Annotated in this window: 81 protein-coding genes and 1 pseudogene; 37 read left to right on the top strand and 45 right to left on the bottom strand. The window is 47.0% G+C overall.

Annotated elements, in window-relative coordinates:
* Positions 1–346, top strand: a 346-nt coding sequence (locus ABD07_RS11765) for a tyrosine-type recombinase/integrase (RefSeq protein ID WP_420813529.1), incomplete at its 5' end; no start/stop codon positions are given.
* A 273-nt stretch (positions 347–619) separates the two neighbouring features.
* Here ABD07_RS11765 and ABD07_RS11760 read toward each other — a convergent pair.
* Positions 620–1,003, bottom strand: a complete 384-nt coding sequence (locus ABD07_RS11760; protein WP_160818426.1) for a hypothetical protein — start codon at positions 1,001–1,003, stop codon at positions 620–622.
* Between the two features lie 504 nt (positions 1,004–1,507).
* Here ABD07_RS11760 and ABD07_RS11755 point away from each other — a divergent pair.
* From ABD07_RS11755 to ABD07_RS11735, 5 genes are all read left to right on the top strand, one after another.
* Positions 1,508–1,840 carry a site-specific integrase gene (locus ABD07_RS11755; protein ID WP_160818425.1) on the top strand — a complete coding sequence of 111 codons (333 nt, stop codon included), beginning with the start codon at positions 1,508–1,510 and terminating at the stop codon, positions 1,838–1,840.
* A gap of 25 nt (positions 1,841–1,865) precedes the next feature.
* The gene (locus ABD07_RS11750; protein ID WP_160818424.1) at positions 1,866–2,111 is read left to right on the top strand and encodes a tyrosine-type recombinase/integrase; all 246 of its coding nucleotides are present in this window, start codon (positions 1,866–1,868) and stop codon (positions 2,109–2,111) included.
* 112 nt (positions 2,112–2,223) lie between these two features.
* Positions 2,224–2,640 carry a hypothetical protein gene (locus tag ABD07_RS11745; protein WP_160818423.1) on the top strand — a complete coding sequence of 139 codons (417 nt, stop codon included), beginning with the start codon at positions 2,224–2,226 and terminating at the stop codon, positions 2,638–2,640.
* 179 nt (positions 2,641–2,819) lie between these two features.
* Positions 2,820–3,818 carry an AAA family ATPase gene (locus tag ABD07_RS11740; RefSeq protein WP_160818422.1) on the top strand — a complete coding sequence of 333 codons (999 nt, stop codon included), beginning with the start codon at positions 2,820–2,822 and terminating at the stop codon, positions 3,816–3,818.
* A gap of 25 nt (positions 3,819–3,843) precedes the next feature.
* Positions 3,844–6,345: a S8 family peptidase gene (locus tag ABD07_RS11735; RefSeq protein ID WP_160818421.1), complete on the top strand. Its 2,502-nt coding sequence runs from the start codon at positions 3,844–3,846 to the stop codon at positions 6,343–6,345.
* A gap of 39 nt (positions 6,346–6,384) precedes the next feature.
* Here ABD07_RS11735 and ABD07_RS11730 read toward each other — a convergent pair whose 3' ends face one another.
* The 5 genes from ABD07_RS11730 to ABD07_RS11710 all read right to left on the bottom strand — a co-directional run bounded on the left by ABD07_RS11730 (position 6,385) and on the right by ABD07_RS11710 (position 11,152).
* Positions 6,385–7,026 (bottom strand): HNH endonuclease family protein, encoded by a 642-nt coding sequence (locus ABD07_RS11730; protein ID WP_240142536.1) that lies wholly within the window; start codon positions 7,024–7,026, stop codon positions 6,385–6,387.
* Entirely contained in the window at positions 7,011–7,670 is a 660-nt protein-coding gene (locus tag ABD07_RS11725; protein WP_160818420.1) for a hypothetical protein, read from the bottom strand. The genes ABD07_RS11730 and ABD07_RS11725 overlap by 16 nt, the downstream gene beginning before the upstream one ends.
* A 191-nt stretch (positions 7,671–7,861) precedes the next feature.
* On the bottom strand, positions 7,862–9,154 hold the full coding sequence (locus tag ABD07_RS11720) for a Y-family DNA polymerase (RefSeq protein WP_160818419.1): 1,293 nt from the start codon (positions 9,152–9,154) through the stop codon (positions 7,862–7,864).
* Positions 9,147–10,538, bottom strand: a complete 1,392-nt coding sequence (locus tag ABD07_RS11715) for an exonuclease domain-containing protein (RefSeq protein ID WP_160818418.1) — start codon at positions 10,536–10,538, stop codon at positions 9,147–9,149. The genes ABD07_RS11720 and ABD07_RS11715 overlap by 8 nt, the downstream gene beginning before the upstream one ends.
* Positions 10,535–11,152 (bottom strand): LexA family protein, encoded by a 618-nt coding sequence (locus tag ABD07_RS11710; RefSeq protein ID WP_160818417.1) that lies wholly within the window; start codon positions 11,150–11,152, stop codon positions 10,535–10,537. Before ABD07_RS11710 ends, ABD07_RS11715 begins: the two co-directional genes overlap by 4 nt.
* Before the next feature lie 312 nt (positions 11,153–11,464).
* Between ABD07_RS11710 and ABD07_RS11705 the strand changes: the two genes are divergently transcribed.
* The gene (locus ABD07_RS11705) at positions 11,465–14,008 is read left to right on the top strand and encodes a DNA phosphorothioation-associated putative methyltransferase (RefSeq protein ID WP_160818416.1); all 2,544 of its coding nucleotides are present in this window, start codon (positions 11,465–11,467) and stop codon (positions 14,006–14,008) included.
* Positions 14,009–14,038: 30 nt separating this feature from the next.
* On the opposite strand, the gene ABD07_RS11700 is transcribed toward ABD07_RS11705, so the two are convergent.
* The 8 genes from ABD07_RS11700 to ABD07_RS11660 form a co-directional block, all read right to left on the bottom strand.
* Positions 14,039–15,508: a restriction endonuclease gene (locus tag ABD07_RS11700; protein ID WP_160818415.1), complete on the bottom strand. Its 1,470-nt coding sequence runs from the start codon at positions 15,506–15,508 to the stop codon at positions 14,039–14,041.
* Positions 15,489–21,248, bottom strand: coding sequence for an FtsK/SpoIIIE domain-containing protein (locus tag ABD07_RS11690; protein ID WP_205010689.1), 5,760 nt, complete (start codon positions 21,246–21,248; stop codon positions 15,489–15,491). Before ABD07_RS11690 ends, ABD07_RS11700 begins: the two co-directional genes overlap by 20 nt.
* Positions 21,245–22,777: a hypothetical protein gene (locus ABD07_RS11685; RefSeq protein ID WP_160818414.1), complete on the bottom strand. Its 1,533-nt coding sequence runs from the start codon at positions 22,775–22,777 to the stop codon at positions 21,245–21,247. Before ABD07_RS11685 ends, ABD07_RS11690 begins: the two co-directional genes overlap by 4 nt.
* Positions 22,774–24,540 (bottom strand): hypothetical protein, encoded by a 1,767-nt coding sequence (locus ABD07_RS11680; protein WP_205010688.1) that lies wholly within the window; start codon positions 24,538–24,540, stop codon positions 22,774–22,776. The genes ABD07_RS11685 and ABD07_RS11680 overlap by 4 nt, the downstream gene beginning before the upstream one ends.
* Before the next feature lie 145 nt (positions 24,541–24,685).
* On the bottom strand, positions 24,686–25,477 hold the full coding sequence (locus ABD07_RS11675) for a phosphoadenosine phosphosulfate reductase family protein (protein WP_160818412.1): 792 nt from the start codon (positions 25,475–25,477) through the stop codon (positions 24,686–24,688).
* Positions 25,474–28,971: a site-specific recombinase gene (locus ABD07_RS11670; protein WP_160818411.1), complete on the bottom strand. Its 3,498-nt coding sequence runs from the start codon at positions 28,969–28,971 to the stop codon at positions 25,474–25,476. The genes ABD07_RS11675 and ABD07_RS11670 overlap by 4 nt, the downstream gene beginning before the upstream one ends.
* A complete protein-coding gene (locus ABD07_RS11665) occupies positions 28,968–29,909 on the bottom strand; it encodes a DUF4007 family protein (RefSeq protein WP_160818410.1) in 942 nt (313 codons plus the stop codon). Before ABD07_RS11665 ends, ABD07_RS11670 begins: the two co-directional genes overlap by 4 nt.
* On the bottom strand, positions 29,906–30,106 hold the full coding sequence (locus ABD07_RS11660; RefSeq protein ID WP_160818409.1) for a hypothetical protein: 201 nt from the start codon (positions 30,104–30,106) through the stop codon (positions 29,906–29,908). The genes ABD07_RS11665 and ABD07_RS11660 overlap by 4 nt, the downstream gene beginning before the upstream one ends.
* A gap of 539 nt (positions 30,107–30,645) precedes the next feature.
* Here ABD07_RS11660 and ABD07_RS11655 point away from each other — a divergent pair.
* The 6 genes from ABD07_RS11655 (at position 30,646) to ABD07_RS11630 (ending at position 36,993) form a co-directional block, all read left to right on the top strand.
* Positions 30,646–30,972, top strand: a complete 327-nt coding sequence (locus ABD07_RS11655) for a hypothetical protein (RefSeq protein ID WP_160818408.1) — start codon at positions 30,646–30,648, stop codon at positions 30,970–30,972.
* A gap of 168 nt (positions 30,973–31,140) precedes the next feature.
* Positions 31,141–32,109 carry a DUF932 domain-containing protein gene (locus ABD07_RS11650; protein WP_160818407.1) on the top strand — a complete coding sequence of 323 codons (969 nt, stop codon included), beginning with the start codon at positions 31,141–31,143 and terminating at the stop codon, positions 32,107–32,109.
* Between the two features lie 152 nt (positions 32,110–32,261).
* On the top strand, positions 32,262–33,269 hold the full coding sequence (locus ABD07_RS11645; RefSeq protein WP_160818406.1) for a YqaJ viral recombinase family nuclease: 1,008 nt from the start codon (positions 32,262–32,264) through the stop codon (positions 33,267–33,269).
* Between the two features lie 37 nt (positions 33,270–33,306).
* Positions 33,307–34,230 carry a recombination directionality factor gene (locus ABD07_RS11640; RefSeq protein ID WP_160818405.1) on the top strand — a complete coding sequence of 308 codons (924 nt, stop codon included), beginning with the start codon at positions 33,307–33,309 and terminating at the stop codon, positions 34,228–34,230.
* A 906-nt stretch (positions 34,231–35,136) separates the two neighbouring features.
* A complete protein-coding gene (locus tag ABD07_RS15355) occupies positions 35,137–35,379 on the top strand; it encodes a helix-turn-helix transcriptional regulator (RefSeq protein WP_160818404.1) in 243 nt (80 codons plus the stop codon).
* A gap of 441 nt (positions 35,380–35,820) precedes the next feature.
* Complete coding sequence (locus ABD07_RS11630) at positions 35,821–36,993, top strand: YagK/YfjJ domain-containing protein (protein WP_160818403.1); 1,173 nt, start codon at positions 35,821–35,823, stop codon at positions 36,991–36,993.
* Positions 36,994–37,422: 429 nt separating this feature from the next.
* Here the strand turns inward: ABD07_RS11630 and ABD07_RS11625 are convergent, their stop codons facing one another.
* Both ABD07_RS11625 and ABD07_RS11620 read right to left on the bottom strand, forming a co-directional pair.
* A complete protein-coding gene (locus tag ABD07_RS11625; RefSeq protein ID WP_160818402.1) occupies positions 37,423–37,680 on the bottom strand; it encodes a hypothetical protein in 258 nt (85 codons plus the stop codon).
* 689 nt (positions 37,681–38,369) lie between these two features.
* Positions 38,370–39,050, bottom strand: coding sequence for a DUF2971 domain-containing protein (locus tag ABD07_RS11620; RefSeq protein ID WP_160818401.1), 681 nt, complete (start codon positions 39,048–39,050; stop codon positions 38,370–38,372).
* Positions 39,051–39,109: 59 nt separating this feature from the next.
* Here ABD07_RS11620 and ABD07_RS11615 point away from each other — a divergent pair, with 59 nt between their 5' ends.
* Positions 39,110–39,937: a DUF6615 family protein gene (locus tag ABD07_RS11615; RefSeq protein WP_160818400.1), complete on the top strand. Its 828-nt coding sequence runs from the start codon at positions 39,110–39,112 to the stop codon at positions 39,935–39,937.
* Between the two features lie 180 nt (positions 39,938–40,117).
* Here ABD07_RS11615 and ABD07_RS11610 read toward each other — a convergent pair whose 3' ends face one another.
* The 9 genes from ABD07_RS11610 to ABD07_RS11570 all read right to left on the bottom strand — a co-directional run bounded on the left by ABD07_RS11610 (position 40,118) and on the right by ABD07_RS11570 (position 53,104).
* Positions 40,118–40,795: a class I SAM-dependent methyltransferase gene (locus ABD07_RS11610; protein ID WP_160818399.1), complete on the bottom strand. Its 678-nt coding sequence runs from the start codon at positions 40,793–40,795 to the stop codon at positions 40,118–40,120.
* Positions 40,796–40,804: 9 nt separating this feature from the next.
* Positions 40,805–41,683: an EamA family transporter gene (locus ABD07_RS11605; RefSeq protein WP_160818398.1), complete on the bottom strand. Its 879-nt coding sequence runs from the start codon at positions 41,681–41,683 to the stop codon at positions 40,805–40,807.
* Positions 41,684–41,955: 272 nt separating this feature from the next.
* Positions 41,956–42,951, bottom strand: a complete 996-nt coding sequence (locus ABD07_RS11600; RefSeq protein ID WP_160818397.1) for a hypothetical protein — start codon at positions 42,949–42,951, stop codon at positions 41,956–41,958.
* A gap of 373 nt (positions 42,952–43,324) precedes the next feature.
* Positions 43,325–44,500: a PEP-CTERM sorting domain-containing protein gene (locus ABD07_RS11595; protein ID WP_193566056.1), complete on the bottom strand. Its 1,176-nt coding sequence runs from the start codon at positions 44,498–44,500 to the stop codon at positions 43,325–43,327.
* Positions 44,501–44,758: 258 nt separating this feature from the next.
* Entirely contained in the window at positions 44,759–47,875 is a 3,117-nt protein-coding gene (locus ABD07_RS11590) for an efflux RND transporter permease subunit (RefSeq protein ID WP_160818430.1), read from the bottom strand.
* 12 nt (positions 47,876–47,887) lie between these two features.
* A complete protein-coding gene (locus tag ABD07_RS11585) occupies positions 47,888–49,465 on the bottom strand; it encodes an efflux RND transporter periplasmic adaptor subunit (RefSeq protein ID WP_160818396.1) in 1,578 nt (525 codons plus the stop codon).
* Positions 49,466–49,489: 24 nt separating this feature from the next.
* Positions 49,490–50,842 carry a TolC family protein gene (locus ABD07_RS11580; protein ID WP_160818395.1) on the bottom strand — a complete coding sequence of 451 codons (1,353 nt, stop codon included), beginning with the start codon at positions 50,840–50,842 and terminating at the stop codon, positions 49,490–49,492.
* A gap of 216 nt (positions 50,843–51,058) precedes the next feature.
* Positions 51,059–51,409: a hypothetical protein gene (locus tag ABD07_RS11575; protein WP_160818394.1), complete on the bottom strand. Its 351-nt coding sequence runs from the start codon at positions 51,407–51,409 to the stop codon at positions 51,059–51,061.
* Between the two features lie 123 nt (positions 51,410–51,532).
* Positions 51,533–53,104 carry a PgaA family protein gene (locus tag ABD07_RS11570; RefSeq protein WP_160818393.1) on the bottom strand — a complete coding sequence of 524 codons (1,572 nt, stop codon included), beginning with the start codon at positions 53,102–53,104 and terminating at the stop codon, positions 51,533–51,535.
* Positions 53,105–53,256: 152 nt separating this feature from the next.
* Here ABD07_RS11570 and ABD07_RS11565 point away from each other — a divergent pair, with 152 nt between their 5' ends.
* From ABD07_RS11565 to ABD07_RS11550, 4 genes are all read left to right on the top strand, one after another.
* Positions 53,257–53,679, top strand: a complete 423-nt coding sequence (locus ABD07_RS11565) for a Fur family transcriptional regulator (RefSeq protein WP_160818392.1) — start codon at positions 53,257–53,259, stop codon at positions 53,677–53,679.
* Complete coding sequence (locus tag ABD07_RS11560) at positions 53,661–54,005, top strand: hypothetical protein (protein WP_338040590.1); 345 nt, start codon at positions 53,661–53,663, stop codon at positions 54,003–54,005. The genes ABD07_RS11565 and ABD07_RS11560 overlap by 19 nt, the downstream gene beginning before the upstream one ends.
* Positions 54,006–54,148: 143 nt before the next feature.
* On the top strand, positions 54,149–56,212 hold the full coding sequence (locus ABD07_RS11555; RefSeq protein WP_160818391.1) for a TonB-dependent receptor: 2,064 nt from the start codon (positions 54,149–54,151) through the stop codon (positions 56,210–56,212).
* Positions 56,213–56,320: 108 nt separating this feature from the next.
* Positions 56,321–58,507, top strand: coding sequence for a CHASE2 domain-containing protein (locus ABD07_RS11550; protein WP_160818390.1), 2,187 nt, complete (start codon positions 56,321–56,323; stop codon positions 58,505–58,507).
* A gap of 101 nt (positions 58,508–58,608) precedes the next feature.
* Here the strand turns inward: ABD07_RS11550 and ABD07_RS11545 are convergent, their stop codons facing one another.
* Positions 58,609–59,379: a hypothetical protein gene (locus tag ABD07_RS11545; RefSeq protein WP_160818389.1), complete on the bottom strand. Its 771-nt coding sequence runs from the start codon at positions 59,377–59,379 to the stop codon at positions 58,609–58,611.
* 314 nt (positions 59,380–59,693) lie between these two features.
* Here ABD07_RS11545 and ABD07_RS11540 point away from each other — a divergent pair, with 314 nt between their 5' ends.
* From ABD07_RS11540 to ABD07_RS11530, 3 genes and pseudogenes are all read left to right on the top strand, one after another.
* A complete protein-coding gene (locus tag ABD07_RS11540) occupies positions 59,694–62,978 on the top strand; it encodes a tetratricopeptide repeat protein (protein WP_240142535.1) in 3,285 nt (1,094 codons plus the stop codon).
* 12 nt (positions 62,979–62,990) lie between these two features.
* A complete protein-coding gene (locus ABD07_RS11535) occupies positions 62,991–63,518 on the top strand; it encodes a hypothetical protein (protein ID WP_160818388.1) in 528 nt (175 codons plus the stop codon).
* A 316-nt stretch (positions 63,519–63,834) separates the two neighbouring features.
* Positions 63,835–64,945 (top strand): annotated as a pseudogene (locus tag ABD07_RS11530) (IS3 family transposase).
* Positions 64,946–65,167: 222 nt separating this feature from the next.
* On the opposite strand, the gene ABD07_RS11525 reads toward ABD07_RS11530, so the two are convergent.
* The 3 genes from ABD07_RS11525 to adk form a co-directional block, all read right to left on the bottom strand.
* Positions 65,168–67,225 carry a sodium-translocating pyrophosphatase gene (locus ABD07_RS11525; RefSeq protein WP_108698175.1) on the bottom strand — a complete coding sequence of 686 codons (2,058 nt, stop codon included), beginning with the start codon at positions 67,223–67,225 and terminating at the stop codon, positions 65,168–65,170.
* A gap of 224 nt (positions 67,226–67,449) precedes the next feature.
* Entirely contained in the window at positions 67,450–68,709 is a 1,260-nt protein-coding gene (locus ABD07_RS11520; protein WP_160818387.1) for a 6-phosphofructokinase, read from the bottom strand.
* A gap of 137 nt (positions 68,710–68,846) precedes the next feature.
* Positions 68,847–69,500, bottom strand: a complete 654-nt coding sequence (gene adk / locus ABD07_RS11515) for an adenylate kinase (protein WP_090320390.1) — start codon at positions 69,498–69,500, stop codon at positions 68,847–68,849.
* Between the two features lie 217 nt (positions 69,501–69,717).
* On the opposite strand from adk, the gene recA reads away from it, so the two are divergent.
* The 5 genes from recA to ABD07_RS11490 all read left to right on the top strand — a co-directional run bounded on the left by recA (position 69,718) and on the right by ABD07_RS11490 (position 74,716).
* A complete protein-coding gene (gene recA / locus ABD07_RS11510) occupies positions 69,718–70,767 on the top strand; it encodes a recombinase RecA (RefSeq protein WP_108698173.1) in 1,050 nt (349 codons plus the stop codon).
* Between the two features lie 5 nt (positions 70,768–70,772).
* The gene (recX, locus tag ABD07_RS11505; RefSeq protein ID WP_160818386.1) at positions 70,773–71,231 is read left to right on the top strand and encodes a recombination regulator RecX; all 459 of its coding nucleotides are present in this window, start codon (positions 70,773–70,775) and stop codon (positions 71,229–71,231) included.
* Entirely contained in the window at positions 71,228–71,593 is a 366-nt protein-coding gene (locus ABD07_RS11500; protein WP_160818385.1) for a hypothetical protein, read from the top strand. The genes recX and ABD07_RS11500 overlap by 4 nt, the downstream gene beginning before the upstream one ends.
* On the top strand, positions 71,590–74,187 hold the full coding sequence (alaS, locus tag ABD07_RS11495; protein ID WP_160818384.1) for an alanine--tRNA ligase: 2,598 nt from the start codon (positions 71,590–71,592) through the stop codon (positions 74,185–74,187). The genes ABD07_RS11500 and alaS overlap by 4 nt, the downstream gene beginning before the upstream one ends.
* A 319-nt stretch (positions 74,188–74,506) precedes the next feature.
* Positions 74,507–74,716 carry a type II toxin-antitoxin system HicB family antitoxin gene (locus ABD07_RS11490; protein ID WP_108698170.1) on the top strand — a complete coding sequence of 70 codons (210 nt, stop codon included), beginning with the start codon at positions 74,507–74,509 and terminating at the stop codon, positions 74,714–74,716.
* 191 nt (positions 74,717–74,907) lie between these two features.
* Here the strand turns inward: ABD07_RS11490 and ABD07_RS11485 are convergent, their stop codons facing one another.
* The gene (locus ABD07_RS11485; RefSeq protein ID WP_160818383.1) at positions 74,908–75,507 is read right to left on the bottom strand and encodes a histidine phosphatase family protein; all 600 of its coding nucleotides are present in this window, start codon (positions 75,505–75,507) and stop codon (positions 74,908–74,910) included.
* Between the two features lie 129 nt (positions 75,508–75,636).
* Positions 75,637–76,458, bottom strand: coding sequence for a TRAP transporter TatT component family protein (locus tag ABD07_RS11480; RefSeq protein WP_240142534.1), 822 nt, complete (start codon positions 76,456–76,458; stop codon positions 75,637–75,639).
* Positions 76,459–76,730: 272 nt separating this feature from the next.
* On the opposite strand from ABD07_RS11480, the gene mfd reads away from it, so the two are divergent.
* The 4 genes from mfd to ABD07_RS11460 all read left to right on the top strand — a co-directional run bounded on the left by mfd (position 76,731) and on the right by ABD07_RS11460 (position 82,143).
* Complete coding sequence (gene mfd / locus ABD07_RS11475) at positions 76,731–80,186, top strand: transcription-repair coupling factor (protein WP_160818381.1); 3,456 nt, start codon at positions 76,731–76,733, stop codon at positions 80,184–80,186.
* 121 nt (positions 80,187–80,307) lie between these two features.
* A complete protein-coding gene (locus ABD07_RS11470; protein WP_160818380.1) occupies positions 80,308–80,931 on the top strand; it encodes a hypothetical protein in 624 nt (207 codons plus the stop codon).
* Between the two features lie 57 nt (positions 80,932–80,988).
* Positions 80,989–81,522: an REP-associated tyrosine transposase gene (locus tag ABD07_RS11465; RefSeq protein ID WP_160818379.1), complete on the top strand. Its 534-nt coding sequence runs from the start codon at positions 80,989–80,991 to the stop codon at positions 81,520–81,522.
* Positions 81,523–81,750: 228 nt separating this feature from the next.
* The gene (locus ABD07_RS11460; protein ID WP_160818378.1) at positions 81,751–82,143 is read left to right on the top strand and encodes a cupin domain-containing protein; all 393 of its coding nucleotides are present in this window, start codon (positions 81,751–81,753) and stop codon (positions 82,141–82,143) included.
* A 192-nt stretch (positions 82,144–82,335) separates the two neighbouring features.
* On the opposite strand, the gene ABD07_RS11455 is transcribed toward ABD07_RS11460, so the two are convergent.
* The 3 genes from ABD07_RS11455 to ABD07_RS11445 all read right to left on the bottom strand — a co-directional run bounded on the left by ABD07_RS11455 (position 82,336) and on the right by ABD07_RS11445 (position 85,480).
* Positions 82,336–82,557, bottom strand: a complete 222-nt coding sequence (locus ABD07_RS11455; protein WP_160818377.1) for a hypothetical protein — start codon at positions 82,555–82,557, stop codon at positions 82,336–82,338.
* 106 nt (positions 82,558–82,663) lie between these two features.
* Positions 82,664–83,839 carry a M20 aminoacylase family protein gene (locus ABD07_RS11450; protein WP_160818376.1) on the bottom strand — a complete coding sequence of 392 codons (1,176 nt, stop codon included), beginning with the start codon at positions 83,837–83,839 and terminating at the stop codon, positions 82,664–82,666.
* A 150-nt stretch (positions 83,840–83,989) separates the two neighbouring features.
* Positions 83,990–85,480: a DegQ family serine endoprotease gene (locus ABD07_RS11445; protein WP_160818375.1), complete on the bottom strand. Its 1,491-nt coding sequence runs from the start codon at positions 85,478–85,480 to the stop codon at positions 83,990–83,992.
* Positions 85,481–85,616: 136 nt separating this feature from the next.
* Here ABD07_RS11445 and yaaA point away from each other — a divergent pair, with 136 nt between their 5' ends.
* The 4 genes from yaaA (at position 85,617) to phoU (ending at position 88,334) form a co-directional block, all read left to right on the top strand.
* Entirely contained in the window at positions 85,617–86,399 is a 783-nt protein-coding gene (gene yaaA, locus ABD07_RS11440) for a peroxide stress protein YaaA (protein ID WP_160818374.1), read from the top strand.
* 31 nt (positions 86,400–86,430) lie between these two features.
* The gene (locus ABD07_RS11435) at positions 86,431–86,811 is read left to right on the top strand and encodes a nuclear transport factor 2 family protein (protein ID WP_160818373.1); all 381 of its coding nucleotides are present in this window, start codon (positions 86,431–86,433) and stop codon (positions 86,809–86,811) included.
* An 88-nt stretch (positions 86,812–86,899) separates the two neighbouring features.
* Positions 86,900–87,559: a ribose-5-phosphate isomerase RpiA gene (rpiA, locus tag ABD07_RS11430; RefSeq protein WP_160818372.1), complete on the top strand. Its 660-nt coding sequence runs from the start codon at positions 86,900–86,902 to the stop codon at positions 87,557–87,559.
* A 67-nt stretch (positions 87,560–87,626) separates the two neighbouring features.
* Positions 87,627–88,334: a phosphate signaling complex protein PhoU gene (gene phoU / locus ABD07_RS11425; protein WP_108698158.1), complete on the top strand. Its 708-nt coding sequence runs from the start codon at positions 87,627–87,629 to the stop codon at positions 88,332–88,334.
* A 46-nt stretch (positions 88,335–88,380) separates the two neighbouring features.
* On the opposite strand, the gene ABD07_RS11420 is transcribed toward phoU, so the two are convergent.
* From ABD07_RS11420 to ABD07_RS11395, 6 genes are read right to left on the bottom strand one after another with little or no spacing between them, the layout of a single operon-like run.
* Positions 88,381–88,842: a type IV pilin protein gene (locus ABD07_RS11420; RefSeq protein WP_160818371.1), complete on the bottom strand. Its 462-nt coding sequence runs from the start codon at positions 88,840–88,842 to the stop codon at positions 88,381–88,383.
* A gap of 52 nt (positions 88,843–88,894) precedes the next feature.
* The gene (locus ABD07_RS11415; RefSeq protein WP_160818370.1) at positions 88,895–92,401 is read right to left on the bottom strand and encodes a pilus assembly protein; all 3,507 of its coding nucleotides are present in this window, start codon (positions 92,399–92,401) and stop codon (positions 88,895–88,897) included.
* 33 nt (positions 92,402–92,434) lie between these two features.
* Positions 92,435–93,007 carry a pilus assembly PilX family protein gene (locus tag ABD07_RS11410; RefSeq protein WP_160818369.1) on the bottom strand — a complete coding sequence of 191 codons (573 nt, stop codon included), beginning with the start codon at positions 93,005–93,007 and terminating at the stop codon, positions 92,435–92,437.
* Positions 93,004–93,804: a PilW family protein gene (locus ABD07_RS11405; protein WP_160818368.1), complete on the bottom strand. Its 801-nt coding sequence runs from the start codon at positions 93,802–93,804 to the stop codon at positions 93,004–93,006. Before ABD07_RS11405 ends, ABD07_RS11410 begins: the two co-directional genes overlap by 4 nt.
* Positions 93,801–94,310: a type IV pilus modification protein PilV gene (gene pilV, locus ABD07_RS11400; RefSeq protein ID WP_160818367.1), complete on the bottom strand. Its 510-nt coding sequence runs from the start codon at positions 94,308–94,310 to the stop codon at positions 93,801–93,803. The genes ABD07_RS11405 and pilV overlap by 4 nt, the downstream gene beginning before the upstream one ends.
* The gene (locus ABD07_RS11395) at positions 94,301–94,837 is read right to left on the bottom strand and encodes a GspH/FimT family pseudopilin (RefSeq protein WP_240142533.1); all 537 of its coding nucleotides are present in this window, start codon (positions 94,835–94,837) and stop codon (positions 94,301–94,303) included. The genes pilV and ABD07_RS11395 overlap by 10 nt, the downstream gene beginning before the upstream one ends.
* A gap of 228 nt (positions 94,838–95,065) precedes the next feature.
* Between ABD07_RS11395 and thiO the strand changes: the two genes are divergently transcribed.
* Entirely contained in the window at positions 95,066–96,172 is a 1,107-nt protein-coding gene (gene thiO / locus ABD07_RS11390; protein ID WP_160818427.1) for a glycine oxidase ThiO, read from the top strand.
* A 6-nt stretch (positions 96,173–96,178) separates the two neighbouring features.
* On the opposite strand, the gene ispH is transcribed toward thiO, so the two are convergent.
* Positions 96,179–97,123: a 4-hydroxy-3-methylbut-2-enyl diphosphate reductase gene (gene ispH, locus ABD07_RS11385; protein ID WP_108698152.1), complete on the bottom strand. Its 945-nt coding sequence runs from the start codon at positions 97,121–97,123 to the stop codon at positions 96,179–96,181.
* An 85-nt stretch (positions 97,124–97,208) separates the two neighbouring features.
* Positions 97,209–97,415, bottom strand: coding sequence for a hypothetical protein (locus ABD07_RS11380; protein WP_160818365.1), 207 nt, complete (start codon positions 97,413–97,415; stop codon positions 97,209–97,211).
* Positions 97,416–97,745: 330 nt separating this feature from the next.
* On the opposite strand from ABD07_RS11380, the gene ABD07_RS11375 reads away from it, so the two are divergent.
* Together ABD07_RS11375 and ABD07_RS11370 are read left to right on the top strand one after the other, a co-directional pair.
* Positions 97,746–99,008: an ATP-binding protein gene (locus tag ABD07_RS11375; protein ID WP_160818364.1), complete on the top strand. Its 1,263-nt coding sequence runs from the start codon at positions 97,746–97,748 to the stop codon at positions 99,006–99,008.
* Between the two features lie 5 nt (positions 99,009–99,013).
* Positions 99,014–99,574, top strand: a complete 561-nt coding sequence (locus ABD07_RS11370; protein WP_160818363.1) for a response regulator transcription factor — start codon at positions 99,014–99,016, stop codon at positions 99,572–99,574.
* Between the two features lie 6 nt (positions 99,575–99,580).
* On the opposite strand, the gene ribD is transcribed toward ABD07_RS11370, so the two are convergent.
* The 3 genes from ribD to glyA all read right to left on the bottom strand — a co-directional run bounded on the left by ribD (position 99,581) and on the right by glyA (position 102,537).
* The gene (gene ribD, locus ABD07_RS11365) at positions 99,581–100,672 is read right to left on the bottom strand and encodes a bifunctional diaminohydroxyphosphoribosylaminopyrimidine deaminase/5-amino-6-(5-phosphoribosylamino)uracil reductase RibD (protein ID WP_160818362.1); all 1,092 of its coding nucleotides are present in this window, start codon (positions 100,670–100,672) and stop codon (positions 99,581–99,583) included.
* Between the two features lie 68 nt (positions 100,673–100,740).
* Entirely contained in the window at positions 100,741–101,223 is a 483-nt protein-coding gene (nrdR, locus tag ABD07_RS11360) for a transcriptional regulator NrdR (RefSeq protein ID WP_160818361.1), read from the bottom strand.
* Positions 101,224–101,289: 66 nt separating this feature from the next.
* Positions 101,290–102,537, bottom strand: coding sequence for a serine hydroxymethyltransferase (glyA, locus tag ABD07_RS11355; protein ID WP_108698147.1), 1,248 nt, complete (start codon positions 102,535–102,537; stop codon positions 101,290–101,292).
* Positions 102,538–102,682 lie beyond the last annotated feature (145 nt).

Raw genomic sequence — 102,682 nt, 5'->3', positions numbered from 1 at the left:
CCGTGAGTGCTTGGAAATACTGGCTTTGTTAGAAAAATACAAATCAGGGAATGACGATCATGTGTTTGGTCGAAAACTCAGCGATGTAGCCGTTAGTAAAATGCTCAAAAGCGTTTCTTACCCTGAAGCTACTGTGCATGGACTTCGGAGCTCGTTCCGTGATTGGTGTGGCGACAAAACCAATTTTCCACGGGAAGTTTGCGAAGCAGCATTAGCTCATGTGATCGAAAATCAAACAGAGGCCGCTTACCGGAGAAGTGATTTATTTGAAAAACGACGTGAGTTAATGGTGAAATGGGGAGATTATTTAGATAAGGTAACGCCGAATTTTGATGTACTAGCTTAGTTCAGATCATATACAGCAACTGAATTGACCACTCAACGGCCAACTCAGACGATTAAACCCAGTAGCTGACAGATTCTGCTTATTGGGTCTAATATCATCTTGCGCTTTTGCAACACTCAATGGCTGAGCTATCTGGCCCAAAGATTGCATTCCACCATCAATTGCCCGATCACGCGATGCAAATTATCAATATATCAATACTGTCCTTAATGTCTTTAGACGCCGTCACTACGTACAAAATAACTTCGCAATCTGTTCGTTTAAATGACGCTTCTAACTAGGATCACCAATATCTAGCTTCTTGCCATCAACTTCAACGAAACCAACTAGTCGATTTGGATTAGGATGATCTGGATCATATTGAATTTCTGGATCTTCTCCTAGATATGCATTGAATCCTGCGTTATTTAACTCATTGATAGCGTTTCTATTGGGCTTATCTCCTTCACCATCGGGCAAAGGTTTACGCAAGTACTCTTTTGCAATCTCTTCAGCAAAATCAACGCGCTCTTGATCATCTGAGGTTAGAGTCTGGTAAACCTCAGGGGAATTTATCACATTATCTTCTCTATTTAATAAGTCTGGCTGTATTTTGATTTTTCTCAGCTCTTCAAGAGCTTCAATTACATCTTCCTTTGAGGGCGGCTCTAAATACATGTTGATTTCCCTGTTTACAATTGTTTGATGTGCGACTGAAGTAAATGACTATTTGTGTAGCTTACCTTACTTCCTCGTTCAAGTAACGGAGGGCTGTAAATACAGACCTTAGTAATCAGCTGTAGAATATAAAGGTTTTTTGCCTTTAAGACAATCAGCCTAATATTTTGAAAGTCGCCTGTGTGAGCTTCTCTGACGTGAGAGCGAGAGGGAGCGTAGATAAGGCGGTGATGCTGTAAGCTATGAGACTTGGCAAGCGCATAAATCAATAGAGGCGGGAGCAGCATCGGTACCACGTAAGTCAAGAATACCCATTTAGCCTATCGTAACGAAATAGCCCATTTCCAGAGAAGCGGCGGCAAGTTTCCGGTCACGGCGCGATATATCGCCTCATATCTAGCCGTTCATGCCAATACTCTGTCACTTGCGACTCTCAATCACTGGGTAGTTGCGATCAATCGTGCGCATATTGAACGAGGATTTGTCTCGCCCACGCAATCCGTATTGGTTGCCGATACCTTGCGGGGTATCCGCCGCATCAACGGCAGAAAACTGCGGCAGGTCATGCCATTGCTTAAATCTGATCTCGTAAAAATTACGAAAAACTTATCCGGGCTTATCGGACTAAGAGACAAAGCAATGCTGCCGATCGGCTTTTCCGGTGCATTCCGTCGATCTGAATTGGTGGCCTTGCAGGTGGAGGATGTACAGTTTAAGTCTGAAGGTGTACTGACTCAATTGCGTCGCAGTAAAACAGACCAGAATGGCATCGGCAGAAATGTCGCCATTCTCTATATCAAAAGCCGTCATCGGTACGAGCATAAAGATGTGTCTTGAAAAATCAACCATCTAAACCGGTGCATTGTTTCGCCGTAAGAACCGCTTCGATCAAGTAGCGGATTATGGGTTATGTGCGGCATCCGTTGCACTGATCATCAAGCAACGCGTGAAAAATGCGGGATTGAATCCCAAACAGTACTCCGGGCATAGATTACGGGCAGGCTTGGTTACAAGTGCCGCACAAGCCGGTGTCAGTTCATGGAAAATCCGTCAGCAAACTGCGCATAAGTCGGATGTCATGTTGCAACGCTATATCCGCGACGGTTAGTTGTTTCAAAACAATGCCGTCAGTCAAATCTGGTGAGCTGAATGTCCGATGAAGAATGTGTGATGCCCATCCGGCAAAGCAGCATAGATCACTTTGTAGTGTGTATTCCGTCATGAATGCAGCGGAAATCGTCATCGGTAAATTTCACTATGACCGCAAGTTAAAACATAAAGCCAGTAAGCGAAGAATTTTGTTTAAGAAATTGCTTGGATATTTGACGAAACATGACGTGCTCGAAGATACCTTGATTTGGGGATTTGATGATATTGATGCCAAGGGCGGCTTCATTGACATCGCCACTAAATCCGCCCAAAAGTACCAGAAGCGAAAACTACGCAAGCAAATCGCGTTTGATACCGATGATGTAACATTAGATGAATATTGGAAAAAGCTCACCGAGCACCTGAATCAACCGGATACCGCTGTCATTATCAGTATAAGCGGCCGCATTCAGCAATGCGACATGCGTTCGAAAGATAACATCCAGTGCCCTGATTCTGTCAGATTCTTTGGGAAGAAGGCGAATTGACAAGAGCCAATGCTCGATTGATGAGGGAAGTGGGGATAGGTATATTTTGTGGCCGACAATGACATATTTGTTGTCGATTACAAAATCTAGTACCAAAATCGAATCTTGAAACTATTTTGTCAATTTGGGCTATGTTAACTTTAACTATATGCTGCTATAGTCACTAAAAGGGATCGAAAATGGCCAGTGCAGAACAATTAAAAGCTTTATTAAAATCGCATATTGATGGTGATGAGGCTCATTTTTACTCTGTTGCTATGCAGGTTGCTGCACATGAAGCAAAAGTTGGTCACGGAAAACTAGCGGAAGAATTACGTGCCATGATTGACTTGGCTAAAAGAAATCGCGCTAAAGATATTGTTGTTCATAAACTTACGCCGATCAATCAGCCACGAGGCGAACTATCAAATTTACTTGAGGTATCTTACCCTCGAGCACGCCTATCGGACATGATTCTTGTTCAATCCATTGAGGACAGACTCAAACGGATAATTAAGGAACAGCGTCACATTGGCAAAATTCTCGATCATGGCCTGTGTCCTCGGCGGAAATTACTATTAGTCGGACCTCCAGGTACCGGAAAAACACTTACGGCTTCAGCTTTGGCGGGAGAACTTGGGATTCCGTTGTTCTTAGTTCGTTTAGATGCATTGATCACCAAATACATGGGAGAAACTGCGGCTAAGCTTCGTCAAGTATTCGACTCAGTGCGTGATGTGCGCGGTATCTATTTCTTTGATGAGTTCGATGCTATCGGTTCTCAGCGAGGGATAGCCAACGATGTTGGTGAAATTCGAAGGGTTCTTAATAGCTTCCTGCAAATGATTGAGCAGGACGAGTCAAATAGCATCATCATTGCCGCTACTAATCATCCGGAAATTCTTGACTATGCACTGTTTCGCCGCTTTGATGATGTCATTGAATATGGACTTCCGAGTCTCCCGCAAATCATTTCAGTATTAAAAAATAGACTGACCAATTTTTCTCACCAAATCAAAAATTGGGATGCTGTGGCCAGTAAAGGTGAAGGTCTTAGCTATGCAGAAATAACTCGTGCAGTAGATGATAGTATCAAAGATGCCATTATTCATGACCGCAATACTATTTCTGAGAAAGAAATATCTAGCAATATTGAGGAGCGTAAAGCTTTTCGCAGTCGTAATTTAATTTCTCGTTAAAAACTTCAAACCAGTAATCAGTGTCATGCCAGAACAGAAAAATGATCGGCGATTACACTTCATTTTAACCAGTACATCACATACTGAACAATTCGAGCATCCAACTTCAGGCTTCCGGAAGTTACAAACCCCTATGCCTGATCGCCAGGCGCATGGTCAAAGTTTACTTAATCAATTTAACAAACTAAAGTCTCAAACAACAGAAGCTACTCAGAAACAACGTGAAGCTGGATTAGATTCGGGATTCGGGGTACAAATTCAGTTCAAAAGTCAGCCAGATATTGAGTTGGCATTCGAGAGTCTATCCAATTTACGCGCAAAAATTGAATTACTGAATGTTCACCACAAAGACAATACCACTTTTGCCACCGTCTTTGTGCCAGAAGGAAAACTTGATATTTTTGAAAAAATCATTCAAGACTATCTTGTTGATAAACGTGGAAAAGATGGAAAGTCGCTTGATCATAAAGCCTTGGTAAATACGATTCGTGAAGTGCGGATCGCCACTTTCGAGGCACTCTACACCGATGATCTGGCTGTGCTGCCTACTGATGAAGAACAAGCTATCTGGTGGGAAATCTGGTTGCCTGTTAGAGACAACCGGAATGATACTCTAACCCGTTTCAGTACTGTAGCGACTGGTATCGGCTTTAAATTGTCCTCTAAAGTACTCAAGTTTCCCGAACGAACCGTATTACATATGCGAGGTTCGAAACGGCAGATAACCCAATCGATATTGTTACTCAATCATGTAGCAGAAATCCGTTGTGCAAAGGAAACTGCCGAGTTCTTTGATAGCATGATGCTGTTTGAGCAAAGCGAATGGGTTAACGATCTCTTGAAAAGAACGAGTTTTGCGACAAATAATGTTCCTCATGTTTGTATCCTCGATACAGGTGTGAATCGAGGGCATCCATTATTAGCACCCGCAATTGACACAAACGATCTTCATTCCATTAATGGCGCCTGGGGAACCCAGGATAACCACGGTCATGGCAGTCAAATGGCTGGATTGGCACTATATGGTGATCTGACTGAATTAATGGCATCTAATATGCCTTTGGTCGTTGGCCATAGACTGGAATCGGTAAAGTTGCTTCCACAAGATCATTCTAATCAAGGCGAACCTTATGGCGAGCTAACGATTGAAGCTGTAGCACGGCCAGAAGTTACGGAACCCAATCGTCAACGAGTTTTTAGCATGGCTGTCACAGCCAGTGATAATCGTGATCGTGGACGCCCTTCGGCATGGTCAGCTTCGTTGGATAGTTTGGCTTGTGATTATCTAGGGGAAGGATTAACTCCGCGCCTCATCGTGGTATCTGCTGGCAATGTTGATAGTAATGATTGGCGGAATTACCCAGACAGTAATATCACCGATAGTATTCATGATCCCGGACAATCTTGGAATGCTCTCACTGTAGGTGCATATACAGAAAAAATTAATATTACTGAACAGGATGCTCAGGAATATCAGCCAATCGCACCTGCTGGAGGACTGAGTCCTTTCAGTACAACATCGGTTACTTGGCTTAATACTCCGTGGCCTTATAAGCCAGATGTGGTATTTGAAGGGGGAAATGCTGCACTGGATGCAATTAGCTCCGTAGACATGCATAGTCTTAGCTTGCTGACTACTCACCATCAACCCACAGAGCGCTTGCTTACCACAGCGAATGCCACCAGTGCTGCATCGGCGCTTTGTGCACGCATGGCGGCGAAGATCATGGCTCAATATCCGCACTTATGGCCGGAAACCGTTCGTGCGCTTATTGTTCATTCAGCTGAATGGACGCAGCAGATGAGAAAAGACTTTTTATATCCAAAACTTCGAAAAGACGATTACGCCAGGATGATCCGATGTGTGGGCTATGGGATCCCTAATCTTGATACCGCACTTTGGAGTTTATCAAATTCACTTACATTAATTGTTCAAGATTCGCTCCAGCCATTTCAGAAAATTACAGATAAAAACCCTTCACCAAAAGATATGCATTTACACCGCTTGCCATGGCCACAGGAGGTTTTATCGGAAATGGGTGAAATGCAAATTGAGATGCGAGTTACACTCTCATACTTTATAGAACCCAATCCGGGTGTGGTCGAGCGAGGCATTAAGGGACGGTACCGCTATGAATCACACGGATTGCGATTTGAAGTCAAGCGACCGACAGAAGATGAAGCCAGTTTCCGGATGCGTGTGAATAAACGCGCCCGCGACGAAGAAGAGGGAAGCTATGATGGTCAAGGAGGTAGCGACCCAGCCTGGCGTTTAGGCACAAAACTTCGTCATCTCGGATCTATTCATTCCGACACATGGATTGGTACCGCTGCTGATCTTGCCGAGCGTGGCATTCTCGCCATTTATCCCACTCTAGGTTGGTGGAAAACTGCTGTGAAGTTGGAGCGGTACAACAACCAGGCGCGATATGCTTTAATGGTGTCTATCAAAGCCCCAGAAGCGACTACTGATCTTTACAATGAAATAGCTAATAAGATTAAAATACAAATTCCTATTGCGACTTGATAATCTGAATCTGCCAATGAATAATCTAGGAATTCAATATCACCGGCAAGTCTCAGCCAACATTCTCAACGTTTTTAGCTCCCGGCTGCTGAACCACAACCGATACTTTTCCTTGATGGATGTCCAGCGTCTACCGTACTCGCACCAGTAGTCTTTTCGTGGCGGCAACCACTCATGAGGAGCTTTATCGGATTTGGATTGATTCACCGAATCCGACACGACTATTAAATTCTCAGAATCATTTGCAAATTCCCGGCGTTGCTTCCTGCTCCACTTCCCAGCGCCATGCTGGTGAGCATGTGCGAGTGGCACAATATGATCAATGTCCACATCGGAAGCCTTGGTGAACACTTTACCGGTATATGCGCCTACCCATTCACCTTTCACAACAGTGCAATGCTTGGAGTTTTTAAATTGCACAGGCATCCTGCTGGCCGCAATTAGCATTTCTTGTCGTGTATTTTGACAATCACCATCGGCATCGATCCAGTGAGGCCAGTCTTTCCGGTTATACGGTTTCTGCGATGTCTGATAAGCGCTGACACCGGCATTTTGACTGAGATAGCTTTCCCCTTTATTAGCGGCGCAACCTGAGAATATTCCGAGAGTAGCGATCAACAGGAATGCCTGGCAAGCGATTCTCTTTGATATTATTGTTAATCTTTTCAACTGCATTTCCATAAAACAATACCGTCAATAATATCCGTTCCAGTTTCAGGCTTAGATGCATTGAGCAACGCAAACAGCTTGGTATTAAGTAATTTAGATGCATCCGGTTCATCTGAAGAAATTAATCGAGCCTTTAAATTACAGGCACGGTCTTGCCACACTTGCGGATAACTTTTGACATTGAAACCTCGTGCAACAAGAATCTCTGCAACATAAGGCTCCTTCTCGACTATAGCTGGATTCCAGTGGACTTTTTTCAGGGTGTGCAGGCTGCCCAATAATGCGAGTATCGGAGCTTGACCGATCTGCTCAGCCAATTTTATTGCCATCCATTCATCACGATTGGTCTTTAACTCTAATTCAGCATCAATAGCGATCAGCTTTAAACAATCGTTGTGTTTCCGTATTCCAGTTAATTTTTTTAACAAACCCCGAAAAGGCAGATGATCAATGGCTGGTGCGATCTTGATGTCAGTTGCCATTGCCTGGCCTTCTGTCATTCCATCAAGCAACGATTGCTGGCTGCTGGCAATCTCCAAGGCGATGGTTAAACATTTACTCTGTTGCAAGTAGCTGGTTATCAATGACTGGAAATACTCAATGGCTTCCGGTTTTTTATGGGTTTCGCCAATAATTGTAATGCTATTGGGCGTCATACCTGCAAGGATTCGGTTATACCCATTCTCTGCGTAAGCGGATGAGGAGAATAGCAGAGTAACAAAAATGAGGAATCGCACGATGTCTATAAACCTGAATCTGTTAGTTGGATATATGCAGAGCTATGTTTTATCGGATATATTCGGAATTTCTTTTAATACGAATAAACAAAAGATACTTTGTCTGCCAATCACTCGGTAACACAAATCAACTCATCCCAGTTCGTCGTATAGTTGGGGCTTTTGTTTCCCTGCTTCATTTTCCAAGGCTGCTTGAATCCCTCGGATGCGAGTTTAATCGTTCCCCTACCCATACGAACATTGATCTGATCCATGACACTCATCAATTTACTGGATTGAGTATCGGCTATTGATATTGAGCCAAAGAGATCCAGTTGCCGGTATTGTCGAGGTACCAGTTCAGATAGCATCACCCCCGCTTTTTGATATTTATAGCCGCGGCGGTAAATTCTGCGTAATCCCCAAAGTGCAACCTTGGTCAGCAATCTCGTATCGTCCGTTTGCCTTGGCAGCGCAATCGTCATACCGTTGGCATAATACGGTTCTTTTTCATTGAACGAGCTGGTGCGGATGCTGACGTGCACCGATCCGGCATAAGACTGTTGCCGTCTTAGCTTTTCTGCGGCGCGGCTGATATAGAGCGACACCGATTCTTCCAAACTGGCCAGATCGGATACCGGAATACCAAAGGATCGGGAACTGACGATCTGTTTTTTCGATGGATTGATTTCTTCCAGTTCGATACAGGCCGTGCCATTGATTTCCCGGATGATCTTTTCCATCACAACCGAGAAACGGGTACGCAGTTGCGATGGTGATGCTGTTTGGAGATCCCACACGGTTTTGATGCCGATTTCATGCAATTTAGGTGCAAGCCGCCTGCCGACACCCCAGATCTCCCCTACTTCTATTTTGCTAAACCAATCTTCTTGTTGCTGAGGCGATAAGCTATTGAGATCGCACACACCATTAAATTCAGGGTTCTTTTTAGCGATATGATTGGCCAATTTAGCCAGTGTCTTGGTCGACCCTATGCCAACACACACCGGCAATCCCGTCCATTTTTTGATGCGTTTTCGGATTTTCTGGCCATAACCGGTATAGCTGTGTCTTTTGAATCCGGTGAGATCGAGAAAGCATTCATCAATCGAGTAGATTTCCTGTTCGGGACTGAACATACCTAAAATGCTCATGACGCGGTTGCTCATGTCAGCATACAGCGCATAGTTGGATGAATAAGCGATGATGCCGTGCTTCCTGGCCAAATCTTTCAGCTGAAACCACGGTTGCCCCATTCTGACACCCAGCGCTTTCACTTCATTGCTTCTCGCAACTGCGCAGCCGTCATTATTGGATAATACGACAACCGGCCTGCCTTCTAGCTTGGGATTGAATACCCGTTCACAACTAACATAGAAGTTGTTCACGTCAATTAACGCGATGGAACGGTTATGCTTATCCATGCAATGCGATTACTTCGACATCTTTGCGGTTCAGGAATTTAAGCAGATAGCGATAGGTATCCCGGTCAAAACATGGGTTTGCCGATAATTCTTCTAATTCCTGATGATCCTTGACACTCCCCAGATGGCACCACTGATCAAAGACATGTATTTCTGTGATGTCATAGTCCGGGTTGTATTCCCGGATGCCAATGCGGCCAGCATACGGCCATGCCAATAGTTTGTAATGGCTCAAAGCCGCGAGCAGGCGCAGCCAGTGTGATTCGGCGGATTCTTTTCCAGCACACAATCCTTTGCAGTGTTTCAATTGATGTGCAAAACATACACCGGGGCCTTTTTCCAATCCCAATGCCTTATCACATAGTCCGTATTCGTCGGCCAGCTTGTTTAAAACCTCGACAGCCTGCCGCTTGGTTTTAAAAGTGCCATAAACATTTTCTGCGGCACGCCAGTCGATGTCGCTGTCATTGATCAAGGTCACCAGTGGTTTGGCATTAGGATCGCTCGATATTTGCCAGGCACAGAGTTGCCGCTCACGCCGGAGTTGCCGGTTATGGATGGGTTGGTTTTCCTTGATCAGGCGCGATTCCAGTAGCAGTGCGCCAAGTTCTCCACTGGTGATACGGTACTCGACGCGTTTGATTTCCTGGGCGATGCGCATTTCTTTGGCTGAGCTATGATCGCCCTGGAAGTGGTTGAATACGCGGGAGCGCAATGAAACGCTTTTGCCGACGTACAGCAATGCGCTATCGCCATGGAATAAATACACACCACAGGTTTCCGGGATGGTATGGATATCCAGATGATCGAGACCCGTTGGGGTCGCTTGCTGCTTCAGCAGTGTTTTGACGGTTTCCTGAACGGTTGATTCGCCGAATTCACGGATCGCGACCTCGATGAATGCCGCCATCATTTCGGTATCGCCCATGGCGCGGTGGCGTTGGGTACAAATCAGCTGAAACCTATCGATTATGGCGTTGAGGCTATGTGAATGATGCTGCGGATAGAGTTTCCGGGAGAGTTTGACCGTGCACAGCAGTTTCTTCTGGAAAGTAATGCCGGTGCGCTTGAATTCGTTTTTGAGAAAACCATAATCGAAACGTACATTGTGTGCGCACAACACCGCTTGATCGAGCCATTGCAGCAACGTTTCACATACTTGCGCGAAAGTAGGCGCATGGTCGACCATGTCCTGAGTGATTCCCGTCAATCGCTGAATGAAAGTTGAGATACTGACTTCCGGATTGATGAGCGTATTCCAGCGCCCTACTTCGATACCATTTTCATAGCGAATCAAGCCGATTTCAGTGATGCGATCCTGGGTTGGTGTGGCTCCTGTCGTTTCCAGATCCAGCAATACATAACACGGCAACAGTGTGCTCATTTAAAACGGCGGAACGATCCTATCACGACACCAAATATCTCAAACTGCGTATCCGGGCGGATGTAAATAGGTTTGTAAGCACCCGTTGAATTGGCTGGTAGCAGCCGTGGCGTCTTGTTTGCGCCGTGGTCCAGGATTTTGATGGTGAATTCACGATCCACTACGGCCAGCACAATATCGCCGATACCAGGTGTTTTGGAACGATCCACCACCACTTTATCATCCGGCAGCAAACCCACATCAATCATCGAATCTCCCTTGATTGTCACGAAGAACGTAGAGGCAGCGTGATCGATCATAAACTCACTGATGTCCAGCCGTTTCTCGACATGATCATCAGCTGGGCTGGGAAAGCCTGCCGCAACTTTGGTAGAGAACAATGGTAATAGCGTTGGCTGCTCACTGATTATGGGCGTGAAAAACTCTTCGACTTCGATTTCTGCGATGGCTTTTTCATCCGCAGCATTTGCTCTTTTGCATTGGAAGGCTTCCAGAAAGCTTTTGATCGTTGCCGTCTGGCTTTGCGGTATACGCATTGTCACTGTTGATTCGCCATACTTACCCTGACCAGCTGGCCTGCCTGCATTTTCTCTTTTTCCGCCTCGGTTGGACATGTTTGAATGTTCCTACAATTGATATATGTATCAGTATTCAAACACACCAGCTGTAGCTATGTCAAATCCACAAAAACAATGGAAGTGATATTACAGATAATAGAAAGGGAATTACTAAATTTGATTGGAAAGTGATGGTTTTTGAATTTGCTACTTTAATCAACTGACGGCAATCACACTTAATCAAAATCTATACTTTATAATGAGTAACATCGTATGCAAGATTACGAAAATCTAGACTAACTAGCATATTAGGTATAATTTAATCAAACTGGCATCTGAGAATTAAAGATTTTTGTTGCACACTGAATAATGGCAGAATCAAACAGTACTGGAAAATTTGTTCATTCATCTCGTTACCTGCATATAGAAGCATTCAATTCACTCAGTATAACGGATTTAGAGTTAATAGCCGAAGCAGAAAAACTTGCGCAAGTTACTAAAGGCGTTAATTACAATGTTGTTCGAATCTCTGAAAATAAAGAATCAATTTCCTTTCTCCATTATCCTGGTTTTTTTGATCGACCTTTTCCAAGACTAAACGCAAGTTGGCGTGTTGAACTCCATGGATCTGGACGAATCCATAATCGCTCCTACACTGATTCACTAAACCCACCTATCCTTCATCGTAAAGAACTCCTACTTCCGCCTGATCATAAAGAAATTTCAAAATTTCAAGCACTAACTAATATAGCTGAAACCTTAGGTCTCTTTGATGATCCTTCCAGGATTGGCTTTAAAAACCAATGGGAGAAATTGATTACTGAGAAAGGGTATCGGCTGTTTGATTATGAATTTGTTCCACTCGGTAATGACTTCTCAGAACTTGATAACGAAAGTAGCACTTCTACTTCTGATGAAGTGCAGCGGCATTTAACAGCTCTAGTACGGTATGGATTTTCTGCGCCTATTCAAATACTCGCAAGATTTAGTTTTCTTGATGGTTCGCGCAGTATTTTTGATTATGGTTGTGGTCGTGGCGATGATTTACGTGGTTTGCAAGAAAATGGTATTCAGGCATTAGGTTGGGATCCGCACTTTGCACCAGAAAAGCAAAAGACATTATCTAATATTGTTAACCTAGGTTTTGTCATTAACGTTATTGAAGATATCAATGAACGTATTGAAGCGCTTCAAGGAGCCTATTCTTTAGCACAAGAACTGCTTGTGGTATCGGTGATGTTAACAAACCAATATGCAGTTAAAGGTAAACCCCTTTATGATGGAATTTTGACAACTCGAGGTACTTTCCAAAAATTTTATACACCAAATGAACTAAAAATCTTTATCGAACAAAATTTGCATGAAGAATCAATTCCAGTAGCTCCGGGTATATTTTTTGTTTTTAAGGACAAAGATGCGGAACAACGTTTCTTGGTTGACAGAAGCCGTTCACGTTCGAATCTATTGCGCGCTGCTAGCCAGATACAACGTGCATCAAAACCAAGTAAGATCGAGAAAGATCTCGCACGCTATACCAAACATCAGGCTCTGCTCGATTCAATTTGGCTTCAATGGTTAGAAAATGGACGTGAACCGGATAAAAGTGAAGTCATAAATTTACCTCAAATACTCGAAGTTTTTGGTAGTTTGCCTAGAGCACTTCGTTTCTTGCGCAGTCAAAAAGATGATGTCATTCTGGAGGCTGCTCGCAAGATCCGGCAAGATGATTTATTAGTTTACTTTGCGCTTGGAATGTTTGATAAGCGTAAACCCTATCGTCATCTTGATCCTCAATTGCAACGCGACATTAAAGCCCACTTTGCTGATTATGGGACTGCCCAGCTAGAGGCAAGGGAACTACTATTTCAAATTTCGCAACCTGAGCACATCGATGCGGCCTGTCGTGATGCGGCATCAAAAGGACTTGGTTGGTATATCGAGGGCGAGTCATTACAACTTCATTCAAGCCTTGTTGAGCGACTTACCCCCATTCTTCGTATATATGTTGGTTGTGGTGCAGCGTTATACGGTGATATTACATCTGCTGATCTAGTCAAAATTCACATACGGTCAGGAAAGCTTACTCTCATGCGGTTTAATGATTTCTATGGCAAATCACTTCCTAAAATGATACATCGTGTAAAAATATTATTTTATAAACAAGAGTTTCATCTTTTTGAATATGTAGAAGAATTTGAACCTCCTTTCCTTTATCTGAAATCGCGATTTATGAATGAGGAAATGGATAGTTATGCAGAACAGGTTACATTTGACAATCAACTAGAAGCCTTGAATCTCATTGATCTATCAGGTTATGGGCCAAATCCAGCGGAATTCATTTACAACCTTAGTATTGCACGTTGGCAAATCGATGGAATGCGCTTAATTCGGAGTCAATCTATTCCCAATCTTGACACTCCATGTGGTAAGTATTTTACTTATCGCGACTTCATTGAATGTGGCGAAACGCAAGCTAGAATAGGCCTTTCTAATTTACCGAAAGAAGCAGATTCCTATACAGCCATATATGAACTTGCTACAAATATTCTTGATCCAGTTATAGATTATTTTGGAATGATTAAACTAACTTATGGTTTTTGCTCGGCAAAGCTTGCAAAAAAGATATCTGGAAGAATTTCGCCAAATCTAGATCAACATGCTGCTCATGAAAGAAAACGAAACGGTAAATTTATATGCGAACGATTAGGCGCCGCTTGTGATTTTATTATTGAAGACGAAGATATGGAAGAAGTTGCACAATGGGTTTTAGATAATACAACTTTTGACAGGATATACTTTTATGGAAAAGATCGTCCAATCCATGTGAGTTTCTCTAGCTCACCTTCTAGACAATATACAAAGATAAAATCATTAAGTAATGGCAGAATTATTCCTTGTACTTCAAAAAGATAGTAGAAATTACAACATAATGTATCACTTTTATCAAATTAAAATGGTTAAGATATCAGGATAGCATCTAGCGATATCTGGATGTTGCTTAAGTTTTCGCTCTAGGTCAGCGGAGTCCCACCAATCTGTTAATAGATTTGTACTATTTCTAAGTTTTTCTAAATGGTCAAGCAATGAAGAACTTATTCTTGGGTGAGCTATTAATAGAAAACCACCAGCTTCATAATGTTCCAATGTGTCCCGAATATCTTGGACATCACGCTTTCCAATAGTCTTAGATCTGTATTTTATTTGTGCAATTATGCGTATCGTCTTAACTCCTCCTGAAACAACGTCTTTTTGACTTGCATCTTCTACCCAACCTTTTGTATGTTGAGTAGGAATCCTCCAGTCTATAACAATATCCCTACCTCCATCTCTATCATTTGTGTCTCCTACAGGTTTTGCTCGAATAACACCTGGTTCACGCTGTATCAATTCTAAACAGAGACTTTCCATACTTCTTGCATTCAGCGGCGTGTTCCATGTTATCTTTGACTCGGCAAAAAATACGCGATTTTCTATTACTCTACGTTCAAAAAACAATTCCTGTTCTTTCTGAAATGTGTTATAGCCAAATTCACCTTCTACTGCGATTATTGTTCTTTCTCCTATAAAAAGGCAGTGACTATCAATTGGTAAAATCAGAATCTTCCTGTCTAGCTTGTTTTCTACAAGAGATAGAAGTTTTTGACCTTGTTTTATAGTTCTATATGGAATTGCATTTGGAATTCCATTTGCAAACAAAGCATAAGCTTCTTCTCCTCTTACCATGTCTGGTGAAAAAGGAGAAAGCACCCTCTTAAGCGCTGTAATGTTCGTTATGGGCATACGAATAATAGATATGCCTCTTTTTCTTGAAGCAAAATAGTGCCAATTTGGGTATCGTCTTTTGGATGTTATAACGTCATTTGGGTTTTTTAGATATCTGGTTATTAATGGAACCCATGGCGCTGACATTTCTTCCTGCGCAGCTCTATTTGATCGATGAAATGGAACTATTCGATACCATTTGAATACTTCATCTAAAAGATGAAATCCCAACGACGTCCAAGCAGTCATTGAGCGCTTGGCCTGCTGAAAATTGGTTTCGCTAATCCTCCAAGGGCATTGTGTAAATGCAACATGGCAAGCGCCTATTTCATTCGGAGCAATTATGTGCTCCTCATAACGCAGGATGGGAGACGCTAGTCCGAAAGCACGCATCACAGATGCCCATACTATTGCAAATATATCGTGCACATCCGTTCTGTCACCGTCAAATTGATCGCCTACTGTTCGTACGGTTCCCCAAAGAAGAAGTCTATTTTGAGAAGGAAAATTAATAGGGGTCTCTCTAACTAAGAACGGCTCATGCGGTTCCTCGGAACAAGGAAATATCGGTGGCTCTGTCAAAGTATCTTCACCATCCCTCTCGACGACCAAACTGTATAAATTAAATTCTTTACCCATTTGAGCATTCATAGGGAGATATCTGCGGATTTTGCCACGACCGTCTGATTATGCTCGCTAACTCCAAAATTTCATCCTCACTTGCAAAAGGAACCTGTACCAGCATGACTTTTCCTTCACCAGAAAGACGTGCAGCCAAATGTCCCTTTCCCAAAAGCCGTTCAGCACCCGGCTCGTCAAGAACAAGCATCGAGTTCCTCTTGTCTGCAACTTTTAAGACTAAGCGATTCGTCAAGTTTGCACGAAGTTGCATTGGTAGTGCATCTTTGTCAGGTCGTTGTGTAATCAATACTAGGTTAATTCCAGCTGCACGTGCTTTTACTCCCAAACGACTTACATTCAGATCAACGGCATCACGATATTCATTCATCATCATCCAATCCGCCAACTCATCATGAAACAGCCATATGCGCGGAAGCTGCTCGGAAGAAGAGACCTTGCAATTATAGTTATCGAGCTTAGTGACACCTGCCTCAGCCAGTAATCTGTTCCTTCTCTCCATTTCAGCAACTAATTCTTCCAAAGCATAAATAGCCTGACTCTGCTCAGTGATTAATTCACCATCAAGGTGCGGCATGGTGCGAAGCCACGGAAAATCAATCCCGGCCTTAGGATCAATCATACGAATGCGTGCTCTTTTGGGGGAGTTTGTTGCGCAAATATCTAGCAGGAGGGACTGTACCAAGACGCCTTTGCCGCTTCCTGTTTCACCAGCAATTAGTGTATGAGGTCCATGAGACTGATGCCCTCCAAACTCATTTCCTACATTCAGATATAGCAACTCACCATCCGATTCTTTTGCGCCAAGCAGTAGACTATTATTTGACTCAGGTGCGGTTGAAGGAAGCTCGCGTCGTCGCCAAAGGTCCCGCAAATGCAATATTGCCCGATGTGGTCGTTTTACCATGATGATAATTTCCATCGGGGCGGCCAAAATATTGATGACATCAACAGCATGGGACGTCAGCAACTCCTGTCGCTTCTTTTCGACCTTTGTTACAGTCAAATCGTCTGATCCCCGAAAACGCACGAGCGCCGCGTTGGGTGTTAATCGTGCTCCGATGAGTTCTGCCGTCATTTCATAACCGCGCAATGCTCTTTGCAATGATTTGACCGTTGTATCCAGCCAGGCTTTGGTATCTTCATCTTCTTCATCTGAGAAGGTACCTAAACTCACCCATTGAGCGAGTTCGCCAGATGGCCACATTTTTAGCAAATCATTTGGTATAGCATATTCTCTATCCCTCATCTCAGGTACTGGTTGAGATGAAACATTTCCATCTACTGGTGTTGGCGAATTAATATTTTTTGTTTCTTTGGGTGGCTCTGGGCTAACAACCTTGTTATTCAATAAAGATAATGAATCCATTGCTTGCAACATTTGGTTGCTCCTAGACTGAGCACTAGCTTGTTCGTTGTCAGATGCTGATTCCTTAGAAACCTGCGCGTCTTTCCACTCTTCGTCTTCAGACACTACCCGATTGGTTGAAGATGGTTTGTGCTTAGTAGTAGGGCGTGAAGGCTCTACAACATCAGATTTGTCAAAAACTTGTTTCAACCATTCCGCAAGTTGATTAGATAACCACATTTTTAACAATTTATTTGGAATAGCATCTTTAGTGTCTTCTACTACTGATTCCATTTGAAATTCTGTCTTTTCTAATGCTGTTACGAAATCGTTTTGTTTTGTTTCTTTTAGTAGTTCTGGTTCATCGAACTTGTTGTTTGATATGGGTACTGAATTCACTCCTTGCGACATATGGTTGCTACTAAGTTGGGTATCGGTTTGCAATTTTTCAAAGATTGTTTCCTTAGAAACAAGCGCGTCAGCCCACATTTCACCTTCAGATACTGTCTGCATAGCAGAAACCGAATTCTGCTGAGCGAAAGATCGAATTAATCCAGAAACTCTTGTTTTGTCGAAGACTTGCTGCGTACAATGAGGCATTCCTTTTAAAGGTATTACATCTCCCGCATCTACGCATTCCTCAGTGTCATGAATGAAGACATGTGAAAATCCTGCAAGTTGAATCGGAATTTTGTCTTGTCTGATTTCATCTGACCATTTGTGTAGATCCCAACAGTTCATTAAATTCGGATCAAACGGCTCCATGCCTTCTATCATGAAATCCCCTAATCGATGTAGCCAGATTTCACGGTCTATTCGGTTGTGTTTTGGATCAATCGCACGGCTAAGACGAGCAACAGTCTCTTCAAGTTGTTTTGCCGATTTCTTTGCCTGAGTTCTATAACCAAGCGAGCTGACAAATTTGGCTTCAGAAATTGCAATCTTTAGAACGGGCATACCATTCACAATACGAGGGGCAATCGCCATGATATCGGCAATCTGCTCTTCCCGCTGGCCGAACCAAGAGGCTAAATCATCCAGAAAAAACCAACCCATCGGTAAATCTGCACTTTCAAGTCCAGTTCGGATTTGCTCCATTGATAAGACAATACCAAGTAATTCATTCGCATAGTGGCCGTAACGTGCTGCGCGCATAACGACTTGACCGGATAGTGCATTGGCCTGTCCGATAAATCGGTCAATAACGGTTTCATTTTCGTCGATAATTGCTGGATCAAGTCGTTCCAGGCGCTCTTTCAGAAGTACACGAAGGAGTCTGGGTTTGGATGTTGTAGATACAACAATATTGCGATCTACATGCCGGTCATGAATATGACGGATGACATGTACTCCGTTGTTGCTCAAGAGACGACGGTCAACCAATTCATCGAAGTTAACAACCCATTCACCGATCTTGTGTGTCTGACGAAATACATCACCAATATCGCCATCGCGGAAATTGACTTCACGTGCAGGGATGACATTGATCGGCATAGCATTGCCACCTTCGAGGAAGCCCTGTACTAGGTTGAGGTAGCTTTGACCTACATGAGGCTGAACAGGACAAGCAAGATAAACTGCTGTTGCTGTATCAGCTAAACCTATGGGTCGCCGTCTAGACCAGCGCGCCGGAACATGATCAAGCAATTCAGAATGTCTTTCACCGGGTGCGCGTTTCCAGACCAACTTTGCATTGCGTGCAACTACATCCTGAAGCGCCACAAGGTCAGCAACCCGATCGGTACTATCATCAGGGATAATAGCGGCGTCGAGAAAGCCAACGCGCAGTCTAGAGAGGAAGTTCCTGGCGGCTTCGCTAGCCATGACCGACCCGGATTCTTCGTTAACGGTAACATTTTGTTGTTCATACATCCGCCTAATACGCTTGGGATCTGAATGTGTTAACAACAGATCGCATTGCAGGTCATTTTCTTGTTCGACTTTGCTAGATAGTTCGGAAGCTAGAGCACTCGGTAGAGCTTTAGACTCAGCGTTATAAAGCACTATGGAGAAATTACTGCGTTCATGAGGGAGAAGCTTAAGGTATTGTTCTCCGACATTTCCAAAAGCTTTGGCTGCTACACCGGGTTCAATGTCAAGTGCTTCATCTCCATTCGGGCGTGCCCGACGTAGCGGCGGCTCTGCTAGTGTGTAATCATATATTGTGTCAGCTGCTGCAAGGAGTATTGGTTGATCTTGATCAAAACCAATACAGACTTCTGGATAATAATTCGAAATGAGTTCAGTCTGTATCTGGCCAAACAGCAAGTCAGCACGAAAAATATCATCTTCTTTAGCATTTAGAACATTATTGATCAGCTTTGCAGATTGGCGTGCCTTAATACTTATTTCGGCAAGTCGCATCGGATGCCACGGTGTAACAATTGCAGCAGGAGTGCCAGCGCCGACATTTGCAATACCAACACGCAAAATTTCCTGCCAAAGCCTTTCTCGTGAGAGATCATTATTTGCATGTTCTAGAAGAGTATCAAGAAGCTCACCGTAGGCTATAGCCTGTTCTATAAGTGCATCTGATGCAATTCCGGAGCCTTCTTGTGTGACCCAATCTCGTATAGCCTTTGTGTATAAATTCATGAATCGCTCAAACGCTTCATGAATTTTTTTTGTACTGTGTGTTCCCAATATGCTTGACATCTCATTGAGTGCAGACAAAAACGGCGTACTTCTGTCCCCGCTATTTTTGTTAGGGGCAACCAGCCTTCCATCATTTGAGTTGGTTACGTCCCGGATAGTATTAACATCATTGAGCGCTATGCGCTGAATACTACCCTTGGCACTGACAAACTGTCTGGCGATATCTGCTGTCGGCAATAAGGCCCACTTTTCATCTTGGTTGGCGACATTCAACAAATCATCAGGCAAGGCTGTTGCAATAGCATCGATCGGCATTTCCCAGTGGAATATAAGCTTAGTCTTTGCACCTTCGGGATCGAGGATGGCCTCGAATTTGATAGACCGTGCTTCTTTCGAGCCAGAAGTAGTCTTAACAAGATCATCATCGACTTTTGGATAATAAAACTCCAACAACTTTCCAAAATCTAATTTGACATTTTCACCTAGAATTGTTTGAAGCCCTCGGTAACGAAAGGCGAGATATCGCGCAACTTTTGCGTTCTTTCCACGCCAGAAACTTTTCTCTCGGGCATTAGGAATGCGTATTGCCAGTTTGTTTTCTTTCAACTCCTCGTCACTTACACGACGGCGCAAGCTGTCCAGAGTTTCCAGCAATCCCACAAGGAAATCTTGATAAACTTGCGGGTTACGATAGATATAGCGCTCCCATTTTCCAGACAGCTTTTTGTCGCGTGCGAGATGTTCACGGTGGGTTTCAAAGAATTTCTGAAAATCGTCTGATGGCTCCTTGAGAAAATCTCTTGAAAGTAGCTCACGCTCTTCATCTTCAAGCAGATCATCAAATTCATCGTCAAAGAACTTGATTGTTTGTTCTCCCAAAGACAAGGAAACTGTTCTCATAATGCCTCCGAACAAGTCAGAGATTGACCTCCAATCCAGGTCTGCCAACCCTTTTTGGGCATCAGACCAATCATCAATACGCAAATCAGCATCAAGAAAGCTCTGTATAGCCGTTCGTTCTGAATCGGTCAACCGATCTGAGAGATCTTTGAAATTTGTCCGAAGTTGGTCGCGTGGAATAGGTTCCCCTCTCTCTGTTTCTCGAACAAGAAGTGGTCTAACTTTGCTATGGAGACTCTTGAATATCTTGCTCCACTCAGCTAGTGATCTACGTTTTTTCTCGGGTATGCGATCAAAATACCCTGCATAGCGAGGAAGCCTGAGGCTGGGAAGAGCATTGTCTATAGCCTTTTGTAAAGGAAGCCCTTTCAAGATAATTCCGTCCGAAATGGCTAGCACAAAATCTGCGAAGGTCTCGATCGTTCGTGCGGCATGGGAAAGATTCGCAGATTGAAGAGCTGTGAGTAGGTGATATCTTTTATGTCCATCAAGATAGTTAGATGTCAATCCAACTTTATCAATCCAAGCGTCATAGCTTGTTCTTAGAGTGTCAGTTTCGATCTTTGTGATTTTTTCAACGCTCTTGTCATTACGTTGTAGCTCTTCTTGCGATGCAGCAAAGAGTACCGCACGCGTGCCTTCTACCAAACGACAGTGACGCCAGTGTGTAATGGATTGGTCGCTTCTTGCATCCAAAGTCAGTTTGCTTTCTGGATCGAAGAAGGAGGAGATCTTGACTGAAACGATAGCACCCGCATCTGAATCCGCCAAGACTGCCTGCGCAATTGAGCGCACAAGCGATGCCTCTAATCCAAGCATACAAAAACGCAGAGAACCTTCGGGTTCCTGATTTAGATGTGTCTTTATAAAGTCGAGCGCCACTGACGCAATGAGCTCATTTCTTGTCATGCATTGCTCCTGAATGGATTTTCGACGTAAGCACAATCATCAGAAAGTCGGCGTAACAGCCCCAAAGTCCTTAAGCGCTGCTCTAAACGCTGTGTATTCAGCATAAAAGCGTTCTGATCGGTTGGAAGAACCCCAAACGCACGTTCTGCCTCACTGGCGCCAATAACCAGTCGAAAACGGTCATATAGCTTGGCAAGAAACCGATGGTACTCTTCGCGGCCTTCGTCAACAGTACAAATGACAAGCGCTTTGAGCAGCGAATCATCAGGCGAGTACCATGTACCCGCACCTCGGCGTGATACTGCCAACCCAATTTGCCTTGCCCATTCCATATGTACTTTCGCAACGTGTTGTTCGTGACGCTTCTCTGCGTAACCTCTAAGGGCTTCAAATATTGCCTCCGGATCGCCTGAAGGCGAGCCCTCATCGTGTTGCCATTCGTAGCGTTTTGTTAGATATTCTCTTACAGCTTCCGATGGTGCTCTTGCTTGCAACGCGGCATTCCACCGCTCGTCTTTTTTGGCAGATTCTATATACGCACGAACCGCACGCAATGATAGCATTCGATTTGCTCCGAAATTTTCCTTCGAAAGTTCAAACAACGTTGATCTTCGTGGTGAAGCTATCTCCAATACAAATTTGGGCTCGCTTGAATCACCAATCTCTTCATTGGCGCGTCGCAGCATATAAAGCAGCATGTGCAAAGCTGAAAGACGCATCAATGGATCGAACAGTACCTCCCCAGATAGGTCTAATTTGAGAAGCTGAGTCCATGTTTCCGCAAGCTCTTCATATTCAGGGCGCTTGGCAAAAGGAAGATAGCCAATTGTGCTTGAAACTGGATTTGAATCGATTCGGTAACCCTCCGGCAACAATGCACGAACCACACGATTCCATGTCTCGCCTGGCCGCAGTAACTTCTCTGAAATCATTTTCGCTATTTCTACACCCTTGCCACTGCGATTTAGCATCAGGTAAAGCAATTCACCGCTTCGTGCGAAGAAGCGTCGATCTGGGCTCCCTTTTACATTTGCGGGCAAATCTGCATAGAGACAATTTGGGCCGTATGGAAATAGAAAACGGGAACTCCATCGGCGTTGACGATGGGGCTCAATTGCTGTCGTCTGGAAGAACTCGACTACACGGGCAAGCCTTGTGAACGATCCAAAGCGCTCTTGCAGATATTCAAAGTTATCGTCTGTAGAAAATGTCTTTAACCAGGCACGCCACCGTTCCGGGTCAGATTGATAGTTATCCTCAATATAACGAATATGAGGATTATTAAAAACCAATTGCCGTATTGGAATTAGTCGTGGAATATAGTAGGTAAATGATTCATGTGTTCCGTCGCGTTCTCCCTCATGTAGCGCTTTGCCCTCGGCATGTCTTGACTGAAAGATTGCAAGGAACTCTAGAAATACAAGCCATGGGGTCTGGTCATTGTATAGGCGGTGTCCCCAAATAGCTTCATCAACCCAAACATTAACATCGTTTCTGTATTTTGTAGGAGCCTCGAGACGTTTATTCATGAGCCTAACCTGATACGAATGTTGTCGGCATGCACTCGCCCACGCTCATCAACTGTTAGCGCTTGTAAACTGATTTCATCACCTGAAGGTTTTTCACCGATCAGATCATCAAGCCTTTTAATGAGTCGCAATTTGAAATCGAGGAAATCCTCATTACACTGTCGCGAGAAGCTAGCTGGCAGGCTACCACTGGCCACGCGAACAAGATACTCAAAGTGAGTAAGTTGAAGAGTGAGACTATCAACGATGCCATCGCCTTTGGCCGCAGGATCAATAACTTGCAAGCATGGTGTCGCGCCATCCGCTCCTACTGCAAAGTTGAGATAGAGGTCTCTTCGATGTCTAGTTGTCGGCAGGCAATAATTGAGGAGAGACGCTATCCGACCCCGTCCGTCACCTCCAGAGGAGGCAAGATATAGTTCTGCACCATCATCAATCATCATGCCACAAAACGTTCTGTTGAGCCCCCGGACCAAAAGTTCGGTCACGCGTGAAACATCACTGCTATTTGCTAGCCCGTCCAAAAATGTTAAAAACCTGCCTGACGCTTGATAAATGGTTAATCGCCAGGGGTCCAATGCACTTTCCGTCGGCAAAGAAAAGAAAAGGCGCTGCCTTTGCCGGGACAGAGCGTTCATAAACTCCTCTATATTTTCCCGTTCCCCTTCAAGATAATCACGTAGATATACTTCATAGGCCGATGCTCCGTAATGAGTGTCCATCGACACTAATTCTTTGTAAAGTGCCGAATCATCGTATATCCCGTAAATAAGTAAATTATCAAATTTGTTATCTGTTTCGCGTCCGATGCCGAAAGCTTCAAGTGTATTGAAAACCTGGTACTGCTGCCGCTGACGTTCAGGCAGGTTTGTCCCGAACACATTTGCGTAGGGGTTCGTCAGTCGATAATCTTGTTTTTCTGCTCTATTCTTCGCCGTTCGACAATTCAACAAAATTTGCTGCCCTTGCCGGTCGCCCAAAAGAATGTTTACGCCCAGGAGAAGAAGGTCTCGGATAGGTATATGCATGCGGTTGGCGCGGGCAAGCTTCATCAACTCTCCCAGACGCTTTCGAAATACCGACCCGTTACTTCCATTGCGGAGTCGTTCCCGATTTATACGAATGGGGCAAGTCGTTGATCCATCCTTATTGAGTAAGTCACAGCCTTCGCATTGTGACCATTGAGGATGCGCGACAATCTGTTCGACGAGCTCCTGAAAATGCTCAGATGCATCAAGACGGCTAAGATTGAAAAGATCCAAATTAAGAGCGTCGTCACTTGTTCGCTCATCAACCAGCATATCCTCTACAGTTTTGAAAACCTTATGCGCTTCTTCTCCTTGGGAATCCGACCAATCACGCCAGCTGGCGAGAAGTTGACCGTCATTGGCTGCCACAAGATAAACATTGTTTGCGCTACCGCCTGTCACTGCAAGGGCCAGATTGGCGAGCACGTTGTTTTTTTCGCTTACTGTCAATTCGCTCAAATCTTTAATAATCGTAAGCGTTTTTCTGGAAGCAGGAAGTGAGAGTGAGACAATTTTCTCGCCTGCTTTCCATTGCTCAGGATCGCCGCCGAAATTCGTCCAGATTCGTCGGCAGTGGTATGTTTTGCCATCACCGGCTGTCCCCGTCAGTATCACATTGCGAGGCACCGATGACTCAAAGTTCTCCTGAACTTTCTGCAATCTGGCAGGAGTAATGTGAATTGCAGGATCAATCCCATGCCGTTCTATCTCGGATTGAATTAGTTCGTCGTACATGTTGTCCCCAGCAGGGATAGGCCCGTAATGCCGTAAGAAAGTAATCAAATTGTTAATATGAGTCATACTAGCGAATTATGTTGTAAGAATATTCTTTGATATCAAAATTAAATTCTGTTTGAAAAATCAAAATTTGTTTGTAAGATTACAAAGAACAAATCAAACAAGATTCATCGGTTTCTTCTTCAGCAATTGATGCGAGCGTGACTTGCCAACTTTTAACCGGGAGGGATTGTGATTTTTGATTTACGTTCCGCTTAATTTCTTCAGACCGGGCTTCAAGTTCGTCCAAACTTTCTCCTTGTGACCAGGTGTAACGGGTATCTGTTTCGGCATCAAATTTTTCATAGTGCTTTGCGGCTTCAAATAAATCCGGGTGACGTTCTTTGAGACCAACCCATTCAGATTTACGCTGAAAAAAACAGAAATAGCATCCTGACCTGCTACGCCATTCATAGTAAGCAGGAATGCCAAGACCAGAATCATTCAAAATGCGCATGATATCAGCATATACAAGACCTGCTTCTTTAAAAGGAAATACTGCTTTGATATTAGGTTTAGTACTTACGTATCCTTCTCGATCTTCATCAGCACGTATTCCTACGTAGCTAACGACGATATCATCACCCGCAAACTCCTCAAAGGGTTTTATCTTGAGTTCACGAGTACACCAGCGCGTATTAGGGGATGGAAGAAAATTGTTATATTGATTTTTAAGAAGGTGATCAAAAGTCCGTGTAGCATTGATACGAGTAATAGGCTTGCCAAGGTAAGCTTCTAATTTATCCAAGTATTCATAGGTCTCGGGTAGTTCAGCACCTGTATCAGTAAAAAAGTATTCCATCTGTGGCACTTTATCTCGCATAAAAATTGCAAGCGCAGAGCTATCTTTACCTCCAGAAAGACCAAGGACGTGACGTATTTTTTTATCGATCAATTACTTGCCTCCGTCTCTATTTTAGATAGTAAATTACTATCCCTATTCTTTTGATTCTCTATATGTTCTTCAAAAAGCTGTGCTAGAAGTGCTAAACGCAGATCTTCTGAAGGCAAATCACTTAACTCGCGTTGAATTGAAGCAAATTTCGTGCTGACTGCTTTTTTCTTTGATTCATCAAGTGAAACAATGGCATCATGATCATTTCCACCTTGGCGTACCGTTCGTAGCATCACCACCTCAATTTGAGTGTTATGAGAAGATATTGCACTGTCTTCATAGTGAATACGCAAGCGCTCCAGATCGCGCAAACGTTTTGAAAATTCAACAAGACGGTATTCCGCTATATTTATATCTTCGTCTAACCATTTTTCGGGAGGTTTGCGAGCAACAAAAGTTGCCAGGCTATTTAGCCAATGTACGTCATCACCATAGGGATCAGCCAAACGACCCAAAAATGCTTTTAATCCATGTGTATCAATTGTATATGTTTGAAGAGGGCCATAGCGTCCGCGCAAGCGTTCACGCAATTCTGAGAATGCAATTTTCTCATTCTCATTAAAGCTATTTTTAAGCATCAACCGAAACTCGCTTAGCAAGCTATGATAGGCAATTCTCAGTTCTGAGAATATTGACTTTAATTCTTTGGAAAAATCCTCAAGCACTTCAATTGTTGTTTCTGCGCCAATTGGTTTGAATCCGCAGGCAATCGGCAATTCTTTAAACAACAATTGTGCTGGGGATTTGGCTGCAAAGAAATGCTCACGTACTTTCTGTGCTTTCTCAGAAATACGTTTAGTTCGCTTTGTATAATCCGGCAAATTGACCATAAACCTGGATAGTGGTTTAAGTACTGCCATCATATTAACCTCAGCAGGGTCATCAAGTGTAATAGCTTGAGCATATTTCTTGAAAAGCTGGTCTCTAAGATGATCAATTCTGAGACGCTGAATTGAGAATATCTCAGGCGACTTCAAGATTTTTTCCAATAATTCCTGAGTTAGGAATGGTGAGTAATAACCATCTTCGTAGATAACAATTTCTTCCCTATAAACCAAATAAGCTGCAAGAAATAACACTGGTAAGAGGCCTGATTTAATACCATAGGGTGGATTTAGTAGCTCTTGGTACAGTTGAGAGATCGCTAGAGGACTTTGTTCGGTACGACTTAAGAAGTTATCGATTGCTTCCCAAAGAGATTGAATACCCCTATCTGATGCTAATGCAGATTCAGGTACTGTAAATTGCCACCCTTGATTCGTCTTTGTATGAAGGCCAGTAATACGAAGAATAGAACGATAAATCGCTTTCTCTGGTGGAAATTTCTCAATTCCAAGATCTTCAACAGATTCCATATCAATCATAGCAAGTAGTAATTTCTTACGGCCAGCTATTGCACTTGAGGAAGGCTTTTCTCGATTAATCAGTTCATTATGTAAATGTGGCGTTTTATTGTAATTACTTTTCAACACTAACGTTAATAGCTCTTGGAATGCACGCTTATTATTTACTTTGTAGTGTCGGACACCCCAATGCCAAGTCGATTTACTTGGTTCTTCAAGAATTCTTGAAATAACCTTTCTCTCATTCTTGATTGCAACAGTCAATCTATCTTTAAGTTCACGTTGAGCAATCGGATCAGATGCTAATTCAGGACTACCATGCTGAATCTTTTGCAAAGCAATAAGCTCAATCAAAGATTCCTTCACTGTGGCACTTGAACATATAATTGCACCGATTGCTAATGAGTACCCCAGTGTACTCAAGTAATTTTCAAAGAGAGCCTCATCTTCCCCCGATTCTGAAAGACATAAATATATTGTAGGTTCGGTTGTTAAAACGATTTTATTCGTATTAAATCTATCAATAAATACTGGCTTGAAATATCGTAGCGTGCCTATTTCAATCCCATAGCGTCGAGCGACGACAGGTTGCAAAGGTTTTTTCTCATTAAGTGTATCTGCAAGATGAAGATTGGTCATTTGCGCTTTTTGCTCTTGTACCGAAGCTTCTAAATCAAAATCACTGCCTTGCCATACACGATACTCAGCATTAAATTTACGGTAAGTGATAATTGACTTTTTTTGTAACAATTCCAGTGCGTGATTGATAATGTTTTCATTACTATCACCACAAAGGGCGATAATTTCTTTTGAGGCTTTTAAACCACCTTGAGCACCAATAATGTTAAGTAATCCAATAGTTTTGAGTATTTGGATTTCCTGTATGGATGCATCCCCTAAACGTTCCAATGCCATCACGACTTCTGCCCAGCGACGGTGAGTTGCATGATCTGTGGTTAGTCCTGGCTGATTCAAAATGAAATACTGATAAATTTCCCAAGGCATTATCCACGGCAATCTATCATCAGTGATCTCAAGATGAGCTAATGTATCAAGAAAACCATATGGTTCTTGACTTCCTAAATAAGTAAATAAAGTACGTTCATTTTGTGCTACTTTTTGACATAGCGTGGGTAATAATAATAAAGTTAAAGGATGTAAGGGATAGCAGTTCTCAAATAATTTTTGAGCTGTTGCAATACTCATTCCAGCAGGCAACGCATTGACCAAGAAGAGTGATTTCGCTATGTGTTCACATTGAGTAGATTTTCGTACAACAATATCGTTATCGAAATTGGGAATCAGCGATACCGAAAGAATTTGTAGAGTTTGTTCTACGGATTCAAGAAATGGTACATTTTCAAAACGACCTTGTACTTTCTTCCACTCATTCTTAAGCTTCTCTCCAAAGCCCTGAAAATATTGCTCCAAAGCTTGGTGTAATAAAACCACAAAATGCAATGGGATTAAATTGGGCTTAAAAGCAGATTCCGCAATTGCCTGTAATAAAAACACATCATTTGCATTGCGATTTCTCGCTTCGAATTCAAGAAATTTTCCTAACTCATCAATTATGATAAGAATGCCAACACCTTTCGCTCGATAAACGGCTTTCTGAAGCTCTAAAATTAGTTCAATAACTACTGAAGAGGTAACGAAATCAGACTTTGAAACAGCCTCAAGCTGCTTAAAAACTTCCGGTAAAGGCTCACGCTTTTTACCAAAAAAAACCTGGGCACTAGTAAGCATAGCTTTCGTGAGCCTTTTGCTAAGAGCTTCTGAACTACCAGTTAAATTGATGCAGCAATAACCATCAGTTCCGGTAAGTTTGTTTTTAATCTTGTTGGCTAGGCTCTCATCTGCACTCTTTAATACATTCATTGCATGTTGCCATGTTACAGATTCTGGGTTACCTAATAATTGGCTAAGAAATAAGCCAAATGCCGATTTCCCTGATCCATAAGGCCCTACTAATGCCCATGCACGGGGCGCTTCTTTAGTATTAATTGTGTCGACAACACGATTCAACGTTTGAATCGCACGATGCGTTGGGATATAAGCACATGCACTTGAATCTTCTTCAGAATCTCGTTCCAGATTGATCGATCTGGTGTAATGCGTGTTAACTCTCAAATGGTTTATCAGCCTCATGCTTTTATCTCCACCAATTGTGATTCGTTAGATTCTTCGTAATATTTATCTAAGACATCCAATGGTTCTATTTGCTTAAGCTTATATAATTGATGAATACCGGCAGTTTCTCGAATTTCAAACACACCTGGTAACCAAGCTATCATTTCTTCCAGCCTATCGAGCAATCCTTCTTCATTTAATCTATAGACGGCTCCTGGAGCTGCATAAAAACCATCACTATTCATCAACTGTTCGATAGGCAGGTTAGGTAGCTGAAAAAGTTTAAAAACTTCCAATATCGCATAACTGAATGATACAACAGGAATATTCCAGCGATTCTCACGTTTAGATTCATGATATTTTGAATTACCAATTTCATTAATCAATCCGAGAATAGCTAGCGGAGAGTCGAGTCCTTCTTCAATTGGTGTTTTCTTAAAATCTATTGTTGGTTCGAATGTTCGTAGCATTAATGTGATATCACTTTTCAAAGTATTACTAGCAACTCGGCTACTTATATTCTCATGTACAAATACTTGCAAAGCTTCAAATAATTCTTTTTGTGTAAACTCAGGTTTGTGGAATAAATTAAAAAACCAGAAGAATGATGTCGCGTTCTCGGCGTTTGATGCAATTAACCAATGAAGAAGCCAAATGGTCGCATCGTCTTCAAGGTAGGGATCATATCCATCTTCAATATCAAATAACCGTTTTCCAAGCTCAGTCGATATCAATGTATGCTTATTAGCTTTTAAAATTTGACATGCGATAAGCCAATAGCGGATTGCATGCACCATGTTTTTGCCAACACCGAGAACAACCGTTGCATCATCTTTTTCAAAGATTGAGGAATCTTCGCACCATGCTTTGAAGCCTTTTGTTAACCATCCAAAGCGAAGCGTGAAAGTCTCATGGCGACCAAAAGATACAGCAGAAGAACTATCAAAAGGTTTCATTTAAGAATTTCCTTCATTTGATGTTCATTTTCATCAAAAGGCAAAGATCCTTGTTTAGCATCAATCAAGTAATTTTCTGCTGCTAAAACGAACCACTCTTTAAGTGTAAGGCCATTCTTGATTAATACTGCATGTAGAGCCATTTTTAATTCAGGATCAATTTCTATCACAACCCGACCACTTTTTCCGATGCTCATCCTAGCCTCAAAGTAATGTAACTTATGTAACATTACAAATTGTGACCTAATTTTATAATTCAGTAAAGGTAAGGTAGAACAACAGAAAAGCAGATTACATTTAAGTTTAATCTCTGTGGGCTCAATACCCCACCTCTAGGGAGTGAAATCTTGTTGAAAACTAGCAGATCTAAGAGCGCAGTTATTCCCCCGCTGCCTGGGGCGGGGTGCTTTATTCGTTTTGCACTTGCGAATCCAGAATTAAAATAATGACTGCCTCACCAAAATGATCAAGCAAATTCCCCTCCTAAAACCTTTCAGTCACATATACTTTCTCTGAAGCCACGGCAAACACCCTTTAAAATGGTTTTGCCACAATCACCAGCTTCAATTCACCAAATTTCATTGATTCATCAGTTTCTTACCCGTGTTTTCTCCTGATTTTCCTGTTTCTCTTCCTGTTTCTCTTCCTGTTTCTCCCCAATAAAACCCTTTTTTATCATTTCTCATCCATCGAGCATTATCAATGCTCTCTTTCTTGATATTTTTAAGGAGTTTCTATGGCTATTCATTGCCCCAAATGCAGTTCAACCCTGATTACAGCCCGCAATATGGGCAAAAAAGTCTGTTGCGGCATCGGTATCGTCGCTGGCGGCGCTCAAGGTGTTTCGAATGCACTTAAAGGTGCAAAAATCGGCGGCGAAATCGGCGCTTTTTTCGGTCCATCCGGTACTCTCATGGGCCGGTTTGCCGGTGCGTTGGTCGGCGCCATGATCGGCGGTGTTTCCGGAGGTATGGCAGGTGCACAAGTCGGGGAAATAATTGACGAGCGCGTTCTCGATAACTACGAATGCCTGCAATGCGAGCATGTTTTCAGGATCGATTGAGTCGCATTCATCCGGCACACCCCGGTTTTAGTCACTTTTTTGCTTTTCCGCTTTTCTATTTTTCTCTTTTACTCCCTTTTCATCCACGCAGGTACCGGTCTATCGTTTTTTAGTAGCGATAGCCTCGTTACGTGCATTTTTATACTTACCCATAAGGAAAAACACACGATGTCACATCTCGTTCAAAATATGGCTTATTCCGGTGAAACACCCTGGCACCAATTGGGCAATCATTTACCTGCCAAACAACCGATTGAAGTCTGGGCAGAGAAAGCCGGGATGGATTGGAGTATTTGCGAAGCGCCAGTGCGTTATTTGACCGAACAAATCGGATCATTGGGTTCATTGCGGTCGTTTGACGAACAAAAGGTGCTGTACCGCAGCGACACCAAAGCACCATTATCGGTAGTCAGCGAACGCTATCAAGTCGTCCAGCCCAGGGCAATCCTGGAGTTTTATCGCGATCTCACCGAAGTATCCGGCTTTGAGCTCGAAACTGCCGGGGTTCTCAAGGAAGGTAAGAAATTTTGGGCTTTGGCTAGAACTGGCAAGGAAACCAAACTCAAAGGTGACGATGCCGTTAATGGTTACATTCTGCTGGCCACCTCCTGCGACGGCACATTGGCGACCACCGCAACGCCGACCACCATTCGCGTAGTGTGCAACAACACACTATCCATTGCGCTCAATGGCGCCAGCAGCGCCATCAAAGTGCCGCACAGCACCAGCTTCGATGCGCAAGCCGTCAAAAAGCAACTCGGTATCGCCGTGTCGCAGTGGGACAGCTTCATGTATCGCATGAAAACCCTATCGGAGCGCAAAGTCAAAAGCCACGAGTCGCTGAATTACTTCCTCAAAGTCCTATGCCAAACCGATGATCACGACAATCAACCCTCCGGCCTCAAGAATGAACGGGCGTTGAAAACCGTGCAATCGCTGTATGACGGTCACGGCAGAGGCGCGCAACTGGCATCCGCTAACGGAACTGCTTGGGGGTTGCTCTGCGCAGTCACCGAGTTTGTCGATCACGAAAAAAGAGCCAGAAGTCAGGGACACAGACTCGATAGCGCATGGTTCGGCCAAGGTGCCAATCTCAAACAACGCGCTCTCGATTACGCGCTGCAACTGGTGGAGTAAACCGCTATCGGTTCATTTATCCCGTAATACGAACCCTATAGAATTCATTCATCCCACCAAATCTTCAACTCATCCACCCCAGTCAATAGTGCATTGGCTGGGGTTTTTTCATTTTTGAAGCAAGAACATTAACACGCCAATCAGGAAAAACCATGAGCAACTCTGTCAAACCCGAAAGAAAGATAAAAATCCAACCGGCATTGAAACTCATCAAAACCCGCGATCTCAACCGGGATCAGTGGTTAAACGTGCGCAAGAACGGTATCGGCAGTTCCGATGCGGCTGCGGCTGTCGGTCTCAATCCTTACAAATCGCAATTGGAATTGTGGCTGGAAAAGACCGGTCGCGATGGCAATTTGCCAAAAACCGACCCCAACGACGAATCCAGTCCGATGTACTGGGGGATTTTATTGGAACCCTTCGTTGCAGCCCATTACACCAAGCGTACCGGCAACAAGGTCAGGCGCATCAATGCAGTATTGCAACACCCCATTGAGCCTTGGATGCTGGCCAATATAGACCGGGAGGTGACCGGTGCGCCGGATGTGCAAATACTGGAATGCAAAACCACCGGCATCAACGGCGTAAAACTATGGAAAGAAGGCGTGCCGGAATATGTCCAACTCCAGGTCATGCACCAACTGGCAGTTACCGGTAAACAGGCGGCGGATGTGGCCGTGCTGATTTGCGGCCAGGAACTGCAAGTACACCATATTGACCGGGACGAGACGATGATCGAGCAATTGATCGAGTTGGAGCGGCAATTCTGGCGTTTCGTGGAACTGGATCAAGCACCATCTGCCGATGGTTCGGAATCTGCGGAGTTGGCTTTGCGATGCCTGTATCCGCATGATAACGGCAAAACCCTCGATTTAAGCCGTGATCCGGAAATGTCACAAACATTCTCCGATTTACTGGCAGTCAGACAAGTATTAGCCAGCCAAAGCCAGTTCGAATCCCAATTGAAGCAAAAAATCCAGCAACGCTTGGGTGAATCAACAAAAGCGTTGTTTGAAACCGGCGAAGTCACCTGGAAACGCAGCAAAGACAAAACGGAACTGGATACTGACCGGTTGCTGAAAGATCGACCTGATTTGCTGCAACGCTATTGTCTTACCAAACCCGGTTCACGGCGTTTTCTGATTCATGAATCAACCTAAATTCCCCTAAACCTAATTGCTATCTAAAGGAACCATCATGCTCAAAGGACTTGCATTAACACCTCCGGTGATTGGCCGGATAACTATCGGTAAAGTCGTGGAGAAAAACGGTAAGCGATTGCCTGAGAAAGACGATGAATTCACGATTACCAGCCAAATACAAAACAAGGACGGCTGGATCAACCATCCTCTGAACGAAACTCTGCGTAAAGAACACGGCAGCAAATTGCGCAATATTCCGGTATGGCTGCTGTTTAACGATCCGGATCTCAATTTACGCGCCAATTACACGATGTTCGACCGGCAAACCGGCAGACCTGTCTGTGTTGGCAATGGTGAAACATGCCGACGGGCAACTAAAACCGGTATCCAATCATTTCCTTGTCCAGCGCCGGAATCGTGCGAGCTGGCTAAAGGCGGCAACTGCAAGCCCTATGGCCGGTTGAATGTTCGTATCGACGATGAGGATGAATTGGGCAGCTTTGTGTTTCGCACCACTGGATTTAACAGTATCCGCACGCTAACGACTAGATTGCGTTACTTTGCTGCGGCATCGGGAGAATTACTTTCGACATTGCCACTGGAACTTCGCCTGCGCGGCAAATCGACCACTCAATCGCATCGAGCACCGATTTATTACGTTGATCTGACGGTCAGGACAGGTATGACAATGACGGAATCCATCGCCAAGGCCAAAACACTTGCCGATGAACGGAAAGCAGCGGGATTTGATCAAGTTGCTTTGGATGAAGCGGCTAAATTGGGTTTTGAGAATGGAGCGTTCGAGGATTCTGAGGAAGAAGGCGTTGCTGTGGTTGAGGAGTTTTATCTTGACGATACTGGTGCTATACCACTTCGTAATCCAGACAATCAAGAAATGAAATCTGATTTAATGGCAAAATTGAATCAGAAAGCAAAACGTATTAATAATATTAAAAAATGCGAAGAACAAGAGATGTAACTCATCAAGCAATATCGTAATTAATTCTAGCCAATGATGGATTCATATCCAAAATTGGCTAGTGGCATAACAGCCATATACAGCGTTACTCATTTCTATCCTATCGGATATTCGTATGAACTAAATACTATTCCTTTATCTATTTTTTTGAGCTTAATTTTGTGTATCCAATTTATTACTACCCAATAGGAGTGCGTGATAATCGTTGTAAAAACTTAATTTGAAAACTGTACCAAGTTAATTCACTTGATGTACAGAATTGAACGATATTCAATACCAATCATATAATTAGAGTTTAATAATTTTAAACCCAAGAATAATACGGCGGGATAATAATAACTTTCTAAGACTGAAATCAATTGTGGTTTGTCTAGCTAATTTAGTGTCCAAATAACAGTTAAATTTTATTTTGGCATAGCAAAAGCTCAAATATTGAGATCAATCTTAGTGCTATATTTTGTTAATTTGCGGTTGAAAATTTTTAAAGATTTTGATATTGTATAAATAGGCAAGTAGGAGTCCTTTTCTCATTTGTTTATTCAATGAAATAAAGTTAATACCTTGTTGCTTGTGGCGAGACGCTTTTTTTAATCAACAGGAGACAGTATATCGAGAAACGTTTTTCTAAGAATTACCCCACCATTTTAGGCCGTAATTTTGGCCTATCTATATAAATGCTGCTGCATCGGTAAAGATGCATAAAAGCACGCATACATACAAGCTAGTGCACCGACAAGTCACTAAGCGATACATAGAAGCATCAAAGAAAATATATTTGATGCGGAGCGATTGAGATTCAGGTTCGCTCTTTTAGATAAAAGTGGAATTTCTCCACAAATAATTTTTAGATTTGTAGTTTGTTTTTTTAAAAAGAATTTATTTATTAATTTTAACTATTGGAGGATCATGATTCTCAACAGCGAAGATATTCAATATCCAGAAATAATTCTTATAAGAATCAAGACAGTAATATTAATGACGGGACTCTCTAGGAGCGCTATTTATTCACGATTGCAGCCTAGCTCTCCTTACTATGATCCTGATTTTCCTCGGCAGGTTAAACTCGCGAATGGGCGTAAAGGCGCATCGGCGTGGTCACTAAAGGAGATTGAGGACTGGATTCGCACTCGTCTAAATAATCGTAAATAATATTTTAAAGCCACCAGGATAAATTTCTGGTGGCGTAAATAAGTACATGAGCAACTTCTAAGATCAGCTTAAGAACTTAGACGTTAGATTTTACAATTACTGGTAAGCATGGGATTTTTAATGGGAGTCCTTTCAGGTTATTTATGTTATTAAATGTATTGAATATTATCTCATTTAATCAACTATATATTAATAGTGTTAATAAGTAATCTGATTTTTGGATATATGAGCTATCTCCATCATTAGATTTATACTTTTTTGATGTTAGCTTGAATGAAAGGAAAATGTGCAATGCGTATATCCCTCCTGTATTTCCACAGAAATCCCAAGTTTTATTTAAAACCTTAAAATTGAGAGGTAAATAAAATTATAAATAAGCAAAAGATTTTCAGAGAAGAAAGCACAGAAGAAAGAATATATCGAGAAGCTATCTACAATCTGGTGTCAGATCATAGTAATCCCGGGAAAACAAACCTACCGGATCATGAAAATATACCTGGCAACGCGATTGAGTATGCAATTTGTATAAAGGAATTGGATAAATTTTTAAAGCAATTTATAAAACACAATTATCGCGATATGGTCTTAAAACCCAGGTTTGATAAATATAAACGCATCATAAAATCTCAATATTCATGGCGCAGTTCTTATCTATCGAGTCTACCAAAATTTATTTTTTATGCTCGTAACCTTCCTGCTGAATGTATCTATAGTGAAAGGATCGAAACTTTTTTATCTGTTTGCGATGATTATTCATTCCCGGAATATGATCAGAATATAACTGAATTCTGTCACGATCCCGACAAATACTTTCTTTTTTCTAATTGTAAAATTTCCCATAATGAAATGAGGGTAATTATTAATGGGTTCTTCAGGGATTTATATGAAAAACTCCGCGATCCAAAAACAAAAAGAAAAATTCTTGATAGAGAAAGGGCTGTAGGGAAAAATTATAAGGAATGTGTCCGTCAAATCGATAAACTTTTCGCAAGATTTGCACGATTAGTGGTTTTGAGAATCGATTTCGGTTATCAAAAAGGTCAGAATGTAAATATCGAGGATCTTGCAAAAGACATCGACCATCTTCACAAGAACAAACGGCATAATAAACTGTTTGATCATCTGGTGGGCTACATTAATAAAATCGAATATGGACTAGAAAAAGGAATGCATGCGCATGCACTTCTATTTTATGATGGTTCGAAGCGAAGGCCTGGTAGCGATGTTTATTTTGCAAAAGAAATCGGTGAATATTGGGTAAATCAAATAACGAATGGTCGGGGTGTTTATTGGAACCGGAATGCAGAAAAAGCAAAATTCGAGAGGAATAATTGTTTGGGAATCGGTGATATTCATGTTTCAGATGATGTGAAAATTCAAAATTTGTACGGGATTGCAGAATATTTCTGCAAATCTGAACAATACCTTAAACCGAGAACTCGCACGAAGATGAAATTATTGCGTAAAAGTTTTTCGAAAGAAACCGGGAAAAAACGAGGAGCACCTAGAGCACCTGAACCACCTAGAACACCTGAACCACCTAGAACAACCCAGGACAGCACTACAGAAGAAGATAAGTTACTCATTTGTGCGAGTGATAAGAAAGCAGCATGAGATGACTTTACCTTACAATATGATTATTAAATAAAATCATTACATCGGGTAGGTATAAAACCTACCCGATTGTATTGGATTTTTTTAAAAATCAGTTTATGTAGTTGACTATAATACTTTGGAGTATTAGCTTAGACTCTAGCGAAGAGTAATCAGATCGATTGACTGTTTGAAATTGGGATTGAAATCACGCAAAATTTAAAAGTGAATCCAATCAATTATTGTAAATCCCAGCAACCCAATGCTAGTTTATAGCACTTTGTAGGGATCGGATTTCGGGACTAATTAACTGCCATATTTGGCACTTTATCAGCGACTCAATTAACAAGTTATTCAAGCCTAAATATTAGGTTGCTTAATTTTGCCGAATAATTTCATTGTTGTCAGCGAATATAAGAAGAATTGCTATTTGAAACAATGCGTTCTAGTCTATTTTTCGCTTAAATCTAAGAGATCTTCGTCGTCGTATTCAGTCTCACTGTCGCTACCGCAGGGACTGCAGGAAAGAAGAGGATCAATGCGTTCATCTTTAATAAGACCATAAATAACATCGTCATCTAGATCTTCAGCTTTCTCCACATTTTCTTCTTTTAACACTTTATCTGGAATATGGACTTCTACCAAGTTTTCATCTTTCTCACCATGACATTCCTGGCAAGGGATCCATATTGTGTTGCGATCTGACATTTAGCACCTCTTCTACTTAGAATAAATAGAGTTATTATGTAATAAAGTGTCTTACCGCAAGTAGTTCGGGTAATTTTGTATGGTAATTGTTAATGAACGGTGTAAGGAATACGCTGGATAGCGTGTAGAAGGTGTGCCAGTTAGGTTAATAATGAAGAGAAAACTGCTATGAATTTCACTTTTTCTCGTTTATTTTTTGATATCTGTATCTGGTAAGTCGCGATATACTCATTCAAACTTTTAAATTTATCTGATCTCTCCCTGTTATAGTCTGCTTACCGTATCTGACTTGTAGCTTTGTGAGGTAATTCTCCAATCCTTCTAGAATCTGGCAGGATGTGGGCGACCCTCCATTACAGTAGTTCGTCAATCACCGATTATTAGAAGTACGGGTTGATTTGATGGATTCGAATCCGTGTTTGGCATTTTTTCAGCACTTCCTATTTTTAGTTGAGTAATTTTACGGGAAAGACCAAAGGCAAGACATGATTTCTTCAAATATTAATTTATATTTATAAATCAAAACATTAATTACTTATATTGTCAGACATCCTCTCCGCCATTTATACTCCCAGCATTCCTCGCAACACCAAAAAACCTTTTATATAAAAAATCTTAGATAAGATAAGGGTATATTTTGAATATGCTGTCTACTCGCTTTGTCTCAGCTATCAATTTTTGTTAAACGTTTATTGATTTTCTCGATTTATTAAAACTGAATCTATCTCATAATGTATTTGTGATAGTTTGTTTTGAAAAACATCTGTATTAAGTCTATGCCTTCTTATTGCAGAAAATATATTCTGTTTCAAGGAGCTCTGCGCATTTGCACCTATGTATATACATTTTATTGATTCCCTTGGAACATTGAATAAGTAAATTGGATATTCTCGATTATCTTTTATTTCATCTGCGTATTCAAAATGTTTGAATATTCTGATTTCCTCTTCATATGCCCAATCTATAGATTTTTCCAGTAAAAATTTCTTTTGAATATCTTTCAGTTCCTGTTTCATGCCATTGCGCATTGAAGAATATGTAATTTTATTTGGGCTCATAATTTCATTTTCTTCATTTATCAACTGGAAAAAATCATGTGATTCATCAAAACCTAAAACATAACCTCTATGATTACTTGCATAATGTGACCACATAAGTAAATTCTTATAATTTCTGGATAGTGAGAGAACACCAACTTTCTGATTTACTTCAGCCATAAATTCTTCGGAAGTTTCTGAAATAGTAAGTTCATTCGTGTGAAAGACTGGATATGCTTCAAATGGATCATTAAGCACTGCTGGTTGAGAAAACCTGATCTTCAGATTTTCTAATACATCACATCTATCTTCGCTTAAGTATTTGTAAAGCATTAGTTATTATTGTAGAGAGTAGAACTAATTAATACTATCTCAATGATCCTGGATATTTTATGAAAAATTGCAATTTCTGCTCTGCTACCAAAGCTATTTCGTTAGATGTTAAAAACTTCATGGAAAACGTTCCTGATGTGAAGGAAGAATCTATCACCGATTACCTGGTTTGGAGATGGAGAGAGTTGGATAAGAGATTCAAGTATATCAATATCTCACTATTCACACGCCAACAGGAAGCGACTACCGGGGCAGATTTTGAACTTGAGCTTTGGCTTATCGAAGAAAATTTTCATCTTCCGTTGATCTTTCAAGCAAAGAAATTCATTAAGCAGCATGACTCTTACTTTGCTAAGCTGAATTATCCAGATAAAACGCAAAGGCAACTCGAGAAACTACTTAGCCATGCGCAGACTAATAGAAAAGTACCCTTCTACGTCTTTTACAGTATACCAGATACCGAAACTCGCAGAATAAGTTGCCGCAGCACCATATGCTGCGGCAACCTATCCAACACTGCAGTTTTCATAGCTAATGCTAATAAGGTAAAAGAGTTTGCTGATGGCAAATATGGGAAGCAAGTATCAAAGAACAAACTTCTCGAAATAAGCAAACCATTTCATTGCATGTTTTGCTGTTCACCGATTCAATCAATTACGAAATTTTCACATTATCTTCCTTTGCTATTCAGTGGAGTAAAACCACATAAAAACGAGCAGAAAGGGCAGCAGCAATTGCCTGAATACGTCAGAATGCTTCTTGATCACAATATATCCGAAATTAATAAGGAAGAAATATTGAATGTTATTGATCGAAACAAGCTACGCGTTTTTCGTGTTATTGGTGTCTATGACATGCGACCTGCATCGAAAATTGGCACAGCATGAATTCTGATATTCATATTCAATATCAGAAAAAAAAAGGGTATTTTTCAAAAAATGGGTAAATTTGCGGGTAAGATTCAAAACATCCTCTCCGCGATCCGATGGCTGGCATCACCTTTGAAATTAACCGTTCCAGGTCTCTCTCATCACATCCTATACAGCTTCCAAACCATTCAAATCGATTTACATATCTTTCTTACTAGCTGCATCGTTACTTGCGGGTTTTCTGGTGAAGTATAAAGAGATAGGGCCCGCCACGGTTCGATAGCACGCGGTTTCCTGTACTGTCTGGAATCCCGCATCCGCCATAAAAACCGGCAGCAGGCCAAGCATATGATCGTGAATTTCTTCAAACCAGCGCACGAACCAAGAGATCACCCACATGCCGGTATCATGCGGCGCGCCGAAATCCGCCACGTGCAGTTCGCCGCCGGGCTTGAGCACGCGAAACGCTTCCCGGAGCACTTGCTGCTTATCTTCTCTCGTCAGATGATGCAGCATTAAACTGGTGAATACACGATCAAAACTTTCATCCGGATAAGGCAGACAGGTTGCCGAACCTTGTTGCAGGGTGATGTTTTGCTCCGCTTTCTCAATCTTTTCGCGCGCGATGTTCAAAGCTTGTAAATCCCTATCCAAGCCATAAACTGTCGCACCTGGTTCGGTTTGTTTGATCAGCAACGTCAACGTTCCGGTACCGCACCCCATGTCCAAAACTATCTGCCCGGACTGCACTTTGGCTTGCGCAATCAATGCCGCTTTGATTCCCGATTCGGGAAACAGCCGTCGCATCATGGGATCGTAGTAGCGTGTCAGCCAGTGGAAATGAAACGCCGGGATAAAATCGGACCGTTTGTTCATGAAATCAGATTAACTCCGGTAATTGCGTGCAGCGATGCGGGTTGCCAGTAAATTTATACAAAGACCCGCAATAATTAAAGCGGCAGCGCTGATTTTCCACGGATGGATGGGTTCGTCCATCACCCATGCGGAACTGGCGAACCCAAATACCGGCACAAGCAGCGAAAATGGCGCCACTGTCGCCGCCGGATAATGACTCATTAACCAGTTCCACGCCGCAAAGCCCAGCAGGGTAACCGGGTAGGCATTGTAGCCAATGGCGGCGGCAGAGCGCCACGTGAGCCCGGATAAGCTTTCGAGATCCCAGAAGTTTTGTTCAACGATGAATGACACCAGCAAAAGCGGCGGCCATGCAACGAAACTTCCCCATACGACCAGCGCCAGCATATCGATCTTACCGAGCTGTTTGGAAATCAGATTGCCAGCACCCCACGAAGCCGCTGCTGCAATGATCAGCCCCATACCCAGCGCCGCAATGTCGCCGCCCAGATTGGCGGCGACCAGCCCGATACCGGAAAATGCAATAATCGCCCCGGCAATCTGCCAAGCAGATGGCTTTTCATGCAAAAACATGACCGCCAGCAAGATGGTGAAAAACACCTGAATTTGCAGCAACAACGAAGCGAGGCCCGCTGTTGCTCCCGCAGCCATGCCCAAAAATAGCAAAGTGAATTGCAATGCGAACATGACCAACCCGAAAGCCGCCACTTGCCGGAAAGCAATGTTAGGCCGCCGGATGAAAAAGACCGCCGGAAACGCCGCAAAAAAGAACCGCAACGCGCACAGCAGAATCGGCGGCAGCTCATCAAGCCCTGCCTTGATCATGACGAAATTGAACCCCCAAATCACCGCCACCGCGATAGCCAGTGCAATATGCTGCAGGTGCATTATTTTTTGTGCTTAGTGTAAGTTAAATTCCCGGAATCATAAGTCATCATGGTATCCGGTGTATCTGGAAAAGCACCTGAAATCTACAGTGCCAGGATTGTTGAGGCGCTGGGGTGCAAGTTGGTAGTGTCTTGAGGTTGCGGTTCGAGATTTTTTAGAAGCGTTAGGCCAATGGTAAGGTTTGATTCTCAAGACGTTGCGCATCGTCATTCCCGCGCAGTCAGGAGTCCAGGATTGCAAGCGGCATAACAGGAATGTCGGAGCTCCTTACGTCACTCCGACCGGGCGTACTTCGTAAACTTTTTATGTAAATATCGCTTTATTCTGGAAAATGGTGAAGCTGTTTTGACGGCCTTCTCATTTTTCCATTGCGTAATGGCTTTTTTGGCTCGCTCATCTGTGATACGAATCGGCCGGTTAACCAGAAAATGATCAACCTCAGCATCTTCAGGATAAATATTACCGATATAAGGATCATGTTGTGTAACGGCAATCGGTATACGGCTACCATCCTTAGTAGCACTGATTACGAAACTACCACCTTGCTGCGCCTGCAAAATGCCAAATTCCGGATAATCATCACTCCAAACTTTAATATTCTTGAAACCAGCATCTGCAATAATTTGCAATAAATCCGCCTCTGCATAGACTCGCATTTCAAGTGTTGAACCTTCTCCCCCGTGCCAGGTTAATCGGTCATACACCTCTATAGTCTGATCTTTGCGTTGATTAACCAACAGCATACCTTGCTGATCCCGGACAATTCCAAACTGATTCAACTGCGGGAAATGTTCAACCGTTTTTGGCAACATCGTATAAGGGACCGTCAACAACATCAGTCCGTCCGGTTTCAACAAATGCCAACTGTTAACAAACGCGACATGGCGTGGCGGCGAAACATGCTCATAAACATCAGAACTAATCAGTAAGTCGTAACTACCTACCGCCATATTTTCTATATTGCAAATGTCTAGGTATGGTTCTGTATGGTAAAAATAATTTGTGTAGTCAAATAGATTATTAAGCTTATCAGCATAATGAGGCGCATCACTCAACCCCAGCGCTTTTTGGTTCCGGTCAGGAGAAAAATTAGCAAGCGGAACTGGTTTGCCATAAAAATGCTGTGACAGTGCAAACATCAACGCACGAAAACGTACAATCGATCCACAATGCTGGCACGCCCCTCCCTCGCGGTGGAAATCCGGCACTACCACAGACTCTTTACCACAAAGATTGCAGGTGTATCGTTTGTAATCCGGTGCAGACATATTGAAGAACCAATGATGCTTAGTTTGGAAGAGAGGGCTGAGGAAAGATAAATCACCTATTCCATGGGCGTTGAATGTACTGAAAGCCGCCTAGGTTGTCAAACACTGAGATAATCGATCGAAAAACAACCGCAGGAATGAGACAAATCTTGGCATTGCAATCTGCCTTAAATAATCGCTGCGCGATTCACATCGTCATTCCCGCGCAAGCAGGAATCCAGGATTGCAGGCAGCATGACGGGAATGTTGTGGTCAGCGCACTACACAGAATGATGTAAATCGCACACCGAGCTGTCTTTCAGACAATTGCACAACGGAAAGCACTCAAAAAATGAGCGTCAATGTTCCCATTCCAGATTAAATTAAGCCTGAATTAAATGACCATTTCCTTTCTACGCCGCGCCAGATACCCAATTAAACCTAGCCCAGCCAACAACATCAGGTAAGTTTCTGGCTCCGGTACTGCGGTAGTAAACGACAGTAAAAATGCTTCATGATTACCATGGTGATGACCAAACCCGACGATCTGTCCGTTGTTGTTAATGCTCAAAGCAGAAATATCAGTCCACCCGGCTGCAACGACTGGAGCCAATGACGAAAGATCAGTCATTTCGCCGTGACTAAAGATAAAAGCATGATCTTCCCCAGCAGCAGTTGCAGCTGCTCCCACAACTTCTCCGGAATCGTTGATGCCAGAGGCATAACTATAGTCTCCGCCCAAGGTACCCAAGTCTGTCATACCTATTCCGTTAGGACCCGTGATAAATGCATCGAAATTCCCACTTGCAGTGAAAGCACCTCCGACTACTTGCCCGGAATCGTTGATGCCAGAAGCGGCACCGTCGATGACGCCCATACTGTTGTGTCCACCCAGGGTGCCCAAGTCAGTCATACCTATGCCATTAGGTCCCGTGATAAAAGCGTCCTGAGTGAAATTGCCAGCTAGGTAAGAACTTCCCACCACTTGTCCGGAATTGTTGATGCCCAAAGCCCAGCTACTGCCTCCACCCAAGGTGCCTAAGTCAGTCATTCCTAAACCATTAGGGCCCGTGATAAATGCATGGCTATTCCAACTTGCAGTGTAAGAACCTCCCACCACTTGCCCGGAATCATTGATGCCACTAGCCCCACTGGATATTCCACCCAACGTGCCCAAGTCAGTCATACCATTACCATTAGGCCCCGTGATAAAAGCGTGCTGATTGAAAATGTTGCCTAGGTAAGAACTTCCCACCACTTGTCCGGAATCGTTGATGCCGAAAGCCCAGCTACTGCTTCCACCCAAGGTGCCCAAATCAGTCATGCCTGCACCACTAGGGCCTGTAATAAATGCATGTCTGGAACCACTTGCAGTGTTAGCCCAGCCAACGACCTGCCCGGAATCGTTGATGCCAAAAGCTTCACTGTATGCTCCACCCAAGGTACCCAATCCTTTTATTGACCAATCAGCATGCACCATCGCAGAAATTGATGCAGTGAGAATTCCTGTGAGAAAGATCGCAACCCTTTTAAGTTTTGCGCGTTGAGCGTTCATGATTATCGTCCCCATGTGATTACTTCCGTGGTGTTAAGGTATTTCAGATTGCAGAAAATCAAGAAATCCAAGCAAAATTGGATTACGTTATCAACGTAGTCCGGTTTGATTACACAATCAATAAGCAAAACACGTATTTTTCCAATAAGAAATCATTTATTTGTGGATCGTGTTGCTATCGTCGTATACGCCAAGACACCATATACTGATGCAGATCAAACTTCCTCAAGCAAAAACCTTTAACTGGTTGCAAGCCTCATGCTTTTTCTCCTTTTATGCTCGTTGCAACGACATCCCCTTCACCACCGCATACACCGCCGGAAAAATAATCAGTGTCAGGATCGCCGCCGAAACCATGCCGCCGACCATCGGGGCGGCGATGCGGCGCATGACTTCGGAGCCGGTGCCGGTGCTGAGCATGACCGGCAGCAGGCCGACCACGCTGCCGGCGATGGTCATCATAACCGGGCGGATGCGGTACACCGCGCCTTGGATCACGGCGTCGTACAAATCCGTTAGCGCCACCTGCTCGGCCATCGCTTTGCGTTGCCGGGTGATCGTGGTCAGCGATTGGTCGATGAAGGCCAGCATCACCATGCCGGATTCGGCGGCGATGCCGATCAGGCCGATGAAACCGACCACGGCGGCTATGCTCAGGTTGTAGTCCAGCCAGTACATCAGCCAGATGCCGCCGACCAATGAAAACGGTATCGACAGCATGACGATCAGCGTTTCGGTCAGGCGGCCAAAATTCAAATACACCAGCAAGAACACCATCAAAATGGTCAGCGGGATGACAATTTTTAGTTTCTCGGTGGCGCGCTGCATGTATTCAAACTGACCGCTCCACGCCGCGTAGTAACCCGGCGGAAATTGCACTTGCTCGCGCACGGCTTGTTGCGCATCGGCAATATAGCCGCCGATATCGCGGTCGCGGATGTCGACGAAGATATAGGCGGACAGCAGCGCATTTTCGGTGCGGATGCTGGGCGGTCCTTGCACTAGCTTGACTTGCGCCAATTGCCCCAATGGAATCATCGTACCGCCCATGGCCGGTACCAGTACTTGCGTGGCGATGGCTTGCGGGTCGCTGCGCAGTTCGCGCGGATAGCGGATTGCGACATCGAAACGCTCGCGGCCTTCCACCGTGGTGGTAATGACTTCGCTGCCCATGGCGACGGAGACGACGTCGAGCAAGTCGCCGACCGTCAGGCCGTAACGCGCCAGCGCCATCCGGTCCGGTTCGATGTCCAGATAATAGCCGCCGGTAATCCGTTCCGCATAAGCGCTGGCGGTGCCGGGCACGGTTTTCACCACGGCTTCGATTTGCTTCGCAATAGCCTCGATTTCTTTCAGATTGTTGCCAAATACTTTAACGCCGACCGGGGTGCGGATGCCGGTGGCCAGCATGTCGATGCGATTCTTGATCGGCATGGTCCAGGCGTTCGCGACACCGGGAATTTGCAGCGCCTGATCCAGCTCGGCGATCAATTTGTCGATGGTCATGCCAGGCCGCCATGCGCTTTCCGGTTTCAGGTTAATGATGGTCTCGGTCATCTCCAGCGGCGCCGGGTCGGTGGCGGTATCGGCGCGCCCGGCTTTGCCGAACACCGAGGCGACTTCCGGAAAATTCATGATGATCTTGTTTTGTGTTTGCATCGTTTCCGCTGCTTTGGTCACGGAAATGCCCGGCAAGGTAACAGGCATGTACAGCAAAGTGCCTTCGTTCAACGTTGGCATGAATTCGGTGCCCAGCCGCATCGCCGGATACACCGTAGCAGCCAACACACCCAATGCGATCACCAGTATGGATTTTTTCCAGCGCATCACCCCGGCCACAACCGGCTGGTACCCGCGAATCATCCAGCGGCCGAGCGGATTATCTTCTTCGCGTGGAATCCGCCCGCGAATCAACAGCAGAATTAGCACAGGAACCAGGGTGATGGACAACATAGCCGCACCGGCCATGGCAAAGGTTTTGGTGTACGCGAGCGGCTGGAACATGCGGCCTTCCTGCGCTTCCAGTGCGAATACCGGCAGGAATGATACGGTAATGATCAACAAGCTGAAGAATAACGACGGGCCGACTTCCTGGCACGCGGTGATAACCGCTTGCGTGCGCGATTCGCCCGGCCCGGCGCGCGCCAAATGCTTATGCGCATTTTCCACCATGACGATAGCGGCATCGGTCATTTCCGCAATCGCCAGCGCAATCCCGGCCAGGCTCATGATATTGGAATTGATGCCCAGCTGCGCCATGGCAATAAACGCAATCAGCACGCCAACCGGCAGCATGATGATCGCCACCAGCGCGCTGCGCGCATGCATCAGAAATACCGCACAAACCAAGGCCACAATCGCAATCTGCTCGATAAACACTTCTCGCAGCGTCGCGATGGCACGGTGAATCAGTTCGGAACGGTTATACACCGATTCCACCGAAACACCCTGCGGCAGACCGGATTTGATCTGGTCGATTTTTGCTTCGAGATCGTGAATCACATCCAGCGCATTCTCGCCGTAACGCGCCACCGCAATGCCGGAAACCGCTTCACCTTCACCGTTCAGTTCGGTGATGCCGCGGCGCTCACCGGGAACCAGTTCCACCCTGGCGATATCGCGCAGCAGCACGGGCTTGCCGATATGCGCCCTGACCACCAGATTCTCCAGATCGCTGATGCTGTGCAGGTAGCCGCGGCCACGCACCATGTATTCGGTTTCCGCCAATTCGATGACTCGCCCGCCCACGTCGCGATTACTGGCGGCAATCACCTCGGTAATGCGTTTCAATGGAATGTCATACGCTTGCAGGCGGCGCGGGTCGACCGTGATTTGATAGGTTTTGACGAACCCGCCTACGCTGGCGACTTCGGAAACGCCGGACACGGTGGTTAATTGATAGCGCAGGAACCAGTCTTGAACAGCACGCAATTCATCCAGAGTGCGATCCTTGGCCGTCACAACATACTGATAAATCCAGCCGACGCCGGTGGCATCCGGACCAAGCGCAGGGCGTACATCCCGGGGTAACTGGTTGGCGGCGAAATTCAGATATTCCAGCACGCGCGATCGCGCCCAGTAAATATCAGTGCCGTCTTCAAAAATGACATAGATGAAAGAAACCCCGAATGCCGACAGGCCGCGCACCACTTTTGCGCGCGGCACGGCCAGCATTGCCGTGGTGAGCGGATAGGTAACCTGATCTTCGACGACCTGCGGCGCTTGGCCTGGATATTCCGTGTAGATGATGACCTGCACGTCGGACAGATCGGGAATCGCATCGACCGGCATTTTCCATAACGCGTAGAGTCCCCAGCCGGCGATAAACACGGTACTCAGCAACACCAGGAAAACATTGCGGATCGACCATTCAATGACTTTTTTTAGCATCATGGTGTTCCCTTAGTGATCGTGAAAGGTATCCGCAGGCTGGATACGTACAATGACAAACTCGCCGTCCGGTTCTTCGGCGATCTCAAAGATAACCTTCTGACCGGGCTTGAACGATTGCAGCAATACCGCTTCCCGGATGCGGAAATCCATCGTCATCGCAGGCCACTTCAGGCTTTCTATCGGGCCGTGCGCAAGTGTCATCGTCGCATGCGCGAAATCAATCGCATCGATGCGTCCTTCACCGCGGTATTGCACTTGAGAAGGTGACAGAACAGCCGAGCTCGATTCAACTTCCTGCTTGTCTACCGGATAATAGGTATTGTGGCCGAAACTATCGAGCGCGCTTTTGAAGTTGCTCTCCGCATCGATCAGGAAATTCGCCTTGACGACCACATTTTCACCGGCCCGAAGCCCGCCCAGCACCTCGGCATAACCATCGGCATGCATACCGAGCTTGACCGTGCGCGGCTCAAACCGGCCCGAACCCAAATCAACCAATACCATCCGCCGGGTGCCCGTATCCAGCACAGCGGAATCCGCTACGGTCAGCACTTTGTGCCTGCTGTGAAACGACGCGAACTCGACCCGCGCATACATGGCGGGTTTCAGTAAACGATCGGGATTCGGCAACACAATGCGCACACTCGCGGTGCGCGTTTCCGGTGTGACCGCCGGATAGATGAACGCCACTTCACCGTTGAAAATCTTGTCGGGATAAGCATCCACCCGGACCGTCACCCATTGGCCGGTATGAATCATGCCCAAGTCCTGTTCAAACACATCCGCCAATATCCACACGTTCGACAAATCGGCGAATTGGTACAGCACTTCTCCCGGCATAAAGCGTTGTCCCATGACCGCTTGCTTTTCCATCACCACGCCATCGGCTGGTGAACGCAGCGTCATGTACTGCTGCACTTCACCGGTTTGTTGCAGCCGCCGTAGCTCGGCTTCGGCAATATTCCAATTACGCAGCTTCTGCAATGCGCCATCGGCGAGCCGCTGCATCGCGGCACGCACGGCTGCATCGCCATTCTCGACGGACTGCAGCCCTCTGATCGCGATCAGATATTCCTGCTGCGCGGTAATCAGTTCAGGACTGTAGACATCCATCAAGGCCTCGCCTTTCTTGACCGCTTGCCCGGTGGTATTGACATACAGCCGGTGTATCCAGCCTTCGAATTTGGTCACGAAGGTGTATTGCTTGCGCTCATCGGTCTGGATCGTCGCAACCGCCCGCACGGTGCGGATCAGTTCGCGCATCTCTGCGGCTTCCGTACGCACACCCAGTTTCTGCACTTTTTCCGTACTGATGGTCACAACATTTTGTTGCGCGAGCGGTTCTTTGCCTTCATTTTCATAAACCGGCAAATAATCCATGCCCATCGGATCTTTCTTCGGCACCGGCGAAGTGTCTGGCAGCCCCATCGGGTTGCGGTAATAAAGCACCTTTCGTTCCCCATTCGCAGCTTGCGGTGCGGCAATTCCGGCGTCTGGTGATGATTGTGTTTTCCCCAACCAGTAACCTGCCGCCAATGTGGCGGTCAGCACAATTGCAGCGCTGATTTTCTGAGCAATAGATTGCATTGAAAGCTCCATTATCGGTATTCGTTAGTGTTGCTTCTTGCCAATCAGAAAATCGATTTCTGCCAGCGCTTTGTTGTAATTCGCGATCGCGGTAATGAGATTGGTTTCATAGTCGAATACCGTCATCTGGTTATCCAGCAAGGTCAGAAAATCAACCCGGTTTACTTGGTAGGCTGCCAGCGCGGATTCAACAGTTAGCTTTGCCTGCAGCAAAATCGCGGTCTGATAGAGTTTGGCCGATTTCAGGCTTTGTTCGGCCATGGCAATCTGCTGGCGCAGTTTTGCCGCAATGTCATTACGCTGCGCCTGATACAAACTGATTGCCTGGTCGCGCATGGCTTGCGATTCCATAATACGCGGCTCGATTTTGTTGCCACGCCATACCGGCAAGTTGACCGCCACGGTCATACTGACCATGTCGTCACGCCGCATACTGCCCAGCGTGTTATCGCGCTGACCGTACGATACGCGCACATCGAAATCCGGGTAGTACGCCTTGCGTGCCAGATCGGCGGATTTCTCATTGCGTGCAATCAGACTTTGCAGCGCCAGCAATTGCGGACGTTGCGTCCAAGCTTCTTGTTGCAGCGCTTCCAGCCGCAAAGGCGTTTCGTGAATTTGCAACAACACCGGTGCCGGAATCTCGCCGCGCGTGCTACGCCCCAGTGCACGGATAAGTTCGGCTTCGAATACCGGTTGTTCGCGCTCGAGTCCCAACAACCTGTCCAGCATTCTCGATACTTGCGTTTGCGCTTTCAGCACATCGGCCTGACTGCTTTCTCCCACTTGATAGCGCGCTTCGGCCATGCGCAGAAAGTGTTCCAGTGTTTGCTTGTTTTTCTCAACCAGCTTGATCATTTCCAGCGTAAGCCCAAGATCAAAGTAGGCGGTTTTCAGATCATGCACGACGCGGTTAACCGTTTCATGGTAGCCCTGCTCAATGGCTTCCGCGTCCTTGCTGGCGACTTCCTTGCGCAAACCGCGTTTACCGGGAAACGGCAAGCGCTGTGAAAGACCGATCATTTTCATCGTCATATCTTCGCGGTTAAACGGTGACGACGCCAAAGGCGCATTGATCACGCCCGCCTCGAGCATCGGATCGTCCAGCGCTTCCGCCGGTGCGATGCGTTGCCGGGCAGCTTCGCGCTCTTGATAGGCGGCCTGAATCTCGGGATTGTGCTCCAATGCTTCTGCAATCAAGCCGGGAAGCAACGCCGCATGGCGAGTATTGGCTGTTGTAAGCGCTTCTGCAGGAACAGCGCGGCTCAGCATGGTTGTTCCAGCTTTACCGGCTACCGGTTCCGATTCCTGCCCCTGCGTTGCGGTTGCAATGGTGGCAGCAAGCAGCGCCATCACGATCAAACCGGTGCGGTTCATCGCAGCCTCCTGAAGGTGTTTTGCTGTTGCTGACGAGTGTTAAGATTGAATAATACGAACATACTTGTCCTCCTGGCAGGTAATCTCACCGGTTCCGCCGGTGATGGGCAGACATTGATGATAATTAGCGATATCTCATGGCTTGCGCGGCATACGCGCAGGCACACAGCTCATGCAAGAAATTGCACTTTTTACCTGACACTCAGGCAAAAAGTGCTAAAGGGAGATAACTACCGGAGGGCGTTGCGGGTGTTCCGGTACAAATGAGACAAAACCGGAATCGAATGAAGCGATAGTAGAAGTATCGGTAATCGGTATGGATGCGACAGTACCCGGAAGCATCGGCGTATGACTATACGCATCGCAAGAAGTATCGTCGCACGGCAAGCTGGCTAATACATGCCCGGCATGCTCGCTGGTACTCTCTTCCGTCTGTTTGTGGCAGCCATCATGATGGTGATTGTCGATGGCGATCGCTGATTTGTCATGCGCAGCGGTGAAGCTTTTTTCCTGCGCACAGACTGACAAAATAGCCGCTGCGGCGCCTTGCAGCGGGAGCCACAGCATAAAAAAAACCAGCAGCCATTTGCAGTGATGTGCTTTCATGTCTTTTATTATAAACAATTTTCAGGTTTTACCCATCAATTCCCAAAAAATTACTTATCTATTTGTGCGGCTGGTTGGATACGGTCAAGGCTGATACTGTTGTTCGTAACGATCTGCCTTGGATTGATCGCCGGCCAGTCTGGCCGCCTGTGCCGCGCGGTAAAGTCCATTGCGCCGGTTAGGCGTGCGTTGTAAGGACGCTTCCAATTCCTTCAGGGCATCGCCGGGTTGCTTCAATTCCAGCAGTAATTCACCGAGCAACTCTCTAGCGGGAATGATTGCGCCGGGCGTGACATTGTCTTTCTCGGTCGAATCTTCCAAGTCTGCCGACGCACGCATGAGTTTCACCGCTTCTTCCGCATCACCTTCCGCATACGCAATCCAGGCTGCTACCGCCAAGCGTTGGATGTCGATTTGACCGGAGGTGTAGTCTTTATTGTCCGCCTGCTCGGCATTGCGCAAAACCTTCAGCTGCCGCAAGCTGTGATGGGCAATGTCCATTTTCCCGCTGCGCGCGGCACCCAGACCGCGAGCAAAGTGCGTGATGGCTTCGCACCAGGCGAATTGCCGCCACGGGAAATCCGCTGGCAGTACCTCGAGTTTTGCTGCTTCATTCCACTCGCCGCGTTCAACCGCATAGCGTGCCGGGATGGCGGCGTAGGCGTATGCCACGGTGGTATTTTCCGGCTGCGCTTTGTTAATGCCTTGAAGCTCGCGCAGAATCTCCCTGGCTTTCTCCGTCTCACCGCTTTGCAGATAAGCGTACATCATATAATCCATGAAGTGGAACTGCTGATCCCAAGTGCCGGGCAATGCATTTTTCCGCGCGTGGTCTTTTGCCGCATGATAGGCGGCCAGATTCGATTCCGCCGCGTCATGCCATAGCCCGAGCCGGATAAAAATATGCGAAGGCATATGCAACGCGTGCGGAACTGCCGGTGCAATATGCGTATAAGCGCGCGCTGCGCTCAATCCAAGTCCGGCCAACTCGGGGTAATCGCTGCTATGAATGATGTAATGCGCCACGCCGGGGTGTTCCGGCTCATGTTCCAGCACTTGCTGCAATAGATGTAATGCTTTCTTCTGATTGGCGAAAGTCTTGTCCTTGGGCGATGCCGTGGAAATCAGCGCCAAAGCATAAAACACTGCGGCTTCCCGGTCGTCAAGATTGTGTTTCAGGACTTGCTCCATCGCTTTCTGGTACATCAGCTTTCTGGCAGCAAGATCCACTTTCTCATCTTCGGGATACAAGAAACTCACAGCCTCAAGGTAGGCTTTCTCACGCTCTGTTTTGATTGCCAGCTTTTTTGCCTGCCGCAACGCTTCGCGTCCCGTTTGCAGTTCTACCGCGGTCGGCGATGTCGCCCATAACTGATAATAAAGACTCATCGCTACGCCCCAATACCCCATTGTGCAAGCCGGATCGGTAACGGTCACTTGGCGGAATGTCTTTCCGGCCTCGTCGTACCAGAAGGAATGCAACATCGCGACGGCTTGATTGAATTGTATTTGCGCGGCAGGCGTGCAGGAAACCGGGAAGGTCACTTTCCCCAGATTTTTCTCATCGAATGCACCGGCATGATGATCTCCATCCGCCCGCAACATACCGGCGGACATCATGGCAACAATCAGAAGCATCCATCCCCATTTTTTCATATCAACTCTCCAACATTGGTAAGACATCACCGGAATGAACGATCGACATTCCTCCCAATAACGCCAAGTAATTCAGGATTAAAAATACAACGTGTTGTGCAATGAAAGTCATTTCGTTACAATAATCACAACATTGTTGCATTTATTTGAGTATGCTTAATCAGCTTCATCATACCGCAGAAGACATGATCCGGCACAACGGCGGACGGGCAACCGCGGGCAGAATTGGAATTCTGGCGATCTTACTGGCCGAACAGCAGGCCATCACGCACCGGGAAATCGAACAACGCCTGCCGCAAGAACAGCAACTGGACCGGGTGACTTTATACCGTGCGCTGGAGTGGCTGGCCGAAAAAAATTTAATTCATAAAGTCACCAGCGACGACCGGGCCTGGCGCTATCACGCCAACCGTGACGTGCAATCGCATCAACATGCGCACTTCAAATGCACATGCTGCGCGCAAGTGATTTGCCTGGATAAATTGCCGGTAGAACGAAACTGGCCGCTACCGGCCGGTTACCGATTGCAGGAAATTGAATTGACAGTCAAAGGCCTGTGCGCCAACTGTTGCTGACCATGCTACGCAAAAGCTTATTTCTGTTTTTGACACTGGCTTTATTGGCTGTGCCGGTCTTCTTGCTGGCACATGCTTTCACGCATTATGCACAAACCGATGTGCTTGATGCCACCGGAGGCGAAGCTGATACCAGTGTTGATCTTGACGAAATCTGCTTCGATTGCGTCGCGCTCACTGCATTAAACTTCATTCTGATCGCTTCGGGTTTGCTTCTGCGCAACCCGTCAAATCACCGCCGGATGCCATTATGGGCCATGGGGCGTCATGCCAATCGCACCACATTTCCTTATTGCTCGCGCGCACCGCCCTTTCAGCTGCTCTGATTCTTGAGGTTGTAAATCCAGGTTTGACTTAATCATCAGCAATCGACCGGTTGCTTTGATGTGCATTGCTTGCCTGTGATTGATCAGTTCCATTGTTGCAACACAGTTGCACGACAAATGCCCGTCCGGGTTAGGAAAGCTGTATGGATTATTCTGATCATGAATCAAATAACGCTCGATGGTTGCGCAAAAGCTTGTCATTGAAACCGACAACCGTCGCGCTGTTTATATTTTTGCTGCACCCGCTGCATAGTTACGGGCAAAGCACCGGCAAAAACGTCGAGCTGCCCGGTGTGATGATTACTGCGCCTGTTTCAAGTTCGGCCGAATCGGCCGGATTCAAACCGGACACGGTTGTGTCAGGCGATCGTCTGCGCCGGAAAAGGGAAACCAATCTGGGCGATACGTTATCGCATGAACTGGGCGTCAGTTCCAGCAGTTTCGGTCCTGGCGCTGGCCGCCCGATTATTCGCGGTCAGGATGGGCCGCGGGTACAGGTACTGGAAAATGGTATCGGCACCGGCGATATTTCAACCATCAGCCCGGATCACGCCGTCGCGACCGAAACCTTAAATGCATCGCGCATCGAGATACTTCGCGGGCCATCGACATTGATGTATGGCAGCGGTATTTCCGGTGGTGTGGTGAACGTGATCAACGACCGCATACCCGACCGCTTATTCAAAACACCGCAAGCGAACTTTGAAGGACGCTTCAATTCCGCGCTGGAAGAACGCAATGGCGCTCTCATGGCGTCCGGCAGCTTGGGCAGGATGTCCTGGAATCTTGAAGGAGTGAAAAGAAAAACCAGCGATGTCCATATCCCCGGGCTGGCGAATCCCAATGATCCGGACAGCGGCACCGGCTTGATCAGAAACAGCGCGATCGATTCCAGCAATTTATCGGTAGGCAGCTCGTACGTCGGCGAACGTGGTTTTGTGGGGATGTCGGTCTCAAGATTGGAAAATTTTTACGGCATTCCCGGCCCGGAAGGCGCGAAAATCGATATGGGTCAGACCCGCTACGGTCTGGCGGGTGATCTGGATAATCCGCTGAAGGGATTCCGGCAACTGAAAATGCGCTTCAATTACAACGACTATCAGCACAAAGAGCTCGAACAAAGCGGCGCGGTTGGCAGCCGTTTCAGTAATAACGAACTGGAAGGACGCGCCGAATTAGCCCACAAGCCGATCGCCCAATGGCAGGGTGTCATGGGCATTCAATTACAAAACCGCAATTTTTCCGCAAAAGGCGAGGAAGCTTTCGTGCCATCCAGCCTGTCGCAATCGGCCAGCGCGTTTATGCTGGAAAAACGTAATTGGCAACGCTGGCAGTTTGAAGCCGGCGGACGCTTTGAACATACCATGCATAACCCGCAAGCAGCATCGCTGCAATCGCGCGACTTTAATTTGTACAGCATTTCCGCAGGAAGCGCTTGGCAATTCAGGGAGGGTTATCAACTCAATCTGACGGCCACGCGCGGGCAACGCGCACCGAATACCGTCGCGCTGTATGCCGACGGCATCCATGTGGCCACTAACACTTTTGAGCAAGGCGCGCAAAACCTGCGCAAAGAAACCTCCAATAATTTCGATATTGCGCTGCAAAAAACCAACGGCCTGATTACGGGCAAAGTGAATTTGTTCTATAACCATGTCAACGATTATATTTTTCAGCAAAGCCGTGACAGCAATGGCGATGGGCTAGCGGATAGAATCAACGATGAGGGCATGCTGGATAATCACGGCGCTTATCTGGTCCAGGATTACACTCAAACCCGGGCGAAATTCTATGGTCTGGAAGCGGAAGCCATCGTTGCAGTAATACCGGATACGTTGAATTTGCGGTTATTCACCGATATGGTTTATGGCAGATTAAAAAATAACGGTAACATTCCGCGCATAACACCGCAACGCTTCGGCTTTGATCTGGATTTCAAGAAAAATGCCTGGCAAGCCAACTTCAACCTCACCCGTGTCACTCAACAGGATCGCGTCGCCGTATTGGAAAGCGAAACTCCGGGTTATACCCTGATGAACGCCGAAATGGGATATCACATGAAGCTAACCAAGTCGGTCAACTATACGCTTTTTCTGCAAGGCCGGAATTTGCTCGATAGCGACATGCGCGTTCATACTTCCTTCTTGAAAGATGTCGCCCCGTTACCCGGGCGCGCCATCGTCGCGGGTATCAGAGGCGCTTTTTAAATGTCCGCCGTATGCTGATGTAACCCAGGGTGCTTGCAAAATAGCCGCTTAATGCTAATCTGCATTGGCAATTGTTCCTGATATCTTCTTCATCCAGTTAAAGCAACTATGGCCAGAGGGCTTAAATACTTTTTTTTGGGCATTTTTACCGGTTTGCTCGGTGTAACCATCTATTTATCACCGGCTGGCTTATGGTTGGAAGAACGGTTCGGCTTGAGCGCATTGTTTCAGTTACGCGGTGCAATCAAGGCGCCCGATGAGGTGGTCGTCGTTGCACTGGATCAGCAATCCGCCACGCAGCTCAAGCTGCATGTTAAGCCACGATTGTGGCCGCGCAATATACACGCGCGCTTAATTGATCAGCTTGCGGCAGCAGGCGCCAGCGCGATCATTTTCGATCTTATTTTTGATACACCCAGCGACATACCGGAACAGGATGAGGAACTGGCCAATGCCATTAAAAGAGCCGGTAATGTCCTGTTGGTGGAACGGCTGGATTATCAGGATTCGGGATCGCTGAATCAACTCGACGGCATTACTTATCAAGCATTTATTCAAGAAGGCGCTACTCAGCTCCTGCCAATCATCGGGGAGGCGGCAAAGGCACGGGCGCCTTTCACATTGCCGAAAGCGGAACGAGTGCATCACTACTGGACTTTCAAATCGTATGCCGGCGATATTGCCACGGTACCGGTTGTGGTGCTGCAAATTTATTCGGCCGGGTTATACGGCGACTTTGTCCGCCTGCTCAATTCGGCAGAGCCCGGGCTTTCCACGCAGTTGCCTGCTCGCATCGATGAAGCGGATATCGAAGATCTGATTCTGACACTGCGTAACCTTTATACCGGTAATCCGCGGCTAGCCTCCAAGATGAAAGAGGATTTGGATCGCGACCGTGGCTTAAAACCGGAAGAAAAAAAAATACTGAGGTCGCTGCTCGATCTATACGCCGGGGATCAAATCCGTTACTTGAATTTCTACGGCCCGCCCCGCAGCATAACAACCATACCTTATTATCAGGCGCTGCAAGCGGACAGGAAAAGTCTGGAAGGTAAAGTTGTATTCGTTGGATTCTCCGGAGCCACTCAATCCGAACAAGAAATTGTCCGGGACGATTATCCCACGGTATTTTCCAATCCGGATGGGCTTTATATCAGCGGCGTCGAGATTGCCGCCACGGCTTTCGCCAATTTACTGGAAAACAAGCCGGTCAGGTCTTTGTCATTGATCGGCAATTTAAGTATTTTATTTCTGCTGGGATTTGCCATCGGAATGGCAGTCCAAATCTTGTCGACGCGCCAAACCATCGTTCTCAGTCTTTCGGTCATCCTTGTCTATACTTTCATTGCATACTCTTTCTTTAAACATACCCTGATATGGCTCCCGGTCATCATTCCGGCCCTGCTAGTGTTAGTTGCGCTTATGCTGGCCTGGGTATTAAAAATTCTGAAGCTCGAGGGCTTTATTGGCAAATCCGGCCCAGCTCGAGAACTTGATGCAATTATCGATAAACATAAAGGTATGTTCTCGGGTGCATGCTTAACAACCGATATCGCAGGCTACACGACCCTGTCCGAAACAATGAATCCCTCTGATCTTGAGAAATTGATGACCAATTACCGGACTGTATTGAGAAATCCCATTGATCAGCATCATGGCAGAGTTATGGATACAACAGGAGATTCTTCACTCTCCATCTGGATTAAAAAACCAGATAATCCAAACGTGCCAAAGCTTTTTCAGCCGATCAAGAAAACACCTAATTCTGCTGAGAAGCTTCGTGCCTGCAAGGCAGCACTTGACCTCAATGCTGCCATTATGCGCTTTAACAAATTACACAACCCGCCGCTACCCACCCGGATCGGCTTGCATTTTGGTGATATGTCACTGAACAAAAGCGATGGAACTTACCGCGTCACTGGAGATGTCGTCAATACAGCAAACAGGATTCAAAGCGCTAATAAAATTTTTAAAACGAGAATTCTGCTATCGAGCGATGTAATCGAAGAATTGGACGATTTCCTTGTCCGCCCGCTGGGAAGCTTTCAGTTACCGGGGAGAACTAAACCCGTTGCGCTTTTTGAGCTGATTGCCTACCGGCAGTCCGCCAGCAGGCAACAGCTATGGTTATGCGAAATCTTTATCAAAGCATTAAATGCTTACCAACTGAAACAATGGACCGAAGCCAGTCAGTATTTTTACGATATTCTGAGAGAATTCCCTTCCGACGGTCCAACGCATCACTTTCTGTCGTTGTGTTTACAGCACGAAAACGATCTGCCATCAGGCTCCTGATCTAGCTCAGCTATTGATGACAAATCATTATTCTCCACGATACTTGCGATCTGAATCGATATAAAAAGCTACTGATGCAATAGCTCTCAGGAAGAATAAAATTAAGCGGCAGCTAATGCCACATAACTGAGATCCAGAATACCCGAGATATTAGGGTCATTCCAATAACCATCGATAATATCCTTTGCATAAACCGTCACATGATCTGACAGTTCTTTATCGGTCCAAGCACTGGATGTGGGAGAGCTGCTCAAAGCTTCAACGAGTAAGGCCTGGAATTCTGTATTGTTTGTATCGGTGTGTGAAAAATTCGTGATCTGATCCAACTCAGTTGGATCCAAGGCTCTGAATATATTCAATAGCGTGCCATAAAAAACAGACTCCAAACCTTCATTCTTTTCAAATATTTCCCCGGGATGGGGAATGCTACCCAGATGGGCAACGCCTAATTCGTCCGGGGTAAAAACATGATCAGCAACATGAGAAGACCACAGAGGCACAAAAAAATCATCGTAATCCGCAGGATCGTCAAATTTTGGTTTCACTATCGCTTGTAGTGCAGCAGTCGATAAGGCCCCGGGATTATTGTCGAAGTCCACAAAATGAGCCAACGATCCTAAATCGTAATTGATCAGCGAGCTTACCTTATCAAGTTCTTTTGCATCCAATGCCGCATTTGAAAAATATGCAATCACTTCATCTGTTGCGTGTCCTGAGATCTCTGCTAACATTGAAACCGTAACGCCATATTGGTGACTGATATCAAAAATAACTTGCGGCTGATCTAGATGAGAAAAAATAAAATCATTCGCCTCTTCAAACGTAACCCCGCTCGGTCCTATTGTTGGTAAGTGTTCCGCTGCAGTTGACATTGATTACCCCTTGATTTCTGAATTAAAAGATTCTTCAAACAACCCGCCAATTCCGGTGCCGCATTCTCAATAAATTTAGCTACAAATCAGAAACCTCACACTTCTTATGAGATTTTGGAATTGATTCAAACCAATTATAACCCGCGCACTTCAATCTATAATGTGCTAATTCTCACATACAAAAAGCCTGTAACCTGATTCAATCTCCATTAAATCTGCTATGCATCAGAATCGCAGCCCCCATAATTTCTGGCCACGGGTAACATTCTAATTTGTTAAGCATTTCATTGTGAAATACAAATAGAAAACCAATCATGGAAATACATCGAACATTGCCATCTTACCTAGGGTTTAAAAAGGTAACTGCAATAATGTTCATCATGCTTTCTGTGCTGATTATTTTTTTGGGGTCCGCAGGAGAAGCTCAATCAGCACCGGCGTGCAAATCGGAAGTAGCGCGAGTGGTATCGATGCAGGGCACAATCGAAATACGCCGGGCTCAAGAGAATATCTGGCAACAAGCGGGGATGGAAGTTGTTCTTTGTGCCGGTGATATGATCCGCGCCCGGTCGCACAGCCGCGCGGCGCTGCGTTTAAGCAATAACAGCATGCTGCGGCTTGATCAAAAAACCAGTATTACATTCCCAGTGGTTCAAGAAGAAAAAGGCGCCTCGCTGCTGGATCTATTCGAGGGTGCGATCCACATCATTACGCGTACACCCAAACCATTCAAGATCAGAACACCGTTTGTTAACGCCAGTGTCGAAGGGACAGAATTTCTTGTTGGTCTTAAGGAAGACAATGCGGAAGTTGTCGTGTATGAAGGCAAAGTATCGGTCAGCAATGAACTCGGAAGTTTGCTGCTTCACGATCATGAAGCAGCGATTACACACAAGGGACAAGCACCACGCAAAGAAATCATCATCCGCCCGGCCGATGCCGTGCAGTGGGCATTGTATTATCCCGTCATCCTGGATTATTGGCAGAGTGGTGATAAAGACAATGCCAATGCCAACGATTTAATCCGTCAGGCAGGTCAATTATTGACCGCCGGACAAGCTGACGAAGCCAAGGAAATCATCCAGCAAGTTCTGCAACTCGAACCGAACAATAGTCATGCACATGCGCTGCTTGCCATCATCGCCTTGGTTCAGAACGAAAAAGACCAGGCGCTTGAGCTCGCGAGTAAGGCTGTCGCGTTGGATCAACAATCCGCTGCCGGGTATTTAGCGCTTTCTTATACACAGCAAGCGCATTTTGAAATTGAAGTAGCACTGGAAAGTGTGCAAAAGGCGCTGGCATCCGATGCTCAGAACGCACTGATCTGGGCGCGATTAGCCGAATTGCAGATGTCCGTGGGTTATCTGGAACGCGCATTGGATGCCGCAAAACTTGCGGTCAGTTTAAATCCCGGTCTGGCAAAAACTCAAACGGTGCTTGGCTTTGCTCATCTACTGCAAATCGACACCCAAACGGCGAAAGATATTTTCCACCGCGCCATTGCATTGGATCAAGCCGACCCCATGCCGCGGCTTGGATTGGGGCTTGCTTTGATCCGTGAAGGAGAACTGGAAGCGGGCCGGATAGAACTGGAAATTGCCGCCAGTTTGGATCCGGCCAACTCGCTGATCCGCAGCTACCTGGGCAAAGCCTATTTTGAGGAAAAACGCTACCCGCTTGCCAGCACGCAATTCGATCTCGCCAAGGAACGCGACCCGAAAGATCCGACACCGTGGTTCTATGATGCGATTCAAAAACAAACGCAGAATCGCCCGGTGGAAGCATTACAAGACATCCAGAAATCGATTGAACTGAACAACAACCGCGCAGTATACCGTTCCCAATTTCTGCTGGATCGCGATGAAGCAGCGCGCGGTTCGAGCTTGGCGCGGATTTTTGAGAACCTGGGATTTGAACGGCGTGCCGTGATGGAAACGGCCAAATCATTGAGCTTCGATCCGGCTAATCACTCGGCGCACCGGTTCCTCTCGGATACTTATGCGAACACTCCCCGACATGAAATCGCACGGGTCAGTGAATTGCTTCAGGCGCAACTGCTTCAGCCCATTAACGTTAATCCGGTGCAACCGCATATGGCGGTAGCTGATCTCAATATCATTACCAGCACAGGTCCGTCCGCCGCAGGCTTTAATGAATTTGCACCTCTGATGGAACGAAATAAATCTCAGGTGGTGGCATCGGGAGTTGTCGGTAGTAATAGTACGATTGGAGATGAGGTAGTCGCCTCAGCACTGTATGACAGAGCCTCCATCAGCATGGGGCAGTTTCATTATGAGACCAATGGATTTCGCCCTAATAATGATCAGAAGCATAATGTTTACAATGCATTCATTCAATATGCAGTGACACCACGGCTTAACGTACAAGTAGAACTGCGCAAACGTGAATCAGAGCATGGTGATCTATTATTGGATTTTGACAAAAATAAGTTTGACAGAGAATTTCGTCGAAATGTTAATGAGGACATAGCACGGGCGGGTGCAAGGTATACAGTTTCTTCCAATCAAGATCTACTACTTAATACTAAGTTCATAAATCGCGAGGGACGCTCAAGTGACACAGAAGGCTATCAGGTTGAACTGCAGCATCTATTTCGGAAAAATTACTTCAATTCGACGATTGGAGGAGGTACTTACCGTTTTACTTTCCAAGAAACTAGTGCAAATACAAGGCTTAATAAAGATAATATTTACATTTATACGAACGCCAATTTTCTGAGAAATTTAAATGCAACCTTTGCCCTAAGCTATGATTCTCGCATTGGCGCCGATGATCAGAGTAAAGAAAACATAAATCCGAAGCTTGGTCTACAGTGGGATCTAAATAACAAATTTAGGTTTAGAGCTGCATGGATAAATACCACTAAATCTCCATTGGTTGCTCAGCAAACACTTGAACCCACACAAGTGGCAGGCTTTAATCAGTTCTTTGATGATACAAATGGAACGAGGGCACAACGTATCGGTGCAGCGCTGGATTATCGGATGTCCAACGATTTGTATAGCGGCATAGAAGCATCAGAACGTGAATTGAAAGTTCCTTATCGTTTTACCAATCTCGATTCCTCCGCAAGTGAAGCATCTGAAAAACAAAATGAACAATTGTACCGTGCATATTTGTATTGGATACCTCATACAAATTGGATAATTAGAAGTGAGCTTGAATATGAGCAATTTTCTAGAAATGCTGAAAACTCATCTATCTCAAGCCGGGATCCAGTGAGAATCCAAACATTTAGCACGCCATTTAATATCGAATACTTCAATCCTTTAGGAGTATTTTTTAGATTTACAACAACTTATGTAACTCAGGATTTAGTTAGAAAGGAGGTTATTAATGGAAATATAGTAACGGCTCATAAAAAAGAAGAAAATTCTGGTTTTGATTCTTTTAACTTAGTTGATACAAGCGTTGGATATAGATTGCCACGGAGAAAAGGGATAATTTCTTTAGAAGTAAAAAATTTATTTAATGAGAATTTCTTCTATAGAACTCAAAATTTTTTTACATCGGAGCCTATCAACCCACGTTATGTGCCAGGACGTACGATTTTTTTTAGATTAACGTTAAACTTTTGAGAGGAAGAAAATATGAATACCGTATTAGATGATAGCGAACCTTTGATAGTAAGCGAAGTAACTACAGAAGAATTAAATAATTTTATTAATCATTTATCAAATTCAGGAATCTCCGGCGACAGAATAAATCTAGAAAATTTAACTAATATAAGTTCAATCGCTCTAATAAATGATAACCAACAAGTGGTTGTTCTCAGAGCAACCGCACCAAAAAAACCTTTAGTACTTTTCCTTGCCGCGGAGTCAGTAGAGCAAACAGTTTGCTATACCACTTACGATGCATCGAGACGAAAGGGTAGGCGTAGCTGTGCTCATAGGGATACTACTAAGAATGGAACTACAACAAGTGTAAGCGTATGCCTTGAGAATAATGCTTTTTATGATGATCTAACTAAAGAAAATTATTATTTAGAATGTAATCCAGCCGAAAGTCATCCTAAGCGTGCCTTATTATACAAAGCAGAATTATATACTGATGATTCTGGAATGCGTAGATGGAGAAAAGTACCCAATAGCCCAGTAATATTGGATGAAAAATAAGATCGACTCACTTAAAGAATCCTCGAAAAAATCCCAAAGCTTGGGATAATAATGTGCTGTAGTCACGGAATCCTCCTTACACTGCAGCAAACGAAACGGCCACCATCATCCTGGCGGCCGTTTCGTTTTACTGAAAGCCTGCTAAAGAAAAATAACCCACAACAAATCTAATACCTTCCCGCCCACCATTCACATTTGGTGACAAACTGCGCAAGCATAAGGGGATACCGACATAACCGGTTTATATTCGTAAACTCCCCCTGTAAGTAGACAAATATCAGTAGAATTTTGGAACCTCCTGATAACGGAGATTTCCATGAAGAGAAGTAGATTTACTGAAAGTCAGATAGTTGCAGTACTGAAAGAAGGCGAGGCTGGTATGCCGGTGGCTGAGTTGTGTCGTAAGCACGGTGTTAGCAACGCCACGTACTACCAGTGGAAGAGCAAGTACTCAGGCGTGCAGGTGTCGGAGCTTACGCGATTACGCGAGCTAGAAGCTGAGAATGCCAAGCTCAAACGCATGTATGCTGATCTGGCGCTGGAGAATGCAGCGATCAAGGACGTTTTTTAAACCGAAAGTTCTGACGCTTTCAGCCAGGCGCGAGGTAATCGGGCAGTTGGTGCAAACCAGATTGTCGATTATGCGTGCTTGTCAGATTGTCGGCCTGTCGCGGGCGGCGTACTACAAAAGGCCAGTGCTGGCATCCGAACGGGATGCCGAAGTGATTGATGCGCTCACAATGCCATCGCGACCCTGCATGGGCGCTGGGGATTCTGGAAGTGCTTCGCCAGGCTACGATTGGACGGTAGCTGCTGGAACAAGAAACGTGTACATCGGGTGTATTGCGATATGGGTTTGAACATGCCTCGGCGATTGCCGGATCGACCTCGGCAACCGCTGGGTCTGGCCAACGCACCGAATTGCTGCTGGGCACTGGATTTCATGCATGACACCATGTACTGTGGCAGACGGTTCCGAGCATTGAATGTGATAGATGAAGCGAATCGAGAATTCCTGACCATCGAAATCGGCACATCGATCCCATCTGCGCGGTTGATCTGCGTGTTAAGCCGCCTGATCGACTGCTATGGCGCACCCAATGCCATACGGCTGGACAATGGGGTCGGAACTGGTCTCACAGATGTTCACCGAATGGGCAGCAGCCAGAAGTATCACTATCCAATACATCCAGCCAGGCAAACCAAACCAGAATGTCTTTATCGAGCGCTTTAATCGGACTTACCGCACTGAGGTACTTGATGCGTATCTTTTTACCAATCTTGAACAGGTTCAAACCATCACTGACCAATGGCTGATTGATTACAACGAATACCGACCGCATGAAGCGTTGGGTAACATCCCGCCGCTACAGTTCTTGCCTCGGCTAACCCGGGTTCCGAATCTCTATCGGATACTGTCTACTTGACGAGGGGGCTTACGGTGGTATGGATACATCGCAATTCAAGCAATTGAAAGAACTCCAAGCCTATAACGCCAGGCTCAAGAGGTGCGAAACTATGCCTTTTTACTGAGTGCTCAGGCTGCTATTTTCCAGCCGGAGTTTTCTTAACAGTCGGAGGAATTGAGTCATAAAAAAAGCACACCAGTTTACTGGTGTGCTTTTCAAGTTGTTACTTGATTACGGTTATTACAGCAGTGGAATTATCAGCAATGCCACAATGTTAATAATCTTAATCAATGGATTGATTGCAGGACCCGCGGTATCTTTGTAAGGATCGCCCACGGTATCGCCGGTCACGGATGCTTTATGAGCTTCGCTACCTTTGCCACCGAAATGACCATCTTCGATATATTTCTTAGCGTTATCCCAAGCACCGCCGCCGGTGGTCATGGAAATGGCCACGAATAAGCCGGTTACGATGGAGCCCATCAATACGCCACCCAGTGCTTGCGGTCCGAGAATCACACCGACTAACAGCGGAATCAGTACCGGTAACAGTGAAGGAATCATCATTTCCTTGATCGCGGCTTTGGTCAGCATATCCACTGCACGGGAGTAATCCGGTTTAGCGGTACCTTCCATGATGCCGGGGATTTCCTTGAACTGACGGCGCACTTCAATCACTACCGATCCGGCAGCACGTCCGACAGCTTCCATCGACATCGCACCGAATAAGTAAGGAATCATACCGCCGATAAACAGGCCAATAATCACCATGTGATTGGATAAGTCGAAGGTAATCGTGTGCCCGGCATGCTCCAATGCATGCGTATAATCGGCAAACAATACCAATGCGGCCAAGCCTGCTGAACCGATCGCATAACCTTTGGTCACTGCTTTGGTCGTGTTACCAACAGCGTCCAATGGATCAGTAATAGCACGGACTGAATCCGGCATTTCCGACATTTCCGCAATACCACCCGCGTTATCGGTAATCGGGCCGTATGCATCCAGTGCAACAATGATACCGGTCATCGATAACATCGAGGTTGCAGCGATCGCGATACCGTATAAGCCCGCCAATGCATAAGCCAGCAGAATACTGATACATACAGCAAGAACCGGTGCTGCGGTTGCGCGCATTGAAACACCCAAACCGGCAATGATGTTGGTTGCATGCCCCGTCGTTGATGCTTCGGCAACATGTTGAACCGGCTGAAAATCGGTCGATGTGTAGTATTCGGTGATGACAACCATCAGTCCTGTCAATACCAATCCAATCGCTGCCGCCAGGAATACTCGCATTACTAGCATGCCACCTGCTATTTCCGTACCGTCGACATCAAGTGTCATACCGCTCATGAACCAAACGGTAACAGGAAGATAAGCAAACAAAGCGATACCGCCAGCAACCGCCAATCCGCGGTAAAGCGCATTCATAATTTTACCGCCTTCACGCATCTTGACGTAGTAACAACCGATAATCGATGCAACGATAGAAACCGCGCCCAGCATCAGCGGATAAATTACCGCATCGAGCGCATTGGCTGTAAACAGCAGCGCGCCCAGTATCATTGTAGCGATGATCGTAACAGCATAGGTCTCGAACAGATCGGCAGCCATCCCGGCACAATCGCCCACGTTATCGCCCACATTGTCGGCAATAACGGCTGGATTGCGAGGATCATCTTCCGGAATACCGGCTTCGACTTTACCTACCAGATCCGCGCCAACGTCCGCGCCTTTGGTGAAAATACCGCCACCCAAACGTGCAAAAATAGAAATCAGCGATCCGCCGAATGCAAAGCCAACCAATGGTTTGATGACATCGCTGACGGCTTGATCGGGATTAGCGCCGTTAAACAACATCGCGCAGTATCCGGCCACACCCAGCAAGCCTAGACCAACAACCAGCATTCCAGTCACCGCACCGCCGCGGAAAGCAATCGCCAGCGCTTCGTTCAATCCAACGGTTGCAGCCTGAGCAGTACGGACATTCGATTGAACCGATACTGTCATTCCCAGGAAGCCCGCAGCACCCGAGAGAATAGCGCCTAAAGCGAAACCGATCGCCGTATCCCAGCCTAACGCTATCCAAAGCGCAAAAAACAAAACTGCGCCTACCATACCGATCGTCATATATTGACGTTTCAGATATGCAGAAGCGCCTTCCTGAATTGCTTTGGCAATTTCCTGCATCCGCTGGTTGCCTGTAGATTGATCAAAAATACCCTTAATCCATATACCACTGAATATCAGGGCTACAATCGCACTAAAAATTGCGATAACGAAACCACTAGCCATAGAGAACTCCAATTAAAGTCAGACCATAAAAATTGCATGCGAAATTCTGATCTAATTAATCCCGCACTCTTAACCACTTGTCTTGAATAAAAAATCAGGACGTATTTTATCTGTTCTTACTACTTGAATGCATCAAATTTTTTTGAATATACGATTACTTAACAACCAAATCAGTAGCGTATGACTTCATTACAACACTGATCGGATTGCTTGATACCCTAATATTATAATTTGAATTCACCCAATTTCTTAGCAACCGCAACATTCTTCAGTCGCACATAATCCGGCAGACCATTTTTGTACGGCGGATAATCTTCCCCTTCGATCAGCGGCGCCAAATATTCACGGCAGGCTGGGCTGATGCCGAAACCATCTTCACTGATAAAATCAGCCGGCATCATTTTTTCAACGTTGGCCACGCTGGAAAGCTGCGCCATGCCGACCGACCATTTATACGGTGAGCTGGATTCACGGACAATCGTCGGCATTACCGAGTTATGTCCGGCTATGGCGTATTCCACCGCAGCTTTACCCATTGCATAAGCTTGCTCCACATCGGTTTTGGAGGCAATATGCCGCGCTGCGCGTTGCAGATAATCGGCAACGCCCCAATGGTATTTCAGACCCAGACCGTCCTTGATGATATTCGCCACGACCGGAGCAACACCACCGAGTTGCGCATGACCAAACGCATCGCGCAGTCCCTGATCGGACAGGAAATTGCCGTCACTACCTTTGACACCTTCCGACACCACGACCGAACAGTAGCCATATTCCTTAACGTACCGGTCCACCTTGGCGAGAAACTTTTCTTTATCGAAAGCAACTTCTGGAAACAGAATGACAATGGGAATCTCGCAATCCGAGCTTGAAGCCAAACCGCCAGCCGCCGCAATCCAGCCTGCATGACGTCCCATTACTTCCAGCACAAAAACTTTGGTGGAAGTCTTAGCCATACTGGCTACGTCAAAACTGGCTTCACGGGTGGATACCGCAATATACTTAGCCACCGAACCAAAACCCGGGCAACAGTCCGTGATCGGCAGATCGTTATCAACGGTTTTAGGCACATGAATCGCCTGAATCGGATAACCCAGCGTGCCCGATAATTGTGAAACTTTAAGGCAGGTATCGGCAGAGTCGCCACCGCCGTTGTAAAAAAAGTAACCGATATTATGCGCCTTAAAAACCTCGATCAAGCGCTCATATTCGCGGCGGTTTTGTTCCAGGCTCTTTAATTTATAGCGGCAGGAACCAAAAGCACCCGATGGGGTGTAACGCAGTGCAGCAATTGCCGCTGCCGAATCGGCATTGGTATCGATCAAATCCTCGGTCAGCGCACCGATAATTCCATTGCGGCCTGCGTACACATTACCGATTTTATCGGTATGCTGCCGCGCCGTTTCCAGAACACCCGCGGCGGAAGCGTTAATGACTGCGGTAACGCCACCGGATTGGGCATAAAATGCATTTTTAATTGCCATATTTTTCTCCTGATTAATCAAATCGTAAGCAAGCTATTTCATTCTACTGAATCTATACGCACAAAAACTCAGGCGCGGCTTGCCGCGTCCCAAGTCTTGAATTCATTCCGTGAATCAAAAAAGAGGCTGGCTAAAACTTATTTCAATGCTGCGAAAATCAGATCACGTATCTCTTCTACCGTGCCTATGCCAGCTACTTTGATATAGCGGGGCGCATCTTTCCCGCCATGTGCCGACCATTTTGAATAATACTCAACCAATGGCTCAGTTTGCTCATGATAGACCTGCAAACGTTTCCGGACAGTTTCTTCCTTATCGTCATCGCGTTGTATCAACGGCTCGCCCGTCACATCATCCTGGTCATGCGTTTTGGGTGGATTGAAATCCACGTGATAAGTCCGTCCGGATGCGGGATGCACTCTGCGACCCGACATACGCTTAACAATTTCCGCATCGTCAACATCAATTTCAACGACGAAATCAATGGGCACACCGGCCGCTTTCATGGCGTCGGCTTGCGGAATCGTACGTGGAAAACCGTCAAACAGGAAACCGCTTGAACAGTCGGGTTGTGTGATACGTTCCTTGACCAGATTGATGATAATGTCGTCTGAAACCAATCCGCCGGCGTCCATTATTTTTTTCGCCATGACGCCCAATTCCGTTCCTGCTTTCACAGCGCTGCGCAACATATCGCCGGTAGAAATTTGCGGAACACCAAAATGTTCCTTAATATAATTGGCCTGAGTACCTTTTCCGGCACCAGGACCGCCTAATAAAATGACTCGGATAGCTATTCTCCCTCTGTTACCAATTAAAATTTACTGAAAGCGGTGACGTATTTATGTCTGCCACTTCAACGACATTATGCAATTATATCGCAGGCAAGCCGGATACTCGAGTTTTTTACTATGCTAATTTTTGACCCAGCCAAACAACTTCATCACAAGTTACGTCGGTGCAATACAGGTTATGCGATAATTTGATTGTCTTTTAACAGGAAAAATCATGGATGAAAACAGAAGTAAGGCGCTTGACGCCGCGCTAGCCCAGATCGAAAAACAATTTGGCAAAGGTTCCATCATGCGGCTGGGCGCCAACGATGTCGCCTATGACATACAAGTTGTCTCTACCGGCTCGTTAGGACTCGATATCGCACTGGGTGTCGGCGGACTGCCGCGTGGACGGATCATCGAGATTTACGGACCTGAATCATCCGGCAAAACCACGCTGACACTGCAAGTCATCGCCGAAATGCAAAAGCTGGGCGGAACCGCCGCCTTTATCGATGCGGAACATGCGCTCGATCCGCAATACGCGCAAAAAATCGGCGTCAACGTCAAGGAACTGTTGATATCGCAACCGGATAACGGCGAACAGGCTCTGGAAATCGCCGATATGCTGGTGCGTTCCGGCTCGGTCGATATCATCGTGGTGGACTCCGTGGCCGCGCTCACTCCGCGCGCGGAAATCGAAGGCGATATGGGCGATCCGCAAATGGGATTGCAGGCACGCCTGATGTCGCAAGCATTGCGCAAACTGACCGCGAACATCAAGCGCAGCAACACCATGGTCATTTTCATCAATCAGATCCGCATGAAAATCGGCGTCATGTTCGGCAACCCGGAAACGACAACCGGCGGAAATGCGCTGAAATTTTATGCCTCCGTGCGTCTGGATATCCGCCGCACCGGCTCGATCAAGAAAGGCGAGGAAACCATCGGTAATGAAACCCGCGTTAAAGTCGTCAAAAACAAAATAGCACCGCCGTTCAAACAAGCGGACTTCGATATTCTCTATGGCGAAGGCATTTCACGCGAAAGCGAAATCATCGAACTGGGCGTATTGCATAAGCTGGTCGATAAATCCGGCGCCTGGTATGCGTACAAAGGCGAGAAAATCGGCCAAGGCAAAGACAATGTGCGCGATTATCTGAAAGAACATAAAGATACAGCACAGGAAATCGAACAAAAAATCAGAGCCATCGTCGGCGTTCCGGATCATACAAAACCGATCAAGGAAAGCGCTGGTAAAGACAAAGCCGAGAAAGAAAAATAACCGGCATGAACACGCGCTCCCCCATCGAAATACGCGCACTGCGCTATCTGGCGCAGCGCGAATATTCACGCCGGGAATTGGAGCAGAAACTTTCCGCGCTGAGTGATTCCGGCGCAACGGAAAAGCTGGCGGAAGTATTGGATAAACTGGAACAGCAGGGTTTTCTTTCCGAACGGCGAATGGTCGAGCAAGTCGCACGCACCCGCCGTTCCCGTTTTGGCAGCCAGCGCATCGTTCATGAGCTGAAAACCAAGGGTGTCGACAGCTATTTGATTGACGGTATCCTGCCGTCGCTCAAGGAAACCGAGCTGGAAGCGGCGTTGAACATCTGGCGGAAGAAATACGATCATCCGCCCAAAACGCGGGAAGAGCGCGGCAAACAAATACGATTTATGATGAATAGAGGTTTTTCCATGGAAACAATACAGCAAGTCCTATCGCAAGCTGACGAGGAAAACATATGAAGAAATGGCTTCTGCCCACGATGTTATTGCTGGCAATCCTAACCATCAGCTATCCAGCGCGCGCCGATGAGATTACACCGATCCATGAAATCAACACGGCGCCGGTCAATTTTGATGGTAAGGAAGTCAAATTAAAAGGCATCCCGAAAAACCCCACGCGTTTGCCGCTGGTCAACCTGAAATCGTATGTGCTGGAAGATAGCAGCGGCGAAATCACGGTTCTGACCGAACTCGATCTTCCCAAAATGAACGAAGAAATCACCATCCGGGCTAAAGTTAAAAGTCTGGCCATCGTCAAAGGCGATGCGCTGGGTTTAACAGTGACTGAACTAGAACGATACGAGCAGCAACAAAAAATATGAAAAGCAGCGAAATACGACAAAAATTTCTCGAATTCTTTGAATCGCACGGCCACACCATCGTAGCATCCAGCCCGCTGGTGCCGGGCAATGACCCAACGTTATTGTTCACCAATGCAGGCATGGTGCAATTTAAGGATGTGTTCCTCGGTCAGGATAAGCGTCCTTACGTTCGCGCCGTCAGTTCGCAACGCTGTGTACGCGCGGGCGGCAAGCACAATGACCTGGAGAATGTCGGTTACACCGCACGGCATCATACCTTCTTTGAAATGCTCGGCAACTTCAGTTTCGGCGATTATTTCAAGCGCAACGCCATTTTGTTTGCCTGGGATTTTCTGACCGGCACGCTCAATATTCCGCGCGAAAAATTATGGGTGACGGTTTACGCGGAAGACGACGAAGCCGCCGATATCTGGCTCAATGAAGTCGGTGTCGAGCCATCCCGCGTGGTGCGGATTTCCACCATGGATAATTTCTGGCAAATGGGCGATACCGGACCTTGCGGCCCTTGTTCGGAAATATTCTACGACCACGGCCCGGATGTTGCAGGCGGTCCACCCGGCTCCGCCGATGCCGACGGCGACCGCTACATCGAAATCTGGAATCTGGTGTTCATGCAATACAACCGCGACAGCGCCGGTACGCTGCATCCGCTGCCGAAACCGTCGGTCGATACCGGCATGGGGTTGGAACGCATTTCCGCCGTGATGCAACACGTGCACAGCAACTACGATATCGACTTGTTTCAAAGCCTGATCAAAGCGGCTGCACGGGTGACTAACACCAAGAATCTTACCGACAACTCGCTCAAAGTCATCGCCGATCACATCCGCGCCTGTTCGTTCCTGATCACCGACGGCGTCATCCCCGGCAGCGAAGGGCGCGGTTACGTGCTACGCCGCATCATCCGCCGCGCGATCCGTCATGGTTACAAGCTGGGACAGAAACAACCTTTCTTTCATCAGCTGGTGGAAGATCTGAGTCAAGTGATGGGACAAGCGTATCCGGAACTGACCGCAGCCAAAACCCGCGTTGCGGCCGTGCTGCTGCAAGAAGAAGAACGCTTCGCCGAAACATTGGAAAACGGCATGCAAATTCTGGAAGCCGCGCTCAGCCAAAACAGCAAAACACTGGATGGCGAAACCGCGTTCCGCCTCTATGACACCTTCGGTTTCCCGATCGACTTAACCGCCGATATCGCCCGCGAACGCAATATCACCGTCGATCATGCCGGTTTTGAACAAGCCATGGCGCATCAGCGTGAACAGGCGCGCGCCGCGAACAAATTCGCGATGCAGGAAGGCCTCGACTACAAAGGCGGTCAAACCACGTTCTACGGTTACGACAGATTGCAGCACGAAGGTCAGGTATTGGCCATTTACAAGCAAGGCAGCGCGGTGGATTTTGTCGAAGCCGGTGACGAAGCCGTAGTGGTGCTCGATCAAACGCCATTCTACGCCGAATCCGGCGGTCAGGTTGGCGATTGCGGTGAATTGCTCGCCGCCAATGGCACCTTTGAAGTCACCGACACGCAAAAAATCCAAGCCGGGGTGTTCGGCCACAAAGGCCTGCTGCGCAGCGGCCGCTTGGTAGTCCGGGATACAGTGCAAGCCCGGGTCAATCCGCAAACCCGCATCAGCACCGCCAACAACCACTCCGCAACCCATCTGTTGCACGCCGCACTGCGCAAAGTGCTCGGCACGCATGTCACGCAGAAAGGTTCGCTGGTTGATCCCAACCGGCTGCGTTTCGACTTCTCGCACAACGTACCGATGAGCGCCGACGAAATCCGCGAAACCGAACGTCTGGTCAACGAGCAAATCCGCAATAACTGGGTGGTCGAAGCGGCTTCGATGAAATACGACGACGCGATCAAGCGCGGCGCGATGGCGTTGTTCGGCGAAAAATACACGGACGTGGTGCGCGTCATCGGCATGGGCGAATTCTCCACCGAATTATGCGGCGGTACGCACGTGCCGCAAGTCGGGCAAATCGGCTTGTTTAAAATCGTCGCCGAGTCCGGTGTTGCCGCCGGTATCCGCCGCGTCGAAGCGGTGACCGGAAAAGGTGCCATCGATTACGTGCAGCAACGCGAAGCACAGTTGCTGGAAATCGCTCACACGCTCAAAGCCAACCCGCAGGAAGTCACGCAAAAAATCGCCCAGATCATCGACAACGTGCGGCAAACCGAAAAAGAACTGGCACGCCTGAAAACTAAAATGGCCAGCTCGCAAGGCGCAGACCTGGCATCGCAAGCGCAAGACGTTAACGGTATCAAAGTTTTGGCCGCCAACCTGGAAAACGCCGACGCCAAAACGCTACGCGAAACGCTGGATCAACTCAAAGACACACTCAAATCCTGCGCGATTATACTCAGCACCGTGACCGACGGTAAAGTCACACTAATCGCCGGTGTCAGCGCCGACTTAACCAACAAAATCAAAGCCGGAGAACTGGTCAACTTCGTCGCGCAACAAGTCGGCGGCAAAGGCGGCGGACGGCCGGATATGGCGCAAGCAGGGGGTACGCAACCGGAGCAATTGCCTGCGGCGCTTCAAGGTGTGAAAGGGTGGGTTGAAACGAAAGTCGTGCAGTAATCCCGGTTTAAGACTTGGCTCCGCATCGCGATGCGTTGTGATAGTTAGCTGAATTTGGATAATTAAAATGGGAAAGTATTCAAAACTCAGAATGAAAATTCTGGCGGGTAGTGCTGACACCGACATCGCATTTCCCGAACTTTGTCAATTATTGATCCGATTAGGGCTCACTGAGCGAATAAAAGGAAGCCATCACTTTTTACTCGCCAAGATATTGAAGAAATTATTAATTTGCAACCGAGAAACAGTAAAACGAAGCCTTATCAAGTCAAACAGGTTAGAGTTTTATTGACGAAATATCGCATGGGAGAATACGACATTGATTAAATACGAATTAATCATTTACTGGAGCGAAGACGATCATGCTTTCATCGCCGAAGTTCCGGAACTACCCGGTTGCATGGCAGATGGGGAAACCTACGAGTTAGCTGTTGCCAATGTAAAAACCGTCATCGAACAGTGGATAGAAACCGCCCGCGAACTGGGCAGAGCGATCCCGGAAACTAAAGGCAGGTTAATGTTTGCGTGATGGAACTGTTAAAACGACAAAATCAAAGCCCGAGAACTGGTCAACTTCGTCGCGCAACAAGTCGACGGACGGCCGCCGGACACATACGCGGTAATCTCACCCTTTGGCAAGACCCTTCTGTCAGATCGAGTCTGAATTACTACATCTAATTGGAACTCACAAGTTACTAACGATTTGAATACTCTTCCTCGTCAATCCGACAACTTCCCATTCAGTAACTCCAGCACGCCGCCGGTTTCGGTCTGGCGAATGCGTGTGATGCCGCCGTTGCTGATTTTGATCCGATACAGTCCAGCCGGTGAGGCATGCACGGTTTTGGCAATGATCGCGCGCATCACACCGGCGTGCGCGACGATCAGAAAATGGCTGCTTTGGAATCGTTCAATCGCTTCTTCATAGGCGGAGCTGACGCGTTGGATAAAATCATCGAGCGGTTCGGCGCCGTGCGGGCGGCAGTTGACCGGGTCACGCAGGAAAGCCTGGTATTCAGTTACACGGCCAATCTTGATTTCATCGTGACTGAGTCCTTCCCATTCGCCGAATCCGACTTCCTTGAAGCGCGATTCGACCGTAACGTCGATGCCGTGACGTTCTCCGAGCGCAAATGCAAACGCCTGGCAGCGTTGCAGCGGAGAAGTGATGATGTGGTTCCAGTCATTATAGTTTCCGACGGCATGCCACATTTGCGACCAGCCTTTTTCGCTGAGCGGATCGTCCACACCGTGACCGCGATAACGGCGTCCGCCAGCAGGCTGGCCGTGGCGGATCAAATCGATCACTGTTTCTGTCATAAAACTTTGCCAGGATATTTGAAAGATGCGCTAGTGTAGCCGATTTGCTCAGTGGAGAAGCAAGTTAGATCAAAAAAGAAAACCGGATGCCACGCCGCAGTGCACCGGTAGCCCGTGTTCGGGCGGAAGTTAGTAATTACCGACTTTGAATTCAGAACCGCCAGTTTTCTTGATTACACCCAGCGCGATGTCGACATATTCGGAAAATTCCAGCGCATCTTCGTCGGCAATTGGCGTTGCCAGCACAAAATCCGCATGTTTGCGCGCTTCTTCCTTCCTGCCGACGTCGTACAGCAATTCGGCGTAAAAAGCGCGTGTGATGACATCGCGCGGAAACAGCTCATATGCCCGTTTCATGTGCATCAACGCCTTTTGGTTACTGCCGAAGCTGATGGGAAATCCCGGCAGTTTGTGATAGATACGGCCCAGCGCGCGGTGCGCTCCGGCGTTCTCGTATTTCTCGTCCAGCGCAACCACTTTCAACAGCATTTTTTCCATCGGTCCGATCATTCTCAGCGCATTCACAATGCCGCTATCCTCGGCCATTTTTCCCATTGCAGCAGCTTTCCAGAAAAGTCCGCGCACGTCATTCGCATTCAGTGCCAGTGACTGATCAGCAATCGCGATACAATTCTCAAACAATTGAATGCGGCGGTTTTTATCCAGCTCGAGCTGCGCGCGCATAAACTCCAGACGGGAAAGCTCGGCAATGGCAGTCGATTCGCGGGAATTGCGCGTCAGGTCGCGAAACCAGTCAATCGTATTCAACAATAATGGTGTATCGATGGCGTACTTCCATACGGCCAATTCAATTTTCTGTTGATTTTCGGTGGTTAATGCTGTGGCGGAAACATTTTGCGCAAAAGCCGGTGCCGTCAAACACACCACCGCAATGATCCTGTACGTAAACAGCATTATTTTTTGTTCCAATCGCCACATATTCAGTTTCATGAAAGCACTCATATTCTTTCCGTCAGCTAAACTATTTAATATTCTACGATAAATACCAGTCATTTATGACCGGCGTATTAAGAATAGCGCTATCCAAAGCAATTTCAAATGACAAATAACACAACAATTTGCACTTTTATATTCAATCTGCCACCGCAACTTGTTCCTAAAAGAAAGGCATCTTAAAACTGGCATATAATATGACGCTTTCGATTCCACGCCAGTTTCAGTGCGCGCTCCATTTTCCGGCACAGCATACTGGCACATTCACTATGCAACAAAAGCACACCCTACCCACACCCGGCACCGTTCTACGTTACGCTCATTCTGATGGCTCCAGCGATGCGCTGTTTCTGGCGCAACTGGCACAGCAAGCGAAACCGGTCACCATTATCACGGCAAACGCGCTGGATGCGCAGCGGCTGCTGGAGGAAATTCCCTATTTTGCGCCAGAACTGAAAACGCATTTGCTGCCGGACTGGGAAACGCTGCCATACGATACGTTCTCACCGCACCACGATCTGGTTTCGGAACGGTTGGCCACACTCTATCAGGTCATGAACGGCGCTTGCGATGTGCTGATTGCGCCATTGACGACAGCGCTTTACCGCATGCTGCCGCGCGAATACCTGGCTGCGCATACGTTCTTTCTCAAGCAGGGCGAAGCATTGGATGTTGCGGGATTGCGCAGCCAATTGACGCTGGCGGGCTACTCGCATGTCACGCAGGTTTTCTCGCCGGGCGAATACAGCGTGCGCGGCGGCTTGATCGATCTATTTCCGATGGGCAGCCCGCTGCCGTACCGCATCGATTTGCTGGACAACGACATCGACACCATTCGCACCTTCGATGTCGATACGCAACGCAGTATTTATCCGGTCAAGGAAATCCGGCTGTTACCCGCGCGCGAATTTCCGCTCGACGAAGCCGGGCGCACCTGCTTTCGCGGTAATTTCCGCGAGAAATTCGAAGGCGATCCGTCGAAAAAACAAATCTACAAGGACATCAGCAAAGGCCTGACGCCTGCGGGCATCGAATATTATTTGCCGCTGTTCTTTACGCAGACCGCCACGCTGTTTGATTACTTACCCGAAAACACCTTGCTCTGCCTGCACCAGGATGTGCGTCCGGTGATCGACGAATTCTGGCATGACACCCAATCGCGTTATCAATTGCTGCGCGGCGATAGCGACCGGCCATTGCTGCCCCCAGCTGAATTATTCCTGACCAGCAATAGTTTCTTTGGCCAGCTCAAACCGTATGGACGCATTGAGATTTTGTCCAACACGCAGGATGTCAAACTGGCCGCGCCCAAAAGCACCGCGCCGTTGCCGTCGGTGCAAGTCAACCGGCATGTGGAAAACCCGCTGGAAAAACTGGCGGTGTTCATCGCGCAATTCAAGATGACCGGCGGCCGGGTGCTGTTGCTGGCGGAAAGCATGGGACGGCGCGAATTGATTGCCGAGTATTTGCATCAATACGACTTGCATCCCGATCTTTGCCAGGATTACGCGCAGTTTCTGAATAGCGCGCAATCCTTCATGCTGAGTGTCGCGCCGCTGCATACCGGTTTCATCGATACGCCCGCAAAACTGGCTTTCATCACCGAAAGTGAGTTGTACGCCACGCACGTGCATGGACGGCGCGAGCGGGAATCGCGCAAGACCACATCGACCGACAATATCCTGCGCGATTTGTCGGAAATCAAACCGGGCGATCCGGTAGTGCATGAACAGCACGGTATCGGACGCTATCTCGGCTTGGTCAGCATGGATGTGGGCGAAGGTGAACCGGGCGAAATGAGCGAATTTCTGGCGCTGGAATACGAAGGCGGCGACAAATTGTACGTGCCGGTTTCGCAACTGTATCTGATCGGCCGCTACAGCGGCGCCGCACCGGAATCCGCACCGCTGCACAAGCTCGGCAGCAGCCAGTGGGACAAAGCCAAACGCAAAGCGATGCAGCAGGTGCGCGATACCGCGGCGGAATTGCTGAATCTGTACGCCCAGCGCGCCGCGCGCGAGGGCCACCAATTCACCCTGCGGCAACATGATTACGATGCCTTCGCCGAAGGCTTTGGCTTCGAGGAAACGGCCGATCAGGCGGCAGCCATCAATGCGGTGATCGGTGATTTAACTTCCGGCAAACCGATGGATCGCCTGATTTGCGGCGATGTCGGCTTCGGTAAAACCGAAGTGGCGTTGCGCGCCGCGTTTATCGCCGTAGCCGACGGCAAGCAAGTGGCGGTGCTGGTGCCGACCACGCTGCTCGCGGAACAGCACTTCCAGAATTTCTCCGACCGTTTCGGTCTGATCGCCGATCAATGGCCGGTCAGAATCGCCGAACTGTCGCGCTTCCGCTCCGCCAAGGAACAAACACAAGCGCTTGCCGGTCTGGCGAAGGGCGAAATCGACATCATCATCGGCACGCACAAACTGATTCAGAAAGACGTGCACTTCAAGAATCTGGGGCTGGTGATCATCGACGAAGAGCACCGTTTTGGCGTGCGGCAAAAAGAACAGCTTAAAAAACTGCGCGCCGAAGTCGACGTGCTGACGCTGACCGCCACGCCGATTCCGCGCACACTGGCGATGTCGCTGGAAGGGCTACGCGATTTCTCCATCATCGCCACCGCGCCACAGCGCCGCTTGGCCATCCGCACTTTTGTCAGCAGTTTCTCGATGGGCATCATCCGCGAAGCGTGCCTGCGCGAACTCAAACGCGGCGGGCAGATTTATTTCCTGCACAACGAAGTCAGCAGCATCCAATTGATGTACGAAAAACTGTCCGGTTTGCTGCCGGAGGCGCGCATCAACGTCGCCCACGGGCAAATGCCGGAACGCGAACTGGAGCATGTGATGCGCGACTTTTACCAACAGCGCTTCAACATTCTGCTCTGCACCACGATCATCGAAACCGGCATCGACATCCCCAGCGCCAACACCATCATCATCAACAACGCGCACAAATTCGGCCTGGCGCAACTGCACCAATTGCGCGGACGGGTCGGGCGCTCGCATCATCAGGCTTACGCGTATCTGCTAACACCACCGGAAGAAGCGCTCGGCGGACAAGCCAAGAAACGTTTGGAAGCGATCCAAGCGATGGAAGAACTCGGCTCCGGCTTTTATCTGGCGATGCACGATCTGGAAATCCGCGGCGCCGGCGCAGTACTCTCCGAATCGCAAAGTGGGGAAATGCAGGAAATCGGTTTCAGCCTGTACAGCTCGATGCTGGATACCGCGATCCAGTCGCTCAAGCAAGGCAAGGAACCCGATTTGCAGCACCCGCTCGGCGTCGCCACCGAAATCAACCTGCACGTGCCCGCGCTATTACCGGACGATTACTGCCACGACATCCACGAACGCCTGGTGCTGTACAAACGCATGGCCAACTGCACCGACAACGACCAGCTCGACGACATGCACCGCGAACTGATCGATCGCTTCGGCCTGCTGCCCAACCCGGCCCGCGCCCTGCTCGACTGCCACCGCCTGCGCATCATCGCCAAACCGCTCGGCATCACTCGCATCGACGCCAGCGCCGACAGCATCCAAGTGCAATTCATCCCCAACCCGCCGATCGACCCGCTCAAAATCATCCAACTGATTCAAAGCAGCCGCGAATACTCACTATCCGGCCAGGATCGATTGAAAATTCTGGTGAAGATTGAGGACGTGAATAAGCGGGTCATGCGGATTAAGGAGTTGATGCAGAAGTTGGGGTGATTAGTCGAAGATATTTTTCCGCGAGTTTATGAATTTAGAAATGTTTGTTATATTGAAATTTGAAATGACGTATTCTATTGCGTCATTCTGGACGTCTAATTCTAGTTAGGAATCTCATCACATGGATGACGAGTTCGATATCGCTCACGAAGAAATGTACGCTCGTCTTGCAGATGAACTGTATCCTGAGCACAAAGAACAAGCCGTTCAAGAATTTGCTGTTGATCGGCTCCGCTCCTACTATCTGGCAAATCCAAATGTAGCCAAACCAGCCGTGTTCATGCTCCGCAATGCGGAGCAGCTTTTCCAGCTTCAGCAACACGAAGCAGCGCTTGTGTTTGCTGTTTCGTCAATTGAGCTTTTTCTAAAAGCTACACTACTGAAACCCGTTATTTACGGGCTAATTCATAGCGAAGCTGTTGCCGAAGTCATTGTCAATGAAACGCTCAGTCAATCAGGCCTTAAGCGCTATCACAAACTGCTCGGGAAACTTTTTAACCACCTTACCGAGTCGAAACTTGAGGAAATAAAACGAGAGGGCGAATCAAGCACTCTACTAAAAGAAATTGAGGCACTGCAAGAGAAAAGAAACAAGGTTGTCCATCAAGGCTTTCATGCCGATCGCACCGAGGCAAATCAAGCACTGAATGTCGCGCATGCGGTTGTCTCAAGTGTGCTCAGCGAGGTCTTGTGGTCTCTTGGTCTTGAGGCGAGAAAAGGAGAAGGCATATGTGTAGCCCGGTAGGTTGGAGTGAGCCTGCGAACCCCAACATCGAATATTGGCATAAGGAAATGATCAATCATGCGATACCGGCGCGCCGATGTAAAAGGCGGAACCTATTTCTTCACGGTCAATCTTGCGCAACGTCACCTGCGCTTGTTATTGGATCATGTGGAAATTTTGCGCGAAGCTGTCAAAACGGTTAAGCAGCGGCATCCCTTTCACATCGATGCGTTCGTCGTGTTGCCGGATCATTTGCATGCGATATGGACTTTACCGCCTGACGATGCGGATTTTGCTACTCGATGGATGCTGATCAAATCCGGTTTCTCGCGTCATATCGCCATAAACGAACGCCGTAATGCCAGCCGGATTTCCAAAGGCGAACGTGGAATTTGGCAACGCCGGTATTGGGAGCATCTGATTCGTGACGAAAATGATTTTGAGCGGCATGTCGATTACATTCATTACAATCCGGTAAAACATGGATACGTCCACCGGGCAAGCGAATGGCCTTATTCAAGCATTCACCGGTATATTAAAGCTGGGATCATTTCTGATGATTGGGGCGGTGACGTTGCTAGCAACGATAAAGGTGGTTATGGCGAGCGGTGAAAAGTTGGAGTTCGCAAGCTCACTCCAACCTACGCGTTAACAAGCCCGGTGGGGTGTCGATCGCAAAAAGGCGCACAATCTATCTGCTCAGTGAAAAACTTCCGGCATTAAATTTCATATCAACTTATCTACTCACGATGAACACAAAAATTCATTCAATTACCGCGCTTGACGCCGCGCCACGCGCCACGAGCCACGCCCTCGTCCTATCCCGAGCCGTTCCGTTCGATGATGAACGGGCGTGTGAAACGGTCATTGGGCGATTTGTTCGGTCTCACCAACTTTGGCGTGAATATTACCGTGCTTGCGCCGGGAGCGGTGTCGGCACTGCGGCATGCGCACAGCAAACAAGACGAGTTCGTCTACGTCGTGTCCGGCACGCTGGCACTTTATTCCGACGCTGGCCGCACGGAACTGCATGCGGGCATGTGCGCCGGATTCAAGGCAGGCACTGGCGATGCGCACCATCTTGTCAACGAAACTCCGGTAGATGCGGTGTATTTGGAAGCCGGTGATCGAACGCCCGGCGATGAAGTAACCTACCCGGATGACGATCTTGTTGCCCGCTTTGCCGATGGTTCATGGCGCCTCTTTCACAAGGACGGAAGGCCGTACCCATAGTGCGTAGGATGTGCCGACTGCGAGAAGGCGCACAATCAATCACGATGATAATTACAGCACGACCCGGTAGATATGCTCTCTTTCGTACATGATTTTTGAGAAATGCGCGAGACCCCGTTGATAAAACGCCGAGCTAGGCATGACCTGCGACAACGGAACCAGAATCTGTTCCAATTGGTATCGACAAACTCACTACTCATTCATTTCATCCCGCACGAATTTCCGGCCGCCGGTTGACACTTGCCTGCGCAGTTCTTCGATCAATGCCATCGCGGATTCGCTTTTTTGTTCCTGCTGGACATAATCGGCCAGCCAGCAGCGGAATTGTTCGTTGAGTGTGGTCTGCTCGGCACGGGCGCGTGCTCGAGCGGCTTCGATCAATTTATCGTCGGCGCTTAGAGTAATCTTTTTCATCCGTGATGTCCTTCCCATTATTGGATGCACGATTTCAGTGCACACTACTTCTACTGCACGAGTCCGCAACTTAGTATTTGAATCCCACAATACGGATCAACAGAAATTAAACAGACAACTCATTCTCCACCAACTTAACCCAATACGCCGCACCCAGCGGCAAAATCTCGTCGTTAAAATCGTAGTGGGGATTATGCAGTAAGCACCCGCCTTCCGAGCTGCCGTTGCCGATCCAGATGTAGCAGCCCGGTTTCTGTTGCAGCATGAAAGCGAAGTCTTCCGCACCCATGCTGGGGGTGGGCGCGGTGTCGACGCATTGTTCACCGGCAACGGCGGTGGCGGCGCGGATCGCATTGGCGGTTTCATCCGGGCTGTTAACGGTGACCGGGTAGCCGGGGTTTTCGGGGTTGAAGCGGATATCGGCTTGCAGCTGGAAGCCTTGTGCGACGCTTTCGGCCAGATGGCGAATGCCTTGTTCCAGCTGCTCTCGCACGGAATTCTTGAAGCTGCGGAAAGTGCCGCGAATGACGGCGGAATCCGGCAGCGCATTCCAGGTGTTGCCGCCGTGAATTTGCGTGACACTGACCACCGCAGCATCGGCGGGATCGATCCGGCGGCTGACGATGGTTTGCAATTGCGTGATCAAATGCGCGGCAGCAACCAACACATCGTTACCGAGATGCGGCATCGCGGCGTGCGTGGCTTGCCCTTTCAAGATAATCTCGAAACAATCGAACGACGCCATCATCGGACCGGCTTTAACGGCAAAATGACCGGCGGGCACATCCGGGAAATTATGCATGCCGAACACCCGTTGCGCCGGGAATTGCTCGAACAAGCCTTCGCTGATCATTTGATGCGCTCCGGCACGGCATTCTTCCGCCGGTTGGAAAATGAAATACACCGTGCCGTCGAAACGGCCGTGCTCGGCCAGATAGCTCGCCGCACCGAGCAGCATGGCGCAGTGCCCGTCGTGACCGCAAGCGTGCATTTTGCCGCTGTTACAGGAAGCATGCGCGAAGCGGTTTTGTTCCTGGATGAATAGCGCATCCATATCGGCACGCAGTGCAATGCTGTGAGTGCCGTTACCACGGCGCAGAACACCGACGATCCCAGTTTTCGCCACCCCCTGATGCACCTCGATACCGGCTTGTTGCAGTTGCGCGGCGATCAGTTGCGCGGTGGCGGTTTCTTCAAAAGCGGTTTCAGGGTGCTGGTGGATTTGCCTGCGCCAGCGGAGCATGTCGGCATGGAGGGCTTGAATTTCCAGAGCGATGTTCATGACTAATCAACGAATGAATGATATCGGGCCATCCTATCACGGGATCACATTCATCATAAACCACCCGCAGGCTCAAACATCACCGCAACCACATGCGCTGTGTGAAGCGGGTAAACCATTTCCCGCTTCACACAGCGCTGACTCACTTCATCAACGCCAGCTCAACACCACATAGCGCGATACATCATCATCCCGCACCAGTAACAGCACTTTATTATTGGTACTGTTTTTTACTGCCTGATTGAACTCGGCGGGGGTGTTAACCGCTTTGCGATTGACTTCCAGAATCACACTGCCAGGGCTGATACCCGCCATGGTTGCCACCGATCCCGGGGCCACTTCGGTCACGACGACACCTTGCCCGGCTTTTATTCCCAGTTGCCGCGCTACATCGGCGGTAACGGTCTGCACCGTCAAGCCCAGCTTATCGCTCGCATGCGACGAAGATTCTTGCGCCGCGAGTTTGTTATCGCTGAGTTTGTCGATTTTCACGGTGATGCTGCGCTGCTTACCGTCGCGGACGATATCGAATTCCACTTTGCTACCCGGTTGCGCCAATGCGACCTGGTTGCGGAAATCGCCGGTATCGCTCACCGGCCGCCCCTGATAGTTCACGATCACATCACCGGCTTTGAGACCGGCTTTTTCAGCAGGCGAGTTTTTTGTCACTTGCGCGATCAAAATGCCTTTGTCATTTTTCAAATCGAAGGACTTGACCAAATCGGCGGTCAGCGGCTGAATCATGATGCCCAAGTAACCCCGCACTACTTCGCCCTTGTCGATCAATTGATTGGCGATACGCTCGGCCAGATTGATCGGAATGGCGAAGCCGATGCCCATGTAACCGCCGCTGCGGCTGAAAATCGCGGTATTCATACCGATCACCTCGCCGTCCAGATTGACCAGCGGCCCGCCGGAATTGCCGGGATTGATCGCGGCGTCGGTTTGAATGAAGTCTTCGTAATCGCTAATACCGAGCGAAGTTCTGCCTTTCGCGCTGACCACACCGACCGTCAAGGTATGACTCAACCCAAACGGATTTCCGATCGCCACCACCCATTCGCCCACTTCCAATTGGGCATAATCGCCGATTTGCACTGCGGGCAGATCGCTGGCTTCGATTTCGATCACGGCGATATCCGATTTGGGGTCGGTGCCTTTAATTTTTGCTTCAAACTCACGGCCATCGAGAAACTTGACACTGATTTTGTCGTTCCCTTCGATCACATGATTATTCGTCAGGATATAGGTTTTTTTATTGTTGGCCGCAAAAACAAAACCGGAACCTTGTCCGACAACCGAGCGTTGCTTGCCTTGCTGTGGTTTCTTTCCCGGTGCATTAAAGCGGGGAGAATCGGGCAGGCGATCGCCAAAGAAGCGCCGGAAAAATTCATCGCCGAATGGAAAGTTATCGCCGCCCCCATTGCCAAACGGGAAACCGAACGGCGACATCTGCGCCGCTTCGGTTTCCCGTTCAACTTGAATCAGTACCACCGACGGTGAAACTTTACGCGCCACTGCGGCAAACGCCTTGCCGGTTTGACGCAAACTTTCCACGCCATTGCCCTGCTGCGCCCATAGATCAACCGGCATCAGCAGCGCCAGCGTCAACAGCACAATTAAATTACGATATCCAAGCATGATTCGCTCCTCCGATCGACAAAAAAATGTTTGATAAATTAGGCCAGCAATAGTTTGGGGCTGCTGACGCAAATTACAAGTAACCTTTACTCAGTGAGCGAATCTGATAGTATTTTTTATTTCAGGATAAAAACGCATGATTATTGTCATTTCACCGGCAAAAACACTGGACTTTGAAACACCCCCATTGACGCAGGTGCACACACAACCGGATTTTCTCGACGATTCGGCGATGCTGATCGATGAACTCAGAAAACTGGAGCCCAGCCAAATCGGTGCGATGATGTCGATCAGCTCTAAATTGGCCACGCTCAACTCAAACCGCTACTTCGCCTGGAATCGCCCGTTTACGCTGAGAAATGCCAAGCAAGCGATTCTCGCGTTCAAAGGCGATGTCTATACCGGCTTGGATGCCGAAACGATGACCGGAAACGAACTGGCGTTCGCGCAAGATCATTTGCGCATTTTGTCGGGACTGTATGGCGTGTTGCGCCCGCTGGATCTGATGCAGCCTTACCGGCTGGAAATGGGTACTCAGTTCAAAAATCCGCGCGGCAATAATTTGTACGAATTCTGGAACGATAAAATCACCCAAGCGCTCAACCGGGATTTGGCGCAACAAAAAGACGGCGTCCTGATCAACCTCGCTTCCCATGAATATTTCCAGTCCGTCCAACCCGGCAAACTCAATGCACGGATCATCACTCCGGTTTTCAAGGATCAGAAAAACGGTGTTTACAAAATTATCAGCTTCTTCGCCAAGAAAGCCCGCGGCATGATGAGCCGCTACATTATCCAGAACAAACTCACAAGACCCGAAGCCATTAAAAACTTCGATGTGGCGGACTACCGCTTCAGCCAGGAAGATAGCGGCAAGGATGAATGGATCTTCACCCGCGCGGAATCGAAATCCGCATGACCCTTAGTAAGCATTTATGTGTGCAGAATCAATGAACATCGGGCAACCCATCGAACTGGCAAGAAACTACGTCACTTTATCGAATAATCACGACCTGGTGCAGATCGAGCGTCTGTTTGCGGCCGATGCCACTTATTATTCCGCTTACTTCGGTGAATACAAAGGCAGTTCGGCCATCCATGCCATGATGGTCAGCTTCTTTGGCCGCTTTCCCGATGCCCATTGGGAAGTTACCGAATATCGCAGTATTGAAAATAATGGCGTGGAATTCGCGTTTACAATGAGCGGTATCGATGCTTCTTCCAGAGAGCAGGTAAAACGGCAAGGATTGGAACGCATATACTTCACACCGGAAGGATTGATCAGGCACATTGCCGTCTGCAAACCCGGTGATTTTCCCAAGCTTGATTGACAACGCGGATCGCTAGAAGCATTGTCTAAATTCGCAGATAACGCTATCCTGACAGGCTATATCAATTTTTGTCTGGATAGGGCCATAAATGACACAAGACGAACAAAAACGAGCAGTTGCAGCAGCTGCAATTCAGCATATTCCGGTGGGTTGTATTGTTGGGGTAGGCACAGGCTCCACTGCTAATTACTTTATCGATGAATTAGCCAAAATTAAAAATAAAATCGAAGGCGCGGTTGCCAGTTCAGATATAACGGCGCAACGTCTGAAAGGTCATGGTATTGAAGTACTGGATCTGAATAATGTCATCGATCTTCCCGTGTATGTCGATGGCGCGGATGAGATCACCGAACACTTGCATATGATCAAAGGTGGCGGCGGTGCGTTGACACGAGAGAAAATTGTCGCGGCGGTTGCCCGGAAATTTATCTGCATTACCGATCAAAGCAAATTAGTCAATATTCTTGGCAACTTCCCGCTGCCCGTTGAAGTCATACCGATGGCGCGCAGCTATGTAGCGCGCGAGATTGTGCACTTGGGTGGACATCCGGCCTTGCGTCAGGGTTTCGTCACGGATAACGGTAACGTCATCCTGGATGTGCATGGTTTACAGATTATGAATCCGGTTGAATTGGAAGCAACGCTCAATCAGATTACCGGTGTTGTAACCAACGGCCTTTTTGCCCGGCGTCCGGCGGATACGTTATTATTGGGAACAAACAACGGTGTACGCACCATTACTGTGTGATTAGTATTAAGCATGGATAATTAAGACCGTAAAGCATTACATACTTTGAATCCTCAAAAGGCAGACCATGGCAACTAAAGAACATATTTCCAAGCAGTTCGACGCTGACCTTGAAGAAGTGCGCACGCGCGTTTTGCAAATGGGGGGCTTTGTTGAAGAACAAATCGAGAATGCGATCGATGCTTTAACGAGTGGCAATGAAGAGCTGATTGATCTGGTAATTACCCGTGATCACCGTGTCAACGCGATGGAAGTTTCGATTGATGAGATCTGCAATCAGATTATTGCGCGCAGACAACCGACGGCAAGCGATTTGCGCATGATTATGATGGTGATCAAGACAATTACCGATTTGGAGCGCATCGGCGACGAAGCTGCAAAAATCGCCCGCATGGCAAAACTGATTTATTCAACGGATCGTATGCACATTCCGCGTTTTAATGAAGTTAAGCATGTCGCCAGTATCGCCATGGATATGCTGCACAAGGCGCTCGATTCCTTCGCCCGCTTGGATTTGAATGCCGCTGCGCAAATTGTGCGGCAGGATGAATTCGTCGATGAAGAATTCCGCTCTATCTTGCGTCAACTGATTACTTTTATGATGGAAGATCCCAGGAAAATTTCAACTTGCCTGGAAATCGTATTTATCGCCAAGGCCATCGAGCGCATTGGCGATCATGCGAAAAACATGTCTGAATACGTTGTTTATATGGTCAAAGGTAAAGATGTCCGTCACGTGACAGCCGACCAGATTGAACAGGAAATCAGAGAATAAAGCCTATTCACAATGGTCTTCTAAAGATAAGTTAGCGGAATGACAATTATCGATTCCAACAGTCTGCAACAACCCCGCCTGCACCTTGCGCTCCAGTATTACTTAAAGTGAGTGTGCCGCATACGTCGCCTGCCATTGAACCTACCGGAACTGCTTGGAGTATGAAAGTATTGTTTGCCACGGCTTGAAGCGAAATATTATACTGCGCCGTACCACTTCTCGGCGATTGTGTGATGGGTAAAGTAACTGCCACATCGTCTCCGCCAGTGTTTGCTATACCATCCGCCCCTACTGTTGCATCATACTGATTATTCTGAGAATAGAATCGCTCCATGAATTGAGCATTTTCGTAAAGCAGTGACTTCGCAACAGCCCGGTTAGATTGCCTTACATAGTTCTGATAAGACGGCACAGCAATTGAAGCAAGAATACCTAGAATTGCCACTGTAATCATGAGTTCAATCAAAGTAAAACCCATCGCTCTAAATAAACGGGGTGTTGAATCCATAGTCTTTTTAATCTCCTAGAATCTAATTTTTATCATATGCATTGATTTTGTATCAATGCATCAGCTCTCGCCACGTCACCCGGCCACGTAATCCGGCAGCACCTTTCGCCGTTGTTGTCTGCTCTAGCGTACCATCAGCTTTTGAATACACCAGCCTATCATCTTCCGCATGACCTCTGATGCGTGTGACACCACCAACAGAAAAGCCAATTTCTACGCCTGCAGACAAACCATCGTCAAGCGCAAGAATTCTATTTCTATTGGTATCAAATGCGGGCGAAGAAAGCATCCCTCCAGTCAAGAAATCGATTGCATTCACGACCCCTCTACCGCCAAAGTCGCAAGGCGATGCGGACGGCACAATACTCGTGAATACAAAAATCCCATCTTCCAAACTAGGCACGCCTGTAAGTCTTTCACCACTAACGGGCAGATTTACATACCAGCCCTTAATTGTGGTTGAGTAGGACACCGCATTTTGGGTCGCGGTTCTAACCGTCCCATCTGTTAGCACTTGTTGAACAAGCGCACCCGCCGTTACCGTTGCTGCCGTGCTATTATCCCATACCCCATAGATAGTCTGCGCACTTGTAGATGTAGTATCAGCAGTTTCCAGGTATTTGCCCGTCCCAAACAAAACAAGCTGGCCACCCTTAGGATGGAAACTCACAGAAGGCGGAGCAATAATAGGTTTTGACGTACCGGATACAAACAAAGGTGTCCGGCTTATAGCCACATTCCAGCTTGAAGGAGTCGCAGAGCTTACATCGAATTTCCACAAATTTCCTTTGATATCACCCGCGTATATCACATCAGCCTTGCCATTGCCATTGGTATCAAATGGTGTCGGTGTCGAAAGGCCATTTCCCGTGCCTGCATCGGCGATCAACTTGATGTAATCCGTTCCAACTGTCCAGGTGCCATCTTCCCCCCCAGAAATAAATAGGATATAAAGAACCGCCTTGCCGCCCGTGCTGTTATAACCATTACCAACAATCACAGCCCATTGATTGTTCTCCATCTTGACGATCTGCGTTGCTTGACCGGTAAATGAGTTAACTTGCGGCAGATTGTGGCTATACCCCATATCGCTATCATCAGCATTGGTAAACTCCCACAACAGTAAATTTGCAGCATTCGCAGCAGTAAAAGTTGGCGCTGCTTTCGATGCATCCGCCGGATTAGTAATATCCAGAGCATAGTAGCCTTGACCGCCGCCATTCAGACCACCAACGAGTATACTTCTCCAGTTTGAAGTTGCACTCGAATAAACATCCCCCGTCATTGGAGATCCATCCACGAAATAGCGATGATTAGCAGTATAATCCTTGTCTGTCAGTCGGCTTAAATTGTCATAAACGGAGCTCGGAACATAAACTAACAGCTCTTTACCCGAATCGGCAGCCGCACATCCCGCCGTCACCCCAGCAATGCAAGCATTAAACCCGTGCAACATCCCGTCATTGGCGCCAACGTATATCATTGGAGTCCGATCCTTATAGCTATTTCTGAATGCAGCATAGCCGGGATGATCCACATTGGAATAACCCGCGATGGGTTTTCCCACATAGAGCGGACCGGAGTTGACAATATCACCCAGCTTACTGGTAGGGCGAACCCGAAAATTATTGACAGATGTGGAACTAGCGCATGTGAATGTTCCACTTGCGCTCTCACGTACCGAATCTCCTCGCAAAAATGACACTCTTTCGGGACCGCAATTATCGGTAGTACCGGAAGCATTTTTGTTGAGTGAAGCTTTTTGTGCAGTAGTTAGATTACTATATTCAAATGAAACTCCGTCACTACTGCCCTTTGTAATAATGACTCGAGAAGTCGGTGTAATCGTTCTTGATGCAAGCGATACATCTGCGGCATTCCATTCGGGGGTACCCATTACACCAGCGGAACTGATTGGAATTGACAACAATTGCCCACTCCAATCACCGCTATTGAACTTTGCTTGATAGACACGCCCATTTGTCGTCAATGAATTGGAATTGGCTGCCACTGCTGATGCTGAGCCGGTCCGTGCCACGATAGTTTTAAGTGCGCTGGTTAATGCATTGGTAAATGCCGTAGGATCAGCGGCACTAAAGAATTCTCCCCTTCCATTTACAGCCGCATGCCACAAATCATCTATTTTCACCGCATCACCCGTTGTCGGATCAGGCCAAGTTTGCGCTCCGGAAGGTAATGCGCTCAATGTACCAGTTACCCCCAAACCAACGGCAAAAGTGACCAAATGCTGCCAAAATGCCGGATCATGTGGATTGACAGGCACCTTATTAGATAAATCCGTACGCAAATCATTTTTCCAGTATTGCATCGCTGCATCAGCGAGTGTGTCGCTATAAGCATCCGAATAAGGAAGCGCCGGAGCATATGTATAAGTTGCTGGAGTTGCGGGTAAAGAGTTATTCGTGATGGCAGAACCAGATAAATTGTCGGAATTATCCAAACCCGATATAGAACCCTCAGTCCAGTAGCCATCCGTCATCAAAATATTATAATTCTGCCGGCATACATGCTGCGTACCTCCGGTCGAACCGGGTGTCTCACCCCACGGACCTTTATCGTCGGTTCTCTTGAAATATTCGCCCACAGCCAGCACAGCCTCTCGCAAAGGTGTGCCTGCTGCGGGAATATCATGATCATAAAGATTGGTAAAAAAGTTTGTTCTGTCAGTTCCAGTAAATTGCCTTACGCCACTTTTTACAACCGTTGTTGCCACACCATCAATGGTTGTAGAAGACTTATTGATCGCCGCAAATCCCACACGCATGGTATTTCCTTGCGCTGCGAATGCCCTGCCTACCCCCGCACGAGCCAATAAAATACGAGAACGATAGTATGTGTACCAATTAGCAAAGTTCTGAATTTCTTCAGCATACGTACAAGTAGGGGCGGCAACACAATCCGTGCGGTTTGGCCCGCCGGTATAAGTAGTGGTCGTCGAAATGATCTTTACTTCCGTGTAACTGCTTGCGGCATTGATGCTGCCTGAGTTGTATTTAAAATATACAGCAGGATAGAAAGATTTTGACGAACTGGACGATCTGATACCACTATCTTTCAGCCAATTTGCAGTCTGTGTATTGTTCACTGTAAGATTGCGGCAGCCTGCCGCGGTATTGAATGGATTATGGTAAGCGCAGGTAGCATCAGCATTACTCATCAGCGATCCATCGGCGTTACTCCAAGGCAAATATCTCACAGCCGGGTCATAATAAATTTTATTGACATAGCTGGATCTTAACGATGCAGCATATCGGTTTGCTGGATCAAAATCGACAACATAATTGTTGTAATCTGCTGAACCATAAACACCTGACGCACGAGGAAACATATAACGCACATCTTGTAGAATCAAGTCTTCCGGCATCACCTCAAAATGCATTGATCCCGAATCATCAAGTGTGAACATGACATTGGGAGAAATGTTGCCGCCTAGAAAAAGAGGGGTATTTGAAAGGGGAGGTAGCGCCAGGACATTACTCGCCAAGATAGCCAATAAGAAGCCAATCAGATGCTTCACTGTAACCAATATTTTCTTCATGATCTTTATATCCCTGACAGTTTTCTCGTAAACCTATGGCCTAAAAACTTCTTGTAACCACACTACAGTGCCTTGCTTGGCTCCTTGAGCTCGGACCGTGATGCGGTAGTAATATCTTAGAAAATTACCTGGTGGGGTTTTCTGAATTCCTTCAATCAAATAAGTCGGGGCTGGCACCCCAACAGGCAAATTAGGTGCTGTATATGCAACACCATCAACTCTAAAAATATTGCCCGTAACGTAGCTGATGGGGCAAGCAGGAGTGCAATACGTAGTCCATGACGACACAGCCGGAGCATCCACTCCAGAACCGTAATAACAAAATCCATCAGTGCAATTCGTGTCAAATTCACTCATCCCTTCAATCGATTTAGGTGAGTTCGTGGATGGATCATTATCACGAATGTGGTGTTCGGCATAACGCAGTGCCATTTCAGCCGCTTGCGTTGCGAGCATACGATCTCGTATATTGGCAGACATTCGTTCTTCTATCGTTGCCATCTTTGCAGCTGTTATTCCCAGAAGAGACAAAACCAGCAGAAAAATCAAACCTGTCACAAATACAGCCCCACTCTGCCGCTGATGAAGATATGAATTTATATTCATGGCGTACCATTAATACGATTACGTAAATTAAAGGTTGCTGTAAAAGCTCTTCTTAGCCGTCTGTCGGCTGGAATTGCGATTGATGTTCCGCTGCAATTCAGGTAATTTCCCGCAGACACCACGTTTGTCTTCTCAGAACGAACCAAAACACACGCGCGTACAGTAACCACTTGTTCCCAATCCAGAGGTGACTCCACATACCGGTCAACGGATTGATCACCATTGGTATCTACCCCATATAGAACTTGTAAATCTTCTACATCACTCAGCAGTACTTGACCCAACGGCGCCGCCCCTGGCACCGTTGGAGTATCGGAAATTTGACCATCACACTGTAATTCAGCATTGGCAGCATCAATATTAAAATGATTCTGAATAATCCTGCCCGCAACAGTAACGCCTGTTCCTTCACAATCACTATCTCCGGTTGTGCCTTCATATTGAACCGTCAGGGTATCGGCTACACCGGTACCGCCATTGGTACCGCTAATAGCAGTACCAGTGAATTCAACTTTGAATCCAGAAAATGGCATTTCCACATGCCCAGCTTGCTTGATACTGCGGCCAATAATCTCCAATGCAAAACGCCCGCTCTCTTGCACGCGGGCATTATCTTCCTGCTCACGGAATACTTGTCGGCTACTGACAAAAACACTGCCGATAACGAGTAGTAATACCAAGCCGATTGTCATTCCGATCATCAGCTCAACCAGAGTAAAGCCACGCTGAATATTCGGCGCTCTATTCCGTCGCTCAATTTTGAAATTATTCTGCTGGACTGTTGAAATAATTATCATGGAGCAAACCTCGTAACGAAACATCGGGTATTAACTACACCCCCGAGACAATTAGGATCTGCTTCGCCGTTCATTTCCTTCTCGGTCCACATCAAGATAACTGTATACCCTGTGGTTAAACTTCCATTCACAGTTCCAGCCCCGCCTGGCAATAACCTGGCATTTGCCGTATTCCATTGAGCGTGATCATAAGTTGCCATTTGTGTTGAACTACAGGTATTTGTGACGCAATCCAAACTACTTGGAATAGTTGCAGTAAGCGCATCATATGCACCTGCAGTTACACCGGCTATGTTGGCGCGCATGCGATCGGTGATATCCTCTGTTTGTTTACTGGCTATCGAACGGTAGTACGCGACATTGTTACCTCGCGCACCTGATACAACCAGTGCTGCCATACTCAATAAACCAAAAGACACAATCAAAATCGTAATGAGCACTTCTATCAAACTAAAACCGTTAGCCTGAACTTGTCGTCGCATTAAGGATTTTCTATTTATCCGCATGTTCCGGTGCCTGTCTCAGTACGAAAACGCCCCTGATTATTTAGGATAATAGCTTTGGAATATGCCGCCCCCCGGTTGTCGCACAATGTAAAAGTATCGTTGGATGCCATAGAGAAGCCATTGGCTGTGAAAGTGACTCGTGCTTTGGTTCCTGAAAAGGTATTTCCGCCCGAGAAAGCTGCCCCAACCTGCAAAATTTCATCGCCAGCTTCAACGACACCATTGCTATTGGTATCAGCAAAAACCAGCCAACCATTCGACCAGATTACCCCTCCAGTGCAGCTTGTACCGTTTGTGCTAGGGCAAACTGTGACAGGGCTACTGCGACGAATAGCTTCACTTTTCGCCAAAGCCAGCGTGGAATAAAAATTGTTGCTCTGTGTCGATTGTCTATTGTTTTGTACAAAGGTGCGATAGCTAGGTACAGCAACTGTTAACAGAATGCTGGCCACACTTAAGGTGACCAACAGTTCAGTCAAAGTGAAACCATGCTGATACAACCGGTTAACTAATTGCCTCTTTCCCATTTGCATATTTCAATACTCTTTTCTTTTATCTCTTTAGACTCAATTAGTGCTATCTATCGGCTAGATTTTAGCGGCCATAATTTAGACAAACTTTAGCTTTTCGAGCACAATCTAATATCCATCACAATCTATAAATTCAGTGCAAAGCATTTTCCAACTATCGGTAGGGAATAGAATTTGCCTTACCAAAATTTCTATCTGTCAGCAAAAACAAACTCTCAAGCCATTATGAAACAAGATGTCATCGTCATCGGCGCAGGAATCATAGGGCTTGCAACAGCAGAGCGCCTTTTAGTTCAGGGTGCCAAAGTTACGATTCTTGAGCGCAACAAAACCGGGCAAGAATCATCCTGGGCAGGCGGTGGTATTTTGTCGCCGCTTTTTCCTTGGCGCTATTCCGATGCGGTTACAAGTCTTACCAGCTATAGTGTGTTGCAATTTCCGGAATGGGTTTCTATATTGCGTGAAACTTCTGGCATTGACCCGGAGTACCAAATATCCGGCATGTTGATTTTGCCGCCTTATGATGAAGAAACTGCCCGACGGTGGTGTTCCATGCGAGGGATAAAGCTAGAGCAGCGTACGGCTTGTGATATTCATTCAATCTATGCCGTTATTGCCGATCAAATGAATAAAGCTCAGAATTGTGCTTTATTCCTGCCGGATGTTGCTCAAGTCCGTAACCCAAGACTTTTACGTGCGTTGCGCAGCCGAGTTGAACTATTGGGTGGGAAGATCATTGAAAACTGCGCAGTCAATCATCTAAAAATAACAGACCGGCACATACAATCCGTTGCTACATTGTGTGGAGAATTTCCGGCCGATAACTATATTGTGTGCGCAGGTGCTTGGAGTACAAAAATTTTGGGAATCCATGCACTCAAATTGGATATCAAACCGGTAAAAGGGCAAATGCTACTATTTAAATTTGATACGCCTCCTATACCAGCCATTATCGTGCAGAATGACTTGTATCTTATTCCACGCCGCGATGGTCATTTACTCATTGGCAGTACTTTGGAGGATGCAGGATTTAACAAGCAAACGACAATAGCCGCGCGCGATTCTCTGCTTGAGCGGGCTCAAATTATTCTGCCAGCACTTGAGAAAACGCCCATCAAGCAGCATTGGTCAGGATTACGTCCGGCTTCGTTAGAGAATATCCCCACCATTGGGCGGCATCCGGTCATTCGCAATCTTCTGATTAATAGCGGGCACTTCCGCTATGGCGTCACGATGGCCCCTGCCAGTGCGGAAATTCTGGTAAACGAAATGACTGGAGCAGCACAACCGTTTGATACCGCTCCTTACCAGGCGGGATGGGATACTAACTAAAAAACATCAAGCTTTGGGCAATGGAAACACCACCGATTCCACCACGCCACTCAATTCTTCTATCGTCACATCTTCACCGATTTGTTCGGCTCCGATTTGCTTAAGCCGGGAAATCACTTGTTGCACCAGAATTTCCGGCGCAGAAGCTCCGGCCGTAATACCGATAATTTTCTTCCCGACAAACCAGGCTTCTTGCAATTGCTCGGCACGATCCACCATATACGATTCTACATTGGCATTCCGTGCGACTTCACACAACCGGTTAGAATTTGAACTATTGGGAGAACCGACGACGATGACCAGATCGCATTGATTAACCATTTTCTTAACGGCATCCTGACGATTCTGCGTGGCATAGCAGATATCGTCTTTTTTAGGGCCGGTAATCATTGGAAATCGTTTCTTTAAGGCATCCACAATGCGCGCAGCATCGTCGACCGACAATGTCGTCTGCGTCACATACGCCAAATTTGTTTCGTCCTTAACTTTTAAGGTATCTACATCCGTTTCGGTTTCAACCAGATACATCCCTTTATCGACACCTTCAATTTGCCCCATCGTGCCTTCAACTTCCGGGTGCCCTTGGTGGCCGATCATGATAATTTCCTTGCCCTCTTTGCGCATTTTGGCTACTTCCACATGCACTTTGGTGACCAGCGGGCAAGTTGCGTCAAATACCTTCAGTTTCCGATCCGCCGCCTCGCGCCGTACCGCGTGCGATACACCGTGCGCACTGAAAATCAGAATGCTGTCTTGCGGCACTTCATCCAGATTTTCAACAAATACGGCGCCTTTCTTCTCCAGGTTCTCGACCACGAAACGGTTGTGAACGACTTCATGCCGCACATAAATCGGCGCTCCGTGCATCGTTAACGCACGCTCCACAATTTCTATCGCTCGGTCCACACCGGCACAAAAACCCCTCGGGTTTGAAAGTAGTACTTTGATCATCTATTTATCCTCCAACAATGGATAGCTTGCCTATACTCATTCTCTGATACAAACATCAGGCATTAAAATTTTGGCGCTATTATTTTTAGGCTGCTTGATAACATCCCACCAGTGCAGCACGATACTCCCCGGAAATCCTGACTACCCGGTCAACACAAGGAAGGCTGCTGACCTCCTCAACCGGTAACACTTTGGTATTACCAATCCGGTAGATTTCTATCAGCGTTTGTCCGGTACCCGCTTCAGTATGAATACATCTCGAAATTCCCGGTAAGTTGGCCAAGTACGCCATCAACTGCTAATATTCCGCGCTAACAGGCTGGATACTGGGAACAGGGATTAGAATCATAAAAAAATTCAATAAGATAACTCCAGCTCCCGGTCCACCACAAAACCGGCCCACGATTCTAACCGAAAAAACCGCCGCTTACCACGATTCCGGCAAATGTTCGTACCGTCATGTTTTTCACAATGCCATTTGCTGCGCAGCATGAATACATCCGCTGATTTTTCTATTCTAATCTTGCCGAATTATACCTGAGACAATTTGTCGCATAGCCATACAGAATAATTTAAGCTAATGTTACAGGTTTCCCAGGCAATTAAAGCTGCACCATCCTAAATGTTCAGTGATCTCAGTCAATCGCCCCTCAGTAAAAATTTGCAGCGCCTGTTTCTGCTACGAAACATCGCCATTGCCGCGCAGTGCCTGACCTTTGCTTTAGTGTATTGGACTATCGATATCGTCATTCCCTGGACGCAAATGATCACCGTGGTCACGTTGCTCGCTCTGTTAAATCTACTGACATGGATCCGCTTGCATCGCAATTGGCCGGTATCCCACCTGGAATTTTTCTTACAACTTCAGATCGATGTCCTGGCACTCAGCACATTGCTGTATTTCAGCGGTGGCTCTACGAATCCATTTATCTCATTATTTCTGCTACCGATGACGATAGCTGCGGCCACGCTGCCATGGCGTTACACCTGGACCATGGCGATCATTACAATCGCCTGCTACACCTTGTTGCTGTTCAATTACGTGCCGTTACCGCACGACCACAACAAGCATCTGACTGAATTTGCGTTGCATGTATCAGGGATGTGGCTGGCTTTTGTGTTAAGTACCGTCATCATTGCATGGTTCGTCGTGAGAATGAGTTCCTCCATCCGCGAACGGGATCAGGATCTCGCCAAGGCGCGAGAGCATGCATTGCGCAATGAGCAAATCATCGCATTGGGAACATTGGCCGCCGGCGCCGCGCATGAACTCGGCACACCCCTCTCGACCATGGCCGTCGTCGCGGGAGAATTACAGCAGGAATACACACAGGACACTGAATTCCAGAATAACATCCATATTCTTCGCGATCAGATCGCACACTGCAAGCAAACTTTAACGCAGCTATTGGCGAAAGCAGGTCAGGCCAGAGCCGAGCATGGTAGCGAATTACCCGTAGATGTCTTTCTTAATCAGATTCTCGACAAATGGAAGCTGATACGTCCCTCGGTTAAGTTCACTTATCAAAGCACAGGTGACCTGCCAGCCCCCAAAATTATGGACAATCAATTATTAAGCCAATCGCTGCTGAATCTGCTGAATAACGCAGCGGATGCATCGTCCGAATGCATTGAAATTAAAAGTCATTGGGACGGTAATCTGGAACTGAAACTGGAAATTAACGATGACGGCAAAGGTTTATCTGCGGAAGTAATGCAGCGCGCTGGCGAAGCCTTCTTTTCCACCAAGGCGCCGGGACAAGGCTTCGGCATCGGCTTGTTCCTCGCCAATGCCAATATTGAGCGCTTTGGCGGCAGTGTCCGCTTGTTTAATCTCGAAGGCGGCGGAGCCTGCACACAGGTTGTTTTACCGCTAATAGGATGAATAGCATGATTGAACCTTCATTAACGGATAATAGCGAATACCCGAGTTTACTGATTGTCGACGACGATGAAGTTTTTTGCGATGTATTGTCCAAAGCGCTCACAAAACGAGGCTTTAGCATCACCTGCGCGCACACTATCGATGATGCGCTGAGTCTGGCTGAAACATCCACACCGGAATATGCGATTGTCGATCTAAAATTATCCAGTGAATCGGGCTTGGTCCTAGTTGAGAGATTGAGAAACCTGGATCCGGGCACTCGAATTGTCATGTTGACGGGGTATGCCAGCATCGCCACTGCGGTAGAAGCGATCAAACTCGGCGCCACACATTATCTCGCCAAGCCAGTCGACGCGGATGAAATCATGGCGGCTTTTGAACGCACAGTTGGAGAAGCGAACATTCCGATCAGCGCGCATCCTTTATCCGTAGGCCGGTTGGAATGGGAATACATTCAACGAATCCTCACCGAGAACGACAACAATATCTCGGTCACTGCCAGAATATTAAACATGCATCGCCGCACATTGCAGCGTAAGCTCGCCAAGCGGCCGCTACGTGAATGACAAGTCTTATAAAAACCCCGCAATTATCCGGATATCCTGGCCGATCATGCGAATATCCTGAATCGTAAGCTTTTTCTTTTGTTCAAGATTGGTCAGTTCAGGTAATGCAATCATACCCTGCGCATCGTTGCCGATTAAATGCGGGGCAAAATAAATAATTAATTCATCCACTAATCCGGCTTCAACCAGAGCGCTATTGAGCCCGCTACCGGCTTCCACCAGCACTTCATTGATGCCGGATTCAGCCAGCACCGTCATCATTTGTTGCAGATCAACCGCGCCTTTGGCGTCCGGTAACGCAATAACCCGGGCATTCATCTGACTCAGCGCAGCTTTTTTTTCCGGATTCTCTGCATGGGCGGTGAAAATGAATGTTTCTTCCCGGCCTTGCAGCAAGCGAGCCTCCAAAGGTATCGCCAAATGGCTATCGACGATGACTTTCCTGGGTTGACGATCTGTGTCGATATGCCGGACGGACAACTGCGGATCATCGGACTTGACGGTGCCGATGCCCGTCATGATAGCGCATGAACGAGCCCGCCACCGGTGGCCATCGCGCCGCGCCGCTTCACCGGTAATCCACTGGCTGACACCATTATTCAGTGCAGTCTTACCATCCAGGCTGGCGGCTGTTTTTAAACGCACCCAAGGCTTCTGCCGCGCCATGCGGGAAACAAAACCGGCATTCAATGCATGCGCTTCGGCTTGCAGCAATCCCGTCTGCACGATAACCCCGGCCTGCTGCAATGCAGCCTGCCCACGCCCGGATACCAGCGGATTGGGGTCTTCCATCGCCATAACGACCCGCGCGATACCTGCGGCGATCAAAGCATCGGCGCAAGGCGGCGTCCGGCCGTGATGGCTGCAAGGCTCCAACGTCACATAAGCGGTCGCACCACGGGCTATAGTCCCCGCAGCAGCCAAAGCATTAATTTCCGCGTGCGGCTGCCCCGCTTTTTCATGCCAGCCGCTGCCCGCAATCCGCTCATCGCGCACAATCACACAACCGACGCGCGGATTGGGTGTCGTGCTATACAGTCCTCGCTCGGCTAAGCGCAAGGCATGCGACATGAAGGCATAATCTGCGGCAGAAAACATCGGTACTGTTATTGCGGTGGAGTAATGGGCTGTGCTGGCAATAGAACGTCCAGAGCCATTCTATTGATTCAGGATACTTTGTTGGTTGGCAACGGCTGATGCGGTTTTTGCACTTCCTTGATTGCATCGCGAAAGTCATCCACATCCTGGAAGCTTTTATAAACCGATGCGAAGCGGATATAGGCAACCTTATCGAGTTTATACAGCTCTTCCATCACGCTTTCACCGATACTGCGCGAGGAAACTTCGCGTTCCCCCATCGCTAAAAATTTCTGCACAATGCGATCAATCGCGGCATCGACATAACTGGTGGGAACCGGGCGTTTGTGCAGCGCCCGCTTAAAACCCGTCAGCAATTTGTTGCGGTCAAATTCCGTCCGGCTGCCATCGTGTTTGACCACCTGCGGCAAACGGAGCTCGACGGTCTCGTATGTGGTAAAACGCTTATCACAGGCAGGGCAGCGGCGGCGGCGGCGAATCTTGTGACCATCCTCGCTGACCCTCGAATCGATGACATTGGTGTCATCGGCATTACAAAAAGGACATTTCATACGCAATTAAACCCGCCATAACAACCTGAACGGACGATTATTCAATTCCGTCCAGGTTGATGAGGTTTATCCATAAACCGGAAATTTTGCGCACATTTTTTTTGCTTCAGTAGCCACGCGTGACAAAACCGCCGCATCTTCCGGCGCCGCCAGCACATCGGCGATCAGATTAGCCAATTGTTCCGCTTCCAGTTCTTTAAAACCTCTCGTGGTTATCGCCGGTGAACCGACACGAATACCGCTGGTCACGAAAGGTTTCTGCGGATCGTTAGGGATGGCGTTTTTATTCACCGTGATATGCGCATGCTCCAACGATGCTTCCGCCTGCTTTCCGGTCAGATTCATCGCCCGCAGATCAACCAAGAACATATGACAATCGGTCTGTCCGGATACGATGCGCAAACCGCGATTGGTGAGCACTTTCGCCATGACTCGCGCATTCTCGATCACCTGCTCTTGATAATCCTTGAATTCCTTGCTGGCTGCTTCCTTAAACGCCACCGCTTTGGCCGCAATCACGTGCATCAAAGGGCCGCCTTGAGTTTGCGGAAATATAGCGGAATTCAGTGCTTTCTCATGCTCCGGCTTGGCCATGATAATGCCGCCGCGTGGACCACGCAGGGTTTTATGCGTGGTGCTCGTCACGAAATCTGCGATGCCAACGGGATTGGGATAAAAACCGGCAGCAACCAGTCCGGCATAATGCGCCATATCGACGAACAAGTAGGCGCCGACGGCATCAGCAATTTTGCGAAAACGCCCCCAATCAATGACTCGCGCGTATGAAGAAGCGCCTGCAACGATCATTTTCGGTTTATGTTCATGAGCCAACCGTTCAACCTCGTCATAATCCAGTAGTTCAGTATCCGGACGCAAACCATACGAAATCGAATTAAAAATCTTCCCGCTCATGCTCACGCTGGAACCGTGCGTTAAATGTCCTCCGTGCGCGAGTGACATGCCCAGCAGGGTATCGCCAGGCTTGAGCACGGATAGATAAACCGCTGCATTGGCTTGAGATCCTGAGTGCGGTTGTACATTGACATATTCAGCGCCGAAAAGCGCTTTTAAGCGATCAATCGCTAACTGCTCCACCTGATCCGCATACATACAGCCGCCATAATAGCGTTTTGTGGGATAGCCTTCGGCGTATTTATTGGTTAAAACAGAGCCTTGGGCTTGCATGACTGCGGGGCTCGCATAATTTTCCGAAGCAATTAATTCGATATAGTCTTCTTGACGTTGCATCTCCCCTTTAATCGCCTGCCATAATTCCGGGTCGACATTTTCTATTGTGTGTTTCTGCGAAAACATGGTGATACCAATCCTTTGAAATTTTTTGGAACCGAGAAAATTTGTATATTACCACTACCTGTAGAAACGCTGATAGCTGATCTCATGGTAGCAGCACAAAAAAGAAAGGAAATTCTTTCTATAAGGTGTAAGAATTTCTAGCGTT

Origin of the sequence: Nitrosomonas oligotropha, from assembly GCF_009833085.1 — a bacterium.
Classification (GTDB): domain Bacteria; phylum Pseudomonadota; class Gammaproteobacteria; order Burkholderiales; family Nitrosomonadaceae; genus Nitrosomonas; species Nitrosomonas oligotropha.
Note: the sequence above shows the minus strand (reverse complement) of the source record. Positions and strands in the feature narration are given on the sequence as shown.

Coding starts and splice junctions, on each gene's coding strand:
- ABD07_RS11760 (WP_160818426.1), bottom strand. CDS start 1,003: ATGTATTTAGAGCCGCCCTCAAAGGAAGATGTAATTGAAGCTCTTGAA.
- ABD07_RS11745 (WP_160818423.1), top strand. CDS start 2,224: ATGAATGCAGCGGAAATCGTCATCGGTAAATTTCACTATGACCGCAAG.
- ABD07_RS11740 (WP_160818422.1), top strand. CDS start 2,820: ATGGCCAGTGCAGAACAATTAAAAGCTTTATTAAAATCGCATATTGAT.
- ABD07_RS11735 (WP_160818421.1), top strand. CDS start 3,844: ATGCCAGAACAGAAAAATGATCGGCGATTACACTTCATTTTAACCAGT.
- ABD07_RS11730 (WP_240142536.1), bottom strand. CDS start 7,026: ATGGAAATGCAGTTGAAAAGATTAACAATAATATCAAAGAGAATCGCT.
- ABD07_RS11725 (WP_160818420.1), bottom strand. CDS start 7,670: ATGACGCCCAATAGCATTACAATTATTGGCGAAACCCATAAAAAACCG.
- ABD07_RS11720 (WP_160818419.1), bottom strand. CDS start 9,154: ATGGATAAGCATAACCGTTCCATCGCGTTAATTGACGTGAACAACTTC.
- ABD07_RS11715 (WP_160818418.1), bottom strand. CDS start 10,538: ATGAGCACACTGTTGCCGTGTTATGTATTGCTGGATCTGGAAACGACA.
- ABD07_RS11710 (WP_160818417.1), bottom strand. CDS start 11,152: ATGTCCAACCGAGGCGGAAAAAGAGAAAATGCAGGCAGGCCAGCTGGT.
- ABD07_RS11705 (WP_160818416.1), top strand. CDS start 11,465: ATGGCAGAATCAAACAGTACTGGAAAATTTGTTCATTCATCTCGTTAC.
- ABD07_RS11700 (WP_160818415.1), bottom strand. CDS start 15,508: ATGAATGCTCAAATGGGTAAAGAATTTAATTTATACAGTTTGGTCGTC.
- ABD07_RS11690 (WP_205010689.1), bottom strand. CDS start 21,248: ATGACAAGAAATGAGCTCATTGCGTCAGTGGCGCTCGACTTTATAAAG.
- ABD07_RS11685 (WP_160818414.1), bottom strand. CDS start 22,777: ATGAATAAACGTCTCGAGGCTCCTACAAAATACAGAAACGATGTTAAT.
- ABD07_RS11680 (WP_205010688.1), bottom strand. CDS start 24,540: ATGTACGACGAACTAATTCAATCCGAGATAGAACGGCATGGGATTGAT.
- ABD07_RS11670 (WP_160818411.1), bottom strand. CDS start 28,971: ATGAGGCTGATAAACCATTTGAGAGTTAACACGCATTACACCAGATCG.
- ABD07_RS11665 (WP_160818410.1), bottom strand. CDS start 29,909: ATGAAACCTTTTGATAGTTCTTCTGCTGTATCTTTTGGTCGCCATGAG.
- ABD07_RS11660 (WP_160818409.1), bottom strand. CDS start 30,106: ATGAGCATCGGAAAAAGTGGTCGGGTTGTGATAGAAATTGATCCTGAA.
- ABD07_RS11655 (WP_160818408.1), top strand. CDS start 30,646: ATGGCTATTCATTGCCCCAAATGCAGTTCAACCCTGATTACAGCCCGC.
- ABD07_RS11650 (WP_160818407.1), top strand. CDS start 31,141: ATGTCACATCTCGTTCAAAATATGGCTTATTCCGGTGAAACACCCTGG.
- ABD07_RS11645 (WP_160818406.1), top strand. CDS start 32,262: ATGAGCAACTCTGTCAAACCCGAAAGAAAGATAAAAATCCAACCGGCA.
- ABD07_RS11640 (WP_160818405.1), top strand. CDS start 33,307: ATGCTCAAAGGACTTGCATTAACACCTCCGGTGATTGGCCGGATAACT.
- ABD07_RS15355 (WP_160818404.1), top strand. CDS start 35,137: ATGATTCTCAACAGCGAAGATATTCAATATCCAGAAATAATTCTTATA.
- ABD07_RS11625 (WP_160818402.1), bottom strand. CDS start 37,680: ATGTCAGATCGCAACACAATATGGATCCCTTGCCAGGAATGTCATGGT.
- ABD07_RS11620 (WP_160818401.1), bottom strand. CDS start 39,050: ATGCTTTACAAATACTTAAGCGAAGATAGATGTGATGTATTAGAAAAT.
- ABD07_RS11615 (WP_160818400.1), top strand. CDS start 39,110: ATGAAAAATTGCAATTTCTGCTCTGCTACCAAAGCTATTTCGTTAGAT.
- ABD07_RS11610 (WP_160818399.1), bottom strand. CDS start 40,795: ATGAACAAACGGTCCGATTTTATCCCGGCGTTTCATTTCCACTGGCTG.
- ABD07_RS11605 (WP_160818398.1), bottom strand. CDS start 41,683: ATGCACCTGCAGCATATTGCACTGGCTATCGCGGTGGCGGTGATTTGG.
- ABD07_RS11600 (WP_160818397.1), bottom strand. CDS start 42,951: ATGTCTGCACCGGATTACAAACGATACACCTGCAATCTTTGTGGTAAA.
- ABD07_RS11595 (WP_193566056.1), bottom strand. CDS start 44,500: ATGGGGACGATAATCATGAACGCTCAACGCGCAAAACTTAAAAGGGTT.
- ABD07_RS11590 (WP_160818430.1), bottom strand. CDS start 47,875: ATGCTAAAAAAAGTCATTGAATGGTCGATCCGCAATGTTTTCCTGGTG.
- ABD07_RS11585 (WP_160818396.1), bottom strand. CDS start 49,465: ATGCAATCTATTGCTCAGAAAATCAGCGCTGCAATTGTGCTGACCGCC.
- ABD07_RS11580 (WP_160818395.1), bottom strand. CDS start 50,842: ATGAACCGCACCGGTTTGATCGTGATGGCGCTGCTTGCTGCCACCATT.
- ABD07_RS11575 (WP_160818394.1), bottom strand. CDS start 51,409: ATGCTGTGGCTCCCGCTGCAAGGCGCCGCAGCGGCTATTTTGTCAGTC.
- ABD07_RS11570 (WP_160818393.1), bottom strand. CDS start 53,104: ATGAAAAAATGGGGATGGATGCTTCTGATTGTTGCCATGATGTCCGCC.
- ABD07_RS11565 (WP_160818392.1), top strand. CDS start 53,257: ATGCTTAATCAGCTTCATCATACCGCAGAAGACATGATCCGGCACAAC.
- ABD07_RS11555 (WP_160818391.1), top strand. CDS start 54,149: ATGGATTATTCTGATCATGAATCAAATAACGCTCGATGGTTGCGCAAA.
- ABD07_RS11550 (WP_160818390.1), top strand. CDS start 56,321: ATGGCCAGAGGGCTTAAATACTTTTTTTTGGGCATTTTTACCGGTTTG.
- ABD07_RS11545 (WP_160818389.1), bottom strand. CDS start 59,379: ATGTCAACTGCAGCGGAACACTTACCAACAATAGGACCGAGCGGGGTT.
- ABD07_RS11540 (WP_240142535.1), top strand. CDS start 59,694: ATGGAAATACATCGAACATTGCCATCTTACCTAGGGTTTAAAAAGGTA.
- ABD07_RS11535 (WP_160818388.1), top strand. CDS start 62,991: ATGAATACCGTATTAGATGATAGCGAACCTTTGATAGTAAGCGAAGTA.
- ABD07_RS11525 (WP_108698175.1), bottom strand. CDS start 67,225: ATGGCTAGTGGTTTCGTTATCGCAATTTTTAGTGCGATTGTAGCCCTG.
- ABD07_RS11520 (WP_160818387.1), bottom strand. CDS start 68,709: ATGGCAATTAAAAATGCATTTTATGCCCAATCCGGTGGCGTTACCGCA.
- recA (WP_108698173.1), top strand. CDS start 69,718: ATGGATGAAAACAGAAGTAAGGCGCTTGACGCCGCGCTAGCCCAGATC.
- recX (WP_160818386.1), top strand. CDS start 70,773: ATGAACACGCGCTCCCCCATCGAAATACGCGCACTGCGCTATCTGGCG.
- ABD07_RS11500 (WP_160818385.1), top strand. CDS start 71,228: ATGAAGAAATGGCTTCTGCCCACGATGTTATTGCTGGCAATCCTAACC.
- alaS (WP_160818384.1), top strand. CDS start 71,590: ATGAAAAGCAGCGAAATACGACAAAAATTTCTCGAATTCTTTGAATCG.
- ABD07_RS11485 (WP_160818383.1), bottom strand. CDS start 75,507: ATGACAGAAACAGTGATCGATTTGATCCGCCACGGCCAGCCTGCTGGC.
- ABD07_RS11480 (WP_240142534.1), bottom strand. CDS start 76,458: ATGAAACTGAATATGTGGCGATTGGAACAAAAAATAATGCTGTTTACG.
- mfd (WP_160818381.1), top strand. CDS start 76,731: ATGCAACAAAAGCACACCCTACCCACACCCGGCACCGTTCTACGTTAC.
- ABD07_RS11470 (WP_160818380.1), top strand. CDS start 80,308: ATGGATGACGAGTTCGATATCGCTCACGAAGAAATGTACGCTCGTCTT.
- ABD07_RS11465 (WP_160818379.1), top strand. CDS start 80,989: ATGCGATACCGGCGCGCCGATGTAAAAGGCGGAACCTATTTCTTCACG.
- ABD07_RS11460 (WP_160818378.1), top strand. CDS start 81,751: ATGATGAACGGGCGTGTGAAACGGTCATTGGGCGATTTGTTCGGTCTC.
- ABD07_RS11455 (WP_160818377.1), bottom strand. CDS start 82,557: ATGAAAAAGATTACTCTAAGCGCCGACGATAAATTGATCGAAGCCGCT.
- ABD07_RS11450 (WP_160818376.1), bottom strand. CDS start 83,839: ATGAACATCGCTCTGGAAATTCAAGCCCTCCATGCCGACATGCTCCGC.
- ABD07_RS11445 (WP_160818375.1), bottom strand. CDS start 85,480: ATGCTTGGATATCGTAATTTAATTGTGCTGTTGACGCTGGCGCTGCTG.
- yaaA (WP_160818374.1), top strand. CDS start 85,617: ATGATTATTGTCATTTCACCGGCAAAAACACTGGACTTTGAAACACCC.
- ABD07_RS11435 (WP_160818373.1), top strand. CDS start 86,431: ATGAACATCGGGCAACCCATCGAACTGGCAAGAAACTACGTCACTTTA.
- rpiA (WP_160818372.1), top strand. CDS start 86,900: ATGACACAAGACGAACAAAAACGAGCAGTTGCAGCAGCTGCAATTCAG.
- phoU (WP_108698158.1), top strand. CDS start 87,627: ATGGCAACTAAAGAACATATTTCCAAGCAGTTCGACGCTGACCTTGAA.
- ABD07_RS11420 (WP_160818371.1), bottom strand. CDS start 88,842: ATGGATTCAACACCCCGTTTATTTAGAGCGATGGGTTTTACTTTGATT.
- ABD07_RS11415 (WP_160818370.1), bottom strand. CDS start 92,401: ATGAAGAAAATATTGGTTACAGTGAAGCATCTGATTGGCTTCTTATTG.
- ABD07_RS11410 (WP_160818369.1), bottom strand. CDS start 93,007: ATGAATATAAATTCATATCTTCATCAGCGGCAGAGTGGGGCTGTATTT.
- ABD07_RS11405 (WP_160818368.1), bottom strand. CDS start 93,804: ATGATAATTATTTCAACAGTCCAGCAGAATAATTTCAAAATTGAGCGA.
- pilV (WP_160818367.1), bottom strand. CDS start 94,310: ATGCGGATAAATAGAAAATCCTTAATGCGACGACAAGTTCAGGCTAAC.
- ABD07_RS11395 (WP_240142533.1), bottom strand. CDS start 94,837: ATGGGAAAGAGGCAATTAGTTAACCGGTTGTATCAGCATGGTTTCACT.
- thiO (WP_160818427.1), top strand. CDS start 95,066: ATGAAACAAGATGTCATCGTCATCGGCGCAGGAATCATAGGGCTTGCA.
- ispH (WP_108698152.1), bottom strand. CDS start 97,123: ATGATCAAAGTACTACTTTCAAACCCGAGGGGTTTTTGTGCCGGTGTG.
- ABD07_RS11380 (WP_160818365.1), bottom strand. CDS start 97,415: ATGGCGTACTTGGCCAACTTACCGGGAATTTCGAGATGTATTCATACT.
- ABD07_RS11375 (WP_160818364.1), top strand. CDS start 97,746: ATGTTCAGTGATCTCAGTCAATCGCCCCTCAGTAAAAATTTGCAGCGC.
- ABD07_RS11370 (WP_160818363.1), top strand. CDS start 99,014: ATGATTGAACCTTCATTAACGGATAATAGCGAATACCCGAGTTTACTG.
- ribD (WP_160818362.1), bottom strand. CDS start 100,672: ATGTTTTCTGCCGCAGATTATGCCTTCATGTCGCATGCCTTGCGCTTA.
- nrdR (WP_160818361.1), bottom strand. CDS start 101,223: ATGAAATGTCCTTTTTGTAATGCCGATGACACCAATGTCATCGATTCG.
- glyA (WP_108698147.1), bottom strand. CDS start 102,537: ATGTTTTCGCAGAAACACACAATAGAAAATGTCGACCCGGAATTATGG.